The organism is Microcoleus sp. M2_D5 (assembly GCF_036701935.1).
Taxonomy (GTDB): Bacteria; Cyanobacteriota; Cyanobacteriia; order Cyanobacteriales; family Microcoleaceae; genus Microcoleus.
The window spans coordinates 1-115,343 of record NZ_JAUBRP010000010.1 but is presented as its reverse complement, the minus strand read 5'-3'; the positions used below and the strand labels follow the sequence as shown (position 1 = coordinate 115,343).

The window sequence follows — 115,343 nt, the reverse complement described above, 5'->3', positions numbered from 1 at the left end:
GTCCACCACATACCTATCAGTCCAAGCGCTGATTTTAGAAATAACAGCCACAGCCCAAACGACAGTCAAGCGGTAAACTCGATCGATATAAAAATCGTAAGCAAACAAATCCTGCAAGGCTGGCACCGGCAGCCGTACCGGTCGAGGTAAAACCCCGTACCAATAAATCGCTACCCCAACCGCAACGCCTATCAACCCAGATAACAGCAACAGCGGTGTATCCAGCGTCTTCAACAGCAAATTTAAAGCATCAAAATCTCCCGTTTCCGCCCAAGGGCCAGTCCAACTAATTAACAGTTGCCACTGCTGCAACATCCAAGGAACTAACAGCCCCATTACTGTCAAAATTACCATCGGCAAAGCCATCGGCCAACCAACTTCTGGAGCTCTGCGAGTTTTCGGCTGCGGTTTTCCCACAAACACTAAACCGAATATGCGGGTTAAATTTAGGGCTGTCAAACCGTTAACTAAAAGCAGCACTATTACCAGCCACAAAGGCACCGTCCAAAAACCGTTGAGCCAGCGCCGCATTGCCCAAAAGTTGCCCAGAGGCAACAAGGCTACCATCCCCGCAGCGCCTACTAAATAAGCGGTAGTCGTGGCAGGCATCTTCGACCACAACCCACCCATTTCTGTTAAATCTTGAGTGTTAGTTGTGGTAATAATTGACCCTACGCTCATGAATAATAGGCCTTTGGCGATCGAGTGCGCGAACAGCAACAGTAAAGCAATGTCAACTTGATTTAGCCCCACGGCGATAAACACCAAACCCAAAGAAGCGCTGGTAGAATGCGATAGTGCTCTTTTGAGGTCGATTTGGGCGATCGCCACCAAGGAAGCGCCAACAGCCGTCACCGCACCCAAAACCACCAGCACCCCATCCGTCACGGGCGACAGCGCTAAAACAGGCTGAAGTTTAATCAAAACATAAGCCCCAGCGCCCACAACTACCGTATTCCGCATAATCGAAGCCGGGTTGGGCCCTTCCATCGCCTCGTCGAGCCACAAATGGAAGGGAAATTGAGCGCACTTGGCCGTGGGTGCGGAGATTAAAGCCAAACCTAAAAGAGTCGCCACTAGGGGAGACAAAGTAGCAGTTTCAGCCCATGTTTCTAAATCGGAAAAATTCAAACTTCCTGCTAAAGTTGAAAGCGTCACTACTCCCATCAGCAGTGGCACGTCTCCTACACGCTTGGTTAAAAACGCATCTCTAGCGGCTGTTACTACCAGCGGTTGAGCGTACCAAAACCCGACTAGCAAGTAAGTTGAAAGCGTCAGCATTTCCAATAAAGCGTAAGTTAGAAGCAGTGAGTCGCTAATAGCAATGCCGCTAATTGCTGCTTCAAAAAAACCGAGCAGCCCAAAAAATCGAGCTAGCGCCCAGTCTTTTTCCATGTAGCCTAGAGCGTAAATTTGTGCTAGCAAACTCAGAAGTGTAACTAACTCCATTGCTCCGACGCTGACCGTGGAGATTTCTATTGCAAAAGACAAATCTAAATCGGCTGCTTGCACCCAGTGCACGAGCAACTGTTGAGGCGGTTGATCCCAAGTCGCTGTAAAAATAACCGATCCGTGTATGAAAGCCACCACTGTCATCAGCAAATTGAAGTAAGCGGCTGGTCTCGGGCCTGTTCTGCGAACGGTGCCGGTAGACCACGGCAAAGTTAAAATTGCGCCTATTAAGCCATATAAAGGTACCCACCAACAGGCTTGGAGGAGAAATTGAGTCATTTAATTTATGCCTTAAACTTGAAATTACTGGCTGCTTTTATACAAAAACAGTCGCGGGCGATCGCGCGAGGCCCTAAAACTTTGACTAAACCCGATCGTATAGTTGTGGCAAAATAATTTGCAGTCCAGATTAACTATACATGAAAGCATCAAAACTGATAATTATCTCAACACTAATTTATATGCTGAGCAGACGAGGCACTCAAAGAAAAAAATGCCTGCCAATGGGCCAAGACTGCCTTTTTTGCCTATTTCCCTGCGATCCCCTTTGGGAATCCCCCAGTTTCCCTACAGTAACTCAGCTCCGGCTTCACATACCGAACTCTACTTTATGAGTATTATTACTTACTTTAATCCCCCCTCGTCGTCGGCATCTACCCTTCTCTATATTAAGATTATTAAATAAATATTAAATTATTTTAAGTAACATAAAAAAATTTAATTTTTGTTATTAAACATTATGATGTTAGTTTATATTGTCAAGGTGGACAGCTTCCCCTATTCTTATAGGATAGGAAGCTTTACACTGCCTTACTAAAAAATGTGGGCCTCCCCGTCCAAATTTTTAGATTTCTCAAAGATTTGTAACGGTAATTTCGCTCATCCTCAAAGGAGATTCAAAAATGTCAATTGCCGTGGGAATGATTGAGACAAAAGGTTTTCCCGCTGTGGTGGAAGCTGCCGATGCTATGGTCAAAGCTGCCCGCGTTACCCTCGTGGGCTATGAAAAAATCGGCAGCGCCCGCGTCACCGTAATTGTGCGCGGCAACGTGTCGGAAGTCCAAGCCTCAGTCGCAGCCGGAGTGGAATCCGTCAAGCGGGTCAACGGCGGAGAAGTCGTCTCTACCCACATCATCGCTCGCCCCCACGAAAACCTAGAATACGTTCTGCCGATTCGATATACAGAAGCAGTAGAACAGTTCCGAGGCTACTAAGTTCTTAGCGCACAAAAATTTCGTTAAAGAAAAATTTGTGCGATCGTCAAAAATTAACTGTTTAGTTCCCCAAATATTCAATCAGGAGTAAAACCAATGGCAATTGCAGTTGGCATGATCGAAACCCTAGGCTTCCCCGCAGTGGTAGAAGCCGCTGACGCGATGGTCAAAGCAGCCCGCGTCACCTTGGTAGGCTACGAAAAAATCGGTAGCGCTCGGGTTACGGTCATTGTAAGAGGAGATGTCTCGGAAGTGCAAGCTTCTGTCGCAGCCGGAGTAGAGTCAGTGAAGCGCGTTAACGGCGGACAAGTGATGTCCACCCACATTATCGCCCGCCCTCACGAAAACTTAGAGTACGTGCTGCCGATTCGCTACACCGAAGCTGTAGAACAGTTCCGTGAAGGCGTGAGTGGCATTCGCCCTCTCAACAGATCATAAGATAGGCGATTCCCTACGGGATAGCTTCGCTTCACGGCTGTTAGGGGCGTTTGGTAATTAAAAATTAAAAATCGCGATGTTTTTGATTTAGCATTTTTAATTTTTAATTGAGGTGGGCATGGGATATTGGTTATTAGTCATGAATCATGAGTCCGTCGATTTTAGATTTTAGATTTTAGATTTTAGATTGACTCTCGCATTGAATTGGGGAGCTTGAACTCTTAGTCTAAAATTTCGATCTCGTCCACTTAAGTGGGGAATTTTACCCGTTTCTGGCGAGTCATTAGTTACTAGACGAAAAACTCTAAAAGACGCAGAGCAGACAGAAGAAAGCAAATCTAAAAACGACAAGTGACTAAGTGAAAAAATGACAATTACCAATTACCTATTACCTATTACCTAAAATGCAAATGGCCAAAGTTCTCGGCACAGTTGTCAGTACCCAAAAAGAGCCGACACTGAGAGGATCGAAATTTCTACTGCTGCAATTCATCGATGAGGAAGGTTCGCCAGTTCCCGGCTATGAGGTAGCCGCTGACTGTGTGGGCGCTGGTATAGATGAATGGGTTTTAGTAACCCGAGGCAGCGCAGCCCGGATCGCGCCCGGAAGCGAAAACCGTCCGATCGATGCTCTAGTAGTAGGCATTATAGATACTGTCAATGTAGAAAACCGCCTCATTTACAGTAAAAAAGACGACCCGTACGGCTAGTTGCAACCGTTAGCAGTTAGCAGTTAGTGGAAAAATAACTAACAACTAACAACTAACAACTAACAACTAACAACTAACAACTAACAAAAAGATTTTTCAGCTTAGGAGAACTTAATTTATGGCAGTCCGCAACGTTGCGGCTCCCCCGACGCCTTGGTCGAAAAACTTGGCTGAGCCTAAAATTCACGACACCGCCTTCGTACATTCCTTTTCTAACATTATTGGGGATGTGCATATCGGTTCTAATGTGATGATTGCCCCCGGGACATCTATCCGCGCCGATGAAGGCACTCCTTTTTATATCGGACAAGGAAGCAACATTCAAGACGGAGTAGTGATTCACGGCCTAGAACAAGGCCGTGTCACAGGAGACGACGACAAATCCTATTCTGTGTGGGTGGGGAAAAATACTTCCCTCACCCACATGAGTTTAATTCACGGCCCGGCCTACGTGGGCGACAACTGCTTTATCGGCTTTCGCTCCACGGTGTTCAATGCCAGAGTGGGCAACGGCTGCATTGTCATGATGCACGTACTAATTAAAGATGTGGAGATTCCCCCCGGTAAGTACGTACCTTCGGGAGCCATCATCACTAATCAGAAGCAAGCCGATCGCTTGCCTGACGTTCAAGATTCTGACATTCAATTTGCGACCCATGTCATCGGCATCAATGACGCTCTGAGAACGGGTTATCGCTGCGCTGAGAACATCGCCTGTCTAGCACCAATTCGCAACGAGCAAACTAAAAACCCAAATATGACTCAAACCAAATATTCTACCCATGCCGGCACCCAATTGAGTTCAACTCTTGCCGATAGCATCCGTAATTTACTAGCTCAAGGATACAGCGTGGGAGCCGAACACGCCGACGCACGCCGCTTCCGTACCGGTTCTTGGCGTACTTGCGGCCCGATTTCCTCAACCCGTGACTCTGAAGTGATCGCGGCTTTGTCAGCTTGCATGGCCGAACACCAAGGAGAATACGTCCGCTTGATCGGGATTGACACCAAAGCCAAGCGCCGCGTACTAGAAGAAATCGTCCAAAGACCGGGAGAAAACGGCTCTAACGGTTCTAACGGTGCGAAAACTCACCAATCTAACGGTAAAGTTGCACAACAAGCTTCATACCACAATAGCGGTTCCGTGTCAAGCGGAAAATTGAGTGCCGAAACAGTGACTCAGGTTCGCGGCTTGCTAGCTCAAGGCTACAAAATTGGCACGGAACACGCCGACGCGCGCCGCTTCCGCACCAGTTCTTGGCAAAGCGGGGCTTCGCTGCAAGTGAGAAATGAATCTGAGGCGATCGCCGCTTTAGAATCTGTGATGAACGAGTACCCAGGCGAGTACGTGCGCTTGATCGGGATTGACCCGAAAGCTAAGCGCCGCGTGGTAGAAGAACTTATTCAGCGTCCAGACGGCCCAGTTGCTCAATCGGCCAAGCCTGCAGCAACATCGGGATACAAAGCAGCTTCGACTGGTTCGGCCAGCAGCGGAAGTTTGACCGGCAAGACGATCGACCAAATCCGCAACCTGCTTTCCCAAGGCTACAAAATTGGCACGGAACACGCCGACGCGCGCCGTTTCCGCACCGGTTCTTGGAGCAGTTGCGCCCCGATCTCATCCAACCGCGAATCCGAAGTGATTTCTGCCCTCGAAAGCTGTCTCAAAGAACACAGCGGCGAGTACGTCCGCTTGCTGGGCATCGACTCCAAGGCGAAGCGCCGGGTACTGGAAGAAATTATCCAGCGTCCTTAATTTGCTAGGTAATTAGCTTGTTTCTTCCGTTCAGCCCTCGCACTGGGGCCAACGGGAGAAACCCCAGCGGATTGAAGTTGGATTTGAGATAGTTAAAAAGCTCGATTCACAAATGTTGGTCAAAATCTAGAATCTTCTGAAAGTTTCTATAAAACGTTAAAGCATCAAGCTTCTCAGTATTAGTAAATTATCGTTTCTTAGATTGACATGGTTAAATTTATCAGTCGAGAAAACCCATAATTTAAAGTCGTTTTATCGAAAAAAATAGCTCCTTTCATGGTGAAGTCGAATGTATTTATCGCCCCTGCAATTAAGTAGCAACTCTCAGATTTTGATGAGTGGCGATGTAGTTGTTCATGAGGGTGCGGCGATCGCCCCTGGAGCAATCCTGCAAGCAGAGCCCGGAAGCCGGATCTCGATCGCCGCCGGTGCCTGTATCGGTATGGGAGTTATCCTTCACGCCCGTGAAGGTACTCTGGAAATCGCGGCGGGCGTTATTCTGGGTGCAGGGGTGCTGGTGATAGGTGCGGGAACGATCGGGGAAAATGCCTGTATTGGTGCCGCGACGACCCTAATCAATCCTTGTATCGACAAAATGCAAATTATGGCAGCAGGTTCTCTAATGGGAGATACCAGCCGCCAAGTCGCCCCAGAACCAACAGCAGCAGCGCCAACAGCAGCGCCAACAGCAGCGCCAACATCACCAGAAACCCCCGAAGCCACTACGCCACCAGTCGATCGACCGATCGAGCCGATCGAGCCGCCACAACCAGTCCAAACACCGCCTCAAACTGCGCCGGAGACGGCCCCAGACCCGCCGGAATCCACCGCCGCAGAGCCGCCTCAACCAGGGGAAACGCCAACTATTCTGTACGGTCAAGCTCACATCAATCGGCTGTTGGGGACGCTGTTTCCGCACCGACAAGCTTTTAATCGCTCGGAGGAAAACGGCCAAACTCTATCGGGCGGTTCCGGGTAGCCGTCATTCGATTTGAGATTTTAGATTTTGGATTTTGGATTGACTTGCGCTCTTATAAATTCGGGGGACGCAAGGATTTTAGATTTGAGATGCTTTCGATTGATTTGCGCGAGATAAATCACGTGGCGGGTATCACCTTTGAAATTCTTGGTCATTTCGGCAAAAGGCAGCTATGCTGAAGGCAGAAAGATCAAATATAAATAGGTAATCTCATATTATTGGTAGCTCAGCAATTTGTAAGGCCTTGCCGCAGCAATCTGTGTCTTGTAGCTCGTGCAGTCTGTCTTCTCATCTGAGAAACTATAAACTATCAACAAATTTTTATTTTGGGAAGTTTCTAAGGGTAATAGAAGATGGACGGACAAATAGATCGTAACAGTCACGAAGAGCGATCGCAGCGCCAGGAATACTTCAAAGACACCGCTTTGGGTTTGGTATCCACCAAGAGTTTTCCGGCAATTGTGGGGACTGCTGACATGATGCTGAAGTCGGCAGGAGTGATTTTAGTAGGATACGAAAAAATTGGTTCCGGTCACTGTACCGCGATCGTCCGGGGCAGAATTTCGGATGTGCGTTTGGCTGTGGAAGCTGGAGCTCAAACTGCCGAACAGTTCGGGCAGTTTGTTTCTAAGTTGGTGATTCCTAGGCCTTTGGCTAATTTGGAAGTGGTTTTGCCGATCGGCTTTCGGCTGACTGAACTTTCGGAAAAAGGCAGTTATTCTCGGCTTAGCAATCAGGCGATCGGTTTGCTCGAAACCCGGGGATTCCCGGCAATGGTGGGTGCTTGCGATGCTATGCTCAAATCCGCAGACGTACACTTGGCAGCTTACGAGAAAATTGGCGCCGGTTTGTGCACGGCAATTATTCGCGGTGCAGTAGCAGATGTAGCAGTAGCCGTAGAGGCCGGAATGTACGAAGCTGAGCGAATTGGCGAGTTGAACGCGGTGATGGTAATTCCGAGGCCTTTGGAAGATTTGGAACAAACTTTACCGCTGGCGAGTTGCTGGATCGAGCAGCGTAAACCTGTGATGATGCCCGTGTCGGTTAAAGAAAAGGAACAAGAATTGATCGAACTTCCAGATTTGGAGAAATTGAGGGTTTATGTAGAAGAAGAAATAAATCGCTAATTGGTAATTAGGCAACAAAAGTTTGTAGATACGTACTGCAGCAAATACTGAGACGAAATTTGTCAAAAAAATATAGAGTTTACTCGGTAGGACTGCTGGCAACAATTTATACTGAGTAGCGGTATCAAACTTAATTTGCCGATCGAGCCGAGCGCAGCCGCATCAAGAGACACAGAACACCAACTAAAACTAGACTTTTAAGCGAAAGTCGATCGCCTAAACAATGGAACTGACGAAGTAAATCCTGCCGACGTGCAGAGCCTTTCCACAGGATTTAACTGCTGTTAAAATGAACCTAAAATCCTGTTTCCGGTAGATAGCCTACAATCAATTTGAGGGTAATCTAATAACGGGTGGCCAAAAAAGAGAAGTTTAACAGTTGTTCAACTCAAAACTGACTGCACAGGAATCAACCCCCAGAATCAAGCAATCCTGAAAGTTGACCTATGAACCTCAAACAATTTTACAAGCGCGGTTTGCACAGCGCCAAGAAAGGAAACTATGAAGCGGCGATCGACGATTTCGATCGCATACTGCAACTCAATCCCGCCGATGCCAAAGCCTATAACAATCGCGGCTTGGTTTACTATTACATGAAAGACTACCAAAAAGCGATCGCCGACCTCAGCCAAGCCCTAGATATCAATCCTAATTTCTTCGAGGCTTACTTGAATCGAGGCAATGCTTGGCGTCATCTCGGAGAACACGAAAAAGCCATTGAAGATCTCAACTGCGCTTTAGCAAATAAGCCTAACAGCCACGCTATCTACAACAACCGGGGACTTGTACTTGCTAATTTAGGAAACTACGAAGAAGCAATAGAAGACTACAATCGAGCTCTATCTATCAATTCCCACAATTATAAAACCTATTACAACCGGGGTCGCGCTTACTACCTTTTGGGAGAAAAAGAGGCAGCAACGGAAAACTTTAACGAAACGCTGCGGTTGAATCCTAAATATATCAAAGCTTACATAAATCGAGGTCTCTGTTACCACCAATTAGGAGACAATACGCAGGCGATGGCCGATTACAACATTGCACTCGCTATCGACCCACAAAATGTTTATGCCTATTATAACAGAGGTTGCGTTCGCTATAAATTAAAACAAATGCAGCTTGCAATTGAAGACTTTGACAAAGCAGTAGAACTAGATCCGAATTATGTTAAAGCTTATCTCAACCGGGGTTTAGCGCTGTATAAACTTGGAGATGTTGCGGCAGCAAATAAGGATTTTTACCACGTAATGTGCATTAATGCTGAAGCTTATTTATACTACCAAGCCCAGCGTTGTACGCCTGATATTAATTCATACTTCAAGGAAGCGCCACAGGTAGAACTTAATAATGCTGCCGAATACTACAACACAACATTAAATACGATGTCAACTTCCTTAAGTTCCGCAGCATTTAACGCGGTATGGAATCAAGAAGATTTGGAGAAAAGAGACTCGATTATCTGTGAAGGTGAATTTATTAATGATTGATTTAGTCAGTAGTTTAGGATCGCGAATTAAATAACTTACAATTTTAATTGTTATGGTGGGATGGGCCTGAAAGCCCGTCCAAAAAGGGCGGGCCCGACGCTAGGGCCCCTACTCCCCACTTTCAAGAGTGTAAGTTATTTAAATCTCATTCCTTAGTAACCATTAGTCCTGAGACTTATTGCCTCAATCTTCGAGGAAAGCGCAGATGCAACGCACTGAAAATTAAACTCACATTCCGCAATCCCCAACGCACAGCGTACATGGATTGAGTAGCTCAAAGTGAATCATCCGAGACAATGGTAAGTAGAAATATTCAACAATTTCTGTCCAAAACGATCGCCCAGTTCTCCATTCCTGAAAATTGAGGTTCGGAGGTGAGTTAAATCTGAGTCCGTTAAAAATGCGATAGGTCAAAAACCAAGTTTATTGCTGAATCGGAAAAAAGCCTCCTTCGCGCATTTCTTGAATGCTCTCTTTAACCGCCTGAATGATGCTATCTGTGTCTTCATGAGTGTGAGCAGTGGAGAGAAAGCAGCTACGACCTTCGGATATGAAAATACGCTTTTCGAGTAAGTGAAAAAGTAGCGGATCTATCTCAACGGATGCAGCAGCGCGAAATTGCGATCCGAAATTTACAAGCCAGACAGATACTTCATTTTCTTTGAAATAAGCATTCAGGGTTTCAACGAGGTGCGAAGTTCGCTGATTCAACTGCTGCTGAAGGGTTGGGCCTTGACTTTTAAGATAGCGCAGTACGGAACGCGCAGCGGCCAGAGCAAGTGGGTGCTTGCAAAAAGTGCCGGCAAAAATTGTTGTTTTTACCTGGGGGTAGGAATCATCACCGTAGTTCCACAAACCGCCGTCAATTTTATCCATATAAGCAGCTTTTCCCGCGATAATTCCAATGGGCATACCGCCCCCGACAATTTTACCGTAAGTTGCAATATCTGCTTCAATGCCAAACCACGCCTGCGCGCCACCTTGATGAATTCGGAAACCACTAACCATTTCATCAAAAATCAGCGCAATTTCTGATTCTTTTGTTAATTGCCTGAGTTGCTGGAGAAATTCTTTGGGTTGCAAATCGAGACGGCTGCTTTGCACCGGCTCCACGAGAACCGCAGCTAATTCGTGCTGGTGAGCTTTGATAATTTCCAGGGCATGAGGGCTTCCGTAATCCAAAACTAAAACATCTTCAATAAAATTAGCGAGAATTCCTGGCGCTTTTGGAATGGTGCATAAATCGCCATTTATCTTTTTGACAACTGCGAGAGTTCCGTCAAAATGACCGTGATAAGAACCAGAAAAAAAAGCAATTTTATTGCGTTTAGTTGCCGCTCTAGCTAATCGTAGAGCTGCCATCACCGCTTCAGTGCCGGTATTAGAAAAAGCGACGCGATCCATTCCCGTTAGTTCGCAGATTAATTCTGCAACTTCTCCGGCAAGTTCTGCTTGTGCACCAATTTGCACACCGCGATCGAGTTGCTCTAATAGGGCTTCTTTAATAAAAGGCGGATTGTGACCGAAAAGATTGATGCCCAATCCCATCGTGATATCGATGTATTCATTGCCATCAACATCCCACATTTTAGAGCCAAGCGATCGCGAGGCAACAATCGGATAAAACATCTCCTTGACAGGAAAGCGAAACCCATCAGAAGCCCGATTGTCCGCGAGAACCGGACGGTATTTTTGCGCGAAATTCTTAGAAGTCTTGGTGCGATAGGTGTAGCGCTCTATCAGGGCTTTCATGTGTCTTTGCTGTAATTGTTCGTTCATTTTGAATTTTCCAGAGTTTGAGTTAGGTAGGTAGGGGCGCAATGCTTTGCGCCCTTACAGGTTTTAATTGCGACTATCTATCAAGCCACAATCGACGAGATATGAAAAATAAGTCCGAAACAAACTCGCATCCGCTTGCGGGCAGATAATATTTGTTCCAGAAAGTCCCTTCAACGCATTCTGGCAATCAAATTGCAGCGTCGCAGATTTAGCCATTTCCGCTTCAGAAACTTTTTCGGAAAAAAGACCGACAAGCGGGTACAAAGCATGATCGGGAGAATTTCCAGCGCGATTGATTATTTCTGCTTGCCAAGCCTCAGAAGAAACTCGTTTGATTGGATAACCCATTGAGCAAATCCAGCCAAGCAATTCACTCATTTGAAAAGACTGAGGGTTGACTAAATGAAAAGTCTTTCCGAGCAATTCTTTTTGCCTCGAAAGATGAACGATCGCTCCGCTCACATAGTCAACAGGCGCTACATTCATCAGCTTATCGTCATCGGGCGCACATCCAAGTTGCACGCAACCAGCGATTAACCTGTACAGTAAGTCGCTGGGATTGCAAGCCCCTGTTTTGCTGTCCCCAGAAATGCGGCCCGGCCTGTAAATGGTAACAGGAATCCCGCGATCGCGCGCGACCTCTACTAACTTTTCTGCCACCCACTTAGTCTGAGTGTAAGCGCCTTTGAGACCCTCTCCCGGAGTGAGTTCATCCTCCTCTCGCACCACCTTAATCCCAGCTTCTCCCATTGCCGAGAAAACGGAAATCGTAGAAATTAAATGGACTGGTTTTAGCTTACTTTGACTCGCCAATCTCAGAACTTCCTGCGTCCCCAAAACGTTAGCGGGTTTGAGAACCGAGTAGGGATAAGTAAACTTGACAAACGCGCCATTGTGGTAAATGACATCAATTTTACTGGCTAAAACTCGGAACTGCTCCTCGGAAAGCCCCAACAGTGGTTGAGACAAATCTCCAGCAATTGGGATAATGCGATCGCTGCTGCTTTCATCCCAAATTAAATAGGATTCCAGGCTGCTTTGAATCCGCTTTTTAGCTGATTCTGCATCGGCAGAACGGACTAGGCAATAAATTTCTGCTTGAGTTTGTTGCAAGAGATCGCGGAGTAAAAAGGCTCCCAAAAAGCCCGTCGCCCCTGTTAAGAAAATGCAAGCTGGTTCAGTTTTTGGCTCGCTCAATGGAGTTGCAGGGCGAATTGCCGGATCTAAAACCACTTCAGCGTTAATATCGAAATTCGAGGGGCGATCGCCCGCTGTGTTGCCCCCTTGTCGCATTTCGATTTTTTCAGCTAAACCAGCTACAGTAGGAGCTTCAAACAAAACGCGCAAAGGCAATTCCACCTGAAAAGATTCTCGCACTTTGGCTAACAACTGAGTAATCAGTAATGAGTGTCCCCCCAAGTCAAAGAAATTGTCGTGAATTCCTACCTTTTGAAGGTTGAGAAGCTGGCTCCAAATTCCGGCAAGAATCTCCTCACCGAGAGTGCGAGGGCCTACAAACGTATCTGTCAAATTGGCTGCTATGGACGGTGCAGGAAGCGCTTGACGGTCTATTTTGCCATTGGGAGTCAGCGGCAGCGCTTTCAGGAGCACAAAAGCAGAAGGTATCATGTATTCGGGCAGCTTTTCTTTGAGGAACGAACGCAGGCTTTCAATCAGTTGTGAGTCCTGAAGGCTGAGTTTTGAGCGAGCAACGATATAGGCGACTAAACGCTGATTCCCCGGTTCATTTTCCTGAAGTAAAACGGCTGCTTCGCGTACAGAGGGATGATGAGACAGCCCCGCCTCAATTTCCCCTAATTCAATGCGGAAACCTCGCAGCTTTACTTGGCGATCGGCGCGATCGATAAATTCGATATTTCCGTCTGGCAAATAGCGAGCTAAGTCGCCAGTTTTGTAAAGTCGAGTTTCCCGTTCCTGAGTGAATGAATTGCAAATGAATTTTTCGGCCGTGAGTTCTGGTTGGTTTAGATAGCCGCGAGCCAATCCCGCCCCAGCAATATATAATTCACCGGCTACCCCTACAGGAACCGGCTGCAAGTGCGAATCGAGTAAATAAATCTGCGTGTTGGGTAGCGGGCGACCTAAAGGAACTGTCTGGGAAATGCGATCGCCCTGCATTTTTACCTGATAAGTCAGCACGCCTACAGTTGTTTCTGTCGGCCCGTAATGGTTGAAGATCGAGCAGTCTGGATTGTATTTCTGAATTGTTTCAATTAAATTCCACATCAAAGGCTCGCCGCCGAGAATTAATCGCTTTTTCGGCAAGATATGCGCGGGGTTAGAAGCGCTCAACAAAGCTTTTAAGTGAGAGGGAACAATTTTCAGACAATCGATAGAATGCTGCTGAAAATAAGCGGCAATTGCTTGAGGATCTGTTGCGCGTTCTTGAGAGATGATGTGCAGGCATCCACCCGAACACAAAGCGGGGAAAATAACAGTGTGTCCTAAGTCGGCTGCGAAGGTGGAAACGGTGGCATAATTTGCACCTGATGGCAGGTTTAATTTTTCCTGAATGCCGTGCAGGTAATTGAGCAGTTGTCGGTGTTCAATGGCGACTCCTTTGGGTGTGCCGGTGGAACCGGAGGTATAGATAATGTAAGCTAAATTTTCACCAGAAGCAGAGACGAAAGTAGTAGGAGAAAAAGAGGGAATGTCTGTATCTAAGCAGACGATCTGTGCCTGAGTTTCCGGCAAATTTTTGATGAGATGCTGTTGGGTTAACAGCACTAAAGTCTGAGCATTTTGCAACATCAATGCTAGGCGCTCTTTGGGCATGGCTGGGTCGATCGGTAAGTACGCGCCACCTGCTTTGAGAATGCCTAGAATTCCCGCGATCGCCTCTAAAGAGCGATCGACACAAATGCCGACAATCACCTCTGGCTTGACACCTAATTGCTGCAAGTAACGGGCGATTTGGTTAGCGCGGGCGTTGAGTTCGCTGTAGGTAATTTGCCGATCTTCAAAAACAGCAGCTATACTGTTGGGCGATCGCTCTGCTTGCTCTTCAAATAGGTGATGCACGCACTTATCGAATTGGTAATCTGCTTTTGTGCTGTTGAATTCTACTAATAATTGATTTCGGGCGCGATCGCTCAGCATTTCGAGCTTGCCGATCGCGGTTTGTGGGTTGCTGGCCGCACTTTGCACCAAGGCGTAAAATTGCTCTGCCAAGCACCGGATACTGTTGTCTGCAAGGAAGATAGGATCGTAGTGAAACTCAGCGGTGAGCGAGTCATTTTGGCGGTGGCAAGAGAGTTTAACTTTGAAGCGATTGCAGCACGCATACTGCTTGTAAATCGAAAAACATACGCCACTAGCCGAATGCTTTTCGACTTGTTCCTCAAACTCGAAACCAAATGAAAAGCCGGAAGAGTTGCCTAGATATTCGTGGGAGAAATATTCTTGATACTTGTATGCTTCGCATTCTTCCTGCTGAATTTGCTGCAAGGTTTCCGCGAAGGAAAAGTTTTCTGTTAGTTTGCCCCGCAGCGGTAAAAATTTGGCAAACAGCCCCAGTGCTGGCTCTAATTCTTCGTATTTTCGACCGTCGAATGCCACGCCAACAGTGAGCTCTGATTGGCCAATCAGTCGCCAGAGCAAAATTTTCCAGCAAGCGAGCAAGAATGTAGAAAGTGAGGTGTTGTACTGGCGGGCGATCGCTTCTACTTTTTCCAGCAAAGCTAACTCTAATTTAACCTCAAAAGCTTGCGGAGTAAATTGAGCTGGCGCGTTAATTAATCTATTTTCAAACGGCAACCTTAAACTCGCTAGCGCTGAATAATTATGCCCAGTCCAGTATTCTTGGCCCTCCGCCGCTTCCTCATCTTCGAGCAATTCATTTTGCCATTCGGAAAATTGAATGTATTGCACAACTTCATCGGTAATTTCTTCGCCGTGAAGGCAGGCCACATAGCACTGGCTGATTTCTTGAACCAGATTTTTTAGTGTGCGACTATCGGCGCACAGTGCGGGCAAACTAACCAGTAAAATATGCCTCTCAGATGAAAGTGTAATTAAAGACAAGTGCCAAACAGGATTGCGATCGAAGTTGAAGAAAGCGCTCTTTTCTTGCTGAAAAATCTCTTCTAGTTGGGCTTCTTGCTCCTGGGGAGTCGCTTCACTTAAGTTAACCCAGTTCCACGAAACAGAGCTCGGTTCGGAGATAACTTGTATTGGAATTTTTAGCCCTGCTTTTCCATGAAAGCTGGTGCGGATAATTTCGTGGCGATCGCTAACTTTTTCTAAAGCTTTCTTGAGGTTATCAGTTTGAAGAATTCCCTCGATCGAAATAGCGGATTGAATGCGATAAGCAGGGCTGTCTTGCTGCAACAGCCAGAGATATTTTTGCTGGGGTGAAAGCCGAAATCCATTAATTGTTTGCATTGTTCCTATTTCTCAAATCACTACTTTATTCTCGTTACTTTTGCCGGGAAGAGATGATATCATGTCCGATCGATTGACCATAATATCCCGGTCGGGCGGGTTTTTGAGATTGTCAATTATTGGCAAATATTATTGGTGAACCCGCCCCTACAGGAATCAGGCTAATCGACCGGACATGATATGAGAAGGAATTAAATCTCTGCTTCACCGATCATTTCGCCCATCGCTACCACAATTTTTCGCGAACCGATAAATGGATTGCGACTGTGAGCGGCAAGCATATTATCTAGCATTAGGATATCTCCTGCTTGCCAGGGAAAACTAACAGCAGCTTGCGCGTACACTGCCTGAATTTCTTCCATTACCGAGTCTTCAATAGGAGTGCCGTCACCGTAATAAACATTGCGGGGGAGGTTCTCTTCTCCAAAAACAGAGAGCAAGGAAGCGCGGGTGGCTGCATCCAAACAGGAAATGTGGTGCAAAGGAAGTTGGTTGAAAAATACCATCTCTTTGGTTTTTGGGTGCTTGGCAATTGCGGGGCGAATTTTGCGGGTTCTCAAATTATTTCCTGCTTTCCACTCAAATTCCATCCCAGCTTGCCGGCAGTATTCCTCAACCACGGATTTGTCTTCTGTTTGGAAAAAATCTTTCCAGCTTACATCCAGTCCCTCTGTGTAGTTGCGGACGTACATAATTTGCTTTTGGGCAAATTTTTCTCTGAGTTTCGGATCTAGCAACTGGTAAATTTTACGGCAGTCAACAATCGGCGTTTCTCCGCCTTGTTGCGCTGGCTGAACGCAGAAAAACCAGATTTTCATCGGCCAGCGGTGCAGGTGCGAACTCTCGCTGTGAAATAAGATAGCTTTATCTGCTGGGTAAGGAGTTGAACCGTAAACTTTTCCGCCGATTCCTTCGCGCGGCAAATCTCCGTACTCGCCGAACAGTTGCGGACAAATCCCCAAGGCAAACTGCTCGAAAGTAGAAACTAAGGGCTCGGTAAAGCCTCGAAACAAAATTGCACCGTGTTGCTGCAATTTAGTCTCGATCGCAGTTCGGTTGTTTTTCGCCCAATCAATGAGATCGACATCGCTGGCAGCGGGTTTAATGACTAGCGGGAATAGTTCCCCAGGCTGGAGAAATTCGGTTTTTATCAACTCGCCGTCTGGCAGAGTGACTACTTTCGGTTTAACACTCTTAAACTTGCTAAAATTCAGCTTTTCGCGCTTGACTTCTTGCATTGCTTGTTGTTCTTTTTCCGCTTCTGTGAGAATTTGTAAGTTATTTAACCGAGTTTCAGGCTCCGCCGCAATGCTGTTGAGTAAGGTTTCAAAACGGCTGGACATTTGCTCGATGGCGGCGGCCTCGAAAAGGTCAGTATTGTATTTCCAAGTGCCTGCAATTCCTTGCTCGGTTTCTCCTACGAAGAGAACTAAATCAAATTTGGCGGTGCCGCTGTCGAGTTCTAAGGGAGTCAAAGTTAACCCGCCTAGCTCTAAAGCAGGCATGGGCATATTTTGCATGACGAATAAGACTTGAAAGAGCGGTGTTTGATTCAGGCTGCGATCGGGCCGCAATTCCTCTACCAATTTGTCGAATGGTAAATCCTGGTGAGCGTAGGCTTTTAAGGTGACTTCGCGCACGCGATCGAGCAATTCAATAAAAGTAGGATTGCCGCCCAGATCGCCGCGCAAAAGCAAGATATTGACAAAGAAACCAATTAGAGATTCTGTTTCCAATTGGGTGCGGTTGGCGAGGTCGGTGCCGACCACCATGTCATCCTGATTTGTCGATCGATATAGCAGCGTTTCCAGAGCAGCTAGCAACGTCATAAATAGGGTGACATTTTGTTGGCGGCTCAGCTTGTTGAGCGCTGCCGAAAGGTTTGGGGAAAGCTGGAAAGGTTTAAGGGCAGCGCGATAGGTAGAAACAGCGGCGCTTGGAAGTTGTTTGGCAGGCAGTTGCAGCACTGGCAAAGGATTGCCTAAATGTTGCTTCCAATAAGCAAGTTTTGCTTCTAAAACTTCTCCAGAAAGCCACTTGCGCTGCCACACGGCATAATCGGCGTATTGGATTGAAAGTTCGGGAAGTGGGGAGGGTTTGCCAGTGCAAAAAGCTTCGTAGAGGGTTGCCATTTCCCGCACCAGTACCCCTAGAGACCAGCCATCTGCAACGATGTGATGGATGGTTAGCAATAAGATAAATTCTGTGTCGCCTAGCTGTAGCAAAGTGACTCGCATTAATGGCCAGTTTGCTAAGTCAAAAGGTTGTTGCGCTTCCTCGGCGGCGAGCCGCATGGCTTCTGCTTCTCGCTGAGATTGAGGAAAGTGCTGCAAATCTATCACTGAGAGGGCGAAAGTAGGTTCGGGAATTATCAACTGAACGGGCCGCCCTTCCACGGCGCCAAATGTTGTCCGCAAGGCTTCGTGGCGATCGATAACTGCTTGGAAACTGCGCTCTAATGCTGTCAGGTCGATCGCACCTTTCAAGCGCACGGCTGCGGGGATATTGTAAGCCGGATCGCCCGGTTGCAATCGATCGACGAACCACAGCCGCTGTTGTGCGAAAGAAAGGGGCAATTCTGGGCCTCGCGGTGCGCGATCGATCGGGGGTGCTTCTTGTTTTTGCTCGCTGCTGCTGAGAAGGGAAATGCAATCGCTCAAACTTGCCACTGTTGGCGATTCAAATAAGACGCGCAGGGGCAATTCAATTTTAAACGCTTCTCGCAGGCGCGCGATCGCCTGAGTAGCTAATAGCGAATGTCCTCCCAATTCAAAGAAGTTATCCTCGCTGCCAATTCCCTCGATGCCTAACACTTCGCTCCAGATGCCAGCAACCATTTCCTCCACAGGCGATCGCACTGCAGAGAGCGCGCTTTTTTCCGGTGCGGGCAGCGATCGGCGATCGACCTTCCCATTCGGCAAAAGCGGCAGCGCCTCCAGCAGCACGAAGGCTGAAGGCACCATATACTCCGGCAATTTTTGTTTTAAATCGCCGCATAATTCATCTGCAAGGCTCGACGGTTGAGACTCTGAAAAACTATCCTTGTACGCAGCGATATAAGCAACTAAACGCTTGTTACCGGGGTTATCTTCCCTGACAATAACCGCCGTCTCCCGCACGGCTGGATGCCGCTCCAATACCGCCTCTATTTCTCCTAGTTCGATGCGGAAACCGCGAATTTTTACCTGGCGATCGATGCGGCCTAAAAATTCGATCGTTCCGTCGGGAAGCCACCGCCCTAAATCTCCGGTTTTGTACATTAAATCTTTGTCAATTCCCGGCAGCGGTTTTGCCGTATTTGGAAAGGGATTTTCAACAAAGCTTAATTGAGTATTCTTTTCATCTTTCCAATAGCCCTCGCCGACGCCAAATCCCGACACGCAAATCTCTCCCGGCACTCCCACGGGCACTAATTTCATCTGAGAGTCGAGGATGTAAAGATTTAAATTGGCGAGGGGTTGGCCAATGGATAGCGATCGCTGATTTTCCGGCAAAGGTTTATCAATAATTGCCTGCGTAATATCGTCAGCCGCTTCTGTAGGGCCGTAAGCATTGACAACGCCGACAGAAGGATACAGGCGCAACCACTGATTCGCCAACTCTACCGAGACGGATTCTCCCGTTACCATCATCCATTTTAAATTGGGAAACGCTCGTTGCTGCGGCGATAATTTTGAAAGATAGTCTGTCAATCCTCGGACAACGGTGGGAACGAGTTCGACGAGGGTTAATTTGTGTTTTTGAATTACCTCAAACAATTTTTCTGGATTGCAAATTGTTTCCGCATCGGCAATTACGGTTTTTCCGCCAATTAGAAGAGGCGCTAAAAATTGCCAAACCGAAATATCCGATGAAGCAGGAGCGCTTTGCAAAAAGGTAAATTCTTCAGTCAATCCCAGCGCCTCAAATTGAGCGTAAATGTGATTGATCGCGCCGCCGTGTCGGATAATAGCTGCCTTGGGCAATCCGGTGGAACCGGAGGTATAAATCGCGTAAGCTGGATCGGTGCCGCGATTGCTAGTTTCTAGATTGGCTGCGGGCAGTTTATCGAAACTTGTGCGATCGCATATCTGAACCTCGGCGGCGGAGCTCGGCGCGCCCTCCGGCTTTGCATCTAAACAAGCCAAATATTTTAACTTAGGGCAATACTCGATTTGGCTTGCCAAAATCTCTAAAAATGAAGCGTCTGTTAAGAGAATCGGCACTTCGCTGTGAGAAATCATATAGCGAATTCTCTCTGAAGGATAAGTGCTGTCAATGGGAACGTAGACTCCCCCCGCCTTTAAAATAGCGAGAATAGCGATGAGAAAATTCGGACTCCGTTTTTGCAGAATTCCCACCAGTTGTCGATTTTTGACTCCTAAACTCTGCAAAAATCTGGCGAGTTGATTCGCTTTTTCGTTCAGTTCGCGATAAGTTAACTGAGTTTCTTCAAAAACAACAGCTATGCGATCGGGCGTTTTTTCGACCTGGCTTTCAAATAACTCGTGAATCGTTCCCTCGACAGGATACTCTCTAGCATTGTCGTTAAAAGTTTCTAATAGCTGGCGGATTTCCGATTTGCTTAAAAAACTAAGATCCGCAATTTTTAGGTGAATGTTGTTGGTGACGTTTTCCAAAAGATTGACATAGTGTGCCGTCAGTCTTCTGATGGTTTCCTCTTTGAAAAGCAAGTCGCTGTACTCAATTTTGCCGGCAATCCGATCGCCCTTGACTTTCAAAGCAATTGTTAGATCGTTGCCGAGTTCCGCGAGCTCGCTTGCAGAGTGAATGTTTTCCCACAAGACGGCTACGTCAAAAATTGGACAGCGGCTCTGAGTTTCGGAAATTTTTAACAACCGCACTAATTCAGCAAACGGATAATTTTGGTGGCTGTAGGCCGCGATCGCAGTATCTTTGACTTGCAGCAGAAACTCTTTAAAAGTCAGTTGAGGAGTGACAGTGGAGCGCAGCGGAACCGCTCGATTAATTAAGCGATCGCTTTTTTCTGGGTTGTAAACCGGCGAGCCGACAATAATGTCCCTATTGCTCGTATATTTGTGGAGCAGTATTTTAGCGGTAGCGAGGAGAATTAGATAAATTGACAAATCGGATTTTTTCGCCAACTTAAAAATCGCTTCAGACAGTTCGCTCGACAGTTCAAAGGCGACCTCTCGCTTTTTGCCGCTATCTAGCACAGGTCTTGCATAATCGGCTATCAAAGTTGTCTCCGGCAGTTCCCCGGAGAGCTTGTTTAACCAATAAATTTTTTGAGACAACAAGTTATCTGAAATGGGGGTCAGCGGCTTGATTTGATTGGCTACGGCTATCATCGATCGTTTCCTCACATTATTAAAAAAATTGAAAAAGTTAGGGCAATTAGGAATTCATATCATGTCCGGTCGAGGAACCGCGATTTTTGTAGGGGCGGGTTCACCAACAATACCTGCCAATAATCTCCCATCTCAAAAACCCGCCCCGACCGGGATATTATGGTTAATCGTGAGGACATGATATCAAGCAATCGGACAAGGCTTGTTGCAGGATCAGGCAGCCTTTTTTCAAAATCGGCCATTCTATAGTTAGCGGGGGCAAGATTTTGATTGCGGTATCATTTCTCCCAACTCTTTCGACGATTAATCCCAACTCGAAACACCGCGAAGTGACCTTTTTAGCAAAACTGGCACCGCCAAACTTTACCAAATCAATGCCCCAAATTAAACCAATTCCTCGGATATCTATTTTTGGGCTGATGGGGGCGATTTCTTCGGCGAGAAAATTTTTTAACAAAAACTCTTTCACTTGTACTTCTGGTTCAAGTCGAATATTTTCTCGATACTCTAGAGCAGCGGCAGCTCCTACGAAAGCGAGTTGATTTCCCCGAAATGTACCTGTATGTTCGCCCGGTTCCCAAATATCTAATTCGGGTTTAAACAACAGGAGCGACATCGGAAATCCGTAACCGCTGATCGATTTGGAAAGGATTACCATATCGGGAACGATATGAGCTCTTTCAAAGGAGAAGAATGGCCCTGTCCGCCCGCAACCGACTTGAATGTCGTCGCAAATTAATAAAATGTCGTGGCGCGAGCACAAGTCTCTGAGTTGTTGCATCCACTCGACGGGCGCGACAATGACTCCCCCTTCAGCTTGCACCGTTTCAAAAATAATTGCCGCTGGTTTTTCGATTCCAGAATTGACATCGTTTAGGACTGCTTCGATATAATCGATGGTATTAAAAGTTTCCATGAACCCATAGGGATAGGGCATAAAAGTGACGTTATTTAAACTCACGCCTGCCCCCGCTCTCGCGGAGATATTGCCAGTCGCAGCTAAACTGCCTAACGTCATCCCGTGATAGGCTCCCATGAATGAGAAAATGCCCGGTCTTTGCTTGATTTTTCTGGCTAATTTCAAAGCCGCTTCAACGGCATTCGTTCCCGTTGGGCCGCAAAACTGAACTTTATAATCCAGATTTTTCGGTTCTAAGATAGACGAAAAGAATTTTTCTAAAAATTCTTTTTTGGCTGATGTGTGCAGATCTAATCCGTGGGCGATCGCGTCCGATTCCAGATACGCTATTACTTTATGCTTGATATAGTCATTGTTGTGTCCGTAATTCAGCGCCCCTGCCCCTGCTAAAAAATCGATATATTCCGCTCCTGTTTCGGAATATATGATAGAATCTTTTGCCCGATGGAATATATCGGGAAAATTTCGGCAATAGCTTCTGACATTAGACTCGCGACTTTCAAAAATATTGGCTTGCTGACTTGGCTTTTGTAGGGCGATGCGGTGCATGGCAACTTTCTCACTCCAGTTAATTTGTTAGTTACGCGGCGGACAATTCAAAACTAAACGTTACTTCTCTTTCCAGAATTAACGTCACGGGATACTCGCGATCGATCGGCAACAGCAAGTCCTTAAGGAGCGCGTTTGGTTGCGCCAAGATGCCCTGAATCAATCTCTCGAAATCCTCCAGAATGTGAGTAATTGCGGCTAGCTCGAAGCGGCGGAAATCGTAATTGATGCCGATGCAGAATTTTAGATCCGGATACACGGCAACAGTCAGGGGATAGTTAGTCTTGTAAAAATTCGGCGCATTGGAGAAAATCGTCGAGTTCGAGATTTCTAGATTGCCTTCCCATTGTTCCAAGAGTGAATCCACAGGCGCGTTTTCATACACCAAGATACTCTCGAACAAAGGCTTGCTTCGAGGCACTTGACTCCACCCTTGAATATCCACTAGCGGACTCCACTCGTACTGGCGCATTTCCAGCAATTGTTCTTGAAGCTGCTTCAGCCAAACTAGCAGAGATTTCTCAGAAGCTACCTCGACCCATACGGGCAAGCTGTTAACAAATAACCCAATTAGCGGCTCGTCTTGTAGTAATTCTACTGGGCGTCCCGCCACCGTACATCCGTATACGACTTTGCTCGCGCCGCTGTAGTAACTCAGCAGCATCGCCCACAGTCCCTGAAAGATCGTACTCAATGTAAGCTGGTGCTGCCGCGAAAAAGATTGCAGCGCTGCTGTAGTTTCTGGCGATAAATAGATTCTCTGTTCGTCGTATTTTTCCTCGGAATTGAAGGCGCTGCTAGCATCTAGATTGGCGAGGGAAGTAGGCGATCGCAATTCTCCGAGCGCCTGTTGCCAGTACGTCTGGGCTTTCGCTACGTCTTGTTTTTGCAACCATTCGATGTAGTCTCGGTAGGGAATGCTGGGTGCTAAATCTACCTTTTTTCCCTCACAAATCGCCTCGTAAATTTGAAGCACTTCCGCGAGGATCGTGGGGATTGACCACCCATCCATCACGATAAAATGTCTGCTCCAAATAAATTGGTAACAGTTGTCAGCGAGGCGAAACAAAGTCAGGCGCATCAAACACTCTTGGGAAAGGTCGAAGCCTAACGCGCGATCGCGATCCAGAAAAGTATTTAATTGCTCCTCTTGTTCGGCAAGATTGAGCCCCCGCCAGTCGAATTGCTCTAAGGGAACTGTTACTTGCTGATATACAACTTGTAACGGTTTGTTGATATCTTGCCAGAAAAAGCCCGTCCGCAAACTTGCGTGTCGGTTCGCTACTTGCTCCCAAGCGCTAGAGAAAGCGTCAACGTTGAGATTGCCCCGCAACAAAAAGGGCATTTGGAAAAAATACAGTCCCAATTCCGGAGCGAATAAGCTGTGGAAAAGAATGCCTTTCTGAATCGGCGAAAGTTCGTAAATATCCTCAATGTTTTCTACTTTCATGAATTTTTACCTGCGTTGGTTGATTTTCGCTAAGAAGCGATCGAGGTCTTTTTGACTCAAATTTGCTTTTGGGAAGTCAGAAGGCGTGTAGGTTCCTGCTTCGACAGACTGACAGTGGGCGACAAGCGATCGCAAATTATCCACAAAATCATTAGCTAGTTTTTCGATGGTGGTTCGCCGGTAGACTGCTTCGCTATACCTCCACTCTAGTTGCAGCCTATTTTCTCGCACGCCGGAGTCAATTTCGATCGGATAGCGCCGATTTCCTAGCAGGATGCTGGAAGCACTTTCAACTAGCTCAAACGCAAAAGATTCAGGCACAATCGGATCGAATTGCTCGCGGTAGTTAAATCTAACTTGCGATCGATCCAAGGCTTGCAGGTGCGCCGCTACTTCTGCGCGATCGCCCAAATAGCGCAGTACCCCAAAGCCAGCGCCTCGATTGGGTACGCCCCGCACCTGCTCTTTAACCGCCTTCAAAGCTTCCCCAGGCCCAGAAATTCCCGTCAAAATAAGCTGCACCGGGAAAACCGCCGCAAAGCAGCCAAGAGTGCGCGACAAATCGATATCTTTGGCAAAAATTTCTCGCCCCGAAGCCTCCAAATCCACCAGCAAGGAATCTGCTTTCGTCCATTGATTAAAAGTTTGCACCAATGCAGTCAGCAATACTTCGCTCGTTTGGGTTCCATAAGCTGCTGGAACTTTTTGCAGTAAAGTGCGAGTTTCTTCAACATCGAGCGAAACTAATACAATGCTCGCCTCATCGTTTGTTGGAGAATCAACGGGCAGTTTCGAGACTTCTTGACGCGCAGCGAGCCAGTAATCTCGCTCTTGCTGAATTTGCGGCGATTTGGCGTACTCTTGCAGAAATTCTGACCACCGTTTAAAAGTTGCTGTTGCGGGCGGTAATTCTACGGATTGCCCCTGACTCAACTGCGCGATCGCACAGGAAAGTTCCTCTAGCAAAATTTGCCAGGAAACGCTATCTGCCGCCAGTTGATGAATCGTTAATAGCAGGCTATTGGGGCGATCGTTTCCCCGGTTAAACAAAGTCACTCGCCAGAGAATACCCTCGGCGGGATTCAAACTTTCTTTTAGCTCTGCTGCCGTTCTTTCTAAAGTAATTTCTCGTTCGCTAGCTGGCAACACCGATAAATCGATGTATGAGAAAGGTTCTGTTTTAATTTCATCTAAACTACAGTACATTTGCTGCCAGCCCGATTCTGTCTGGAGAAATCTTAGGCGAAGAATGTCGTGGCGCTCGAGCAATTTTTGCACCGCTTGCTGCCATTGTTCAGGAGCGATTGCCGAGTCTGTTTTAAATAAAAAGCTCTGGCATTTCCCGGAAATTTTTTCTGCTAAAAATTCCTGCTGTATGGGGAGAACAGGCAGCAGTTTTTCAGTCGTCTCAATTGTGGCTGCAACGGCTGCAAGTTCCGCCACAGTGGGACACTCAAACAGTTGTTTGGGCGTCACGCGCAAGCCGGCTTGATTGATTTTGGCGACGATGCGAATGCTGGATATCGAATCTCCGCCTAACTCGAAAAAGTTATCATAAATTCCTACTTTTTCGACCTCTAGCATTTGCCCCCAAATCCGGGCGATTGTTTCCTCGGCAGGGGTGCGAGGTGCTGCGAAAGTTCCTTCTAAATTCGCTCTGGCACTGTCAGGTTCTGGGAGCGATCGCCGGTCTACCTTTCCGTTAGGAGTTAAAGGCAAACTTTTGAGCGTTACAAAAGCCCAAGGCACCATGTAATCAGGCAATTTTGTCGCTAAAAAACGGCGAAGTTCGCTGCTGCTTGGTGCTTGTTTCCGATTAGAAACAAAATAAGCCGCGAGGCGCTTTTCACCGGGCGCATCTTCCCGCGCCACAACTACAGCCTGCGCGATATCTGGATGCTGCCCTAATGCTGCCTCTATTTCTCCCAATTCAATGCGGAAGCCCCGGATTTTTACTTGACTGTCAATTCGCCCGATGAATTCGATGTTTCCGTCAGGCAAATAGCGAGCCAAATCACCCGTTTTATAAAGATGTGCCTGGGCGTCAAAGGGATGGCGAATAAATTTTTCTGCGGTTAATTCGGGGCGATTGAGATAGCCCCGCGCCAGACTGCTGCCGCCGATGTGCAGTTCCCCAGGCACGCCTATTGGTACTGGCTGCAAATGGGAATCCAGTAGATAAATCTGGGTATTTGCTATAGGTTTGCCGAGTGGAACTGTCTCGGAAATTCCTTTCAATTCCTCGCCATACACTTGATAGGTGAGTACGCCCACCGTCGCTTCTGTTGGCCCGTAGTGATTGAAAATAAGGCAATCTGGATGGATTTTACGAATCTTTTCAATTAGCTCCCAACTAGCAGCTTCACCGCCTAAAATTAGCCGTCTTCGCGGCAAAATAGACTCGGCGGCAGAAGAAGTTAAAAGAGCAGCAAGGTGCGAGGGAACAATCTTGAGGCAGTCGATGGAATTGCGGGAAAAATATTCACCCAGTGCTTCTGGATCGGTGGCGCGTTCTTGGGAGATAATATGCAGGCAACCGCCGAAACAAATGGCGGGGAAAATAGCCGTGTTTCCTAAGTCGGCGGCGAAGGTGGAAACGGTAGCAAAACTGGCATCGGCTGGTAGGTTTAATTTTTCCTGAATTCCGTACAGGTAATTGAGCAGTTGCCGGTGTTCGATCGCGACTCCTTTGGGAGTGCCAGTGGAACCGGAAGTATAGATGACGTAAGCTAAATTGTCAGAAGAAACACGCGGCGTGTAAGCGGTAGAAACAGTGGGAATGTCTGTATCGATGCAAACAATATTTGCCTGAGTTTTCGGCAAGCTTTCGATGAGCCGCTGTTGTACGAGCAAAACCTTTACCTGAGCGTCTTCTAGCATTAGCGCTTTGCGCTCTATTGGTGTCGTTGGATCGATCGGTAAATAGGCGCCACCGGCTTTGAGTACGCCCAGCATTCCTACGATTGTTTCTAAAGAGCGATCGACGCAAATGCCGACAATTGCCTCTGGTTCAACTCCCAAGTTTTGCAGGTGATGGGCGAGTCGATTGGCGCGATCGTTGAGTTCTCTGTAGGTAATTTTTTGGTTTTCAAAGACAACGGCAATGCTATCTGGTGTGCGATCGGCTTGTTCTTCAAAAAGCTGGTGAACGCATTTGTCCTTCGGGTAATTTTTCTGGGTTTGGTTGAACTCGACGAGAAGCTGGTGACGATCGCGATCGCTGAGTATATTTAACTGACCGATCGCAGATTCTGGATTTTTTACCGCACTTTCTAAAAGCGCCTGAAAATGTTGCGACAAGCGCTTGACATCTTCAGCTTCAAATAAAGCAGAATCGTAGCGAAACTCGGCGATTAAGGAATTGCCTCGTGAAAGGCCCGAAAGTTTAAGTTTGAATGGTTCTACGCAGGCATCTTGCCGATCGAGGAAAAATGAAACGCCAGACTCGCCATATTTCTCTGGCTTTGTTTCGTACTCAAAGCAGACGGGCAAAAAAGCGTTACTTTTATCGGATTCTAAAGTTTCTTCCCAGGTGAAATATTCTTGCCAAGTGTGAATATCTTTGAGATTTAGCTCAACTTGCTCCCAAATTTTGGCAAAACTGAATTCGTCTTGCAAGTCGCACTGTAGGGGTAAGTATTTGCACAGCAGCCCCAGAGAGTGTTCTAATTCTTCATATTTCCTGCCGTTTCCAGTTACGCCGACGATCGGGTTTGGCTGTTTGGTAAGTCGCGCAATCAGAATTTGCCAGCAAGCCAGCAGAAATGTAGAAATATCGCTGTGGTGTTTTTGGGCGATCGCTTCCAGGCTGTTCAACAAATCACCCCGAATTTCCACCCTTTCTACTAGCGGCTCAAATTCCCCTTCGGAATGCTTCTTTTCCCAAGGAAGCGTTAATAAACCCCAAGATTCAATGTTCAGCTTTCGCCAGTATTCTTGGCCGATTGCCGTTTCTTCTGATTCGAGTAATTCATTTTGCCACTCAGCAATATCGGCATATTGCATGGGTTCATCGGCTGGTTCTTCTGGGCACGTATAGGCTGAGTAGGAAAGACTGAGTTCGCGAGTGAAATTTTTCAGGGTGACGCTATCTGCAATTAAGGCAGAGAAGTTCGCCGCCAATAGGTGCTTGTCTTGGGCGAGAGTGACTAAAGAGATGTGCCAAAGTGGGCCGCGTTCAAAATCAAAAGGAAGCAGGTTTAGTTGCTCAAAAAGCGCTGCGATTTTAGCTTCTTGTTCTTCGGGAGACAAACCGCTGAGATTGTATTCCGAGATGGGGAGTTCAATCGTGGAGGCGATCGCTTGCAGGGGTAGTGTCATCCCAGGCAAGCAGTGAAAGCTAGTCCGCAGGATTTCGTGCCGGTTCACGACATTTTGCAGCGCCTTTTGAAGAATCTCGCGATCGAGGTTTCCGGTAATTAAAATTGCACCTCGAACGCGATAAGTCTGTTGGCTTTTATTTTGCTGTAACCCCCACAGATGCCGTTGTTGTGGAGAAAGTCTAAACCCTTCGATTGTTTCGTTTTGCATTGCTCAAGTTCCTTTAATCAGCCTAAATATCTTGACAGCTAAACGCTTCTGCCATCCCGACAACAACCCGACGCGAACCCGAAAATGGCGTGCGTCCGTGGGCGGCTAGCATATTATCTAACAGCAAGACATCTCCTTCTTCCCAAGGGAAAACAATCGTTTCTTGCTGATAGCAGCGACGAATTTCGTCTAATATAAAATCTTCAATGGGCGAGCCATCGCCGTAATAAGCATTGCGGGGTAAATCTTCCTCTTTAAAAGTAGTTAAAAGCTCTTTGCGAACGGCGGGTTCGAGATTGGAAATGTGGAAGAGGTGAGCTTGATTAAACCACACCATTTCCTGCGTTTTTGGGTGCTGGACGACAGCTTGACATATTTGCCTAGTTCTCAAGCTCTCGTCACTTTTCCATTCTAACTCAATTCCCGCTTTTTTGCAATACTCTTCTACCTCAATTTTGCGATCGGTATTGAAGACATTTTGCCAGGATAAATCTACGCCGCCGCCGTAATTTCGCACATACATTACCTTTTTTTGGGCAAACTTTTCTCTGATATTTGAATCCAGGCTTTCAAACACTTTGCGGCTGTTAGCGATCGGAGTTTCTCCTCCCCGTTCGGCTTTCTTGACGCAGAAAAAAGCGATTTTCAGCGGCCAATTGCGAGAATAAGCCATTTCATTGTGCAGCGGGATGAATTGCTCGGCAGGATACTCGGTGGAAGTGTAGATATTTCCGCTCACCTGACTGCGCGGAGTCGAGCGAAAAGAATATTCCAACAAGTCGCCACCAATAGTTTGAATAAACTGCTCAAAACCATTCACCCCGCCGACTTCAAAGCCTCGGAAAAGTATTCCTCCGTGCTTCCATAACTGCGTTTCAATTGATGAGCGATTGTTCTGCGCCCAACCCGCGAGATTTAATTTTTCTACTGTTGGCTGAACAACTAGAGGTAGAAAGTTTTCGGACTGGAGGTAGGCGGTTTTGACTAATTCCTCTGAGGATAAGCTGACGGCTTTGCGCCTAACCGATCCTAACTTTTGGGAAGTGAGATTCTTTGTTTCTGTATTTGTCATAATTTTTGATTGGGTGAAAAATTTATCCCTTTTTCCCGAAAAAACCTGAGAGATTGATATCAAATCCGTTAGCATCGGAACTATTCATCTCTCTGTTCTCTTCCTCTGCGTACTCTGCGTACTCTGCGGTTTAATCATTCCAATGCAACCGGAATTGATATGAGCCATCATTTTCAACTTTTCATAACTTTGCGTTTAGCCATTTTTAATTTTTGAATTCCCGAAATCTGAATTTGTTTTTCCTGCTCGATTTGGTGCTGTCTTTCTGCTTCGGCAATAATTTCTGCCAAGTCGTCGATCCTGATATCTGGCTGGATGACTGCCTGGTTGAGGAGGATTTGAAAACCTCTCACCATTCGGGCAACAGTCGCAGCTTCAAATAAGTCTGTTTTGTACTCAAATAAGCCTTGGATTCCTTCTGAAACCTCCCAGAGAGTGAGGCTTAAGTCGTGTCTCGACATACCGACATCGAATTCCAGAATGCTCAAGGTTAAACCAGCTAACTCCAGGGGCGGCATGGGCGCATTCTGGAGTACAAACCACACTTGAAACAGCGGGTTATAGCTGAGATTTCGCTCCGGCTGCAATTCCTCCACGAGCTTTTCAAAAGGAACATCCGGGTGAGCGTAAGCTGCTAACGCTACCTCGCGCGTTCGATTGAGTAGTTCGCGGAAAGTTTGATTACCTGCGGTGTCAATTCGCAGCACTAAAGTATTGACAAAAAATCCAATCAGCTCCTCTAATTCCAGGCGGTTGCGATTGGCAATGGGAGAGCCAATCGCGAGGTTTTTCTGCTTTAGTTGGCAGAATAGCAAGGATTGAAATGCTGCTAACAACGTCATAAATAGGGTGATATCTTGTTGCTGGCTGAGCGCTTTCAGTCTCTCAGTTAAAGAAGCAGAAATCACAAAAGATTGCTGCGACCCTCGGAAAGTTTGCACGGGAGAGCGCTGTTTATCTGTTGACAGCACAGCTAAATCGCCTCCCAATTGCTGTTTCCAATAAGCGAGCTGTTTTTCTAATTTCTCTCCCTGGAAATGCTGCCGCTGCCAACTGGCGAAGTCGGCATACTGTACGGAAAGTTCGGGCAACCCAGAGGGTTTGTCAGTGGAAAAAGCTTCATAAAGTGCGGCTACTTCTCGCACCAATACCCCCATAGACCAACCATCAGAAATAATGTGGTGTATCGTCAGCAGCAACACATATTCTGCCGGACTAAGTTGCAGCAAAGTGCCCCGCAGTAAGGGATCTCGCGTTAAGTCAAAGGGGCGTTGGGCTTCTTCAAGAGTACGCTGCTCAATTTCAGCTTGCTGCTCAGTTTCTGGTAAATGTTGCAAGTTTACCGCCGACAAAGCGAAATTCAAGGAAGGAGAAATCAGTTGAACAGGTTCCCCGTCCACTTCTGCAAAAGCAGTCCGTAAAACTTCGTGACGCCTGACAATTTCATTGAGTGTTTGTTGCAGTGCTGACAAATTCAATTGTCCTTGCAAGCGCACAGCAGCCGGAAGGTTGTAGGCAGGGTTTTCGGGAGACAACCGATCGAGAAACCACAGCCGTTGCTGGGCAAAAGAAAGGGGAGCAGAATTTTGCTGCGATCGCCTGGGAATGCGCTGAGATTGCTCGGCCTGTACGGCCCCTTTGCCCAATGCTTTGAGGAGGAGCGCTCGCTGCTGGGGCGAGAGGTTTTTCAGTCGTTCTGAACGATTAGCAGACATGATGATTCACCTCCTGGCAGTAATCGCTGTTTGCGATCGTTAAGGAAACCTTGGCTGCTATTTTTAGCTGGTCGTTTAAAACAAAATTGATATCTGCTTCAGTGGTGAGGGGGTTGGCAAGGACGACTCGAAAAGCAACAATGGGAATGGTTTTGCCATAACAGGTGTTTTGCAAGGTTGTTCGCGAGACGAAGGTGTGACCGGCTTGCCGCTGGGCTTCCTGAAGGCGCTCGTTAAATTCATTAATGAAGTGGTTGTCTGCTTCTGTTAGTTGTTTTTTGGCTGCTTTTTCCCTGAAAGTTTCTGGAATGTAGCGGTATAAAAGAATATTAATTTCTGGTTCTAGCAGCAATTCAAATGCTGGATTTTCCCGAATTAAATTGGCTAAGTGCTGCGTTTTATGGATGCCTCCATCTATCAAAAACTCATAGCCTTGATGGCCGATGATATTTAAGGCTGCTTGCAAGAACAAACTCGCACCCGATCGAGAGCCTTCGAGAGAGCGCTTGCCCAGATCGATCGAGTCTTTTCGCACCGTGTAGGGTGCGTTTTTTTCAATAACTTTGGCGGTTTGGGGATTGCGAAATAAAACCATACCGATTCCCATTGGCAAATACATTTGTTTGTGTCCGTCAATGGTGACGGAATCTGCTAGTTGAATGCCTGCTAATTTGTGCCGGTGACGTTGGGAAAAAAGCACTGGGCCGCCCCAAGCGGCATCGACGTGAAAGTGAGCGTTTGCGGATTGGGCGATCGCGGCTATTTCTGGCAGCGGATCGATACTTCCCGAATCGGTGCTGCCGGCGATACCGACAATTGCCAGAATGTGCAGGTTGCGATCGCGACATTCGGCTACAGTTTGGCGCAGCGCTGCCAAATCCATGCGGTGATTGGAATCGGTGGGGATTTTTAGGAGATTGCGATCGCCAATGCCTAATAAACCGGCAGCTTTTTCAAAAGAATAGTGCATCAAACTCGATCCGATTATCACCATTCCCTTGTAGCCGTAAAACTCTAAAGCTGCGTACAAGCCTTCTTTCTCAATGCCACCAAAGTTATTTTTTGGCCCTAAAGAAGCGTTGCGAGCGCACCACAAAGCTGTGATATTAGCTAGGGTGCCGCCCGTTACCATGATACCGAGCGTGCTGTCATTTTTTTGAATGTGCTGGTTATAAAAATCCTCAGAAAAATCGTAAATTAATCGGTGCATCATTGCCAAAGTCTGACGCTCGCAGGGGCTTAAAACTTTGGCCGTTTCCATCTTGACTAAATTTTGATTCATCGCGGTTAACAGCTTCGCGATCGGGCGCACAAAATAGGGAAGTGCGCTCGTCATGTGACCGATATATCGCGGGGAAGATGTGTGGATGGAATGAGCAACGAGGGTTTGGGTCAAATCATCGATATAATTCCCAACATCTGTAGGAAGGGCGGGAATTTTGTTTTCCCTAAACTGCTGAATAATTAACTCTAAGTCAATATCTGTACTAGCGGTTTTTGCGTACAAAAAGTCTTGAACTAGGGCAGAAATTCGCTCCTCCATTGCTTCTTCTGCCAAAAAGGAATTTTCTGAGGCACCGAATAGCTCCATTAACTTTTCTTCAATGGGGGTAACAGAGGCTGTTAATTCCTCCATTACATCGGGAGAATATTCGGTTTTAACTGTTAGCTTGTTCATTCGATTAATCCTGTTAAATGGGCTTTTTTTCTATCCTATTTTCCACCGAAGCCTTAAAGGTAATATCATGTCCGATCGATTGACCGCAATACCCAAGGCGAGAGAGAGGGGCGGGTTTCCAGAATCTCCGATTTGTGTTGGAAATTAGGGCGAACCCGCCCCTACAGGAACCCTGGTTAATTGACCGGACATGATATAAAAGGACTTTTTGTGCTTTTTTAGCAACCCGATCTTTACTCAATTAGCATCACAGTTTGTGCTGACTCTTCATCCACTTTTTCTAATAGATCGAGCAATTCATCTATCTGGTTAGCATCGGCGTTTGCCAGAATTTCTTCCTCAATTAGTTCAGCTAAATTCTGAATGGTGGGAGCGGCAAAAAAATCGCACAGCGCTAACTCTACTCCAAAGCACGATCGCACTCGCGATATTAACTGTGTTGCCATCAGAGAGTGACCGCCGACCTCAAAAAAGTTTTGGTTAATTCCTACTTTTTCTATCCCTAAAATAGCAGTCCAAATCTCAGCAATTTTATCCTCTGTAGGCGTTTGTGGCTCAGTGAAGACTGTTTCATCGGAAACGCGATCGCACCTTTGAGATAAAGCGAGGCGGTCAATTTTTCCGTTGGGTGTTAATGGCAGCACATCTAATAGCACAAAAGCTGAAGGCATCATGTAATCGGGCAGTTTGTGCTTCAAGAACGAACGCAATTCGGAAATAAGTTCTGACTGCTGATTTCTGAACTCTGAGTTAGGAACTAGGTAAGCGACTAGGCGCTGATTGCCCGGTGCATTTTCTTGTAGCAAAACAGCAGCGGTGGACACAGAAGAATGTTGAGAAAGTGCTGCCTCTATTTCTCCGAGTTCGATGCGGAAACCGCGAATTTTTACTTGGCAATCGCCACGGCCCAGAAATTCTATATTACCATCCGGCAGGTAACAACCGATATCGCCGGTTTTGAACAAAACTTTTTGATGAGAATTACCGAGAAAATCTAATTTTTCTTGCCCAAACGGGTAAGAAATGAATTTCTCCGAGGTTAAGTCGGGGCGGTTTAAGTAGCCCTGTGCCAATCCATCGCCGCCGACGTAAATCTCGCCGGGAATTCCTATGGGAACGGGTTGCAAATTGCGATCGAGCAGATAAATTTGCGTGTTGGCGATCGGGCGGCCGATTGGCACTTTTTCAACACAGTGAGTTGCATCGTACCACGTCACGTCCGCAGCTACTTCCGAAGAGCCATAAAGATTGATTAATACCCGCTGGGGCATCTGCTCTCGAAATTGCTGGCAAAGTTCCAGCGGCAGAGTTTCTCCGCTGCAAATCCAATATTTTAATTGAGGTAAACGCCTGTCTATATCGGGGAAGGAATCTAAGATAGCGCGCAACAAAGAAGGAACCAGCACCAGTCGGGTTACATTTTGCTTTGATAAGGTTTGAAGCAATTGGTTAATATCTTTGACGGAGCGATCGGGAATAATGACAGTCGGCAACCCGTGCAGCAAAGGAGCAAAGATTTCCCAAACCGAATCGACAAAATTTAAGGACGTTTTTTGACAGCAAATATCTGCTTCAGTAAAAGGGTAGGGGTTCCAAAAACAGCGATTGACTGTGCCTCGGTGGGTGCCGAGTACGCCTTTGGGAGTGCCTGTCGAGCCGGAAGTGTAGAGGACGTAAGCGAGGTTTTCAGCTTCCACTTTAACAGCGGGGTTGCGATCGCTCTCGCGGCAAATTTCCTCCCATTCGGCGTCGATACAGACGACTTTAGCGCTGTGTTCGGGGAGGGTTTCTAGGAGGTTTTTTTGAGTCAAAAGCACCGGAACTTTTGCGTCTGCCATCATGAACGATCGGCGTTCTTGGGGATAAGCAGGATCGATAGGAACGTAAGCGGCACCGACTTTTAAAATGCCCAAAATAGCCACCAGCATCGACAGCGATCGCTCTAAGCAAATTCCCACCAAAACTTCGGGTTGTACGCCTAGAGATTGCAGGTAATGCGCCATTTGGTTGGCTTTGGCATTCAATTCGCGGTAAGTCAATTGTTCATTTTCGCAAATAGCAGCCACTGCATCTGGAGTTCGCTCTGTTTGCGCTGCAAATAATTCGTGAATTGAGGAATTTTTGGGGTAATCCGCTTGGGTGTCGTTCCACTGTACAAGTAATTGTTGTTGTTCGGCGGCGCTCAATAAAGACAATTCTGACAGTTTCCGCTCAGGATTTGCAGTCATTTCCTCCAGTAAATTTTGCAGGTGTCCGAGCATCCGTGCGATACCAGCGTCTTCAAAGAGGTTGCTATTGTAACCAATTTTCAGCGTCAATTGGACACCGGGCATCGCCATCACCGTTAGAGGATAATTCGTTGTTTCCCAGGAGCGAATATTCTCTACTTTTAAGTTGTGAATCTTCTCCTGCAAAGAAGCATCCGCAGGATAATTTTCAAAAACGACAAAACTCTCAAATAAAGGTAAACTCCGAGGAACTTCGCTCCACCCCTGCACATCCACGAGGGGGCTGTACTCATACTGCCGCGCCTCAACTTGTTGCGCTTGGAGTTGTTTCAAGCAGGATAAAATAGAATCCTGCGGGTCAATTTTTACGCGCACTGGCAGAGGATTTACGAACAGCCCCACTACCGATTCAGCACCGATTAACTCTGGCGGCCGCCCGGAGACAACCGTACCAAAAACCACATCTTCCTCGCCGCTGTACCGGCTCAAAAGTAGCGCCCAAGCTGCCTGTACGAGGGTATTTAATGTTAGCTGATGCTGCCGCGCGGCAGATTGCAGTGCGGCGGTGGCTGTTGCAGAAAATATCGCCTGCTGTTCGCCACTACTTTCTAAACGGTTTCCCGCGACAATATTGCCCCGGGCGATCGCAGTTGGGGCTGCAAAACCTTTGAGAGTTTGCCGCCAAAATGACTCAGCCGCCGATAAATCTTGCTGGTGCAGCCACGCGATGTAATCCCGATAAGGGCGAGGGCGTTTGAGGTGCAATTCCTCGCCCTGGGAGAAGGCTTGATAAAATGCAAAAACTTCTTCAAGAACAATAGAAAGCGACCACCCATCTAAAACTAAGTGGTGGTGGCTCAAAATAAACTGAAAAGTATCTGTTTCTAACTGCGCCAGTGCAATGCGAATTAAGGGAGCTGATGTCAAGTCAAAGCCCTGCTCGCGATCGGCTTTTAGGAACGTTTCTAGCTGCTGCTGTTGTTCCGACGCAGAGAGCGATCCCCAGTCCATCTGCTGCCAAGATAATCCAGCATCTTTACGCACCGCTTGTACGGGTTCTTTCAAATTTTTCCACACGAAACAAGTCCGCAAAATGGGATGCCTGTCTACAACTTTTTGCCAACTATTTCTAAAAGCTGAAACATTGAGCTCGCCGCGCAAAACGCACAGCAGTTGCCCGAAATATACCCCCGATTCTGGTTGGTAAAGGGAATGAAAGAGAATGCCCTGCTGCGCTGGGGAGAGGGGATAAAAATCTTCGATATTGCCTTTGCTCATATTAAAGCTCTCCCAAAATTGCGGTAATGTTGTCTAAATCGTCCTGGCTCCACTGGCTCCACTTAAACTCTGCAAAGTCAGAAGGAGTGCAGCCGCCGGCGTCGGGGGACTGACAGTATTGAATTAGCGATCGCAGCGATTCTATAAAGCCCGTTGCTAAATTTTCAATGCTTTCTCGTCGGTGAATGCTTTCGCTGTACGTCCAATCTAATTGCAGCTTGTTGCTGGCAATAAATCCGTTAATTTCCAGCAGGTAACGCCGATTTCCGCGCGGGCTGCGAATGGGGCCACTCGGCTCGGAGGACAGCATGAATAAAGAAGATTTCGGCAGCGCTTGGTCAAACTGTCCGAGATAGTTAAAGCTTACCTCAGCTTGCGGCAATTTGTGCAAATTTTTAGCAATTTCTGGGTTTAAATATCGCAGGACACCGCAGCCAACACCGCGATTGGACACGGCGCGTAATTGCTCTTTCACAGATTTAATGGCAGCCCCTATATCGGAAGGTTTTTCTAAGTTCAACAGAACGGGAAAAACTGCGGTAAACCAGCCGATTGTGCGCGACAAATCTACGGCTTCAAATATATCTTCGCGCCCGTGACCTTCTAAGTCCAGTAAAAGTGATTTATTGCCAGTCCAGCGTTCAAATGTTTGACCTAAAGCAGTTAGCAATACATCATTAATTTGAGTGCGGTAAGCGGCAGGTACTTCTTGCAGGAGCAGTTTTGTTTCTTCAACACTCAAAGCAACGGATACTGTCTTTTCAGATGCAACTAAATTGGCTGCTGTGGGGAAATCTATTGGCAAGCGAGAAGTTGGTTGCTGAGAAAGGGCGAACCAGTAATCGAACTCTGCCTCCAATTCGGGCGATCGCGCCCACTCGTGCAAGCGTTCTGCCCACTGCTTAAATGAGGTTGTTTTGGGCGGTAGCGCGACTGTTTCGCCGCGGCTAATCTGCCCGCAAGCTGTCTGGAAATCCTCAATTAAAATTCGCCACGAAACCCCATCAACCGCTAAGTGATGAATGGCAAATAACAAGCGATTTGGCTGATGTTTGCCGAAGTCAAATAGGGCAGCGCGAAGTAATGGCCCCTCTGACAAATTCAAACTGGCTTGCAACTGAGCGGCGGCGGTTTGGAAAGCGGCTTCTCGCTCCTCTGGAGGTAGCGACGACAAATCAATGCAGGTAAGCGGAGCCACCTTTTCTGGATGGGAAATTGCCTGCTGCCAGCCAGATTCTCCTCGCGCAAAACGCAGGCGCAGCGCGTCGTGGTGCTTCAGCAATTCTTGCAAAACTGACTCAATTAATGCAGGTTCGAGAGGTTGCCGCAACTCTAAAAGCACCGCCTGATTCCAGTGGTGCGGATCGGAGAGATTTTGCTCGAAAAACCAGTGCTGAATCGGCGTCAGCGGCACTTCGCCAGTGATTAATCCCTGTTCCGATTGTTTGGTCTCAGTTGTATCGGCGACGGCTGCTAACTGTGCAATGGTTTGGTGTTGAAACAGTTGTTTTGGAGTAAGTTGCAACCCCGCTCGATTGGCTTGAGAAATGACTTGAATGCTGAGGATAGAATCGCCGCCCAATTCAAAGAAATTGTCGTCAGTTCCCACTTGTTCTAACCCCAATACTTGCGCCCAAATTTCTGCCAGGATTTTCTCAATAGCCGTGCGAGGCGCGGCGAATCCCTCTTCGAGTTCCGGTCGATCGCGATCGGGTGCAGGTAGTGCCTTGCGATCGACTTTGCCGTTGTTTGTTAAAGGCAGCGATTCCAGCATCACGAAGGCAGCAGGCACCATGTATTCCGGCAATTTTTCTTTCAGAAAGCAGCGCAGTTCGTGAATCAGTATTGAATGCTTATTTTGTGCTGTTGAGTTAGCAATGATATAAGCTACCAAGCGCTTATCGCCCGGTACATCTTCTCGCACTACAACCACAGCCTGGGCGACATTTGGATGCTGTCCTAGCGCTGCTTCAATTTCTCCCAATTCGATGCGGAAACCGCGCACTTTTACTTGGTGGTCAATTCGTCCCAAGTATTCAATATCGCCATTTGGCAGATAGCGAGCTAAGTCTCCCGATTTGTACAACCGAGCTTTCAAACTGTCATTAAAGGGGTTGGGAATAAACCGATCGCCCGTTAATTCTGGCTGATTGAGATAGCCCCGCGCCACGCCAGCACCGCCAACGTAAATTTCTCCGGGAATGCCGATCGGAACGGGTTGGCAGTTGCGATCGAGCAGGTAAACTTGCAAGTCAGGAATTGAACGACCAATAAGGCTGGCATTTTTACTGAAATCAGCGGCAGTTAGCGGCCGATAAGTGACGTGGACAGTTGTTTCTGTAATGCCATACATATTGACAAGTTGGGGGTGCCGATCGCCGTGCCGGTCGAACCAAGGTTTTAAGCTTTGCAAGTCTAAAGCTTCCCCGCCAAAAATTACTAAGCGCAGGCTTAAATTTTCGCCAATTCCGACAGATTCTTCTGTCTTTATCAACTGGTAAAATGCAGAAGGAGTTTGGTTGAGAACTGTCACTTTTTCTTTGCACAGCAAGCTGTAAAAATCTTGGGGCGATCGGCTGACTGAATAAGGGACGATCGCGAGTCGCCCGCCGTAGAGTAAAGCGCCCCAAATTTCCCAGACTGAGAAGTCAAAAGCATAAGAGTGAAACAGCGTCCACACATCTTGCTCGTTGAAGTTGTACCAAGATTGGGTAGCAGCAAACAAGCGGACGACGTTTGAGTGAGCAACTAAAACGCCTTTGGGGATGCCAGTTGAGCCAGAAGTGTAGATGATATAGGCGAGATTTTCGGCAGTGGTGGCGCTGGCGGGATTTTCTTTGCTGTGTTGGGAAAAAGCACTTTTATCCCCATCGAGGCAAACGATTTGGGCGCTGCATTTGGGAAGGGTTTGCAACAACTTTTCCTCAGTCAGCAGCACATTTACCTGCGCGTCTTGGAGTATAAAAGCGAGGCGATCGCGCGGGTTGGCTGGATCGATCGGAACGTAAGCGCCGCCAGCTTTGAGAATACCGAGAATGCCGATAATTGTATCGAGCGATCGCCCGACACAAATTCCCACCAAAACTTCTGGCTTGACGCCGAGTTTTTGCAGGTAATGCGCGAGCTGATTCGCTCGTTCATTCAGCTCGCGGTAAGTGAGTTTTTGGTCTTCAAATACGACTGCAATGGCATCGGGAGTTCGATCGACCTGCGCTTCAAATAACTGATGAATGCAGCGATCGCTCGAATAATCGGCGCGGGTGTCATTCCACTCTACCAACAACTGATGCAGCTCTTTTTCCCCCAGCAACGGCAACTCTTCAATCTGGCTATCTGGATTGGCAGCTATGCCCTCCAGTAAGACGATAAAATGCTCCGCCATCCGATTGATTGTGGCTGCATCAAATAAATCGGTACTGTATTCAAACTGACCGCTAATTTCTTCCTGCTTTTCTTCTAAATACAGCGTTAAATCAACTTTTGCTGTCTGATTCTCAACATCTAAAAGAGTGAGATTGAGTCCGGCGATTGATTCCGCAGCAACAGGTGGAGTTTGCAAAACAAAAGCAACTTGGAACAGTGGGTTGTAGCTCAAATTGCGATCGGGTTGCAGCTCTTCAACCAGTTTCTCAAACGGCAAATCTTGGTGAGCGTAAGCTTCTAAACTAACCTTCCGAGTGCGATCGAGCAACTGCCGAAAAGTGATCTCGCCTGACAAATCAGTTCGCAATACCAAAGTATTGACAAAAAACCCGATTAGCCCTTGAATTTCCGCTCTGTTGCGGTTGGCAATGGGAGAGCCAACGGGGATATCTGCCTGTCCTGTATAGCGGTAGAGCAGCGTTTTAAAGGCTGCTAGCAGCGTCATAAACAGGGTGACATTTTCCTGGCGGCTGAGCTTTTTGAGGGCTGCCGTTAGCGTTTTCGGGATGAGGAATGATTCTTTCGCGCCCCGATAGGTTTGCACCGGGGGACGGGGGCGATCGGCTGGCAATTCCAGCAATGGGGGAACGCCACTTAGCTGCTTTTTCCAGTAGTTAAGTTGAGTTTGCAAGCGATCGCCCGCAAGCCATTCCCGCTGCCAAATAGCAAAATCGGCGTACTGTATGGAAAGTTCGGGAAGTGGGGATGGTTTGCCAATCGAAAACGCTTCGTAAAGTGCTGCTAATTCTTGCAGAAAGACTCCGATCGACCAGCCATCAAAAATAATGTGGTGCAGCGTCAGCAGCAAGACATATTTCTCCGCATCTAACTGCAGCAAACTAGCTCGCAACAGCGGCCCTTTGGTTAAATCAAAAGATTTCCTAGCTTCTTCGGCAGCGAGTTTTTTTACTTTTTCTTCTCGCTGAGTTTCCGCCAATTGTTGCAGGTCTAAAACTTGCAGCCCGAAATTAAATTGCTGACGAACTACCTGCACGGGTTGACCGTCCGCAGTGGCAAATGTCGTCCGCAAAGCTTCGTGACGGCGCACAATTTCCTTGAAACTTCGTTCTAGCACTACTACATTTAGCCTGCCTTTCAGCAACACAGCCGCCGGAAGGTTGTAAAAAGGGTTGCCCGGTTCCAATTGGTCGATAAACCACAGTCTTTGCTGGGCAAAAGAGGTCGGAAATGCAAATACTTCTTCTTCGGAAGTCTTTGCCGATTCGCGAGTATCTGTGGGAGGTTTTTCGGAAAAATGCACCGTCATGGGATTTTAGATTTTAGATTTTAGATTTTAGATTGGGGATTGACCCCACGGATCGAGTCTATTTCTTGAGGATTTTAGATTTGAGATTTTGGATTGATTCCACGGATAAATCAGGGGGCTTGTATCACCTTTGAAATTCTCGGTCATGGGATTGGTAACTGATAATTGGGAATTGGCAATTGGGAATAGAGGATTGCAGTCATGGGATTTTAGATTTTAGATTTTAGATTTTAGATTTGGGATTGATATCATGTCCGGTTGATTACCTTTCATCAGGTAGGGGCGGGTAAACCTGCCAATATCTGCCAACAATTGACAATCTCAAAAACCCGCCCTGCCGGGATATTACGGTAAATCGATCGGACATGATATGACCCCACGGATCTAGTCTCTTGCTTAAGGATTGTAGATTTGAGATTGTGGATTGATTCCACGGATAAATCAGGGGGCTTGTTGTATCACCTTTGAAATTCTCGGTCATGGGATTGGTAACTGATAATTGGGAATTGGCAATTGGGAATAGAGGATTGCAGTCATGGGATTTTAGATTTTAGATTTTAGATTTTAGATTTGGGATTAATATCATGTCCGGTTGATTACCTTTCATCAGGTAGGGGCGGGTAAACCTGCCAATATCTGCCAATAATTGACAATCTCAAAAACCCGCCCTGCCGGGATATTACGGTAAATCGATCGGACATGATATGACCCCACGGATCTAGTCTCTTGCTTAAGGATTGTAGATTTGAGATTTTGGATTGATTCCACGGATAAATCAGGGGGCTTGTTGTATCACCTTTGAAATTCTCGGTCATGGGATTGGTAACTGATAATTGGGAATTGGCAATTGGGAATAGAGGATTGCAGCGGATAATTGGGGATTACTTATGGGCGATCGGTCGATCGCCCGCGACTCATCACTTATTGCAAAGAGGACAGTTTCATGCGGTACGCCGATCGCGAAACAGGCGCGATCGCGGGTTCTTCAACGGCCGCATTTTTGTTTTTGGCTTCAGAAATATTTTCTGCAAGTACGGCGAGCGATCGTCCTGCAAAAATATCGCACAAAGGCAATTCTATCTGACAAGATTCTCGTACCTTTGCTGCTAATTGAATTGCCAGCAGCGAATTTCCTCCTAGTTCAAAAAAGTTATCGGTAATGCTTAACTGTTCGATGCCGAGAACCTCACAGCAAATTATCGCTAACATTGCCTCAACAGGGGTGCGCGGCGCGACAAAAATCTTTGCTTGTTGAATCGCGGCATCCGGTTCGGGCAGTGCCTTGCGGTCAACTTTGCCGTTCGCCGAAAGCGGCAGCGCGTCCAGAATTATAAATGCAGAAGGCACCATATAATCGGGCAGCTTTTCGCTCAGGAATTGGCGCAATTCTTCAACCGCCGGGGCAGCGTTTTGTTGGGGAACGATATATGCTACTAAGCGCTTTTGACTGTGATTTTCTCCGAAGGCGGTGACAATGGATGCTTTGACTGCTGGGTGCTCGTTCAAAGCAGCTTCAATTTCTCCGGCTTCGATGCGGAATCCTCGAATTTTCAGGCGGAAATCTTCTCGCCCTAAAAATTCGATATTGCCGTCAGGGAGGAAGCGCCCTAAATCTCCCGTGCGGTACAAGCGATCGCCCGTGACGGGGTGTGTGAGGAAACTGGCGCGAGTTTTTTCTTCATTGCGCCAGTATCCTTTTGTCAGTCCAACTCCGGCACAGCACATCTCGCCGGCAACCCAGACGGGACAGTCTTCTAGCCTTTCATTCAAAATGTAATAGCGTGTATTGGCGATCGGCGATCCGTAGGGAATGCTTTTCCAAGAAGGGTCAACAGTTTCTACCGGATACCAGATGTTCCAAAGAGTGGTTTCGGTTGGCCCGCCGACACTGACAACGCGACATTCTTTGACGATCGCCCTTAACCTCTGGGGCAGCGTTATCGGTATCCAATCTCCGCCGAGAAACGCCCAGCGCAAGCACTCCGGCAACACCTCAGAACGTCCGGCAGCGCAATCGAGCAGCATTTCCATCATCGGGGGAACCGAGTTCCAAATGGTGACGCGCTCTTTTACCATCAATTGCGCCCAGTGAGCGGGGTCTAGCCGTTGTGCCGCATCGGGAATGACGATCGCGCCCCCGGCTGCTAGGATGCCGAAGATATCGTAAACCGACATATCGTGGTGCAGTGCGGTGACTGCGATCGCGCGATCGCACTCGGCCACATCAAACACTTGGTTCGTCTGAGCGATCGCATTGACTGCACCTCGGTGCGCGATCGCCACGCCTTTCGGCAAGCCAGTTGAGCCGGAAGTGTAAATCACATAGGCTAAATCTTCCGCTTCCTGTACAGTTTCTAAAGGTTTGTCACTTTCTGTTGACAATTCGTCGGTATCGAGGCAAATTCGCCGCACAGTTTCGGGCCATTCTAACCTTCCATCTAAGCAAGATTGCGTTAGTACAAATTGAACTTCGCCATTTTCCAACAAATACCAAAGCCGTTCTTTTGGCAGCGCCGCATCGATCGGCAAATAAGCAGATCCAGAGGCGAGAATTCCCAGGACAGCGACGATTTGCTCCCATCCTTTCTCCATCACCACGGCAACCAATTGATTGGGGCGAACTCCGAGATTTCGCAAGCGATGACCGACTTGATTCGATCGCCGATAGAGTTCCTCGTAGGTGAGGGTGCGATCGCGCGTAATGATGGCCGGTTCGTGCGATCGCAAGGCGACTTTCTCAGCAAACAATTCGTGCAGCAATACATCGGGAATCGGTGCTTCAATGCTGTTAGCAAAAGCTTGCTGAAACGACACGGTTTTCTGCCAAGTTTCCTCTTCATTGGCGAGGCTTTGCAATAGGTGGCAATAGGCGTCAAACATATCGTCAATCATCCCTGGCGGGAAAAGTTCTTCCACCGCATCCCAGCTAAAAGACAGCCCCTGAGCGGTTTCGGTAAATTGCGCGTCTATCCAAACTTGCGGAGTTTGACCGATGATGTGAACCAATTCTCCCAATTCTTGAATCATAGAAAAGATAGAAGAATCTTCCCCAGGCGCGTTTTGCGGATCGATCGTAAACACGACTGGCATCAGCGCTGCGGTTGTACCTTGCGCTTGAGCTAGTTCTCGCAAAACGCGCACGCCGCTGACATATTGGTGCTCTAAATCTTGCCAAAGCTGTTCTTGCAGTCGCTTGGCCCGTACTTCAAAACTCTCTCGCTTTGAGTTATCTACTTCTAGCAGAGTAAATGAGGCAAATTCTCCGATAATTTCCTCAACTTGAGAATGCAAAGACAACCGATTAAAGCGCGGCACGTTGAGGGTAAACCGAGGCGTTTTGCTCCACAGAGATAGAACCTCGGCATAGGCAGCTAGCAATAAACCCGTAGGAGTGAGGCTGGCGCGAGCTGTGCGCGTTTTGAGGCGCTGCCAGGTTGGCAAGTCTAAGCGATCGCTCCAGCGTTTAAATCGCGGCTGCGTTAAGGAATTCGGGTGTTTGGCGAGGGGCAATTCCGGGGCTGCTGGCAGGGTTTTGAGGCGAGTTCGCCAGTAATCTAAGGATTGCTGGTAAAGTGGGGAGTTTTCTAAGGCGATCGCGGCTAGCACGCAGTCGCGGAAAGACAGTTGCAAGGGTGAGATCGCAGTATGGGGATTGCGGTAAAACTTGACCAAATCGCCAAACAAAATTTGAAAACTCCAGCCGTCTATGCACAAGGCGTCAATGCTGATGTGGAGCCGGATGCGGCGATTATTAATTTTGGAAGCGCAAATCTCGAACAGCGGCCAGCGATCGAGCGGCAGCACTTGGTGGGAAAGGCGATCGCGGATTGCTTCGAGTTGTTCGCGGGCCGCATCTGGAGCGAGCGATCGCAAATCCAAAACGTCAATTTTATAAGCGGGTACGTTTTCCAGAATTTGCTGCTGTCCGTTCGGAAGTACGATCGCGCGCAGCATATCGTGACGCTCTACAACTCGCTGCCACGCGAGGCTAAACCGCTCTAAATCTAACTCGTCGCTCTCAATTTCTACATAGCCGTGAATGGCGACATTGCCCATTTCAAAGAAGCTATTTCTCCCGATCCAGTACGCCTGCTGCATTTCATTGAGCGGAAATGGTTTGTAGCGATTTTGCGGATCGGGGGCGATCGCGGGCAGTGAAATCAAGGGTTCTGGCGACTGCTGGCTCTTAGCTTGTGCGATCGCAACTGCCAGACTGGCGACAGTGGGGGATTGAAACAAGCAGCGCAGCGATAGTTCCACTTGAAAGCGATCGCGCACTTTTGCAATCAGTTGAGTTGCCAGCAAAGAGTGACCTCCCAACTCGAAGAAATTGTCCTCTATTCCCACCTGTTTTAAACCCAGAACCTCAGCCCAAATATCAGCTAATACTTGTTCTTCTAAAGTTTCAGGAGCGATAAAATCGGCCTCTAAACTGTTGGTTTCCGGTGCGGGAAAAGCCTTAAAATCTACCTTGCCGTTTGGCGTCAGCGGCATCGATTCTAAAAACATGAAACTGGCAGGAACCATATAATCTGGCAGTTGTTCCCGGAGAAAAGAGCGCAGATTTTTAATTAGTGCAGAGTTGCCAATGCTGAGTGCTGAGTTTAAAACGAGGTAGGCGATTAAGCGCTTGCCGGCTGAATCTTCCTCGCGCGCGAGAATGACTGCTTCTTGCACGTCTGGATGTTGGCTGAGTGCGGATTCGATTTCTCCCAACTCTATGCGGAAACCGCGAATTTTCACTTGGCGATCTGTGCGATCGAGAAATTCTAAATTCCCGTCGGGGAGATAGCGGACTAAATCGCCTGTTTTGTAAAGGCGAGAGTGCTTCGCACACGCTTCGCGAACGCCTTGCACGCCACTAAAAATATCGGGAATAAATTTTTCTCGATTCAGATCCGAACGGTTGATATATCCTCTGGAAACGCCCGCACCTCCGATATAAAGTTCGCCGGGAACTCCGATCGGAACTGGTTGCAAGTTAGCATCGAGTACATAGGTGCGGGCATTTGGAATTGGACGACCAATGGGCAAGGTTTTTGGGGAGTTTTTAACCGCAGAGGGCGCAGAGGGCGCAGAGGGGAGAGAGTCGCACCAAGTCGCGACAATTGTTGTTTCTGTGGGGCCGTAAGTATTGACAAGTCGTACTTTTTCTGAAACGCATTTTTGCCACTGATTCAGGGATGCTGAAAGTGCGGTTTCTCCGCCAATGATTGTCAAGCGCACTGATGGGGGAAATTCTTGATTTTCAGCACTCAGTCTGGCAGTTAATTCGCGCCAGTAAGCTGTCGGCAAATCTAAGACGGTGATTTCCCATTCCCGGCATTTTTGCAGGAAGGAAGAAATGCTGTCTAACATGGAATTTGGGCGCAGTACCAAAGTTGCGCCTCGCGTTAAACAGGGATAGATTTCTTCGGCGCTGGCGTCGAAGCTGAGGGAAGCAAATTGGAGAATGCGATCGCCTGGTTCGATTCCATATTCGACACTTGCAGCTTGGGTATAATTCGCCAAAGATTGATGCTGCACCATCACTCCTTTTGGCTTGCCGGTAGACCCGGATGTATATATGATATAAGCGAGGTTTTCTGGTTGAACGGCGCTTTCAGGATTTGACTTATCTTGTTGAGCGATCGTCTGCCATTCTGCATCCAAGCAAATCACAGAAATATTATTTTCGGCTGGCGTTTCTGCTGTTAATTCTGCTTGCGTTAGCAATACCCTAACTCCAGCGTCTTCTAACATGAATGCGAGGCGTTCTTTCGCATAGATGGGGTCTAGGGGCAAATAAGCGCCGCCTGCTTTTAATACGCCTAAAATCCCGACGATCGCATCGAGCGATCGCTCCATATATATGCCGACTATCCCATCTGATTTTACGCCGAAAGAGTGCAAATAATGGGCAAGTTGATTCGCGCGACTATTTAATTCTTGGTATGTCAAAGTTTGGCATTCAAATTGCACCGCAACCGCATCAGGGGTTTTCGCCACTTGCGCTTCAAATAAGCGATGAATACAGGCATTTTGAAAGTTATTTGTTTGAGTGTTATTCCACTCAAATAGAATTTGCTGGCGTTCGGTTTCTGCAAGCATGGGCAAATCTGACAGTCGTGCGGAAGAATTGGCAACAATGCTTTCTAATAAGTTCTGAAAGTGTCCTGCCATGCGCGCAATTGTGGTCGGTTCAAATAAGTCTAAGCTGTATTCAAACCACCCTCTAATACCTGTTGCTGTGGCTTCTAATTCCAGCGTTAAATCGAAATTTGCTGTGCCGCTGTGAATCTGTTGGCAGTCCAGGCTTAAACCAGGCAATTCTATGGCGAATTCAGAGGCATTTTGAAAGGCAAACATCACCTGAAATAAAGGCGAGTGACTTAAATCTCGGTTCGGCTGCAATTCTTCTACCAACTTCTCAAACGGTACATCTTGATGCGCGTAAGCGCCTAATGCAACCTCTCGCACTCGACTCAGCAACTCTCGAAAAGTGGGATTGCCGGTTAAGTCAGATCGCAGGACTAAAGTATTGACAAAAAATCCAATTAATGATTCGGTTTCGCTACTGTTTCGGCTGGCAATTGGCGAACCGACGAGGATATCTTCTTGCCCGGTGTAGCGGTAAAGCAGTGTTTTGAAGGCTGCCAGCAATGTCATAAAGGGAGTGGTTTTTTCACTGCGGCTCAATTGTCTAATTGCCTCGGTTAAATGCTCAGGCAATTCAAATAATTGCCGGCCTCCCTTGTAACTTTGAACAGCGGGACGGGAAAAGTCTGTTGGTAAATTTAGCACCGCTGCGCTGCCACTTAACTGCTGCTTCCAGTAAGTAAGTTGAGTTTCTAATATTTCTCCCTGCATTTGTTGGCGCTGCCAAGTTGCAAAGTCTGCATACTGAATTGGCAGCGGGGGAAGCGAGGCTAAATTCTTATTAGCAAAACCTTCATAAAATGCCGCTAGTTCCCGTAAAAAGACGCCCAAAGACAACCCATCAAAAATGATATGGTGGGCAGATAAGAGCAGGGTATGTTCTGTTTCTGATAGGCGCAGAAGTTTGGCACGGAGCAGATTTGCTTGAGTTAAATCAAAGGGCGATCGCGCTGTTTCTGCCGACAGTTTTTGCGCTTCTTTTTCACATTCCTCCGGGGAGCAATGGCTCAAATCTATCAGCGGCAATGGGAAACTTTTTGACTCTAAAATAACTTGGTTCTGTTCTTTTTCCCCACCAGCAAATGCAGTTCTTAAAATCTCGTGTCGCTCGATAATTTTCTCAATACTTTGCCTGAGTGTTTCTGCATTGAGCTGTCCTGCGATCCGAACTGCACCGCAGAGGTTGTAGAATGGGTTTCCGGGTTCCAATTGGTCGAAGAACCACAAGCGCTCTTGGGCAAAAGACAGGGGAAGATGCTGCGATCGAGAAATTGGCTTTGGGACGGCTGCTTTGGTATTTCCTGTCAGTTGCTCTAGAATTTGCACTGCCAGTTGAGCAATGCTCCTATCCTCAAACAAATCCGCAACCGATACAGTAACGCCCAAGTCGCTCTCAATTTGATTTTTTAACTCAAAAATTCTTAAAGAATCTAGTCCAAAGCTGCTGAGGGGTCGATCGATAATATTTTGTGTTTTCCCGCTGGCACTGAAGTGGATTGAAGATTCCTCTTCAGTCGGCTTTAGCTCAGATATTGCACCATTCTCAATTACTTGTTTAGGAACAGGCAAGATGCCTGTTCCACCATTCTCATTTACTTGTTTGGGAACAGGCATGATGCCTGTTCCACCATTCTCATTTACTTGTTTGGGAACAGGCATGATGCCTGTTCCACCATTCTCATTTACTTGTTTGGGAACAGGCATGATGCCTGTTCCACCAGAAAACTCATTCTTTGTGGAACGGGCATCTTGCCCGTTATTGACAATGGTGCAAGATATCGGCTTTGGCCGACTTTGGCTATTAGCCGGGGAATTCATTACCCGGCGGTTTACCTGCTGCCAAAGGTAAGCTTCAAGGAGCGGCTGCCGTTCTTCTAAGTCGGCTGCCAGCAGATTTTCTCGCGTTAGTCGATCGTCAATTTCCACCGAATCAGCTAACTCTAAAACGCTACTGGCGACCACTTCCAATTTGTCAGCTAGAAAGTCAGCACAGGCGGCGCGACGTTGAATTTTACCGCTGGTGGTTTTGGGAATGCTTCCGGGCTTTATCAGCACTACTCCATAAACTTGGACTTCATATTCGATCGCAATGCGTTCGCGGATGGCGCTGATAATTTCCTCGGCATTATCCGGCGCTTTGCGAGATTGTAATTCTGGCACGATAACGAGCTGTTCTTCGCCTGCGACTTCCACCGAGAATGCCGCGATCGCCCCTTGCCGCAAACTGGGATGGCTGCGCTCTGCCGTTCTTTCTATATCTTGGGGGTAAAGATTGCGACCTCGGATGATAATTAAATCTTTAAGCCGCCCTGTAATAAACAGTTCTCCCTCGCGTAAAAAGCCTAAATCTCCTGTTCGCAAAAATGGCCCTTCGCCCGTATCTGAAAGATATGCTTGAAAGGTTTTTTCTGTCTCTTCTGGGCGATTCCAATAGCCTCGCGCAACTGTTTCGCCAGCTACCCAAATTTCTCCGACTTCTTGCGGCTGGCATTGTGTCAGAGATTCGGGATTGACGATCGCAACTTTAGTGCCAAATTCAGGGAAACCGCAGCCGACTAAAGTTCTCGCGCCCCCCTCGTCTCCGACAACTTCTACAATCTGATTGTTTTCCAGCGCCCCTGCGTCAACAGGTAAGAAAGTTGGTGTTTCCCCGCTGCGAACCGTGGCAATTTTTAGCGTGGTTTCTGCCATTCCGTAAGCAGGACAAAAGGCATCCGCCTGAAAACCGCAGGGTTCAAAAGCTTTGGTAAATCTTTCTAGGGTTTCTTTGTGGATGGGTTCGGCGCCGTTATAGGCCACGCGCCAACTACTCAAATCCAGGGTTTTTTGGTCATCGCCCAAAATTTCGCGCTGCATAATAGCGGGATGATTTTGATTGTTTTGTGGGATGGGCGTCCCGCCCGTCCCGTGTATTTTCACAGCAGGCCCGACGCCCACCCCACAATAATCATCCTCAAATTGTGCTAGCAAGATTTTGCTGATTTTGCTAGCGCACAAGTCGTAAGCAAAATTTGGCCCGCCGCTGTGGGTAGCTTTGTAGCGCGAAATCGCTTCCAACCAGCACATTGGGTTCTGGATAAACGCCGCTGGCGGCATGAAGTAACAGGGAATTCCCAGATACAAAGGTTTGAGCAATCCGTCAATTAACCCCATGTCGTGAAAGGGGGGAAGCCACGTTACGGCGACGCTTTCGGCATCGTGAGCGAAGCCTCGGTGAATGTATTCGATGTTGTACAAAACGTTGGCGTGGCTCACCATTACGCCTTTCGGGGTGGAGGTTGAGCCGGAAGTGTACTGAAGATAAGCTACTTCGTCGGGATGGATGGGTGGCTGCTGCCACTTTTCGCCGTCATCGGAAAGCGCTTCTGCACTCAGCCATTGCAGCCCTTTGAGTTGCGGTGCTTGTTCGCATAGCTGTTCTAAATTTTCCAGGTGTCGCGCGGGTGCGATCGCAACTGTTGCTCCTGCGTCTTTGGCGATCGCGCTAATTTTCGCTAAATTCCGTTTCAGCTTCGGCGGATAGAGGGGAACGGCGATAACTTTGGCGTACAAGCATCCGAAAAAGGCGGCTAGATAGTCCAATCCTGGCGGGAAAAGCAGTAAGGCCCGTTCGCCTGTGACTCCCAATGTCTGAAGTCGCGCGGCGTGCGATCGGGCGATCGCGTCTAACTCTCGATAAGTCAAACTCGCGGTTTCAGTTTTTCCGTCTAACAGAAATGTATATTTCTGCTCTGGTTGGTGTAGTGCTCTGTTTTGTAGGAGTTCTACTAAATTCGTACAACTTTCGGTGAGTTGGTTTCCCTTAATGCTTGCGTCACTCATCGATTCTTTTTACCTATAAATCTTGTTTGCAGTACGCCAACCAGTTGGGCCAAATTCTTTCCACATAGACTTTCTGTGAATAGCTTTCGGACGTTACGAGTCTCCCATCAGCGCGTTTGAGTCTTCTATTCGGGTATTAGCGTTTCTTTTCACGTTTTGTGGTCGATCGGGCTGTTCGGCAATGGCTCCGGCGGGATTTCAGTCCGAGCCAGCTTCGATATCAGCTTCAGGGGCTTTACGGCTATCGACTTTAAGCATCCTAGGCTAGATGAGATTTATTGTCAAGAGTCTTTAATAAATTTTGTTGACTCCTCTGGTTTCCTATCTGACAATATTTTCTAACTTTTGCCATAGCATTTTAGGCGGTCGTTTGTCTAGCCCTCACAATGAATCATAATAGACAAGTGGTGTATAACTAGATACAGGGGTGAGACCCCCTATCTTAAAATGCAATAAGTTTTCATTAGTTAAGTCTTGACAGATGCAAGTGCTCTGTTATCTAATTAAGGCACTTTCTCATTAAGCACCCAGTGGCTACTTCCTTTAACCGAGGCAAGTGCCAACCGCGGTCGATCGTCCAGAGCGCCACCGGACTGACGCTTTTGCCCTCACGCGCCTGCTGTGTTCCCAGAGAAATGCCGCTAGCGACGGGAGAATCGGATCGAACCGCGCCCGACAACTGGGCCGGATCTTCCGCAGGTCAGTTTTAGGAGCCAGAGAAGAGCAGCAACGCTCTCACTCACACATTTTGTTGTGCAAGCAACGCAAACCACATATCCGAAGTTCCATTAATTGTTGATTCAAGAGTAATGAATAGATCGCAGAAATTATTAAATAGCCTTGGGCTGGCAGGAGTCGTGTCTGCGGTAGTCGCTGGGCCGGTGTGCGCTTCCAACATCGCGCAGGTGACGGGCGTTCGCCTCAACCCCACGTCAGAAGGCATTGAAATTATCCTAGACACTGAAGATGGAAGACCCCTGCAAGTTTTCAGCGCCAGCTTTGGCGAAACTTTACAAGCTGATGTAATCACCGCTCAACTGCGACTACGGGGGGGAAATGAGTTTCGTCAAGACAAGCCAGCAGCCGGAATTGCTTCTGTCACCGTTACTCCTTTAGATAACAACAGCATCCGAATCAAAGTCGTTGGCGAGAGGGGTCAACCAGTGGCACGGGTGATTCCTAATGCTGCGGGTCTGATTCTCAGCTTAAAACCCACCTCGCAGATGACTGCTCGCCCGCCTGCACCGGCTCCTACAACACAGCGGCCGGGGACACCCGGAGCACCCTTGCCACCTACAGGGCAGCAGGTAGAGATACCCGCAGAACCTTTACCGCCGACAGCGCAGCCACCAGGAACACCCGGAGAACCCTTACCGCCGACAGCGCAGCCACCAGGAACACCCGGAGAACCCTTACCGCCGACAGCGCAGCCACCAGGAACACCCGGAGAACCCTTACCGCCTACAGCACAGCCACCCGCAACGCCACAGGCGGGGAGAGACCCGATTGAAATCGTCGTCACTGCAACACGAACTGCTCAAAGAGTGACCAACGTGCCGCGCTCAATAACGGTGGTAGACTCCGAAGAACTTCAGCAGCAGGTAGGGCAATCGAGAAATGTCGGGGAAGCTCTGGCAAATCAGGTTCCCGGTTTTGCGCCCCCGACTCAACTTACTGCCACTTATGGACAAACTTTGCGGGGTAGGGACGTTTCCGTTCTGATTGACGGTGTGCCACAAACGACCAATCTTCAATCGTTTGGCAGAGAATTTAGAAACATCGATCCCAGCGCGATCGAACGCATTGAAGTAGTGCGGGGGTCTACAGCAATCTACGGCGCTCAGGCTACAGGTGGCGTGGTTAATATTATTACTCGCCGGCCAACTGAGGAAAGGCTAACTGCTGTTACTGAAGTTGGCGTCAGTAGCGGTTTAACAAACACGGATGATGCTCTAAGCTTTAACGCTCAGCAGACTGTTTCTGGGCGATCGGGCAATGTCGATCTGACGGGCACTGTCTCGCTCTCTAGAAGTGGAGCTTTTTACGATGCCAAAGGCTCGCGCATTCCCTATTTTGAACTCGGCGGAGATAGCAGCACCCTCTTCAACGTGATGGGCAAAGTCGGGGTAGATTTGGACACCAACCAGCGGCTGCAACTAACTGTCAATCACTATCGGGAAACTCAAGATCCCAATGTGATTCCCGACCCTAGTGTTGACGACCGGGAAGGACGGCAAAAAGCCCGCGCCATCGGAACCGGAGATTTGGATATTGACGGGGAAACACCGGGAAATAAAAGTACACAGATCAACCTAAGTTACACCAACCAAAACCTTTTTGGCAGCAGCCTTCAAAGTCAAATTTACTATCGAACGAATTCCAATGTAAGTATTCCCTCTGATTTGCGCACGTCCGATTTTTTTGGCCCGTTTGTCGGCGTTGCTCGTTCGCGAGCCGAGAACGAACAGATAGGAGGAAGGCTTGCGGTCACCACTCCTTTATCCCGTGCCGAAAATCTTCGATTAACTTGGGGTTCTGACTATGTTACTGAAGATAGCAAACAGCGTTTCGACCTGTACGACCCAGAGAGATTTGACGCAAGTGGTGGCCGGGTTTACCGGAAAATCTCCGATCGTCCTTTCGTCCCTCCTTACACTTACGACAGCCTTGGCTTTTTCGGTCAAGTGGAATGGAATATTGACGATATCGTCATTCTAAGTGGGGGGATACGTCACGAACGCGTCGGGTTAAACGTCAATGACTATACCACTTTTAACGATCGCCAGATCGAAGGAGGCGATCGCAAATTTAACGCCACCCTATTTAATACAGGAGCTGTCTATAAAATCAATGACAACTTCAGCGTATTTGGCAACTTTTCTCAAGGTTTCTCAGTTCCCGATTTCGGCCGCATCCTCCGCGAACCCCCCGACAATTTTGTCGGAATTGAATCTTCGTTAGAAGTAACTCAACCCCAAAAAGTCAACAACTACGAAATTGGCATTCGAGGAGGCTGGCAATCCGTGCAAATGTCGCTTGCCGCTTTTTACAATACCTCCGATCTAGGAATCAATTTTCAACCAGTTGGCAACACAGGTCGCCTGGAACTAATCCGCGCCCCAGAACGCATTTACGGCTTAGAAGGGACTGTGGATTGGCAACCTGGACGAGCATGGTCGATCGGCGGGACTGCTACCTATCTTCATGGCGAATATGAGGAGGACAACCGTTACATCGCCCTCGATAGCAGCAGAATTCCACCCCTCAAGCTAACAGCTTATGTTCAAAACGAAACTTTGCCGGGATGGAACAATCGGTTACAGTTATTATATTCTGGAAATCGCGATCGAGCCTTCAAAGACGGCTCGGATGGCGGCCCGATCAGCAGCTATCTCACACTGGATTACGTCAGCGCGGTTAAAATTGGCTCTGGGCTGCTACAAATCAAAGTCGAGAATTTATTGAATAATCAATATTTTCCCGTGATCTCCCAATACTTAGCTGGATTTGGCGTGGACAGCTCTAATTATGCAGGCAGAGGTTTAACTCTCAGTGTTAATTACCGCCTTAACTGGTAATTACAGCAGATTGCAGGTTTATGAGGTAGATTCAATATCCCTCGTAGGGACACTTCAAGAACCCATTGGTGTCAATTTAACGTCAAACCGACAGTCCGGCAGGGGTTTAAACCCCTGCCTCAAAGAAGACAGTCCTCGCTTCAGAGGACTGAAGGACTCATACCAAATCCGGGTTAAAAACCCCTTTATTGCTGGAGAGGGGGAGAGTGGGAAAAATGAGCTGCGCCAGTTCAAAAAGGGGGTGAGTAACCCGGATTTAGTATCATTAGTCCTATGCAAGAGGACTTTAGCTATTAGACAGGGGTTTCAACCCCTGGCGGACTCGCGGGCCCACTAACGGACTTGAATGATAACAGTTAACGGCTTTGAGGAAAATTTCGAGATGAAGTTCCGCAAACTTGCATTCAAACTCCACTTGTATTTGGGATTAGTGGTAGGAATATTTCTAGCAGTAATTGCTTTAACGGGCAGCTTGCTGGTTTTCGGGCCTGAAATCGAGCGGTTGTTTAATCCCCAACTCCTGCAAGTAATTCCTCAAGCCGAACGGATACCGCTGGAAAATGTCCTGCATATTGTCGAAAAAGCTTATCCGCAAAATCAATCTCTTAGTATCTTGCTGCCCCGAAAAGCGAAGGAAGTTTGCAAAGTTTCGATGCTGTCAAAGAGTGAGGAAGTAGTTAGCGTTTATGTCAATCCTTACAGCGGAGAAATTAAGGGTGCGCGCCTTTGGAAAGAAACTTTTACAGGTTTGGTTTTTACGTTACACGCAGAATTAGCGGGAGGAGAATTAGGTCATATTTTTGTCGGAATTTGCGGTATAGTAATGCTATGCCTAACTTTTAGTGGTTTGGTATTGTGGACTGGTTGGCGCAATTTGGCTCGCGGATTTTCTATTAATTGGAAAGCTCACTGGCAGCGGACTGTATTTGATTTACATAACGTTTCTGGCATTGTATCGGTCGCTTTTCTCATACTCATCTCCGCTACAGGCACAGCGATAATTTTTTACGCGCCGGTTGAATCGACATTGTATTGGCTAACCAATGAAAAGCCACAGCCCGCCTTGAATTCTCATCCCCACTCTAACAGTTCGAGGCAAAACCTTGACGAAATCTTACACCAAGCTAATACCGTTTGGCCGGAAGCGAAAACCACTTTTATTTCTCTGCCTTTGACGCCAGAAGGCATTTTTAAAGTACGGAAAAAATTTCCAAACGATCCACACCCAAACGGGGTTAGCACCATTTATCTCGACCAATACAGTGGCGAAATATTGCAGGCTGACAGTGTAAATTCAGCTTCGGTAGCAAATCGAATTCTCAACTCGCTTTATCCGCTACATATTGGCAGCTATGGCGGAATTTACCTGCGGCTGATACACGCGATCGCAGGATTAGGAGCGATCGTACTGTTTGTTACGGGCGTAATGATGTGGCGGCAGCGGCATTTGGCGAAATTTTACCGCAAGGAGGCGAGAGAGCAATATGAAGAATTATCTCCCCTTAGCCAGCAATGGCCTTGGTTTTAATGAGAGCGGGGTGCGGTTTGATGCGGGTGTCAATCGATTGCGCGATTTTAGATTTTAGATTGAAGCATTGAAGGATTGGCTTGCGCGAGATAAATACGTTCGGCAAGTTTCATCCGAGACAGGTTTTTTATTTCTGGACGGATCGATCGCGTGGCGGGTATCCTGGATGCTTTCGGTGATTCTCCTGCCTAAAAACCCCGATTTTCTTAATTTTAAATCCTCTCAATCGCGTATTTTATGCAAAAATTTATTCAACTCTGGCTCGGACAAACTGCTTCGATGATTGGCAGCGCTATGTCCGGGTTTGCGCTGACTATTTGGATTTGGGAGTCCACCAGTCAAGCGACGGCTTTGGCTTTGTTGATGTTTTTTACTCAATTGCCGCGCATTTTGCTCGCTCCCGTTGCTGGCATTCTCGTCGATCGCTGGAATCGAAAATTTTTGATGGGAATAGGTGATGCGGTTTCAGCTTTGTTAACGCTCGCTATCCTATTACTTTATATCAGCCAAAACCTGCAAATATGGCATATATATGTAGCGGCTGCGGTTAACGGAATTTTTGACCAAATTCAGCAGTTAGCTTACTCAGCAGCGATCGCCACAATGATGCCCGAAAAGCATTACAGCCGCGCTAGCAGTTTAAGCTTTCTGGCAAATTACGGTGCGGGTATTGTTGCCCCGACGCTGGCGGGGATTCTGTATTCTGCGATCGGGCCCGGCGGGATTTTTACGATCGACCTGGCAACTTTTACAATCGCGATCGCCACCCTAGTATCCGTCAAAATACCACAGCCCGCGATCGCGCCAGCGTTGCGGAGCAATATCGCTTCCAATCCCCAGCAGACTCGCTTTCACCTATTCCAAGAACTCAGCTTCGGATTCCGCTACATCGTCCAGCGTCCCAGCCTGCTTGCCTTGCTGGTGTCCGTTTCGCTATTCTGGTTCGCTCACGACATCGGCGCGGCCCTCTACTCACCGATGATTCTGGCACGCACCGGCAACAATGCCAGAATCCTCGGTACTATCCTTTCAGCCGCAGGCGCCGGCGGCGTTTTAGGAGCATCGATCGTCAGTATTTGGGGCGGGCCCAGACGCCGCATCCGGGGCTTTCTGCTCGGCATGGCAGGCGCGGGCTTGAGTAAAATAGTCTTTGGTTTCGGCCAAGCGCTTTCCATCTGGATTCCCGCTCAATTTTGTTCGTCTTTCAATTTCCCCATCCTCGGCAGTTCCAACGAAGCGATGTGGTTGGCGAAAGTCGCACCAGAAGTACAGGGGCGCGTTTTTGCTACCAGAGCAGTCATCGTGCAATTGGCCTCAGCGATCGGTTTATTGATCGCAGGCCCACTTGCCGATCGCGTTTTTGAGCCCGCCATGCAACCGTCCGGTTTTTTAGCAACTATTTTCGGCCCAATTCTGGGGACAGGTGCCGGTGCTGGCATGGCTTTGTTATACGCTATCTCCTCGCTGGGCTTATTGCTCGTTGCAGTCGGTGGGTATGCTTGCCGACAGTTGCCCGATGGCTAAAGGGAAAACCGAGAGAGGTCTTTTAACTTCTTACCTCTTCCTTCTTCCTTCTTCCTGACATCCGTTACATCTGAGATGTTGCACCATTCTCAATTACTTGTTTAGGAACAGGCTTTCCGGCCTGTTCCACAAAAAAATTCACTCTTTGTGGAACAGGCCGGAAAGCCTGTTAAGCGAGAATGGTGCCAGATGTGAGTTACATCCGTTACATCCGTTACATCCGTTACAGAATCCGTTGCCGAACTTCCTTCTCCTAAAGTTTCTGGCGCGAACTCAGGTGAGCTTCAATTTCCGATCGCGATCGCCATACAGGGCGCAATTCCTTGCGAGCAAAGAGCTGCGACCGATCGCCGGCGTGGGGCGAACCAGGTTGAGTGGCATTGCCGTAACTGTTTAGCGCCATCGCTTTCACCGGAAGAGAGAACTCGATCGCAGCGACAAAAGAATCGCCCGCAACCGCTTGAAAGCGATCGTCTTTCCCAGGAGCGAACCAGACTGAGCGAAATACACCCAAAGCACCGTCAGCTCCATTTGCCGGCAGATTCGCCTCCCCAGGCAATCGGAAGACTTCGCCCCATGCGACATCTAACGCGCCATAAGTCGCCTCAATTTTGGTTGCTGTCGCGGACAGCACCCGCACCGCCTCCGCAGGATTTGCCAACCCGTCTGGCGTCGTTAGCGGCGCATCTTCGCGCCAAGGTTTCGCGAATAACTTATCGTCATCCATCGCTTTTTTCCAAAAGGCAAACAGCACCGCACCGCGACTGTCAGCATCGACTTTGCGATCCCAAGTGGCGAGAACTTCCGCAGCGCGGCGCGCTTTTTCGCTGCCTTGCCGTGCGACGGGAATTAGATCGTCGAGGAGGCGATCGGCGAGTTCTACCTGAGTAGAATGTTTGTATTGAATGAGTTCCTCAAAAGAGATTTTGTCGTCTTCTAAGAGCATTTTTGCCGATCGCTGCGATCGCAAGTCCATCGGGCCGCGCGGTGCCATGTAGGCGGGATAATTATCCGGTGCGATCGCACTGGGAAACGTCGTCGTCCAAGGAGGATCGTTGGTATTTTGCAACCAACCGCTGGGCGGATCGACAACGCGCGGCAAATCCGCATAGGGATGATTTTTGCTCCACAAAGTCTCTGAAGTATTGCCAGGAATCGTGCCTGACCAGTATTTAAAATCTCCTTTTTTGCGAATGGGGACTTGACCGTTAAACAAGTGCATGATATGCCCCTCGCGATCGGCATACATGACGGTAAACATGGGGATTTCCAAGCGCTTTAAAGCGGTTTCAAATTCAGAAAAATTCTTTGAGCGTGCCATATCCCACCACTGCTGAAGGGCTGCTGGTTTATCGAGTCCGACAACGCGCAGGGCGATCGCTTTGCCCTGTTTTTCTGTGATAATCGGCCCGTGAACAGAACGCCGCACTACTAGAGGTTCCGATCGCAAATTCCCATTCTTTTCTTTGACTTTTAAAACCTTTTCTTCCCTGTCAAATTTTCGGACTTCGCCATCGAAGCGATAGCCATCGTTAGCGAGGGGCAATTCGTAGGCATCCCAGCCATCGTGAGTGTTGACAGTATGAGTCCATCCCAAGTTGTCATTAAAGGCGATCGTTAATACAGGAAATCCGACGAGAGTCGCTCCGTAAGCGTTAATTTCTGGGGCAATCAGTTGTGCTTCGTACCATAAATATAAATCCGACCAAGGAAGGTGAGGATTTGCCAATAGCATGGCATTGCCGCTTTGAGAACGGGAAGGAGCGATCGCCCAACCATTAGAGCCTTTGGGAGTATCATTTTCAGCGATATCTTCAACGCGATCTGGATCGACTACAAAAGTAAAATTGATGACGCGCTGCGCGTGTGCCAATACATCTACTGGTTTGAGGGGCAATGCTACCTTTAATTCTGCGGCGAGTGCCTCTGGGTGTTCTTTTGCATAGGCATTCATTCCGCCCACAAAAGCATCGATATAGTTGCGGAAAATGGGATTTTGTGATTCATACCACGCATTGGCGCGATTAGGAATTCCCATAGTTTGCACCCAGCGATCGGATTCGAGATAATCTTCGCCCCAAAATTCCGCCGCTTGCCCGCGAGCTTGCCCGTAAAGACGCAAAATCAGATTACCGTGACTTTGCATCTGCGCCCACCCGAAAGCGTAGAAAAGGCTTTTACTATTTTCTCCGTAAATGTGTGGAATTCCATAGGTATCCCAAAGAATTTGAGTGTCGGTTTGAGGCGAGGATTGAACCCCATTATTTAGAAGCAAAACTAAAATAAAACTCATTAATAACGAGACAATCCGCCGGCCTTGTTTTTTTAGTTGTAGAAACACTGGAAATTAATTGGCTAGGGTGGGTTAAACTGAGAAGTTGCAGCCTTTTTAACAAGCTGCAGGAACAAAACGCCGAGGATTTAAATCCCTTTTATGGAGAACAAGGGAGAAATTTATACCAAATCCGTTGCCCAAAAACGTAACCTATCTACGTCTATCTGCGTCCATCTGCAGTAAAAAAAATAACACTTCTGTGAGAACTCCAGAAAATCCGAAAAAACACTCTCTGTAAATCGGATGTGGTATTAAAACTCCTCCCCTACACCAAATTGAAAAGCGCTATAAAACGCCGGTGTGCCGGCTATAAAGCCCATTAATGTCATTGGTGAGTAGGGGGGTAAACAAGTAAGGAGAAATAGGTTATAATATCAAATCCGGTTGCATCGGAATTATTCATCTCTGTATTCTCTCCCTCTGCGTTCTGGAGCGCCCTCTGCGGTTAAATCATTCCGATGCAACCGGAAACGATATAACTGAGATATTGCACCATTCTCAATTAGCCTTTTATGAACAGTCAAGATGCCTGTTCCACAAAAGATAAAATTTCTTGTGGAACAGGCCGGAAAGCCTGTTGCTGACAATGGTGCAAAGTGTGAGTTATATCATGTCCGGTCGATTCGCCCGAAATCAGGTAGGGGCGGGTAAACCTGCCAATATCTGCCAATAATTGGCAATCTCAAAAACCCGCCCGGCCGGGATATTATGGTCAATCGTGAGGACATGATATTATAAGGTTATTTTTTAAGCTGCCCCTGTTGCCAATTTCCCTCTACCTTCGTTCCGTCTGCATAGATGTACGAACCTTGCCCGTGTTTTTGCCCGTTGAGGAATTCACCTTGATAGCGATCGCCATTGGCGTAAATGCAGGTACCTTTGCCGTTGAACTGACCCTCGCTAAATTCGCCTTCGCAGCGATCGCCATTCTTAAAAGTGTAAACTCCTTTCCCGCTCATTTTACCCTTGACAAAAATGCCTTTATAGCTATCTCCATTGGCGAACTCACGGACACCTTCACCACTAAATTCTCCATTGTCAAACAGCCCTTGATAGCGTCCCCCTTCTTTAAAAGTAAACAATCCCTGACCTTGAGTGTTGCCCTTGACAAACTCTCCTTCATAGCGGTTGCCGTTCGGATATTCGCGAACCCCTTTACCGTGAAACTGCCCTTCACTAAATTGCCCCTCATAACGGCCTCCTTCAGCAAACGTATAAATTCCCTGTCCGTGAGGCACGTTATTCAGCAACTCTCCTTCGTAGCGGTTCTTATTAGCATATTGACAGACGCCTTTGCCGTTAACTTTTCCTTCTTTAATATCTCCTTCGCAACGAGTGCCGTTACTGAACGTAAAAGCCCCGCGACCGCTGGGAGAACCACTCGTAAAAGAGCCTTCGTAACGAATGCCGTTAGTTGATGTAAAAATGCCTGTACCGTCGAACTCACCGTTTTTAAAAGTACCTTCGTAGCGGTTGCCGTTAGCAAATTCGCGGACACCTTGACCGTTGAATTCTCCCTCGGCAAATTCTCCTAAATATCGACCTTCTTCTTTAAAGCTGTAGGTGCCCTTACCGTGAGGTTTGCCGTTGAGAAAAGAGCCTTCGTAGCGATCGCCGTTGGCATATTGACAACTGCCGGGGCCGCTGAGTTTTCCCTCACTCAATTCTCCCTCGCAACGTCCGCCATCGGGTAAAGTAATTACTCCTGCTATTGCGCTTTCAGGGTTGGCAAACAACAACGCCATTCCCAAGTTGGAACCAAGTAATAGAGCGAGTCCAACTCGCTGAAGTTTACTTAATATTGCTGACGACATTCCCAAATTCATAATTCACAAAAAATTCAACTTTTAACTTTGCTATTCCTTGGACGGTGCTATAGAATTCCCAGCCAAATTGCTATAGTCTCAAAAAAATCCCTAGTCAGTGAGCTGGAAGATAATGACTATTCTTTCTCCTTGAATGCCACTCTCTGATGGGGCATATTTCCTTTCTTGTACTTGTTTCATCGCTGCGCGATTCAAGTCGTTGTATTTGCTAGGAGTCAATATCTTGATGTTGGATGTCTTACCGTTGGGGTCAATGTCACAAATGAGTTCCACTTGGCCTTGGCGCCCTTCTTCTCTGGCTGCGATCGGATATTCAGGTTTACCGCAGCCACTAATGCAAGTGCCCAGAGGCGCGCCCGGAGGGCGCGAAGGGCTCCCCCCTCTGCCTGGATTTGTCGGTTTTGGCATTGGCCCGGAACCGTTGCCAAATGGCTGTGACGAACCCCCGCCGCCATTTCCACCTCCACCGGGTGATGAGTTCGATGCACTTCCTCCGGGGCTACCAGAGGAGGGGAGGTTTCCTAAATCCCCGATCGCACTTCCCGAATTGCCACCGCCTCCTGGCCTGGTGGCGGTGACTGGTGAGCCAGCCGCAGGCCTTCGGGGCGATCGCCCCGAACCAGTCGCAAATGGCTCATCAGAAGGTATGTTGCCATTTTCGCTGGCCCCGGAGGGTGAGTTCGACGCACTTGCTCCGGGGCTATCAGAGGAGGGGAGGTTTCCTACATCCCCGATCGCATTTCCAGAGTTACTACCGCCTCCTGGCCTAGTAGCTGTGACTGGCGAGCCAGCCCCGGGCGATCGCTGTATGGGCCCGGAAGAAGGATTTAATGGCTCTGAAGAAGGCTCCCCGCTACCCGCCGAAGCAGATGACGAGAGCGGGTTATTTTTTTCAGGGCTGTCTGAGGAGTTGGGATTTCCAGCATCTTTTGTAAAGTCTGGGAGACTCGCAGCGCCCTTGGGGCGGGAGGCAGCAACGGGTGGTTCGCTCGGAGGGGGTTCCTGGCTCGCCGTTGGGCTGGGGCTATCAATTTTTGGAGGATCGGGCGAGGGGGTTTCGGGTTCCTGGGCGATCGGGGTTTTAGGAGTTTCTGGCGAACTGAAATCCTGTTGAGGTGCGGGGGAAGGCTCCTCTGGAATCGGCGGTGGCGTTACCGCTACTGGCTGCTCCTCTGGAATCGGCGGTGGCGTTACCGCTACGGGTGGCTCCTCTGGAATCGGCGGTGGCGTTACCGCTACGGGTGGCTCCTCTGGAATCGGCGGTGGCGTTACCGCTACGGGTGGCTCCTCTGGAATCGGCGGTGGCGTTACCGCTACCGGTGGCTCCTCTGGAATCGGCGGTGGCGTTGCCGCTACCGGTGGCTCCTCTGCGGGAGTTGGCTCTGGTGGCGGTTCTGGTTTGAACGTCTCAGGCGGGGGAGATGCCTTTTCTGGAATAGTCTGCTCTGGCTTGGTTTCCTCTACTTTAGGCTCATCAAGCACAACAATTTCAATTGCATCCTCTTCAAATTCAGCAGGTTTGACGAACTTGAGGCTCAACGGCAGCGCGACACCGTGCAGCAAGGTTGAGGCTAACAGACTGATCGCCAGAACTTTTTTGAGAGCTTCTTCTTGTTGTTGTCTTTGCGTCGCCGAAATATTTGAAAAACTCATGCCTTCTCACTCTCCTTTATGGATGGCAACATCCTCGCTGGCTCCCCGACATCACCCGAAACAAGCTACTAACTGCGGGTTGAGCTTGCTATCAATGATGAACCTACCCATCCTATAAGAAGACTGTCACCCTGTTCAAGACTCTTGCAATTAATTTTCATTATTTTATTTTGATATAGCAAGTAGACACTACCAATCAGCATTTCCTTTGGGTGCGCCTACGTCGCTCTCGTGGTTGCTGTCAATGTTCTGATTCTGGCAGGGCAAGGTTCCACAATGCCTTAAATACAATACTTTAGCCCGTAATCTACCAATAAATTTCAATATTCTCCAGCTTTTCAGAGAAGATTTTATATAAATTAAGTTAAATATTTTAAACATATCTAATAACTAAATATTATTTTAAATTTTGGATGATGGCTTGACAAACACTGAATTTTGTGGAAACCTAGTTGAGAATCTTTTAAATTATTGAAGATTATTGTCAAGTCCTAACGAAAATCTTTAGCAGGCAAGCACTGGGAGAAAAATCGGTCGAGATCGCAGTAGGAGCATTTTGGGTACAGACGAAGATAGTCACATACAGGTAGTGCGATCGCGCTTGCGATCGCGCTTGAGTGAAATAATTCTCCGTCTGAATCAATTGTGCCGACTTGACGCAGAAACTCTACCAGCCTTCGATCGGGCTAATTGCACCATTAGGCAGCTTGCGATCGTCCAACAGAGATAGCGAGAGTACAAATCAATGGATGCTTTCATTTACATTTTTCGCGCCGCAGGCATTGTTGCTTGGCCGCTACTTGCCTCCTCAATCGCAGCAGTCGCGCTGATCATAGAGCGTCTTGCCTTTTGGTTTAGGGTAAATCGGCGGCAGCGGCGAGTCGTGCGAGAAGTGCTACAGCTTTACAGTCAAAACCCCGATTCCGCCATCAAAAAGTTACAAGTAAACAGCGATTTGCCCCTGGCCCGGATTTTTTTAGAAGCTTTAGAATTAGACTCGCCCAACATCGAAGAATTTCGTTTGGCCCTAGAGAGTGGCGCTCAGGCAGAAATCCCCATCCTGAAGCGATTCAATACAATATTTGACACCATTATCAGCCTTTCCCCACTATTTGGGTTGCTCGGAACAGTTTTGGGGTTAATTACCACCTTTTCCTCCCTCAAACTGGGGAATGCCACGGGCACCAATGCCGCAGGCGTTACTTCTGGGATTAGCGAAGCCCTCGTTTCTACGGCAATAGGGTTAGTTGTGGCAATCTTTACACTCTTATTTGCCAATATGTTTCGCGGGTTTTACTTACAGCAGATTGCTTTTATTCAGGAAGCCGGAGGCCAGCTAGAGTTATTGTACCGTCACCGCTACGAAAAACTACCAAGAGAATCTAACTATGCGCCTACCCGATGAACCTGATAGTATTCCCCAGATTAACATCGTGCCAATGATTGATGTGGTCTTCGCCATATTGACATTTTTAATTGTTTCCTCCCTGTCTTTATCCAAATCCGAGGGTCTACCCGTAAATTTACCGAAAGCATCAACCTCTCAAGTTCAGGACTCGCCTGCTAAAATTACCGTCACCATTGATGCTGGGGGAAAATTAATGGTTGATAAAAAGTCAGTCAACTTAGACCAGATTGAGACTACGGTGCGACAGGCGATGGGTTCTAATCAGAACTCCTTAATTGTGTTGAATGCGGATAAAAGCGTCAATCACGGAAATGTTGTGGAAGTTATGGATCGATTACGCCGAATTAAGGGAGCTAAGTTAGGGATTGCTACCGCAAAGTAGAGAGAGCCTATAATTACTAATTTTTAATTTCCTCACACCATTAAGCTGAAATTACCGCGTGAAAATTTACTAAAAAAGCCTGTAAACATGATTGAGAGGTAGTCTTGAATAGTCTGCATGATTCAGGACTTTATTTGATAAAACAGTTAACAATTAAAGTCCTTACTGCCAAAAAACAGCAAGGACTTTAATGATTTATTCCTGAGTTTTAAGGACGAACATCCTTACTACACACGTTAAATACTTGCCATCACTTCACGCGCTGCCGCCAAAGTTCGATCGACATCTTCCTCAGTATGAGCCAAAGAAGTAAATCCCGCCTCAAACTGCGAAGGAGCAAGATAAATTCCGTGCTCCAACATTCCCCGGTGAAAGCGGCTGAACTTCGTCAAATCCGACTTCTTCGCATCCTCGTAATTGTGAACCGGGCCAGCCGCAAAAAACAAGCCAAACATCCCGCTAATTTGCCCGCCCCAAACAGCGTGTCCGGCTTCCTTAGCAATTTTTAGCAATCCGTCAGACAGTTTTTTAGTAATCTTATCCAACTGTTCGTAAGTGCCTGGTTTTTGCAGCAATTCCAAAGTCTTAATCCCAGCAGTCATCGCCAAAGGATTTCCCGAAAGCGTACCCGCTTGATACATCGGCCCAGCAGGAGCCACCATCCCCATAATATCCCGCCTTCCCCCGTAAGCTCCCACCGGCAAACCGCCACCGATAACTTTACCCAAAGTAGTCAAATCCGGGGTGACACCGAATCTTTCCTGAGCTCCGCCGTAGGCGATGCGGAAACCAGTCATTACTTCATCAAAAACCAACAAAGCACCGTTATCTTTAGTAATTTCCCGCAAACCTTCGAGAAAACCTGCATCCGGCGTAATAAAACCGGCATTCCCCACCACTGGTTCGAGAATTACGCCTGCTATCTCGCCGGGATTTTCGGCAAATAAAGCTTTGACTGCTTCTAAGTCATTGTAGGGAGCGTTGAGGGTGTTGGCGGTAACGGATTTCGGGACGCCCGGAGAGTCGGGAAGGCCCAGAGTTGCGACGCCAGAACCGGCTTTTACCAAGAACATATCGGCGTGCCCGTGATAGCAGCCTTCAAATTTAATCAATTTATCGCGTCCGGTGAAAGCTCGCATCAGCCGCAAAACTGCCATACAGGCTTCGGTGCCGGAGTTGACAAATCGCACCATTTCAATGCTGGGAACGGCATCGATGACCATTTCGGCGAGTACGTTTTCCAACAGCGACGGTGCCCCGAAACTCGTACCTTTTTCTAAAGATTCGTGCAAAGCTTTGATGACTTCCGGGTGGGCGTGGCCGCAGATAGCAGGGCCCCAAGTGCCTACATAGTCAATGTATTGGTTTTCGTCAACATCCCAAATGTAGGCTCCTTTTACCCTGTCAAAGACGATGGGCTGTCCGCCCACGGATTTGAAGGCGCGCACGGGGGAACTGACGCCACCTGGCATCAACTTCTGGGCTGCTGCGAAAATTTCTTCTGATTTGGTCGTTTTCAAGGTTGTGGAAACCAATGTTTTCTCCTTAGTGAACGTCTGTTGTTGGTAGAATAATTTTATAGCCAGTTCAACATAAAGGTTAGGTCGATTCAAGGAAACTATTCTAGTAGATTTTAGGGTACAAACCAATGAGTAGCAATACTAGCTTGGGTTTTTTAGGCTTTGTCGCACTAGCACCGTGAAGCGAAGCTATCCCGTAGGGAATCGCCCTAAAATGTAATTTTTTGTAAAATAGTTCTTGACAATTTGTCCATCACTTCCTCAATCTCCTCTCTTCTCTTCCTCAGCGTCCTCTGCGTTCTCTGCGGTTAATAAAAAAAATATCCGACAGGAAAGCGTTAATCTATATTACCAAGTTGAAATAAAATTATGTCTACTACTGATTTATCGAGTTTGAGCCGATCGATCCCAATTGAAAAGATTCGTTACGACGATCGCGGTTTAGTGCCTGCGATCGTCCAAGATTATTTGGACGGTACGGTATTAATGATGGCCTGGATGAATCGGGAGTCCCTGCAGAAAACGCTCTCTACCGGGCAAACTTGGTTCTGGAGTCGTTCTCGTTCCGAATTGTGGCCCAAAGGCGCGACTTCGGGACACATTCAAAATGTCAAAGGGCTGCGTTACGACTGCGATAGCGATGCTTTGCTGGTGACAGTCGAACAAGTCGGAGATATTGCTTGTCACACCGGAGAAAGAAGTTGTTTTCACCAAGTTGACGGGGAAATTTCACCGCCGCCAGGGGATATGTTATCTCAATTATTTGAGGTAATTTGCGATCGGCGCGACCATCCTAACGAAAGTTCTTATACTTGCAAGTTGTTCGAGGGCGGCGACAACAAGATTCTCAAGAAAATTGGCGAAGAGTCGGCGGAAGTTGTGATGGCTTGCAAAGATGACGACAAAGAGGGGATTGCTGGGGAAGTTGCCGATTTATTTTATCACGCTTTGGTTGCTTTGGCTCACCATCAAGTTGATTTAAGAGAAGTTTACCGCAAATTAGGCGATCGACGAAAATAAATTAGTTATTGGTTATTGGGCATTAGTTATTGGTTATTGGGCATTGGTAGCAGCAACAAATGACTAATGACTACTAACTAATGACTAATGACTAATAACTAATGACTGCTATTTTTCAACATTCGATCGAGCTTTTGCAAAATAACCACAGCCGCAATCACACTCAAAGCCAAACCCAACCAAAAATTATCCGCCGCCCATTTACCTCTATCCAAAGCCACACCGCCCAGGGGCGGCCCGATTAAATAGCCGATCGCCCAACACTGAGAATTAACCGCCAAATACACGCCCCGCAAAGACTCCGGCGCTAAATCCACCACCAAAGCCGAAGCAAAAGGCGTATAAGCAACAGTCGCCACCGACAACAAACTCAAGCCTAAAACAGCTAAAAATAGATTGCCAATTGCAGCCATTCCCGTCAAGCCGATCGCAATAAATCCCATTCCCCACAGCAGCGCAGAAATCATCAAAGCTTTCGGATGGGAAAACCGCTTCAAAGCTTTAACAACCGGCAGTTGCAAAGCCACAGTTAAAAACGTGCTAAAAGCAAACAAAACCGTAATTGTACCTGTAGAAAAGCCTTTTCCCGATGTCCCCACCGCGACAAACTTGCTAAAGTACAGCGGCATTGTGGTTTGGATTTGGGAAATATATAGTGTGAACAGAGTATTTACTAAAGCATAAACTAGAAGACTGCGATCGCTCAGCGCCACCATCCAGCCATTTTTTAGACTTTTTTTGCCTATATCCGTTGAATTAACTGGTTTGTAGGTTTCGGAGATCGCGATCGCAACTACCGCAAACAGCACTAAAAACGAGATACCATCAATAATAAAGAGCGATCGATAATTACCCGTTACAGCAATCAACAAACCCCCCAAAATAATCCCAACTTGCAAACCCAAATTATCAGCAAGCCGCGTCAAAGCAAAAGCCTCCTGTCGCTGTTCGCCCTCAGTTAAATCCGCCACCATCGTCTCGGTTGGAGGCCAATACAAACCCACACCCAAACCCATCAGTAAATTGCCCGCAATTAAGCCTGGGAAATCATTCGTCGCCGCCAGTACAAAAGAAGCAGCCGCCGCTATTATTGTCGCCAGCAGTAAAGTTCGCCGCCTGCCCCAAAATTTGGAATCGCAAAAAGAACCGCCCAAAATTCTGCCCAATATTCCTGAAACTGAACCGCTACCCAAACCAATCCCAACAGCAGTAGCAGATAAACCGACGCGATCGACAAAAAATATCGGCGCGTAAAATAAAGTAAAACCGGTGCCGCTTTGGGAGAGGAATCTGCCGGCGGCCAGAATCCAGACTTGAGGGGGGAGACGGGGGAACCAAGAGGATAATTGAAATTTAGGCATATACACTTAAATTAGGAGTTATTTATGGACACAGAAACTTGGTTTTTTTATGAAAAAAATACGTTATGACCTTTAATCAGGTTCAAAAACCGATGTCTTTGGTCGCAGTGCATAAGTCCTGTGAGTAATTATTAATTTATTCCGTACTTTTCCGAATTAGTATTAATTAACCGAGGTGAGGACAAACATAAGGGAGCTTAACAATTCTTCAGCGTCTGTTACACAAAACTTACCATTAATTTAAAAATACTTAACACGATTTTATAAAAAAGTTAGTTAAACTCTAGAAAAGGCAGAAGAAAATTTTAGAGGCTCAATTATATGACAGCTATTACAACATCAAGAGTGGAATCAATCAAACCGCGCTGGCAAGCAATTGTCATGGTGGCTCTAATTTTCTGGCTCAGCGTTAGCCTGATTTTGGATCTAGTAATTATGCCCAGTCTCTACGTATCTGGCATGACGACATCACCGGAGTTTGCAACAGCCGGCAATTTAATGTTCTGGGGATTCAACCGCGTTGAGTTAATCTGTGCGGGCGTGGTGGCAACGGGTTTGATGGTTTTGAGCAATTTAGTCGGTGACTTCGGCAAGCGCAGCCGCACAGCAATTTTATTATCATTGGTACTTCTGACGATCGCCCTGATTGACACCTACGCCCTGACACCCCAAATGAGCGCCTTGGGACTGCAGCTAAATCTGTTCGATTCCGCAGCAGAAGTCCCCGCCGGGATGAATCTACTGCACCAAGGCTATTTTGCCTTGGAAGCGCTGAAGTTGGCTGTCGCCGGTACGCTGCTGGGCTGGTGCTACCAAAACCAAGTTTAATCGACACAATGCTCAGATGTTGAGTTAAGAAAAACAACTCAACCAGCAGCGGGGGGCGTGAATTCACGCCCCCCGCTAATTGTTTAAATTTTAACGCGATCGTAAACACCGGATTTGATATTCATCAGCGTTAATCTGTGTTTATCTGCCCTTATCTGCGGTTCAAAAAAAGAGAATTTCTTGGGCCGCAGATGACAATGTATTGACGCCCATTTACGCAGATGAAGATCGGAGAGATATGAATAATCTCCGATGCTAACTGATTTGATACAACTATACGGTCAAGTTTCCTGAACCAGCGCAAAAACGGATACTTGCGAACTCCTCCCGTGGAGAAAGCAAAATTTTAGACTCTTGTTTAAACTCCCAGATTCATCTGTAGAGTAAATCTAAAATCTAAAATCTAAAATCTAAAATCTAAAATCGACTGCCCTACTCGGATGCTTCCGGTAAATCTGCTTTTGGCCACAGCAGGCGCAAACCCATTACCGCAAATCCGATCGCCGCGAGTCCCTTTACCAGTCTCTCCGGCAACACCTCTGCCGTGCCCAAGCCAATGCCCACGCCGATTAAACTCGCCAGCAACAGCGCCGACGCCGTACCAAAAAATACAGCCCGCGGCGAGTTACAACTGCTGCCCAGGGCGATCGCAGCTAATTGACTTTTGTCTCCCAATTCTGACAAAAACACTGTAATAAAACTGATTCCCAAAAGTTGCCAGTCCATGTTTTTTTAGTTCTTAGTTAGCTATTGTAGAAATCTACGACTTACCGACAAGGCAGACAATTAACCCAACACTTCCCACAGCAGAACCGCCGAAATCGCCAGCAAAATCACTCCTGCTGCTCTCTCCAAAGTTCTCGGAGCAATCCGACTAGCCAGCCACCTTCCCAGCAACACCCCCAGCAAACTGGTTGCTATCAAAGCCGAACCCGCACCCGCAAACACGATCCAAGGATTTCGAGATTCAGCCGTCATCAGCAAAATCGCGAGCTGAGTTTTGTCTCCAATTTCCGCTAAAAAAATAGTTGCAAAAGTCGAAGCAAAAATTGCCCAGTGCTTGGGCTTCAGTTTCTTTGGTTCCTGACAAATATCGGGATTTACAGTCACTGAGAGTTCAGCGGGCTCCGGGGTTAAATCAGCACAAATCTCAGTAACCTCTTTTATTTGCAGTTGTACCTGTTGTGGCAAATCATAATTGAGGTTTGCTGAGTCAGAAGCAGACAAGCTTGGCGGAACAGAATCAAGTTTCACGGGCAATGAGTGCTAAACGCTATTTATTTTTGACTTGTACTTTTGATTCTAACTGTCTCTGTGCCTGCTTTTACCAAACCAGAGTCAATCGATTTTAGATTTTAGATTTTAGATTTTAGATTTTAGAATTGAAGCATTGACTTGCGCGAGATAAATTCGGGGGCTTGTATCCTAGATGCTTGATTGTCATCTTTTTCCCCCTATATTTGAGCAACTGATTCCTGGAACCACTCACCGCACCCACAAAGGCATACAAGTCTCCCTGACTTATCAGTCGAGTCAATCTAAAATCTAAAATCTAAAATCTAAAATTGACTGACGCTTACAAGCCCCCAGATTTCTCAGTCGAGTCAATCTAAAATCTAAAATCTAAAATCTAAAATTGACTGACTGACTGGTTTACGTGCCGTAAGTTCGATCGCCCGCATCTCCCAAACCAGGTACAATAAAGCCCTGTTCGTTGACTATTTCGTCGATCGTTGCCGTGTAAATCATCAAACTCGGGTACTCTGCACTCAGCCTCTTCAAAGCCGGAGGAGCAGCCACCACAGAGATAATCCGAATCAAGCTCGGGTCAATTCCCCGCGCAGTCAATTCCTGCATAGTCGCTATAATCGTCCCGCCAGTCGCCAGCATCGGCTCGCTAATTATCACCCGCGTTTGGGGGATAAACTGCGCCGGCAATTTGTTCAAATAACAAGTCGGTTCCAGCGTCTCCTCATTTCTTGCCATGCCGAGGTGGTAAACCGAAGCCAGCGGTACAACCGTCTGAATTCCTTCCAGCAGTGCCAAACCCGCCCGCAAAATCGGTACCACAACTAACGGAGCTTCCGGGTTGATAAAAACCGCCGGACATTCTGCCAAAGGCGTTTGCACTGTGGTTTCCACTGTCGGCAGCCATTCTCGAATCGCCTCGTAAGCCAGCCACCTTCCCAATTCTGTCATCGCAGAACGAAAAAGTACCGAGGGAGTGGCGGCGTCGCGGGCTACAGCCAGCCAGTGTTTAATTAACGGATGCGGAGGAACGTAAACGCGCAGTTGCAGGGACATTAGGAAATTGGGGAGATTGCTAGGTTTGAGGGATTTTATGCGGTGCGATCGATCTTCTTCGAGCGCTTTCCTTCGGATCGCGAAAGCTAACGCCAACCGGCGATCGATCGCTCTGTGCAACTTATCACATCCTTGATGGCGCATACAAGCCAGAGATTCAGTTAGAACCCATTCGCCGATCGACCTCGATCCGCTTATTGAAATATTTTTCTAATAGTATTGACATTAATTAGCAACAAGGCTATAGTAATTTTTAGTGTTCTCCTCTCAAAGGATCGGCAGACGGGGGCAGTCGGCAATGGTAGACTGTTCCCGCATTTTTTTTTGAAGCAGGGGCATGGGGCCCAAGAGCATTGGAAATAAATAGTTTATTTTTCTTCCTTCTATCCTTTACAGCCGCTACATCCGCTACAGCCGCTACATAATCCGTTGCCGAACTTCTTGCTTCGGGAGCGATCGACTGTAAAATTGTAAAAATATTAAGATTTTTAACCGAATGTCAGCTCCTACCCAATCCCAGTTATTTTCTCCCAACTCCCGCCCCACAGAGCAAGAGTTTGATGTAATTGTCATCGGTTCCGGCATTGGCGGACTCGTGACGGCCACCCAGCTAGCCGCTAAGAAAGCCAAAGTTTTAGTGCTCGAAAGCTATACAATTCCGGGGGGTAGCGCTGGATATTTCGATCGAGAAGGCTACAGATTCGATGTCGGCGCCTCCATGATTTTTGGTTTCGGACAGCGCGGCACCACCAACCTCCTCACCCGCGCCCTGAAAGCAGTCAACGTCACCTTAGAAACCATTCCCGACCCCGTACAGCTTCACTATCACTTACCCAGCGGCTTGGAACTTGAAGTTCCCCAAGCTTATGACAAATACTTGCAAGAATTAACAGACAGGTTCCCTCACGAACGCGAAGGAATCCACAAATTTTACGGCGAATGCTGGAGCGTCTTCAACTGCCTCAACGGCATGGAATTGCTATCCCTAGAAGAACCCGGATATCTCGTCCGAGTCTTTTTTCAGAATCCTTTAGCCTGTTTGGGATTAGTAAAATATCTACCTCAAAATACTGGCGACATTGCGCGGCGCTACATAAAAGACCCTACTTTGCTGAAATTTATCGACATGGAATGCTACTACTGGTCTGTAGTACCCGCCGACTTGACGCCGATGATTAATGCGGGAATGGTATTTTCCGACAGGCATTACGGCGGCATCAATTATCCCAAAGGCGGAGTCGGTCAAATCGCGCAAAAATTAGTCGAAGGATTAGAAAAATGCGGCGGGAAAATTCAATACAAAGCTAAGGCTAAAAAAATTATTACAGAAAACGGCCGCGCTGTCGGAGTCGAGCTAGCAACCGGCGAAGTTTACCGGGCAAAGCGCATAGTTTCTAACGCCACGCGGTGGGATACTTTTGAGAAATTGCTGCCTGCTGAAGAGATGCCAGCTAGCGAAAAGAAATGGCAGCAGCGCTATCAAAAAGCCCCCAGTTTCTTGAGTTTGCATTTGGGAGTGGAAGCCAGCACAATCCCTGCTGGTAGTGCCTGCCACCACATTTTGTTAGAAGATTGGAACCAAATGGAAGCGCCGGAGGGAACTGTTTTGGTGTCAATTCCGACGGTGCTCGACCCGGATTTAGCTCCCGCAGGATATCATATAGTTCACGCTTTTACTTCGAGTTGGATGGAAGAGTGGGAAGGACTTTCACAGCAGGAATACGAGGAGAAAAAGGAAGAGGCTGCAGGGAGAATTATTGAAAGATTAGAAAAGATTTTTCCCGGTTTAGATGCCGGTTTGGATTATATGGAAGTTGGGACAGCGCGTTCTCACCGCCGCTTTTTGGGGCGCGAAGATGGAACTTACGGGCCGATTCCGCGACAGAAGCTAATGGGTTTGCTGGGAATGCCGTTTAACCGAACTTCTATGCCTGGTTTGTATTGTGTGGGGGACAGTACGTTTCCCGGACAGGGTTTAAATGCTGTGGCGTTTTCCGGGTTTGCTTGCGCGCACCGAATTGCGGTGGATTTGGGGTTGTAGGAGGAGTGTGGCAACACAGGTTGCCCCATTTCTAACTCAGGACTTATGGATTGGGAGGTAATTCTGTTATATATCTAACAGTTTTTCTAGGATGGAGTAAATGTCTTTTTTGTCACCATCTTTACGTCTCCCGAGTCCTACAACAACAACCATAACTCGATCTTGCTCGACTTTGTAAACAATGCGATAGCGCTGTCCAACGGCTCGGATACTGCGAAATCCCGATAAGTTATCAATAAGCGCTTTGCCTTGCTTCTCTGGTTCAATTTTGAGTTTATCGATGCGATCGCGCAGTTTCTCCTGTTCTCATCTATCTTTGACTTCCGCCAACATTTCCAGTGCCAACGGCGTAAGTTGGATGTCGTATTCGATTGAATTTGCTTCGCCTTTCATAGTCCCAGTTTGGCTTTAGCATTTTCCCAGGAAACGGTTTTGCCTTCACCTGCTTGGGTGATGCTTTGGCGAAGTTTGGTAACGAATTCAATATCGGTGAGAATATCCAAGGTTTCGAGGAGTTCAATCAAATGGTTGTAGCTGATTGCCGCCATAACGGGAACACCATCTTGAGCGATCGCGATCGGCCCATCGGTGAGTTCTTGAAGTAGGTTGGGAAGCTGCTGCTGTGCTTGGGCAATGGTGAGTCGTTTGGACATGGCTGTATTGTACAACTTTATTAAGATTATCAGCATTAAAGCAATACTAATTTTAATTTAGCACCTGGGCCCAAATACGGCGAATCAATTAAAAACCCGGTTTCTCCCCAGAAACCGGGTTTTTAAACTGAAAATTGGCAGTTTTCATTCTTTTAACGAGTTTACTGGTCGTAGCTGCCGCCGACGCCGATTTGGGTATTGTAGATTTTGGCATTAGTGATGGTCATATCTTCCATTGATGCGCCGGATACGTCAGCGGTGTTAATGATAGCCGCAGTCAGATTTGCCCGATCGAGGTTTGCGTCATTTAAACTGGCATTAGTCAGGAAAACTTTGGTTAAGTTAGCACCCGTCAAGTCAGCACCCGTCAAGTCAGCGCCTTCGAGGTTTGCCTGAGATAGGTTTGCTCCTTGCAAATTTGCTTCTCTCAAATCAGCACCAATTAAATGAGCTCCCGTTAAATCTGCTCCCGACAAGTCGCACTTAAAACATTGCCCGGTTGACAATAACTGTTCGACGTGAACCGGATTTTCAGCGCGAGCCGGGCCTGTTAACACTAAGGGAGCAATTAAAAAAGTAGCGGCTAATAGATTGCGTTTCATAATCTCTTTTCCTCACAGACTCTGTATTCAAGTTCTTCTCTTGATATCTACAATCGTACCACGGTTGTTTTCGCAACTTGCGATCTAATTCACACATTGGCTGTGATATCGATTGCCCTCAACAACCCATACATGGTTTCGACCAGCTTGCAAAACTTTATTTCGCAAAACTTAACACTGCCGAACTTAATACAGTGCCTTTTTGTAGTAACCTTTTCTAGGTTAGCTAGGATCGCCAACAGATGCGTCTTTCTCAAGAGGGAGATGATTCGCAATATTATGGATGATTTTAGCCGATAATCTTATCGCAAAAAGTTCACAACAAATACATTATATTTAATAAATGTGTCACGGGATAGAAAATTTAACTTAAAATAAAGATAAGCTTCTAACTTTATAGGTAGAAGAAAAGCACTCACTGGCCCGATCCCCAGCCCAAGCTCTGCTGCATTTTTAACAATAAATTTTAATTAGGCCTCAGCAGCGCCGTACAAATCCACCTAGTGCTTGGAAATCAGCACTTTTTTGGAATGTCGCAGAGTCCACGCGATCGCAAAACTCAATTAAATATGCTCAAAAACGATTCATCCAAGTATCTGCCAACCTTAGCTCAAGTAATAGACCGCTACCCCTTGACAGTCGCGCCCGATACCCCACTATCCGAAGTAATTACCCTGATGGGCCAACGGCGCCCAAGTTGCTCTCTAAACGCAGTCATTCCACCAACAGATATCTATCAGCCACTAACAGAAATCGGAAATCCCCCCACCTCAAGCGCATTTAGAGACGCGGCAGGTATTTGCGTCTTTGTCGTGGAAAAATCACTCTTAAAATTATCCTCCCACTCGGCTCCACATTCTCAATTGCAAGGAATCTTCACCGAAAGGGATCTTGTCGATTTGATTGCCTCGGGCAAAAACTTAAAAGGTGTCACCATCGCACAAGTGATGAGGCAGCCTGCTGCAACTCTGACAAAATCCGAGACTCAAGACATTTTCAGCGCCATAATTCTGCTGGGACAACGAAGAATTAAGCATCTGCCAATATTGGATAGTGAAGGTCAACTCTTAGGAGTAATTACCCCGGAAAGCATTCGCCAAGCCATGCTGCAACCGGCAAATATCTTAAAAATGCGTAGCGTGAAAGAAGTAATGACCGCACAAGTCATTCAAGCGCCTCGATCCGCGTCAGTTAGGAGTTTAGCCGAGTTGATGGCGCAGCACCGCGTTAGCTGCGTGGTAATTACCGAATCAACAGAATTATCGATGGATTTACCGTTCCCCATTCCAGTAGGTATAGTCACAGAACGGGATATTGTGGAATTTCAAGCTTTAGATATAGATTTGTCGCAAACGATCGCCCAAACAGTGATGAGTACCCCCTTATTTAGCCTCAAGCAAGAAGACTCGCTGTGGGTAGCTCATCAGGAAATGCACCAGCGTTTAGTCCGCAGGTTGGTAGTAACGGGGGAACGCGGAGAACTCCTGGGAATAGTTACTCAAACCAACATACTGCGCGTACTTGACCCGATGGAAATGTCCGGGGCGATCGATGTTCTGCACGATTGTGTGGCACAAAGAACTAGGGAATTGGAAAAAGCGATCGCATCCCTCAGCTTGACTAACGCCAGACTAGAAAGCGAAATTGCTATCCGCGTTAGGGCCGAGGCCAGACTCCACCTTTTAGAATCTGCTGTAGTGAACGCTAACGACGCAATCGTGATTATGGATGCCGGAGACAGCGATATCTCCGACCCCACCATCATCTATACCAACGAAGCTTTTACCCAAATGACGGGCTACCTACCCCAAGAAATCATCGGACAAACCCCCAGTTGCTTGCGCGGCCCAGAAAGCGACCCCACCCAAGTCGCTAAAATTCGCCTGGGTTTTTCTCGCCGAGAACCCCTACGCCTAGAATTGATTAACTACCGCAAAGACGGTTCAACTTATTGGGTGGAACTCAACAGCGTACCCATTGCCGACACCTCCGGGAACGTTACCCACTGGGTGTCGGTGCAGCGAGATATTACCGATCGCAAGCGCATGGAACAAGCATTTTTTGAAGAAAAAGAACTCGCTCAGGTAACACTACAATCGATCGGCGATGCCGTCATCACTACTGACGCCGACGGCTGTATTTCCACCCTGAATCCAGTTGCCGAAGCACTCACGGGTTGGTCTACCTCGGCAGCTAAAGGTTTGCCCCTCGCCAGCGTGCTGAGAATAGTTGACGAAACTACCAGGCTGCCGATCGAAAATATCGCCGAAATCGCTTTGTCCGAAGGTCGGATTGTTGACCAAGGGCGCAACAATTTGCTGATTGCCCACAACAACACCGAATTTGCGATCGACCACTGCGTCGCCCCCATCCATGCTAGCAGCGGCGAAATTGTCGGGGCCGTTGTTGTGTTCCGAGATGTCACCCAAGTGCGAACTCAAGCGCGGCAACTCACCTGGCAGGCAACTCATGACCCCCTGACGCAATTAGTCAACCGCCGGGAATTTGAGTACCAGCTAGAGCACGCCTTACACGGCGCTCAAGGTTACGGGCAAGAACACGTGATGCTTTACATGGATCTCGATCGCTTCAAAATAGTTAACGACACCTGCGGTCATGCTGCTGGGGACGAACTGCTGCGCCAAGTCAGCCAGCTATTTAAAAGCAATATCCACAAAAGCGATATTTTGGCGCGTCTGGGGGGCGATGAATTTGCCGTACTCCTGTACAATCGTCCCGTCGAACGAGGATTGAATGTTGCCGAAACGCTGCTGCGAAGCATTCAGGGATTCCGCTTTGCGTGGCAGGACAAAACTTTTTCGATCGGCGTCAGTATCGGTTTGGTAGCAATCAATCCCAAAACAGCCTCGACATCTGCGATTTTGAGCGCCGCCGATATGGCCTGCTACGCTGCTAAAAATAAAGGCCGCAACCGGGTACAGGTTTATCAAGCCGGCGATCGAGAATTAATCAAACAGCACGGCGAAACCGAGTGGGTGGTGCAAATTCATCAAGCTTTAGAAGAGAATCGCTTTTGCTTGTACTCTCAGCCGATCGTACCTTTGCTCAACTCTTCAACCACCGGAACCCACTGCGAAATCCTCCTGCGCCTCCAGTTGGAAACTGGTGAGTTGGTGTCGCCGATGGCGTTTATTCCGGCGGCAGAACGCTACAACTTGATGCACGCGATCGACCGCTGGGTAATTCGCACTTTATTTAGCAATTTATCTAAAATTTTCACCGCCAATTTATTAGTCCAAAACCCCGATGTAGACAGCGATAAAATAGTTACCTTCCCTGCTAGCTCTGTTTTGTCGGATCTGCAATCGTCCTTTGGAAAATATCCCAACCTTTATTCAATCAACCTTTCTGGGGACAGCCTCAACGAAGAAAAGTTTATCGAGTTTATTCAGGAACAGTTTTCCATCCATCAAATACCGCCGCAAATAATTTGTTTTGAAATTACCGAAACCGTGGCGATCGGCAATCTCAGCAAGGCAGCCAGCTTGATTTTGCAGCTCAAGGAACTAGGCTGCCAGTTTGCCTTGGACGACTTCGGCAGCGGGATGTCTTCGTTTGCTTACCTGAAAAGTTTGCCGGTTGATTATCTCAAAATAGACGGCAATTTTATTAAGCATATTGTCGATAATCCTATTGATGTCGCAATGGTGGAAGCTATTACCAAAATCGCTCACGTCATGGGAATTAAAACTATTGCCGAATATGTTGAAAATCAAACAATTATGGATAAACTCAATGAACTTGGGGTAGATTACGCTCAAGGTTATCATTTGGGCAAGCCTCAACCTTGTAACTTCACCTCTCCGATTTTAGAGGAAGTTTTGGGGGAGTTGCCTGTTAATCCTTTGGCTTTTAAGGCTAAGCTGGCTTGTTGAAGAAGGATGTGGGGTAATCGATTGTCTAACGGATTTAACAGATGGATGTTGAGGGAACAAGGAAAAGGGAGATTTTAAGTTGTGATATCATACCAAATCCGGGTATCCTACCCCCTTGATGTTTAGTAAAAGTAGGGTGCGGATCCACGAACAATTCTTGCTGCCCTGAAAGCGATCGAGCGACGCACCGTACCAGACGATAAAGGGGATGAGTAACCCGGATTTGATATCACTTCCCCATTTCCCACTCCCCACTCCCCATTCTCCATTACCCATTACCTTCTACAAGAGTTTCCGCTGCTTCAATGTACTGACTGTCTAACAGAAAAGCACCTTTTTCAAAGCGAATTCCCCAATAATTGCCGGGACGCCGATCGATCACAACGCCTTCAGCGCCGATCGCAATTAAATTCGCAGGCCGCAGCATCGGCATCGGTTCGGCAGTTTTGACGTAAGGCGGCATCGCCACAACTCGGACTTTTTGACCGATTGTAAATTCTTTTTCCATGAGTTTTATTCCTTTTGGCGATCGGCATAATCTAATCGTAACTGGGAGTGCGATCGAGAGCGATGAAATTTCAGACAGTATCTTTCATGCGTTTAGCTAACAAACAATCCTCAAAGCTAAAGGATTCTTCGTCTAAAAAGCTGGAGATTGCCATTTCAATCGCGGCTTCGAGAGAACATTCAAGTTCAGCGGACTTGGACAAGAGGGCAGCTTTTATATAGTCAGGCAAATAATCGACCAACTGATGAATAGCTTCTGGAGAAAGGTGTTGCGTGGCGATTGTTTGATTCATGATTCTCTGATTTCAAGTTCAGATTCTTTACTTGCCTCGCCCCGGTTTGCAATCGGCAAAACCAAGTGCTTCGCTATCGAGGAAATTAGCAATAGCCATTTCCACAACAATTTCGATCGGATATTCAATTTCTGCAGCACGGGCGATGAGGGCGGCACGAATTCGTTCTGGAAGGTATTTTAGGATGGCTTCGGCATCGGCAGCAGATAGTTGTTCCAGAGTTGTCGATCGCATGAGTCTAGTTTTCCGGTGGGATTTGAACGTTGTAGGGCGGCTCAGTCGCTCTCAGAATAATGGCTTCTAGTTCTAATAATAACGCAGGGTTGCTCCACGGCGAGAGCGGGTGAATGGCGCTCCGAACATCTTCCCAGTTGTATTTGTCCAGCCATGCCCAGAGAAATGCTTTGTGCCCGCCACTAAATCTACCGCGCAAGCTTTTGGTTTTACCAATGTAAAGCAGACCATCCACACGATGTCTGACAGCATAAAGTCCAGGGCGAGAGGGGATGGTATTAAAGTTGTGGCTGAGGGGTTGGCATTGCTCGAATGAGGTGAAGGCAAGGGTGTCAAGAATTTGGCGGGCTTCTTGTTGGATAGAATCGGGCATGATGATAGGAGATCGTATTTGCCGGATGATTTTATATTGAGCGATCGCAAAAGTAGCAAATTGGGCAAGTTTATGTCATTATTAGCTGCGCGCTGCAATCTCAAATCCTAATTTTATCCCCGATCGCCCGTAACACCCGATACCGATCGCGCTACAATTGTCAATCGGGATGAAAACGGCTGATTAGGAAAGTAGAGGAGTAGGTGCTATGGCTACAAGTCGTCGCATTGAGCGTGTAGCTTCAATGGTTAAACGGGAAGTCAGCCTGATGTTGCTGAATGGAATCAAGGACGATCGGGTAGGTGCCGGTATGGTTAGCGTTACCGATGTAATTGTTTCGGGAGACCTTCAGCATACAAAAATTTTTGTCAGCATCTACGGTACTGATGAGGCGAAGGCTGAAACTATGGAAGGTTTGAAATCTGCTACTAGCTACGTCCGCAACCAGTTGGGCCAACGATTGCAACTGCGCCGGACGCCGGAAGTGATTTTTCTGGAAGACCGTTCTTTGGAACGGGGCGATAAAATGTTGATACTGCTGAATCAGCTTTCTGCAGATCGCAAACCGGATCTTCTAGATGGGGAGGAAGAAGTCGCTGACGATGAAAGTCCCGATTGAAGCGAGAAGGAAGAAGGAAGAGGGAAGAAGGAAGAGGGGAAGAGAAGGAGATAGGGAAAATTCCCAATTCCCTGTTTGGCCGATTCCCGATTCCCGATTCCCAAATCTAAAATCTAAAATCTAAAATCTAAAATCTAAAATCTAAAATCTAAAATCGAATGATTGACAATCTTTCCTTACCAGAACTGGTGGCCCAGATGTTCGTGGTGCGCGCTTCTGGGTGCTTGTTCGACCACCAAATTCGGTATCCCGAATGGGAACCCACGGCCAGCAAACTCCGCTATTATCTGGAAAAGTTGGGCGTCGGTGGGGTGATTTTGGTCGGAGGAAGTGCTGCGGAGTTGGCAATTCGATCGCACCAATTGCAGTCTTGGGCAAAGTTCCCGCTGCTGCTGGCGGCTGATATTGAGGAAGGTGTCGGCCAGCGGTTCGCGGGGGCGACTTGGTTCGGGCCGCCGATGGCGATTGCTGAAGTGGCGCGGCAGGATGCAGGTAAAGCCGATCGATATGCCGAACAAATGGGCGCTGTCACTGCGATCGAAGCTAGGGCGATCGGTCTCAATTGGATTCTCGCACCGGTGGTTGATGTTAACAACAATCCCGACAATCCTGTGATTAACGTCCGCGCTTTTGGCGAGACACCGGAAATTGTCGGGAAATTAGCCGCTGCTTTTATTCGCGGCGCAGGCCCGCACCCGGTTTTGACTACAGCTAAGCATTTTCCCGGCCACGGGGACACGGCGGTTGATTCTCACTTGGAATTGCCGGTTTTGCCGCATTCGCCAGCGAGATTAGCCCAGATTGAGTTGCCTTCTTTTGTTGAGGCGATGGCTGCTGGGGTCGATGCTGTGATGAGTGCTCACTTGCTGATTCCGGCTTGGGATGCCGAGTTTCCTGCTACTCTTTCTCGCAAAATTTTGATCGGGAAGCTGCGAGAAGAGTTGGGATTTGAAGGTTTGATCGTGACGGATGCTTTGGTGATGGGTGCGATCGCCAATAAGTACGGCGCTAATGAAGCTGCTGTTTTGGCTGCTGAGGCTGGTGCTGATGTTTTGCTGATGCCGCTTGACCCGGAAGGCGCGATTCTCGCTGTCTGCGAAGCTGTCACTCAAGGGCGCATTTCATTATCACAAATCAAGGAATCTGTCAAGCGAATTTGGAAAGCGAAAATAAAGGTGGGTTTGCCGATTTCTGACCACCCCCAACCCCCTCTTGCTAAGGGGGGGAGCAAGAATCTACAATCGATCGACTCGATCGACTCGATCGACTTAAGTTTGCTGGCAACTCCTGATGCCAAGGCAACTGCTGCCGATATTTTGCGAGATTCTTTGAAATTTGGCGGCAATCTACCTTTGCAGGTTGCAAAACCCGCAGAACACCAGCTTTTGCGGAATTTGATTGTTGTAGATGATGTTTTGGGGTGCGAGTTTTTGGGCAACCACACTCCGGCGATCGCCCTTCCCGAACAGTTTGGTTACGAATTGCAACTGATTGACGATCGCACAGGGGCGATCGCTGATAATACAGGTGCAGAGCATTTTTCTCCGACACTGCTGCAAATTTTCATTCGCGGCAATTGCTTCCGAGGCAGTGCTGGTTTGACCCAAGCAGCTCGAGATTGGTTTAAGAAATTATTAAAAACGGGGGAACTGCAAGCTGTGTTAATTTACGGCAGTCCCTACGTTTTAGAGCAATTTTTGCCACACTTGCCTCCGACTCTTCCTTATGTATTTTGTTTTGGGCAGATGCCTGCAGCGCAATCTCTCGTTCTAGAAGTGCTATTCGGCATTGACGGAACTGGTAATGCTTGAGTTGCCCGACTGCTGAATCTTTCCTTTGCTGCTTGCTGGGTGAGGAGTTAAATTCATCAACCCGGTTTCTCGCGAGAAATTCTGCCTTTGGTGGCGAAGTATCCAGAAACCGGGAATTGCACGCGGGTTCCTAAGTCCTGAATTGAGCTTTCCAAAAGATCCGCCTGCTTGTGGGGAAAATGTGCTGCTTCTGCACATCCTAAGACAGATCCCATCACTTACTGATAATTCGTATAATTTATTTTTATTTACGACAGTGAATTGTATAGCTGGATACGGACAAAATTTAACTTCCATATTCGTAAGTTTGGACTATATTATTACCAGGGCCATAAAATTTTTTAGTAAAACATTGAGGGCGCATTATGATTCACTCCACTATTCCCCAAATCCAATACTCTTTAGATGTGATCCAAGATGAAGCGCGTCACCTTGTCCACGAGGGCGTGCTGAGCCGCCAACAGCCGATCTACACGCTTTGCCAATTCATTCCGCCTCGGGAATGGGCTTGTGTAGAGTGCGAATTAGAAAAATGCGACTTCTTGCTGCGCGATCGCATCGCCGACCTGATCGGTTCTGAAAAATGGGACAATGACTAAAGTTTGGTTCTGTTAAATTAAGTTGGCAAGTAAACTCCGGCTGTGTTAAGGACTCTTGATTCTTTAATACTGGGAATTTTCGGCGCGCAAATTTTCCAACTCTGCCCTTAGCGCTGCCATCTGTGCAGTTAATTCTTGAATCTCTAGCTTTACGTTAGGCTGTACAACCGACTCGGGAGGAGCATCAGTCGCTGCATCTGATTGCTTGGGCGAGACAGATTCACTGTCTGCATTCTCCCGATCGCCCGGTTGAGAGAAAATAGTATCTACAAAATTCCGGGCTTCTCGATCGGTCATTTCTCCTTTTTCCAGCAACTCATCGGCGAGTAACCCCAAATCAGACTTCAGTTTGTCAAGATTTTCTTCTCGCTTCAGAGGATCTTGCAATGTCTCCATTAAAAAGGAAGTTGCACCTAAAGTTAGGTGAAATCCTGTTTGCAGCATTTGAGGCAGGTTGTCGGGATTCATCTAAAAATGCCGCTAGAACGTTTTTCTGAGTTTTTGGTTCGCTAGTTGCTCCCAAGTCGGGGCGCCAAGCCGCTTCTTAGCGCGAAGATGCTGGCGTTGTGGGTCGATATCGCCCCGATTCAGGAAATATCAACTTTTGGGGGGACGTTTTACCGTTGTGCCAATACTAATCGTATCATTACTGCGTAAATTAATTAATGTCAAGTGTAAACTTTTGTAACTACGAATCGAGACTTTCCCACAGGAAGGCTCAGTCTATTTTAGATTTTAGATTTTAGATTTTAGATTGAACAGGACTTAGGCACTGCGACCACAAAAACCTGGTTGCTGGCAAACTGTGTGTAAGTCTTGTTCAAGCCCGTTAAGGATACAGCGCTTCACCCGTGGAAGGGTCAAATATAAATAGTCGATCGAAGTCAAGCTGTACCTTTAGCCGATCGCCCGCTCGCAAGCGAACACTCGCAGGTATTTGTAACTGTACAGTAGTTTCAGCACTCAACAACGGCAAACTCGCCCGAATTAAAGTTTCTCGCCCCAGAGGTTCCACTACTTTTACCTCTACATCTAGGGGGACTTTTCCTAATGCCCAAACATCGCTTTTCAAATCATCATCTTCTACTGTTTGTGGGGTAAAGATTTCTATATTTTCTGGACGGATGCCCAAATCAAATCCTTGTCCTTCTCTCGCCTGCAATTTTTTCTGAATCGAGGGCGGACAGGCTAAAGCTTGATCTCCTACTTGAAATGAGTCGTTAGTATAAATTGCAGGCAAAATGTTCATGGCGGGATTGCCTAAAAATGTCGCAACCATGCGGTTAGCTGGTTTGGCGTAAATGCTTTGCGGGTCTCCAATTTGTTGAATTTTTCCCCCATTTAAGACTACAATCTTATCAGCTAAAGTCATCGCTTCCACTTGGTCGTGGGTGACGTAAATTGTGGTAATTCCCAGCCGTTGATGCAGTTGTTTGAGTTCTGCTCTAGTGTCATCTCGCAGTTGAGCGTCGAGGTTAGAAAGCGGTTCATCTAAAAGAAATACTTTCGGTTCGCGGGCGATCGCCCTTCCCAGTGCTACCCGCTGCTGCTGTCCGCCTGATAGCTGTTTGGGCTTGCGCTTGAGGAGATGTTCGATCGAGAGCGATCGGGCTACTGTTTCGACTCGTTCTTGAATTTTACTCGCGTCAACATTCCGCATCCGCAATCCAAAAGCCAGATTTTCTGCGACAGTCATGTGCGGATAAAGCGCGTAATTTTGAAATACCATTGCTACATCCCGCTGTCTAGCAGGAATGTTGTTAACTAAATTATCTCCGATGTAAAGATTGCCGGAAGTTGCGGTTTCTAAACCTGCAATTGTCCGCATAATTGTCGATTTACCGCAGCCGGATGGCCCGACTAATACCCAAAATTGCCCGTCCGGGATTTGGAAGCTGATGTTTTCGATCGCGGTGACGTTTTGGTAGCGTCGGGTAATATTTTCTAAGCGAACATTTGCCATTTTGTGACTGTAATTGGTAATTGATAATTAGTGCTTTTTACCTTCAGTCTTCAGCCTTCAGAAAACTGTTCCAATTCTAAAACTGTGCGATCCAATTCTTCAACTATAGGCGTTAACTCAGCTTGGCGGAATGCTTCTACTAAAGAACGATAATACCAGAGAGAACCCAATGCGCCACCTTTGAAGCGTTCCCAAACAGTATCTCCTAATTGACGGGAATCTTTCAGGATCGATCGAACATTATAAAGTTTATCAGCAGTCGAGACTAATCTGACTGAGGCAGAAGCTGTAGAAATGCGATCGATATAAGCTTGTTTTCGCTGTCGCCAAGGGGGCTTCGGCGTCTCGTCACTGTCGGTACAGCCGTCTGCAATCGCTGTGACCGAAAGCATCCAGGATACCCGCCACGCGATCGATCCGTCCAGAAATAAAAAACCTGTATCTGATAAACTTGCCGAACGTATTTATCTCGCGCAAGTCAATTCTTCAATCTAAAATCTAAAATCTAAAATCTAAAATCGATTGACGGTATCCCCAAAGCGGCGGCGGATGGCTTCGCGGGTGGTGGCGCCGCCTCGATCTTCGATCGCCGGAGTGAAGCAAAGCTGCGATCGCCTCATCTTCATTTGCCCCATATTCTAAAGCTATACTAGCAGTGCCCAACAAATGGGCAATGTAGGGAACGCCGGAACCTTTGCGAACTTGGGTAGCGTGCAATTCGGCGGCATAGGTGAGGGCTTCAGAAAAACGGTTTGAGAGAATCATGAAAGTCACCTTTCTGAATTGCTATGATATATAAATTGTCGGGCTAAGTTGAAAAGACAAAATCTACCAAGTTCCATAAGATCGTAAAGATGCGATCGAGAGCGATCGCTTGTACAATTATAATCATTAACAAGAGGTTTTCAGCATGAAATCTACTATAATTATACCCAAAAATACCGCTCAAAACTCAGAGCCAGAATCACATCCAAACTTAGAAAATATACCCGAAATTTACCCAGAATCTCAGCCAGAAAAAGTCATATCTCTCGAAGAGTTTTTAGTCAAGCCTGCTGATAGAATGGAATGGGTTGACGGCAACTTAGTGGAGAAAACAGGAATGACATTCAAGCACGGTCTCGCTCAATCTAAACTATCTACATCCTGGAGAAATTACAAAAATTCCAGCGGACAGGGAGGAGAAGTTCTTACAGAAGTCCTTTGCCGCACTAACAAACAGGGTCGCCGTCCCGATGTTGCTTACATTACTCCTGAATTATTGCCACAATCAGGTAATTTTACAGCATTTTCCCAAAGTTTTCCTTTGATAGCGGAAGTTGCTTCCCCGGAAGATAGCGGCGAAGAGTTATTCGCAAAAGCTCAGGAATATTTGGAATCGGGATGTTTAGAAGTTTGGTTGCTATTTCCTGAAGCTAGATTAATATTTGTGAATGCAGGGCAACGCTGGCGGTTGTTTAATGCGGATGAAGTTGTGAACACTCAAAGTGTGCTTGCAGGTTTTAGCGTAGCCGTCAGTGAATTGTTGGCTTGAGGAATTTGTTAAAACAAAATTATCAAAGATTCAGCAGTATTGATATAGTAGTACGCGGTGCAAAAAACGGTAAACCATGACAGCCACAAATCTCGTCAATAAATTTGAGTACAAACCCCTATACAAGCCAAATCAATTAATTTGCGGAACGGGGCAAACAGCCATTGTCAGCGGCTGGACAGTAAAAAGTGCGATCCTTTCCAAGGGCTGCGCTAACGGCAAAAAATTACAACCCAATGAATTTGCTGTCATCGGACAACTATACTCTCCTACTCGCGGCATCAACTTCTTAATTAGAAACTTGCTGTGCAATCCCCACGTCCGCTTTTTAGTAATTCTCAATGCTACCAAAGAAGACCGCAACTCCGGTGCAGCAGCGTGCCTAATCGACTTTTTTCGCAACGGCTTTGAAGCTGGCAAAAGCGATACAGGTAGAGATTGCTGGTTAATTAAATCTTCAATATTTGGCTACATTGATATTGAAATAGCAGCAGAAGCCTTAGAACTATTGCGTCATTCAATAGAATGGAAAGAAGCAAAAACTATAGCAGAAACAGTGACTTTTGTCAAGTCTTTTTCCGAAAAAGCAGTGGTTGAACCTTGGGGAGAAACCGTAACTTTTCCGTTAGTCGAAATTGTCCCCACCGTACTCCCCGGCCAGAAATACGGACACAGAATCGAAGGCAAAACTATCGCCGAAACTTGGGTAAAAATCATCCACCGAATTAAGACCACCGGCACCTTACGGCCGACTGGTTACGACGGACAGTGGCAAGAATTAATCGACTTAATGGCAGTGATTACAGATGAACCGGCAGAGTTCTATTTCCCCGAACCGAATTACTTACCAATAGACCGTGATTTTCTCGAACAGTACAAACCGCAAATGCTGGAAGATGCCCCGTATAACGAAGGCATTAAATATACCTACGCACAGCGGATGCGGTCGTGGTTTGGACGAGATCAAATTGAAGAAGTTATTGCCAAACTAATTAAGGAAATTGACGCAGCAAGTGCTGTAATTAGTCTGTGGGATGCAGGCGGAAATATTAACAGAAGACCTGACGGTTCCTCCGATCACCAGCACAGCGGCAGTCCTTGTTTAAATCACATTTGGGTGCGAGTTGTAGACGGTGAAATATCGCTAACTGCAACTCTCCGCAGTAACGATATGTTTGCGGCTTGGCCGGCTAATGCAATGGGTTTGCGGGCTTTGCAGCAGTACATTCGAGATGAAATTGCGAGGCGTTCCGATTATAATTTGACGATGGGCCCGTTGGTAACGCTGAGTCAATCTGCTCACTTGTATGACGATACCTTTGAAAATGCCGATCGACTAATTCAAACCCAATATGCTAAAATCTGCGAAGATCGAGACTTTTTCGATGCAGCAGGCAATTTTTTAGTTGAAGTAGCCGACAATCAAATAGTTGTCACGCAAACCACTCCCGGCAGCGGCGAAGTTGTCACCTGTTATTCTGGAAAAAACCCTCTCAAGTTAGTGCGAGAAATTTGTGCGGCTTCCCCTGCCATCCAACCCGATCATATTGGTTATTTGGGAATAGAATTGCAAAAGGCGGCGGAGTGTCTAAAAACCAGCAACCAATACATTCAGGATAGAAAATGAATCTAGAAGAAGAAAGACCGAGTTGGGACGAATACTTCTTAATGTTAGCAAAATTGGCCGCTACTCGATCGACTTGTTTGGCTTTTCCTGTAGGCGCGGTGATAACTAAAAACAGGCAAGTTTTAGCAACCGGTTACAACGGTTCGCCGTCAGGTTCGGCACACTGTACTACTCAAGGCTTCTGCTATCCTGGTTTGAGTAGTTGCGACGCCAGCAAAACTTTGCCATCAAGGGCGGTTCACGCGGAAGCAAATGCGATCGCCAAAGCTGCTAAACACGGTATATCTACTGCTGGGGCTAGTATTTATGTCACTTTAGAGCCCTGCATCTATTGTTTGAAATTAGTCATTGCGGCTGGAATTCGAGAAGTGTTTTACGAAACGAGTTTTAACAGCGGAGAAAAAGCTGCTTTGAGAGATACTTTTATCAGTGAAGGTATTGTTGAGTTAAAACAAATTCAGCTATCTGAAGATACAGCAAAAAAGGCGGCTTTGTTTTTATTGCATCCTACTTCTGTCCTCAAAGATGCTATTAGTTGAAAATAGCTACAGCGGTTTTTAATTAAGTGAAATCCCCTATATGTAGGTTGGGTTCGTAACCTCAACCCAACCTACTACTTTTACTTCTGCTTCTACTTCATATTTTTTACATGAGACCTCTTGCAAAAATAACTAGGACGGGCTCTCCGGCCCATCCCACAAGAGTTATTTTTTCTTGTGGGATGGGCCGGAGAGCCCGTCCAATAAATTTATGAAAAGGACTTTTGCAAGAGGTCTATTTTGGAATGATAGTTTAACAGTAAATCCTCAACCGTCAACCGCCAACCGCCAACAATCAACATTCAATCAAACTCATTCACCACTTGCAAATAGTCGATCGCCGCATCTATCCTCGAAGAATACTTAAAAGCAAACTGATCGAACCAATATCCCTCATCGGAATTCTTATCCAACTTTTTCAGCCAAACCTGAGCTTGCCTAACTTTCTGTCTGTGCGTTTGTACCTCCAACTGCGGCACCGCGACTTTTTCTGCTGGCTGCGGTTCCAGTGAAGCTGCTTCCTGAGCTTGATTTTGTGCTTCGTGCTCAGCCTTAAGCGGTTCAGGTAAAACCACTTCCTGAGCTTTTTTTTGCGCTTCGTACTCAGCCTTAATTTGAGCTAAATCCCGATCCAAAGGACTAGCATACAAATTTATATCTGATGTTTTAAATGTTGGATTTGACGGCGCTTGTGCTTGCACCGACGCCTGACTTTTCAACTCAGCAATTTTTTGAGATGCTTGATACTCTGCCTTAAGTTCACCTAACAGGCGATCGATAGATTCCATAACTTAAACCCCCTAAAAAATGCTCCTGGGCCAACTGGCCCCAATACAATCTCGGAAACTTCGCCCGCCTCCTCAATCAGTTATTGCATTCAGCAATACCTCCGTCAGGGTCATTCCTTCAATATCATCCATCGTGACAGTATCAACGATATCGAATTTAGCCCCAGCGCTTTGCAGTTCGTCATCCAATATCTTGAGAAACTTAGTTGCTTCCGGCGCATTTCCTACTTGAATGAAAGAAATCGCCAACTCTTCATCTCGATCGAGCTTCCGCGAAGCCTCTATAATGGTTTTCATCACTTCTTTGCGATCGTCCGGTTCGCCGTCCGTCACCACTAATATTGTTTCCCCATTTTGCTTAGTCTTACCGGATGCTTTGCGCTGAAAATAACTGTTCAGGGCGTCTTGCAGAACAGCCGCTAAATTCGTAGTTCCCGAAGGTTCGTTTTCTTGGAAAATTTGCACGACTTTAGCTGATGTTACGTTGTCGTAGCGCTTGAAGCGACCGGAAAACACATAAACTGTTATGCCATCAGGATCGAGTTCTTCGCATTTATTCGCCAATGCGATCGTCGATTCTTGCATGAGCGCCCACCGACTTTTACCGCCCATCTGGTCTTTTGTGTACATACTGCCGCTTTTGTCAATAATGATGGTATAATCGCGGTTCTGAAGCATAAGATTTTTCCTGTTAATTAAGTTCCAAAAATATCAAAACCAGCGAGCAGAAGCTGTTGAGCTTTAGTTGCTCGCTGCGTTTTTTAGTTGATTTGCGATCGCAAATACCGGAATTTAAGCTGCAACTAAAGCATCTTTAAGTGGCTTCCAGCTAAAAGCTCGATCGCCCCCCATCTCAACTGCTATTTTAACTCGCGGTTCTAACGTCGGCAAAACAGTCAAATACTCAATCTCCTGACTCGACAAAATCTGCCCTTCAATAATCCACAGCACCAGTCCTTTTGCTTTAGGTGGCAAATTGTCTAATTGAGTTTTCAACATCGGCGGCACGTAGTACGTATAACCCACAGCCCCTTCATTGCCAGTAGTTTTCTTGCCCAAATGCGGCGGCCGCACGCCGTGAACCCCCGTTAAATACATCGCCAAATCGCCCAAACCCCGCGCCGAAATCGTGTACGCACCGTAGCCCGCAGCCCTCAGCCTGCGGAGGTAGCGCCCCTCAAATCCTCCTTCTAAAGGAACGTACAGGGCCAGCGACCCCGACTTTTCCAAATCCCGAATCAGATCAGATCCTGTCGTAATCAGTCCCATAAATTGTGTTTCCTGCTGTATCAAAATTTGGTCGATCGCTGCTTGCGAGCTGGAAATATTATAAATCCTAAAGTTGAGGCGAAAAATTCTCATCGCGGCCTTGACAAACGGCAAACACTTCATGTACTATTGTGAATTGTCGCCGTAAAGGATACTGAGTGGTTTGCTGCTCAAGTCCTGGCACAAACAAGCAAGACCGAGACAAAACTCGGAGATAGAGTAGGTAAAAAGCCGCGAATCTCAACCCTTGCAAGACTTCCACAAGCTCGCTCCCAAATTTAAAACTCAAATTTTAAACACCGAGGAAGGCTGTTGGTTGATAACAGTTAATTGCAGGAACACTGAAATAAATGTTTCTGCACAAGAGCAAGCGGATTGACGTAAATTTCGCAATCCGAAACCTCTTGCGTAAATAAAAGGAAGAAAATCCGTGTCTGTAGGCATTCTTGGCACTAAACTAGGCATGACTCAAGTGTTTGACGACCAAGGGAGAGCAATCCCAGTCACCGTCATACAAGCAGGGCCTTGTACAGTAACTCAAATCAAAACAAAACAAACTGACGGCTACAGTGCCGTTCAAGTTGGATACAACGAAGTCAAACCAAAGGCTCTCAACAAGCCAGAACTAGGACACCTTGCCAAGTCAGGGGCAAATCCATTGCGCCACTTGCAGGAATACCGCTTGCAAGATACCAGTTCATTTGAATTAGGTCAACAGCTAAAAGCAGATACCTTTACACCGGGACAAATAGTAGATGTCATCGGTACAAGCATCGGTAAAGGTTTTGCAGGCTTCCAAAAGCGCCACAACTTTAAACGAGGCCCCATGTCTCACGGTTCCAAGAACCACCGCGAGCCTGGATCGATCGGACCTGGAACAACCCCCGGTCGCGTTTATCCTGGGAAAAGAATGGCAGGACGTTTGGGCAACGTTCAAGTCACCGTCCGCAAACTAACAATTGTCCGGGTGGATGCAGAGCAGAATTTGCTGCTAATTAAGGGAGCAGTTCCCGGCAAAGCTGGCGCCTTAGTCAATGTTGTGCCTGAGAAAAAAGTAGGACGTTAGTCAGTAGTCATTAGTCAGCAGTCAGCAGTCAGTAGATAGTGGTTGGTCGTTAGTAGCAAGCAATAACTAAGAACTAAAAGCTGAAAACTAAGAGCCAAAAACTAAGACCTGAGAACAGACAACAGACAACAGACAACAGACAACAGACAACTAACAACAGACAACTAACAACAGACAAAGGACAAAAGATATGGTTAATTGTGTAGTGCGAAATTGGCAAGGCGAAGAAGTTGGGGAAACAACTTTAGAACTGCGCGTAGCCAAAGAAGAAAATGCGTCTCACATCGTTCACAGAGCATTGACGCGGCAACTGAATAACGCCCGTCAAGGAAATGCTTGCACCAAAACTCGATCGGAAGTCAGAGGCGGCGGCCGCAAACCCTGGCGTCAAAAAGGCACCGGCCGAGCCAGAGCAGGTTCGATCCGTTCTCCGCTGTGGCGGGGCGGCGGTGTCATCTTCGGGCCAAAACCGAGAGACTTTGAAGTCAAAATGAACAAAAAGGAACGCCGTCTCGCTTTGCGGACAGCATTCCAAAGTCGCACCGAAGACATCATTGTGGTTGAAGAATTTGCAGAGCAATTTCCGAGACCGAAAAGCAAAGAATTGCTGAGTGCGATCGCCCGCTGGGGCATCGAACCCGATACAAAAGTTCTGTTAATCTTGCCAGAACCGCAACCAAACGTCTACTTATCCGGACGCAACATCGAATTAGTAAACGTCATCTTGGCAACCTCCCTGAATGTTTACGACGTTCTCGCGGCTGACAAAATTATCGTCACATCTACAGCCATAGCTAAAATTCAGGAGATTTACGGTGAGTAAAATCGACCCCCGCGACTACGCAGATTTGATCCAGCGTCCGATTCTCACCGAGAAAGCTACCCGAATGATGGAATTAAATCAATTCACATTCGACGTAGCTCCCAAAGCGACAAAGCCTCAAATCAAAGCTGCAATCGAAGAACTATTTAAGGTCAAAGTCATCGGCGTCAACACCCAAAACCCGCCGCGCAAAAAGCGTCGAGTTGGCAAATTCGTCGGCTTTAAACCTTGTTACAAGCGAGCAACCGTAACTCTGACAGACGGAGACTCGATCCGCAAACTCCTATTCCCAGAAGTCTAGACGATTTTGGATTTTAGATTTTAGATTTTAGATTTTAAATTGCGGTTAACTGGTGAAAATTCTCGAACCAGAAAACTCGTAAGTTAACCAAAGATCGCCAATCTTCAACCTAAAATCTAAAATCGATAAACGTCAAATCCAAAATCCAAAATCCAAAATCTAAAATAGATCGATTATGGGCATCCGTTCTTACCGACCTTATACCTCCAGCACCCGAGAGCAAACCGTCTCGGACTTCGCTGAAATTACCAAATCAGAACCAGAAAAGTCTCTAACCAGCAACAAGCACACCAAACAAGGCCGCAACAACCGAGGCGTCATCACCTGCCGCCACCGGGGAGGCGGTCACAAACGGCTTTATAGAGACATCGACTTCCGCCGCGACAAACACAGCATTCCCGCTACCGTCAAGGCGATCGAATACGACCCCAACCGCAACGCCCGCATCGCCCTCCTGTTCTACAAAGACGGCGAAAAACGGTACATCCTGCACCCGCTCAACTTAAACGTCGGTACAGTAATTGTCTCAGGCCCCGACGCGCCGATCGAAATCGGCAACGCCCTCCCCCTGAAGAACATTCCCCTCGGTACCAGCATCCACAACGTCGAGCTAGTACCCGGAAAAGGCGGACAAATCGTTCGCTCCGCCGGCTCCAGCGCTCAGCTAATGGCAAAAGAAGGTAGCTACGTCACCCTCAAACTGCCATCCGGCGAACAGCGCAAAGTCCGCGCCGACTGCTACGCCACCATCGGTCAAGTCGGCAACACAGACGCCAGAAACATCAGCCTCGGTAAAGCCGGCCGCACCCGCTGGAAAGGTCGCAGACCCACCGTTCGCGGTAGCGTCATGAACCCGGTAGACCACCCGCACGGCGGTGGCGAAGGCAGAGCTCCCATCGGACGTCCGGGGCCTGTCACTCCTTGGGGCAAACCAGCATTGGGTGCAAAAACTCGACGCAAAAACAAGCGCAGCGACGCTTTAATAGTCCGGCGCCGCCGCAAAGCTTCCAAACGCGGCAAGGGCGGCAGACAAAGCTAGTCATCAGTCAGCAGTCTTCAGTGCTTAGTTATTAACTGCTAACTAATGACTGAGGACTTATGACCAATGACTGCTGAAAGCTGACTAATGACTCCTGAATTACTAAAAAAATCATGTCTCGATCGCTAAAAAAAGGCCCGTTTGTCGCAGATAATCTGATGACAAAAATCGAAAAACTCAACGCCGCCGGCCAAAAACAAGTAATTAAAACTTGGTCGCGCTCTTCCACAATCCTGCCCCAAATGGTAGGTCACACGATCGCCGTTCACAACGGCAGACAGCACGTACCAGTCTACCTCACCGACCAAATGGTAGGCCACAAACTCGGAGAATTTTCCCCCACTCGCACCTTTAGAGGTCACGCGAAAAGTGGTGATAAAAAGGCGAAAAGATAGCCGAATTAGGTGACAGGTAATAGGTAATCGGACAAACTTTTTCCCAATTACCAATTACCTTTTTCCCAATTACCAATTACCAATTACCCAAATCGAAATGGTTATAGATACCACATCCGAAATTAAGGCGATCGCCCGTTACATCAGAACCTCCCCCTTCAAAGTACGCCGAGTCCTCGACCAAATTCGCGGCAAAAGCTACCAAGAAGCGCTGATTCTACTCGAATTCATGCCCTACCGCGCCTGCGAACCAATTGTCAAAGTTTTGCGATCGGCAGTAGCCAACGCCGAACACAACGCAGGATTGGATAAATCCAAGCTCGTAGTTTCTCAAGCTTACGCAGACCAAGGCCCAGTCCTCAAACGCTTTAGACCCCGCGCTCAAGGTCGCGCCTACCAAATCCGCAAGCCAACCTGTCACATTACCGTAGTAGTAGCTCCGCTTGTAGAAAACTAAACCAGGGAAAAACGTAAGAGGTAATAAACAGCTTAAAGTTGAAAAAAATGGGTAATCACCAATTACCAATTACCAATTACCAATTACCAATTACCAATTAACTCATCAACTATTATGGGCCAAAAAATACATCCAATTGGTTTTCGCCTCGGCATTACCCAAGAGCACCGATCTCGCTGGTTTGCCGATCCAAAAAACTATCCAGAACTCTTGCAAGAAGACTATAAAATTCGCAAGTACGTTCGTAAAACCCTCAATAATGCCGGTATTTCATCGGTCAAAATTGAGCGGAAAGCCGATCAAATAGACCTAGAAGTGTTCACCGCCAGACCGGGCGTTGTCGTAGGCCGCGGCGGAGCAGGCATCGAAACCTTGCGCGTCGGTTTGCAGCAGCAACTCGGCAGCAACCGCCAAATCCGCATCAACGTCGTCGAAGTCCAGCGAGTAGACGCCGATGCCACACTGATCGCGGAATACATCGCTCAGCAACTAGAACGGCGCGTATCCTTCCGCCGAGTAGTCCGCCAAGCAATCACCCGCGCCCAAAAAGTCGGCATCCAAGGCATCAAAATTCAAGTCAGCGGACGCCTCAACGGTGCAGAAATTGCCCGTACCGAATGGACGCGCGAAGGAAGAGTCCCCTTGCACACGCTGCGGGCCGACATCGACTACTCTTACTGCACTGCTCAAACCATCTACGGTATTCTGGGCATTAAAGTTTGGGTTTTCAAAGGCGAAATTATTCCCGGACAGGAACAAGAGGCAGCACCAAATGCCGCAGTGCCCCGTACCAAACAAAAGCGCCGCCGCCAGAACTTTGAAGATCGATCGAACGAAGGCTAGCTAATTGTTAACTGTTAGTTGTCACTTGTTAATTGTCAGTTGTTCCAAACCAATTAGCAATTAGCAATCACCAATTACCAATTACCAATTACCAATTACCCAACTCCCTTTCGCCATGTTAAGCCCTAAAAGAACCAAATTCCGCAAACAACAGCGCGGGCGAATGAGCGGTATTGCCACCCGCGGCAATACAGTTAGCTTTGGCGACTTCGCGCTCCAAGCCGTCGAACCCGCCTGGATCACTTCCCGCCAAATAGAAGCCGGACGGCGCGCCATGACCCGCTATATCCGTCGGGGTGGCAAAATCTGGATTCGCATTTTTCCCGACAAACCTGTCACCGAGCGGGCCGCAGAAACCCGGATGGGTTCTGGTAAAGGCTCACCAGAGTTTTGGGTTGCCGTGGTCAAACCGGGCCGGGTAATGTTTGAAATTGGCGGCGTAAGTGAAGAAATTGCCCGCGAAGCAATGCGTTTGGCATCTTTCAAATTACCAATTAAAACCAAGTTCATCACTCGCGAAGAAGGCCAGTCATAGCGAAGAGCGAAGGTAGAATTAGGTCTGTATTAATCAGCATTTTAAACGGCTACAGCATTTTAAAATCTGGCTTTCATAACTTTTCTTTCCTTCGACCTTCAGCCAAGCGAGACAATTCTGTCTTCTGTCATACCGCTCGCTAACGAGAAAGCACACAATTATGTCTTTGACCAAGATTAAAGAAGCTAGAGAATTAAGCGATGCTGCAATAGCAGAGCAAATTTTAGCCGTCAAGCGCCAACTAATGGAATTGCGGCTTCAGCAAGCTACGGGCCGCATGGAAAAGCCTCACCTGTTCAAGCACGCCAAACACCGGTTAGCTCAATTGATGACAGTTGAACGCGAGCGCCAAATCCTTGCTGAGAAAGAAGCGGCAGCAAAATCAGCCCCAGCTCAAGAAGCCGCTGGTTCGGCTCCCAGCCCAGAAGTCAGTCCAGAGTGAGCAGGAGCCTAGCCTCGGCTCGCACAGTAGCTAAAAAAAAGTCAATTGCACAACAAAAATAGGTAGCTATGGCAATTAAAGAACGAGTTGGCGTAGTAGTCAGCGACAAGATGGATAAAACCGTCGTGGTAGCAATCGAAAACCGCTCCTCCCACACCAAATACGGCAAAATCGTAGTCCGCACCAAGCGGTACAAAGCTCACGACGAAGAAAATCAGTGCAAATCGGGCGATCGCGTCCGCATCACTGAAACTCGCCCACTGAGCAAAACCAAACGTTGGACGGTTGCTGAGATTTTTGGGACAAAAAACGGCTAAGAGTTAATTTCGATCTCGCGCTCGCCCGATCGGTACTTGATTAATCAATTAGCCGTCAACAGTCAACAGTTAACAGTCAACAATCACCATGATTCAACCCCAGACATACCTCAATGTCGCCGACAATAGCGGAGCCCGCAAACTGATGTGCATCCGCGTATTGGGAGGCGGCAACCGTCGCTACGGCGGAGTCGGCGATGTCATCATTGCCGTCGTCAAAGACGCCATCCCCAATATGGCCGTCAAAAAATCAGATGTCGTTCGGGCTGTCATTGTCAGAACCCGCAAAGGTTTGCGCCGCGACAGCGGCATGAGCATTCGTTTTGACGATAACGCCGCCGTTATTATCAACGCAGACAACAACCCCAAAGGTACTCGCGTTTTCGGCCCCGTCGCCCGCGAATTGCGTGACAAAAACTTTACTAAAATCGTTTCCTTAGCCCCGGAGGTACTTTAAAATGTACGGAAAAAAGGGTAAACCAACTAGCGAACCTCAGCGCTACAGAATGCACGTCAAAGCAGGCGACACCGTGCAAATAATTACTGGCAAAGAGAAAGGAAAAGTCGGAGAAATCTTAAAGACATATCCTAAAGTCAGCAAAGTAATTGTTAAAGGTGTCAACATCAGAACAAAGCACGTCAAGCCCCAGCAAGAGGGAGAGTCCGGGAAAATACTCACGTTTGAGGCTCCCATTCACAGCTCAAATGTTATGCACTATTCCGAAAAAGAAAAAATAGCTAGCCGCGTTTGCTATACATTTAGCGAAGATGGCCGGAAACTCCGACAGCTCAAAAAAACTGGAGAAATCATCGATAATTAGTCATTAGTCATTAGTCATTAGTCATTAGACAAATGCTTTCCTGACAACGGACAACGGACAACGGACAACTGACAACGGACAACTGACAAAAACCAATTCCCTGACCAAGCCCAGGGACAGTTAACGAAACACAAAAACTATGCCGGACAAACTCAAGGTTCTTTATCAAGGAAAAATCGTTCCCACACTGATGGATCAGTTTAAATATACTAATATCCATCAGGTTCCCAAACTCGTCAAAGTCACAGTGAACCGCGGTTTGGGAGAAGCATCTCAAAACGCTAAGGCACTCGATTCGTCGATCGACGAAATTGGCATCATCACCGGGCAAAAACCAGTGGTGACGCGGGCGAAAAAAGCGATCGCAGGCTTCAAAATCCGCAAAGGAGTACCCGTCGGCGTTATGGTGACGCTGCGCGGCGATCGGATGTACGATTTTCTCGATCGGCTCATCAACCTCGCACTTCCCCGCATCCGCGACTTCCGCGGCATCAGCCCCAAAAGCTTCGACGGGCGCGGCAACTACAGCTTGGGTCTGAGAGAACAGCTCATTTTTCCAGAAATAGAATATGACCGCATCGATCAAATTCGAGGCATGGACATTTCAATTATCACCACAGCAAACACCGACGAAGAAGGACGCGCCTTGCTTAAAGAAATGGGAATGCCGTTCCGGGACAACTAAGCACTAGAGTAAGAAGCAAAAGATGGCAGCTAACGATACCATAGCAGATATGTTGACGCGCATTCGCAATTCTTGCATGGCGCGCCACCAAACAACGCAAATTCCAGCTACAAAAATGACCCGCAGCATCGCCCAAGTCCTCAAAAGTGAAGGCTTCATCGGCGAATTTGAAGAAGCAGAAGCAGAAGGGGTGAAGCGACATTTAGTGCTTTCTCTAAAGTACAAAGGTAAAACTCGCAAGCCCATTATCACGGCACTTAAGCGAGTCAGCAAACCAGGGCTGCGCGTTTACTCGAACCGTAAAGAATTGCCAAGAGTATTAGGCGGAATTGGCATTGCCATTATTTCTACCTCCAGCGGCATTATGACCGATCGAGAAGCTCGACGCCAAGGTTTGGGCGGTGAAGTGCTTTGTTATGTTTGGTAGTCATTAGTCATTAGTCATTAGTCAGTCGATTTTAGATTTTAGATTTTAGATTTTAGATTGACTTGCAGAATTAAATCTGAAAGCTTGAACTTCGATCTAAAATTGGGGGAGTATCCACTGAGTTCATTAGTGTAGGCGGCTTGTACCAGTTTCTTACGGGTCATTAGTCACTTTTCATAACAAACTCAAAAATCGATCGCTAAAGACTAATAACTAAAGACTAATAATCAAGGACTAATAACTAAAAACAAAGGACAAAAAACTATGTCGCGAATTGGCAAGCGTCCGATTAGCATCCCCACGAAAGTCACCGTCACCCTAGACGGTCAAAAAGTAGCCGTCAAAGGCCCTAAAGGTGAACTTTCCCGAGTTATCCCAGCCGAAATCCTCATGGGAATTGAAGGCGAGACTTTACTCGTTACCCGCCGAGACGAATCTCGCGTCGCCAGACAACTGCACGGCTTGTGCCGCACCCTCGTCGCCAACATGGTCGAAGGTGTATCAGAAGGTTTTCAGCGGCGCCTGGAAATTATCGGCACAGGTTATCGGGCACAGGTTCAAGGACGGAACCTGATTTTAAACGTCGGTTACAGCAAACCCGTTGAAATGCCCCCTCCCGAAGGCATCACAATGGCAGTTGAAGGCAACACCAACGTCATTGTCTCCGGCATTGACAAAGAACTCGTAGGCAATACAGCAGCCCGCATCCGCGCGGTGCGTCCGCCCGAAGTCTACAAGGGCAAAGGCATTCGCTACAGCGGCGAAGTCGTCCGGCGCAAAGCTGGTAAAACAGGCAAAACAGGTAAGAAGTAACAATGAAGCTTACTCGCAAAGAATCAGTCCAGCGCAGACACCGCCGTGTTCGGCGCAAGGTGTTCGGCACGGCCGAACGTCCCAGACTAGCGGTATTTCGCTCGGAGCAGCACATCTACGCTCAAGTAATCGACGACACGGCACAGCACACTTTAGCCGCCGCGTCAACCCTAGATCCCGAATTGAAGTCAACTCTCAGTTCAGGTGCCAACTGCTCCGCGAGCGTGCAAGTCGGTCAGTTGATTGCCAAACGCTGTTCCAGCGCTGGCATAGTCAAAGTCGTATTCGATCGGGGAGGCAACCTCTATCACGGTCGTGTCAAAGCCCTCGCAGAAGCAGCTCGCGAAGCGGGGTTAGACTTCTAGAGGGGGTAATGGGTAGCGGGTAATGAGTAATTAAAAAGTAAAAAGTCAAAAGTTGAAAGTTAAAAGGCCAAATCCAAATTTCTTCTATTTTTACTTTTTACTCAAACAATTACCACTTGCCGATCGCCTTTCACCAATTACTAATTCCCACAGGACAAAACTATGGCAGAACAAAAAGAACAGCGCACCAAGAAAAAAAGCAGCAGCAACAAAACGCGCGAAAAAGAATCCGAATGGCAAGAACGGGTCGTTCAGATCCGGCGCGTTACTAAAGTAGTCAAAGGCGGTAAAAAACTCAGCTTCCGCGCCATAGTCATTATCGGCAACGAACGCGGTCAAGTTGGAGTTGGAGTCGGCAAAGCTAGCGACGTAATCGGTGCCGTTAAAAAAGGCGTCGCTGACGGCAAAAAGCACCTAATTGAAGTCCCCCTCACCAAATCTAACTCCATCCCTCACCCCATCAACGGTGACGGTGGCGGAGCTAAAGTCATGATGCGGCCTGCCGCTCCGGGAACAGGCGTAATTGCAGGGGGAGCAGTGCGAACAGTTCTCGAACTAGCAGGAGTCCGCAACATCTTAGCCAAACAGCTAGGTTCTGGAAATCCCTTAAACAACGCCCGAGCCGCAGTCAATGCCCTCTCCACCCTCCGCACCTTGTCCGAAGTTGCTCAAGAGCGCGGAATTCCAGTAGAAAACCTCTACGGTTAGGGCACGCGAGAATGGGAAACTGTAAGTTTTGAGTGTTAAGTGCTTGCGGTGAAAATAAAAAAATCCGCAACTCAAAACTCACGCACTCAAAACTACTGCGTACCCGCTCTCTAAATACCAATTACCAACTACCAATTACTAAAACTATGAGATTGCAAGACGCCCGACCCAAAGCAGGCTCCCAAAAGCGCCCCCGACGCTTGGGCAGAGGTATTTCTGCCGGTCAAGGCGCGAGCTCCGGCAAAGGGATGCGCGGTCAAAAATCTAGAGCCGGTAGCGGCACTAGACCCGGTTTTGAAGGAGGTCAAAATCCTCTCTACCGCCGTCTCCCCAAGTTGAAAAGCTTCCCTCTAGTGAACCGGAAAGAGTACACTACCATTAATGTAAGTAAATTAGCATCGCTGCCAGCAAACACAGAAGTTACTCTCACCTCTTTGATCCAAGCAAAAATTGTCACCACAGACGACGGGCCACTGAAAATCTTAGGAGATGGTGAACTGAATGTACCTTTGCAAGTGCGCGCCTCGGCTTTTACCGCAGGTGCTCGCACCAAAATTGAAGCTGCAGGCGGAAGTTGCGAATTAGTTGCGTGAAGATTTGAGGTTTGAGAGTATGTCCTTTTCTCAAATCCTCAAGCTTGCTATCAGAAAATGATTTAGTCGAAAATCCCAAATCTAAAATCCAAAATCGTAACTATGGACGTTAGTAGAGAAAAAGCGCCAACTGCACAAGAGACGTTCATGCAGATGGCTCAAGCTGCTGGTTTACGAGGCCGCATCCTTGTAACCCTTGGCTTACTGATTTTAGTACGCCTGGGTGTCCACTTGCCAGTCCCCGGCATCGATCGAGTCGCCTTTGCCCAAAACGTCCAAAATAGCCCTTTAATTGGCTTTCTGGATTTGTTCTCAGGAGGCGGCTTGTCAGCTTTGGGGATTTTCGCGCTGGGGATTTTGCCCTACATTAATGCTTCAATTATTGTGCAACTTCTAACTGCGGCTCTGCCAAGTTTAGAAGACTTGCAGAAAAATGAAGGAGAAGCAGGGCGGCGCAAGATTTCTCAAATTACTCGCTACGTTTCATTGGGCTGGGCAATTCTGCAAAGTATTGGCATTGCAATTTGGGTCAGCCCTTTTGCTCAATCTCCAGGGCCTTTATTCATAGCAGAAACTGCTTTGGCTCTGACAGCCGGCTCAATGTTTGTGATGTGGATATCGGAAGTGGTGACGGAACGAGGTATCGGGAACGGAGCTTCGTTGTTGATTTTTATCAATATTGTGTCGGTATTGCCGCGCTCTTTGGGACAAACTTTTGAATTGGCTCAAAGTGGGGACACGCAAGTTGTCGGCCGCGTAGTCGTTCTACTGCTGGTCTTTTTGGTGACGATTGTCGGGATTGTTTTTGTTCAGGAAGGTACTCGCCGCATTCCGATTATTTCTGCCCGTCGCCAAGTCGGCCGCAAAGTTTATCGGGAGAGCCGGAGTTATCTGCCCCTGCGTTTGAATCAAGGCGGAGTGATGCCGATTATTTTTGCATCTTCGGTGTTGATTGTGCCTTCTTTCCTCGCTCAATCTCTCAATAACCCGTTTTTGGTTCAAGTTGCTAATGTTTTGAGTCCGAACGGCCCTGCCCCTTGGGCTTACGCGCTGTTTTATCTAACTTTGATTCTGTTCTTCAGCTATTTCTACGCTTCGTTGATTGTCAACCCCGTAGATATGTCTCAAAACTTGAAGAAAATGGGCGCTAGCATTCCGGGAATTCGCCCGGGTCAGAAAACAAGTGATTATGTGGAGAAGGTTTTGAACCGTTTGACTTTCTTGGGAGCGATTTTTCTAGGTCTGGTGGCCATTGTACCAACTGCTGTAGAAAGCGCGATCGGCGTGCAAACTTTTAGAGGTTTTGGCGCAACTTCCCTACTGATTTTAGTAGGTGTGGCGATCGAAACTGCTAAGCAAATTCAAACTTACGTCATCTCCCAACGATATGAAGGAATGGTGAAGTAATCGCAATGCAATTTATTTTCATGGGGCCTCCAGGGGCGGGAAAGGGAACTCAGGCTCAGATATTATCCGCTCTCTGGAAAATACCACATATTTCTACGGGCGAAATCCTGCGCGCCTGCGTGGTAGCGAAAACTGCCTTGGGCCTAAAGGCGCAAGCTTACATGGACAGGGGTGAGTTGGTTCCCGACCAATTGCTGATGGATATCGTGCAGGAACGCTTGAATGAACCGGACGCGAATGCTGGCTGGATTCTCGACGGCTTTCCCCGCACTGTTACCCAGGCAACTTTTTTAGACAAACTGCTGCTGGACCTTAGCGGTGCCGAGGTGAGTACATCGAACCCGAAATTTGGTCTCAAAGCAGTTAATCTCGACGTGCCTGACGAAATTTTGGTGTCTCGCCTGCTGTCGCGGGGCCGGCAGGATGACAATGAGGAGACGATCCGCCGCAGGTTGCAAGTTTATCGCGAGCAAACTGAGCCTTTGATTGATTTTTACAGCGGCCGCCAACAGTTAGTTGCGGTTGATGGCGATCGACAGATGGAATTAGTCACCGCAGAACTCCAACAATCTCTCTGGCACGACTCTTGAACCCTATCAATACAGCTTGTTACTCACAAGCTTTTGCTAAGATATGTTAACTAGGAGCTTTTTGTGCGATCGGGTTTTGTGAGGGTTGTTAGAGACCGGATTGAACTCGATACTAATTGCCACAACTTTACTCAAGTAAAGCTAAAGCGAGCGATTGGTTGAGTCAAGAAGTCGATCGAGTCGCCCTAATTATTGCCCCCCGTTCCCGTTTGACTCCTTCCAGTAAATAGGTTTTGAGGCCAACGCCGGGACACTCCTAGTTAATCAAATGTAGAGTTGAGGTAAATACCAAATTGTCTAAGCAAGATTTAATTGAAATGGAAGGGACAGTGACGGAATCCCTGCCCAATGCGATGTTTCGCGTTGACCTAGATAACGGGTTTAACGTGCTGGCTCACATTTCCGGCAAGATCCGCCGCAACTACATCAAAATTCTGCCTGGCGATCGCGTCAAAGTCGAATTGACTCCCTATGACTTGACCAAAGGCAGGATTACATATCGCCTTCGGAAAAAATAGGCTTAGATAAAACTTTCTAAAAACTCTAAGTTTAATTTAGAGAGAATTTGGTAAAAAGCTTCAAATTTATGCTATAATGCTACGTTTGTAGTGTTGCCGAGAAGGGCGTCAACAACCTACCGGTGTATCGGGTTAAGTCATTGTTACACCGTAAAAATCTCGCTCGCCACCACTCTGGCGCAGGCGAAATTTACCCAGCAATGGGAGTGGGTGCAAGCGGGCCCCTTCATGAAACAACCCGCACTTTATACAATTTAATCGAGGAGAGGTCTACACCTTGCCCAGCCTCTCCTCCCACCGCTCTACGGGCAGTCCCAGCGTGCCTGTTCTCCGCTAGAGCGGGGTTCTCCAGGCAGGAAGAAAGATGAAAGTTCGAGCATCTGTCAAAAAAATTTGTGAGAAATGTCGCGTCATCCGCCGTCGCGGTCGAGTGATGGTGATATGCACTAACCCGAAACACAAACAGCGCCAAGGTTAGAAAAAAGGAAAATTGGGCACTGCACGCAGGTGCATCCTAATTGAACATTGTAGCCAAACAGGAAAACTAGGGAGACAAAAAGTGTGGCACGGATTGCCGGGGTAGACCTTCCACGCGATAAGCGCGTCGAAATAGGTCTGACATACATTTACGGAATAGGCTTGTCGAGGGCCCAAAAAATTATCGCTGCAACAGGCGTAAATCCTGACACTCGCGTCAAGGATTTAACAGAGGCCGACGTGACCGCTCTGCGGGCTCATGTAGAAACCACATACCAAATCGAAGGAGACCTCCGGCGCTGGGAGTCAATGAACATCAAGCGCCTGATGGACATCGGAACTTATCGCGGTCGGCGTCACCGTTTGGGTCTGCCGGTGCGGGGACAACGAACCCGTACCAACGCCAGAACCCGTCGCGGCGTCCGCCGAACAGTTGCGGGCAAGAAAAAGGCACCTTCCAAGAAGTAACATCTTTTTGGGAAAAATATGCTGGGGGCCGCTGGCTCCTAGCGCTTCGGGACATTAGTTGAGAGAAACGTTAAAGAGACTAATATGGCGCGACAACAAACAGGCAAGAAATCTGGTGCAAAAAAGCAGAAACGGAATGTACCCAATGGGGTAGGCTACATCCAGTCTACCTTTAACAACACGATTGTAACTATTACCGACCTCAACGGCGAAGTGATATCCTGGGCATCGGCAGGTTCCAGCGGTTTTAAAGGAGCTAAAAAGGGAACTCCCTTTGCCGCTCAAACAGCAGCCGAAAGTGCTGCCCGCAGAGCCAACGACCAAGGAATGCGCCAAATAGAAGTAATGGTGAGCGGGCCTGGAGCAGGTAGAGAAACTGCAATCCGGGCGCTGCAAGGGGCGGGACTGGAAATCACCCTGATTAGAGATGTTACCCCAATTCCTCACAACGGCTGTCGCCCTCCCAAGCGGCGTAGAGTCTAAAACGATTTGAGATTTTAGATTTTAGATTTTGGATAATGGCTAACTGCTTAAAGTCAAAAACTAATGGTTCTAACTGTTGCCCCGTCCATCCAAAATCCGAAATCCGTTCAGGGGTATGCTCTGCAATCTAAAATCCAAAATCAAAAATCCAAAGTGGAAAAGGGAGGTCACTCCGTGGCGCAGTTTCAAATTGAATGTATAGAGTCTAACACTGACAAAGACCGCAGTCAGTACGGAAAATTTGTCCTGGAACCGCTCGATCGCGGTCAGGGAACAACTGTTGGGAATGCGCTGAGGCGAGTTCTGCTTTCAAACTTGGAAGGAACGGCAGTAACTTCAGTCCGAATCGCGGGCGTCAATCACGAGTTTGCCACGATCGAAGGGGTACGTGAGGATGTTCTAGAAATTCTCCTGAACATGAAAGAGGTCGTCCTTAAAACTCATTCTCAGCAGCCGCAAATCGGCAGGTTGCGGATTGAGGGGCCCGTCACCGTTACGGCCGATCGATTCGATTTGCCCTCAGAGGTGGAATTGATCGATCGCTCCCAGTACATTGCAACTCTCTCGCCGGGCTCAGTTCTGGAAATGGAATTCAGAATTGAAAAAGGCATCGGATACCGGGCAGTAGACCGCAGTCGCGATGATGGGTCGGCTTTGGATTTTCTCCAAATTGACGCCATCTTTATGCCGATTCGCAGAGTCAACTACAGCGTTGAAGATGCTAGGGTAGGCGGCACGGTCGAGAAAGACCGGCTGATTATGGAAATCTGGACTGATGGCAGCGTGACTCCTCAAGAAGCTTTGAGTCAATCTGCCAACATCCTGGTAGATTTATTTGCACCTCTCAAAGACATCACCCACGATTCTCTCAAACCAGAGTATCCAGGTGAAGCCGATCCTACCAGCCAAATTCCGATCGAAGAATTGCAGTTGTCCGTCCGGGCTTACAACTGTCTCAAGCGGGCTCAGATCAACTCAGTCGCAGACTTATTGGATTATACCCAAGAAGACTTGCTCGAGATCAAGAACTTCGGGCAGAAGTCCGCAGAAGAAGTGATTGAAGCTTTACAAAAACGCTTGGGCATTACCTTGCCCCAGGAAAAATCAGCTAAAAGTTAATCAACGGGTAACGGGTAAAAAAGTTCTGAATTTTAAGTAGGTGAGTTTTTAAGTTAAAGAAATCACCCCCCTAGATCGCGGACTATCCCGGCACCCAATTACCAATTACCAATTACCAACTGCCATGCGTCACCGCTGTCGCGTTCCCCAACTCAGCAAACCGGCTGACCAGCGCCGCGCCCTACTGCGCTCGCTGACCACCGAATTAATCCGCCACGGTAAAATCACTACCACTCTAGCCCGCGCCAAAGCGCTGCGCTCAGAGGCGGACAGGATGATTACCCTGGCCAAAGATGGCTCCTTAGCCTCTCGCCGCCAAGCTATGGGCTATATCTACGATAAACAGTTAGTACACGCCCTGTTTGAGGCTGCCCAAGAACGGTACGGCTCGCGCAACGGCGGCTACACCCGCGTAGTGCGAACTGTCCCCCGTCAAGGAGACAATTCCGAAATGGCGATCGTTGAACTGGTTTAATTCCATTTTGGTTGGAGATTTGTGATTTATGACTGACAATCCAAACTCCCCAATCGAAAATCCCCAATCGATACAGCGCGTTGCTCTGGTGATCCAATACCTCGGCACTAACTTTCACGGTTGGCAGCGACAGCCGAACCAGCGTACAGTACAAGAAGAAATTGAAACAGCAATATCGACTGTTCTGGAACGCCCGGTAACGCTGCACGCTGCTGGGAGAACTGATGCGGGAGTTCACGCTGCTGCTCAAGTAGCGCATTTTGATGCCCGCGGCCCAATTCCGGCTCACCGCTGGGCAAGCGTTCTCAACTCTCGACTGGCAAAAGATATTTTAATTCGAGCTTCGGCAAAGGTTGAACCTACCTGGCACGCTCGGTTCTCAGCCAGTTGGCGGCGCTATCGCTACACCCTTTATACAGACCCGACTCCGAATTTGTTTGTGCGTCCTTTTGCTTGGCACTGCTATCACGCACCTGTGGATGAATCTTTGATTCAGACAGCTTTGACACCGCTCATCGGGCGGCATCACCTGGCTGCTTTCCACCGCGCGGGTTCTGCCCGCCCCCATTCCTGGGTGGACGTGCAAGCGGCCGAGTGTCAGCGTTCTGGGCCTCTTATCTATATTGAGGTTCAGGCAAGCGGGTTTCTGTACGGGATGATGCGGCTGCTGGTGGGGTTGCTGGTGCAGGTGGGTCGCGGGGAAAGGCCGATCGACAATTTCACCGATATCTGGGTCAACGAACGCCGAGAAATGGTAAAATATGCCGCTCCCGCTCAAGGTTTGTGCCTGCTGCGGGTTGGCTATTCAGAATTTCCCTTTCCCCCAGAGGTCTGGTACGACACTCAGCCAAAATTAGTCATTAGTCATTAGTCATTAGTCATTAGTCATTAGTCATTAGGTAACTACTAATAAAAAACTAAGGACAACTAACAATTAAAAACTGACAACTGACAACTGACAACTGACACCTAACAACAGTTAACAGTTAACAGACAACTAACAACAAACAATGAACAAAACTTACGTCCCTACTCAAGACTCCCTAGAGCACAAGTGGTACGTGGTCGATGCCGCCGACCAGCGGCTGGGCCGTCTGGCAACAGAAGTTGCCATGTACCTCCGGGGGAAACACAAACCGACTTACACTCCTTCTATGGATACCGGCGACTTCGTCATTGTCATCAATGCAGACAAAATCGCTGTTACTGGCAAAAAACGTACCCAGAAAATCTACCGCCGCCATTCTGGAAGACCGGGCGGCATGAAAACAGAAACTTTTGCCAAATTGCAAGCACGTTTGCCCGAAAGAATTGTCGAAGAAGCAATACGAGGAATGCTGCCTCACACTTCTCTGGGCAGACAACTGTTTACTAAGCTGAAAGTGTACGCTGGCCCTAACCATCCACACGCAGCTCAAAAACCAGAAGAGTTAATTGTTCACACGATTCCGGGAGGAAATGAGTAATGCAAGCAACAGATACCGGCCGCGCTGTGTACTGGGGTACCGGTCGCCGCAAATGTTCAGTAGCGCGGGTGCGCTTGGTTCCCGGCACTGGCATACTGACAGTCAATGGTAAAGAGGGGGATTTGTACCTGCAATTCAACCCTACTTATTTGGCTTTGGCTAAGGCCCCTCTGGAAACTTTGGGTCTGGAAAATGAGTACGACATTTTGGTAAAAGTCGAAGGCGGTGGCTTGACAGGTCAGGCTGACTCGATTCGCTTGGGTGTCGCTAGAGCACTTTGTCAATTAGACCCCGACAATCGCAAGCCTCTGAAGACTGAGGGCTATTTGACTCGCGACCCGCGGGCAAAAGAACGGAAAAAGTACGGTTTGCGGAAAGCTCGCAAAGCTCCTCAATACTCGAAGCGGTAATCGAGGTTCGGCAGCGGATTGTGTAACGGATGTAACGGATGTAACGGATAGAAGGAAGAGGGAAGAGGGAAGAAGGCAAAATTATCCAGATTCTATCTTCCTTTTTTTTCAATTCTATTTGCTATGGACGATCGCTGGTTCCAACAGATATCAGGCAAAATTCTTGCTGTTGTTGGTGTACAAGTCCTGCGGCAGCTAAAATGGTTGTAAAGTCAAAAATTAGAGAGTAAAAAACAATGGCAAAAGATGGCATTCACCCTGAGTGGTATCCCGAATCTCAGGTTTATTGCAACGGGGAACTTGTGATGACTGTGGGTTCCACTAGACCAAAGCTTCAAGTTGATGTCTGGTCTGGAAATCATCCTTTTTATACTGGCACTCAGAAGATTATTGATACTGAAGGTCGTGTCGAGCGCTTTATGCGGAAATACGGGATGACCGAGGTAGAAATGCCGAAGGCAGATGCTTCCTCTGGACCGCTGAAAATGGAAGATCCGAAAGCAGATGCTGCTAAGGCGGCTGGTAAAGGCAAAAAGAAGAAGTAGCCGGATTGTCATTTGTCCGCAGTTTGTTGAGAGTAGTTCTTTCTACTGGCAACTTACCGCCCTCGGATTTTAGATTTTAGATTGAAGACTTCGCTAGGCAGGCAGTTGAGTTCGATCGCGTAGAGTTCGATCGACATTCTATCCTAACTGCTCTTGAGTTCTAAAATCTAAAATCTAAAATCTAAAATCGATCCGCCCTCGGATTGGAGAGTTGAGATTGAAGACTTGCTACGGCTGGCAGTTGAGTTCGATCGAGATTCTATCCCAACTGTTCTTCAAATCTAAAATCTAAAATCTAAAATCTAAAATCGATTGAAAAAGGACAACTGACAATGGCTGAATCTTATTTGCTGGATAAATTGAAGTCGGTAGAGCAAACTTTTAATGAGTTGACTCGCCGCATGGCTGACCCGGATGTGGCTAGGGACAATCAAGAGTTTCAACGGGTAGCGAAAGCTCGATCGTCCTTGGAGGAAGTGGTCGATACTTTTGCTCTGTGGAAAACGACTCAGGAAGATTTGGTGGGCGCGCGACAGGTTCTCAAGGAAGCCGCGGGCGATCGAGATATGCAAGAAATGGCTGCGCTGGAAGTTCAGGAACTTGAGTCGAAGCTGGAGAATTTGGAAAGTCGTTTGAAGGTTTTGCTGCTCCCCCGCGACCCGAACGATGACAAGAATATTATGCTGGAAATTCGGGCCGGTACTGGCGGTGATGAGGCTAGTATTTGGGCGGGAGATTTGCTGCGGCTCTATTCGCGCTACGCTCAAACTCAAGGCTGGCAGGTGAAGTTGGTGAGCGAGTCGCTGGCGGAAATGGGCGGCTTTAAAGAGGTGATTCTGGAAGTTACGGGCGACAGCGTTTACAGCAAGCTGAAGTTTGAGGCTGGGGTACACCGGGTGCAGCGAGTGCCTGTGACTGAGGCTGGCGGCCGAGTGCATACTTCGACGGCGACGGTGGCTGTGATGCCGGAGGTTGATGATGTGGAGATTCACATCGATCCGAAGGATATTGAGATGAGTACGGCTCGATCGGGCGGCGCTGGCGGTCAAAATGTGAACAAGGTGGAAACTGCTGCGGATTTGTTTCACAAGCCGACGGGAATTCGGATTTTCTGTACCGAGGAGCGCAGTCAGTTGCAGAATAAGGAGCGGGCGATGCAAATTTTGCGGGCTAAGCTCTATGAGATGAAGTTGCGGGAACAGCAGGATGAGGTGAAGTCGCGGCGTTTGGCTCAGGTTGGTACTGGTTCGCGATCGGAGAAGATTCGCACGTACAACTATAAGGACAATCGGGCTACCGACCACCGTTTGGGGGAGAATTTCTCGCTCAATAGTGTTTTGGAAGGGGATATTGAGGGGATTATTCAAACTTGCATTTCTCAGGATCAGCAGGAACGTTTGGCTGAGTTGGCTGCTTCTACTAATTGATGGAGTGATGGGGGGCTAGGCGCATTGTTTGCTGAGCCTCAGTTCCCTTGTTACGCGGGATATCTGGTTGAGTAGGGCTTCCCAAATTGCATCGGCGATGGCTACTGGATATTTGAAATGTTCGAGGTCGTATTGTACAATGACTTCTAGGGGTGCTAGGATTTGCTGGTTTCGACAACTGGCAATTGCTGCGATCGCCTCTTGTTGCCATCTGGCAAATAGTCTGTAGCTGAAAAAGGAACTGCATTTTTGTCCTTTCTTGTTCAGGTAAACGACTATTACTTGATGTTGTTTGGGGTAAACTTTGACTATGCGGTTGACAGGAATTCTCAGGGCTTCGGCTGCTTCTATTTTGGAGATTTGCCAGCACTGGGGTTTTAGCCAACCGGAGGCTGTAAGGCTTTGGCGTGTGTGGCTGGGCTTGTGAGTTTTTAGATTGCGTCTCTTGGTCATTGCTATTTCTCCTAAATTCGTTTTCATTAAGATTAAAATTTTCAATATAATTAAAATATTATCTGTTAAATCTTCTCCTGTCAAGCAAGACAGGTAAATTTGTTGGTACACAAGTAAACTAGGAATTGTGGTTATCTGGTGGCTGATACCGTGGACGCAGAAGCTAAGAAAAAACTGAGTGAGGTTGTTAAATTAGCGCGGGGCTCGATGAGTCTGACTGCTTTTGGCAAGCTGTTGGGAGTTTCTGCTGCTTCTGTCTTGTATTGGGAAAAGGGGCAGGTAATTCCAGATACGAAAAATTTGACTCAGATTGCGACAAGAGCAGGCTTTACGATGGAAGAGCTCATGGCTCACCTAGAAGGCAAGCCGGTGCAGGAACCTCTGGATACCAACGAGCTGCTTAAGAAAATTCAATGTATGCCACTGAGTGACTTAGCAGTGATTGTTCGAGCTGGTATGGAGCGACTGGCTGCTGCTGCTGTAGCTTCTGGAAAGTATGGTTGATGTTCTGTAAACTGGGAATTGTGGTTATCTGGTGGCTGATACCGTGAACGCAGAAGCTAAGAAAAAATTGATCGAGATTGTCAAACTAGCTCGCGGTTCTATGAGTCAGCGGGCATTTGGCAAGCTTCTGGGAGTCTCTGCGACTGCGGTTCAGTTGTGGGAGAAAGGTCAGAGCATCCCAGATACAGAAAATTTGGCTCAGATTGCGGTGAGAGCAGGGTTTACGATGGAAGAGTTGCTTGCTCATCTGGAAGGCAAGCCCATGCGTGAGCCCGTAGATACTAACGATCTGCTGAAAAAAATTCAGTGTATGCCGATTAGTGAGTTAGCCGTGATTGGTAGAGCGGTAATGGATAGACTCGCGGCGGTGGCTGAGTCGTCTGGGAAATATAGTTGATGTATCACTTCGTAAGTAGACTGGTAGATACGGTTGAGTAACCTTCGAGTCGTGAACATCCAAAATAGACAAAAACTTAGTGAAATCATCAAAACTGCTCGCGGAACAATGAGCCAGCGAGCGTTTGGCAAGCTTTTGGGCGTTTCTGCTACTGCTGTTCAGCTTTGGGAAAGGGGCGATACGGTTCCTGATACTGAAAACTTGGCTAAGCTCGCTGCGAGAGCTGGTTATTCGCTGGAAGAACTTCTGAGATTTTTGGATGGGAAGCCAGTTTCAGATCCGTTAGATATTCAAGATATTGTCAATAAAATTAGGTTCTTGCCTCTGAGTCAGGTGGCGCTAATTGGCAAAGCTGTGGCGGAGAGATTCGCTGCGTCGGCTGAGGCTGCTGGGGAATGAGTTAGGCTCGATCGCGATCGCCCGTTTTGCAGAAGTAGATCCCGATCGCCCTTAAAAATTTCCACCATTCGTGCACATCACAAATCGAGTAATTTGTCAAGGAAAAATCTACTTTGTTACGGAGTGCGATCGCCCTTATGCACTTACGCACTCCAAGCAAAGAAACCGGGTTTTTTACCGAATCTGCGGGATACAACGCGTCTTATCGTAAAAAACCCGGTTTCTGGGCCCCTATGCGATCGCCCGAAAAAACCACTCGCGCTATCCCTGACTCAATATGTCTAAAAATTCTCGGACAATGCGATCGGGTTCTTCTGTGCATCTGTTAGCGTCGCAATAGTGGATGATGCTGATACCGTGAGATGCAAACAGGCGATCGCGCGTTTCATCTTTTTCTGTGTCGGGATGGGATATTTCCAGAATTCCCCATTTGCCTTGGTGGAAGATGAGAAAATCTGGTTCTTGGTTTTGTCGGCCTGCGGGTGTTGTGAGGCGGGCTTTGGAGTTGGGGAAAAAGAGGGTGTTTGTGCGATCGAGCGCTTCGGCTATTTTTACTTGTTCTTGGCTGTGAAAGCGCAGATCGTTCCAGTGATAAATCCGTTCTTCTGTGCTTGACAAAATTCCCTGGTTATGCGCGTCTTCAGGCTTAATAATTCCATCTGATACTGTATTATAATCAGATATAGTTGCACCCTGTAAATCTGTTGATGAATCAGATTCACTTAAGTTGGCGAATGATATTCTGGCTCCGCTTAAGTTAGCACCGCTGAGATTAACTCCAATAACTTGAGTTCGATGTAAAGTCACTTGATGTCGCCGCAAGTATCGCTTAAAAACAGAGCGTAAATTATTTTTTTTTACTTTTTCATCAAAAGCCTCTGAGAGTTGTTTCCAGAGTTTAGCCGCCAGCGCTTTTATGTATTCATCATTATATTGAGAGAGTTGAGAAATTTCCTCATAGGAATGTCTGCCTTCCCAGCATTGTCTGAAGATGAGCTCTTGCACGTCGTTTAAGCCTTCGCCATCGAGGACTGTTTCTGCGATCGCGATTGCTTCATCAACGGTCATGGCTTAAGTTTCCTTAAAGTATATATTTGGTGAAGTTTTGAACATATCGGACTATATTTTCGCAATTAAGGCTGGCGATCGTTCAACCAATTGGTTAAATCTGAGGCTTCGGAAAAGTCCAAAAGCGCTTCTCCTAAATCCTCTAATTCTTCTACGGATAAAGTCTGAATTTGCTCGCGGGTTTCAGGGGCGATCGGACCAATCCGTCGAATCAACAGGCGAGTGAGCAACGACAGCGCCTCATCTTTCCTTCCTTCAAGGAGGCCTAGTTGTCTTCCTTCAAGGAGGCCATCTTCGCGAATTTCTTGGTAAATCACAGAACCGCGCATAGTTTCCTTCCTAAATAGTTGTCTGATTAAGTTTTTTTCAAATCTCAAACCTGCGAGCACTTGGGTGCAAGCGAGTAAATCCGCTTGTTGATTCGGTTCTTCTATTGTAGCAATCTGAGTAGCGATTTGCTCTAACAAAGTTCGCGGCGAGTCGGTTTGGGATAGTGTCGCGAGTGGGAGTAAGCCGGGGACGGACATCAGTGAAGCGGGGTCTTGTTCCCACAGGCGGATAACTCGGTAGCCGTGTCGGGTGTTCGCGTCTGTGTACTCGGATACAAAAACTTGTTCTGAGGCTGTTTGCTGCAAAAAGATTACTACTTGATTGATGGAACAGGAGTATTGCCGTTTGAGCCTAACGTAGTAGTCTAGCATCCTGAAGGCGATCGGCGGGTCGGAGTAGGGTCTGGTTTCAAATTCCAGATGTAGAATTTGGTTATCCGTTTGCAGGAAAACGAGGGAATCTGCTCGGATGGGTTCTTGAATTAGTTCGGTTTTGAGTACCTGAACAGTGGTGGGCTCGTCAATTGGTAGCAGCCAGCGGACGAAGGCGGCGGGGAATTTTTCGGCTAGATATTTGCAGGTGTTGTCGTAGGCCAAGGAAGTTGGGTTGTTAGGGGTGATTAGAAGAGTTTAACCCTAGGGGCATCTACCTGAGAAGAGATTTTAGGGAGATTTGGGAAAAGTCCTTACTTTTTCTCACTTTTTCTCACTTTTTCTCACTGACAAAGATGAGCTCCTGTTGGTAAAGTATTTTTTAACTAAGTAGGTCGGCGGGAAAATTTATAAGTATGTAACAAAACATTAAGTAGGACGGTCGGCTCTCAATTTAATGCGTT

At 47.6% G+C, this 115,343-nt stretch carries 96 protein-coding genes and 1 pseudogene (1 of these 97 running past the window's edge); 57 read left to right on the top strand and 40 right to left on the bottom strand.

The genetic code is table 11. From position 1 onward, the window contains the following. Positions 1-1,731, bottom strand: the 5' portion of a protein-coding gene (locus QUA50_RS06825; protein ID WP_333263954.1) for an NAD(P)H-quinone oxidoreductase subunit F. 144 nt of this gene lie to the left of the window's left edge; 1,731 of the gene's 1,875 nt are visible here — the first part of the coding sequence; its start codon is at positions 1,729-1,731; its stop codon lies beyond the left edge, outside the window. Between the two features lie 623 nt (positions 1,732-2,354). Between QUA50_RS06825 and QUA50_RS06820 the strand changes: the two genes are divergently transcribed. The 7 genes from QUA50_RS06820 to QUA50_RS06790 all read left to right on the top strand — a co-directional run bounded on the left by QUA50_RS06820 (position 2,355) and on the right by QUA50_RS06790 (position 9,163). Beyond that, a complete protein-coding gene (locus tag QUA50_RS06820) occupies positions 2,355-2,666 on the top strand; it encodes a carbon dioxide-concentrating mechanism protein CcmK (RefSeq protein ID WP_006635059.1) in 312 nt (103 codons plus the stop codon). Between the two features lie 96 nt (positions 2,667-2,762). Beyond that, entirely contained in the window at positions 2,763-3,104 is a 342-nt protein-coding gene (locus QUA50_RS06815; protein WP_006635058.1) for a carbon dioxide-concentrating mechanism protein CcmK, read from the top strand. A gap of 404 nt (positions 3,105-3,508) precedes the next feature. Then, on the top strand, positions 3,509-3,814 hold the full coding sequence (locus tag QUA50_RS06810) for a EutN/CcmL family microcompartment protein (protein ID WP_006635057.1): 306 nt from the start codon (positions 3,509-3,511) through the stop codon (positions 3,812-3,814). Positions 3,815-3,932: 118 nt separating this feature from the next. Continuing rightward, positions 3,933-5,570, top strand: a complete 1,638-nt coding sequence (locus tag QUA50_RS06805; protein WP_333263960.1) for a ribulose bisphosphate carboxylase small subunit — start codon at positions 3,933-3,935, stop codon at positions 5,568-5,570. Between the two features lie 289 nt (positions 5,571-5,859). Next, positions 5,860-6,549, top strand: a complete 690-nt coding sequence (locus QUA50_RS06800) for a carbon dioxide concentrating mechanism protein (RefSeq protein ID WP_333263963.1) — start codon at positions 5,860-5,862, stop codon at positions 6,547-6,549. Between the two features lie 353 nt (positions 6,550-6,902). Then, on the top strand, positions 6,903-7,676 hold the full coding sequence (locus QUA50_RS06795) for a BMC domain-containing protein (protein WP_333263966.1): 774 nt from the start codon (positions 6,903-6,905) through the stop codon (positions 7,674-7,676). Between the two features lie 446 nt (positions 7,677-8,122). Continuing rightward, complete coding sequence (locus QUA50_RS06790; RefSeq protein ID WP_333263969.1) at positions 8,123-9,163, top strand: tetratricopeptide repeat protein; 1,041 nt, start codon at positions 8,123-8,125, stop codon at positions 9,161-9,163. 423 nt (positions 9,164-9,586) lie between these two features. Here the strand turns inward: QUA50_RS06790 and QUA50_RS06785 are convergent, their stop codons facing one another. The 12 genes from QUA50_RS06785 to QUA50_RS06730 all read right to left on the bottom strand — a co-directional run bounded on the left by QUA50_RS06785 (position 9,587) and on the right by QUA50_RS06730 (position 50,727). Continuing rightward, on the bottom strand, positions 9,587-10,942 hold the full coding sequence (locus QUA50_RS06785; RefSeq protein WP_333263972.1) for an aminotransferase class III-fold pyridoxal phosphate-dependent enzyme: 1,356 nt from the start codon (positions 10,940-10,942) through the stop codon (positions 9,587-9,589). Positions 10,943-11,005: 63 nt separating this feature from the next. Further along, a complete protein-coding gene (locus QUA50_RS06780) occupies positions 11,006-15,346 on the bottom strand; it encodes an amino acid adenylation domain-containing protein (RefSeq protein WP_333263975.1) in 4,341 nt (1,446 codons plus the stop codon). A 191-nt stretch (positions 15,347-15,537) separates the two neighbouring features. Next, positions 15,538-20,658 carry an amino acid adenylation domain-containing protein gene (locus tag QUA50_RS06775; RefSeq protein ID WP_333263977.1) on the bottom strand — a complete coding sequence of 1,707 codons (5,121 nt, stop codon included), beginning with the start codon at positions 20,656-20,658 and terminating at the stop codon, positions 15,538-15,540. A 163-nt stretch (positions 20,659-20,821) separates the two neighbouring features. After that, the gene (gene ectB / locus QUA50_RS06770) at positions 20,822-22,126 is read right to left on the bottom strand and encodes a diaminobutyrate--2-oxoglutarate transaminase (RefSeq protein ID WP_333263980.1); all 1,305 of its coding nucleotides are present in this window, start codon (positions 22,124-22,126) and stop codon (positions 20,822-20,824) included. Between the two features lie 31 nt (positions 22,127-22,157). Then, positions 22,158-23,576, bottom strand: a complete 1,419-nt coding sequence (locus QUA50_RS06765; RefSeq protein ID WP_333263984.1) for a condensation domain-containing protein — start codon at positions 23,574-23,576, stop codon at positions 22,158-22,160. A 6-nt stretch (positions 23,577-23,582) separates the two neighbouring features. Continuing rightward, positions 23,583-28,106 (bottom strand): amino acid adenylation domain-containing protein, encoded by a 4,524-nt coding sequence (locus tag QUA50_RS06760; protein WP_333263987.1) that lies wholly within the window; start codon positions 28,104-28,106, stop codon positions 23,583-23,585. Between the two features lie 22 nt (positions 28,107-28,128). After that, positions 28,129-29,178 carry a TauD/TfdA family dioxygenase gene (locus tag QUA50_RS06755; RefSeq protein WP_333263989.1) on the bottom strand — a complete coding sequence of 350 codons (1,050 nt, stop codon included), beginning with the start codon at positions 29,176-29,178 and terminating at the stop codon, positions 28,129-28,131. 173 nt (positions 29,179-29,351) lie between these two features. Continuing rightward, positions 29,352-30,893: a condensation domain-containing protein gene (locus tag QUA50_RS06750; RefSeq protein ID WP_333263992.1), complete on the bottom strand. Its 1,542-nt coding sequence runs from the start codon at positions 30,891-30,893 to the stop codon at positions 29,352-29,354. Continuing rightward, positions 30,883-32,571: a pyridoxal-dependent aspartate 1-decarboxylase PanP gene (panP, locus tag QUA50_RS06745; RefSeq protein ID WP_333263995.1), complete on the bottom strand. Its 1,689-nt coding sequence runs from the start codon at positions 32,569-32,571 to the stop codon at positions 30,883-30,885. The genes QUA50_RS06750 and panP overlap by 11 nt, the downstream gene beginning before the upstream one ends. Before the next feature lie 233 nt (positions 32,572-32,804). Continuing rightward, on the bottom strand, positions 32,805-36,077 hold the full coding sequence (locus QUA50_RS06740; RefSeq protein ID WP_333263998.1) for an amino acid adenylation domain-containing protein: 3,273 nt from the start codon (positions 36,075-36,077) through the stop codon (positions 32,805-32,807). A 1-nt stretch (position 36,078) separates the two neighbouring features. Then, positions 36,079-40,767: an amino acid adenylation domain-containing protein gene (locus QUA50_RS06735; RefSeq protein WP_333264000.1), complete on the bottom strand. Its 4,689-nt coding sequence runs from the start codon at positions 40,765-40,767 to the stop codon at positions 36,079-36,081. Positions 40,768-41,688: 921 nt separating this feature from the next. After that, the gene (locus QUA50_RS06730) at positions 41,689-50,727 is read right to left on the bottom strand and encodes an amino acid adenylation domain-containing protein (RefSeq protein WP_333298591.1); all 9,039 of its coding nucleotides are present in this window, start codon (positions 50,725-50,727) and stop codon (positions 41,689-41,691) included. 809 nt (positions 50,728-51,536) lie between these two features. Between QUA50_RS06730 and QUA50_RS06725 the strand changes: the two genes are divergently transcribed. The 3 genes from QUA50_RS06725 (at position 51,537) to QUA50_RS06715 (ending at position 57,357) form a co-directional block, all read left to right on the top strand. Continuing rightward, positions 51,537-54,305 carry a TonB-dependent receptor domain-containing protein gene (locus QUA50_RS06725; protein WP_333264008.1) on the top strand — a complete coding sequence of 923 codons (2,769 nt, stop codon included), beginning with the start codon at positions 51,537-51,539 and terminating at the stop codon, positions 54,303-54,305. 346 nt (positions 54,306-54,651) lie between these two features. Then, positions 54,652-55,833, top strand: a complete 1,182-nt coding sequence (locus tag QUA50_RS06720; protein ID WP_333264010.1) for a PepSY-associated TM helix domain-containing protein — start codon at positions 54,652-54,654, stop codon at positions 55,831-55,833. A 237-nt stretch (positions 55,834-56,070) separates the two neighbouring features. Then, entirely contained in the window at positions 56,071-57,357 is a 1,287-nt protein-coding gene (locus tag QUA50_RS06715; protein WP_333264013.1) for an MFS transporter, read from the top strand. Positions 57,358-57,610: 253 nt separating this feature from the next. Here QUA50_RS06715 and QUA50_RS06710 read toward each other — a convergent pair whose 3' ends face one another. From QUA50_RS06710 to QUA50_RS06700, 3 genes are all read right to left on the bottom strand, one after another. Beyond that, positions 57,611-59,698 carry an acylase gene (locus QUA50_RS06710; protein ID WP_333298587.1) on the bottom strand — a complete coding sequence of 696 codons (2,088 nt, stop codon included), beginning with the start codon at positions 59,696-59,698 and terminating at the stop codon, positions 57,611-57,613. A gap of 734 nt (positions 59,699-60,432) precedes the next feature. Then, positions 60,433-61,518 (bottom strand): hypothetical protein, encoded by a 1,086-nt coding sequence (locus QUA50_RS06705; protein WP_333298585.1) that lies wholly within the window; start codon positions 61,516-61,518, stop codon positions 60,433-60,435. A 90-nt stretch (positions 61,519-61,608) separates the two neighbouring features. Beyond that, positions 61,609-63,171, bottom strand: coding sequence for a TonB family protein (locus QUA50_RS06700; RefSeq protein WP_333433650.1), 1,563 nt, complete (start codon positions 63,169-63,171; stop codon positions 61,609-61,611). A gap of 556 nt (positions 63,172-63,727) precedes the next feature. Here QUA50_RS06700 and QUA50_RS06695 point away from each other — a divergent pair. The 3 genes from QUA50_RS06695 to QUA50_RS06685 are packed head-to-tail and all read left to right on the top strand — an operon-like array spanning position 63,728 to position 64,961. Next, complete coding sequence (locus QUA50_RS06695) at positions 63,728-63,901, top strand: hypothetical protein (RefSeq protein WP_333264024.1); 174 nt, start codon at positions 63,728-63,730, stop codon at positions 63,899-63,901. A gap of 15 nt (positions 63,902-63,916) precedes the next feature. After that, positions 63,917-64,576 (top strand): MotA/TolQ/ExbB proton channel family protein, encoded by a 660-nt coding sequence (locus QUA50_RS06690; protein WP_333264027.1) that lies wholly within the window; start codon positions 63,917-63,919, stop codon positions 64,574-64,576. After that, the gene (locus tag QUA50_RS06685) at positions 64,560-64,961 is read left to right on the top strand and encodes a biopolymer transporter ExbD (RefSeq protein WP_333264030.1); all 402 of its coding nucleotides are present in this window, start codon (positions 64,560-64,562) and stop codon (positions 64,959-64,961) included. Before QUA50_RS06690 ends, QUA50_RS06685 begins: the two co-directional genes overlap by 17 nt. Positions 64,962-65,197: 236 nt before the next feature. Here QUA50_RS06685 and hemL read toward each other — a convergent pair whose 3' ends face one another. Then, positions 65,198-66,496 (bottom strand): glutamate-1-semialdehyde 2,1-aminomutase, encoded by a 1,299-nt coding sequence (gene hemL / locus QUA50_RS06680; protein ID WP_333264033.1) that lies wholly within the window; start codon positions 66,494-66,496, stop codon positions 65,198-65,200. Positions 66,497-66,850: 354 nt separating this feature from the next. On the opposite strand from hemL, the gene hisIE reads away from it, so the two are divergent. Further along, a complete protein-coding gene (hisIE, locus tag QUA50_RS06675) occupies positions 66,851-67,501 on the top strand; it encodes a bifunctional phosphoribosyl-AMP cyclohydrolase/phosphoribosyl-ATP diphosphatase HisIE (RefSeq protein WP_333264036.1) in 651 nt (216 codons plus the stop codon). A gap of 98 nt (positions 67,502-67,599) precedes the next feature. Here hisIE and QUA50_RS06670 read toward each other — a convergent pair whose 3' ends face one another. Then, positions 67,600-68,862 carry an MFS transporter gene (locus tag QUA50_RS06670; RefSeq protein WP_333264039.1) on the bottom strand — a complete coding sequence of 421 codons (1,263 nt, stop codon included), beginning with the start codon at positions 68,860-68,862 and terminating at the stop codon, positions 67,600-67,602. A 321-nt stretch (positions 68,863-69,183) separates the two neighbouring features. On the opposite strand from QUA50_RS06670, the gene QUA50_RS06665 reads away from it, so the two are divergent. Next, positions 69,184-69,690, top strand: a complete 507-nt coding sequence (locus tag QUA50_RS06665) for a hypothetical protein (RefSeq protein ID WP_333264042.1) — start codon at positions 69,184-69,186, stop codon at positions 69,688-69,690. Positions 69,691-70,122: 432 nt separating this feature from the next. Here QUA50_RS06665 and QUA50_RS06660 read toward each other — a convergent pair whose 3' ends face one another. The 3 genes from QUA50_RS06660 to upp all read right to left on the bottom strand — a co-directional run bounded on the left by QUA50_RS06660 (position 70,123) and on the right by upp (position 71,994). Next, positions 70,123-70,416, bottom strand: a complete 294-nt coding sequence (locus QUA50_RS06660; RefSeq protein WP_333101833.1) for a TMEM165/GDT1 family protein — start codon at positions 70,414-70,416, stop codon at positions 70,123-70,125. A gap of 60 nt (positions 70,417-70,476) precedes the next feature. Then, positions 70,477-70,944: a TMEM165/GDT1 family protein gene (locus QUA50_RS06655; protein ID WP_333264044.1), complete on the bottom strand. Its 468-nt coding sequence runs from the start codon at positions 70,942-70,944 to the stop codon at positions 70,477-70,479. Positions 70,945-71,343: 399 nt separating this feature from the next. After that, complete coding sequence (upp, locus tag QUA50_RS06650; RefSeq protein WP_333264085.1) at positions 71,344-71,994, bottom strand: uracil phosphoribosyltransferase; 651 nt, start codon at positions 71,992-71,994, stop codon at positions 71,344-71,346. Positions 71,995-72,490: 496 nt separating this feature from the next. Here upp and crtH point away from each other — a divergent pair, with 496 nt between their 5' ends. Then, complete coding sequence (gene crtH, locus QUA50_RS06645; protein WP_333264047.1) at positions 72,491-74,035, top strand: carotenoid isomerase; 1,545 nt, start codon at positions 72,491-72,493, stop codon at positions 74,033-74,035. A gap of 66 nt (positions 74,036-74,101) precedes the next feature. Here the strand turns inward: crtH and QUA50_RS29220 are convergent, their stop codons facing one another. The 3 genes from QUA50_RS29220 to QUA50_RS06635 form a co-directional block, all read right to left on the bottom strand. Continuing rightward, positions 74,102-74,329, bottom strand: coding sequence for a type II toxin-antitoxin system RelE family toxin (locus tag QUA50_RS29220; RefSeq protein WP_445243157.1), 228 nt, complete (start codon positions 74,327-74,329; stop codon positions 74,102-74,104). Between the two features lie 95 nt (positions 74,330-74,424). Next, entirely contained in the window at positions 74,425-74,688 is a 264-nt protein-coding gene (locus QUA50_RS06640) for a prevent-host-death protein (RefSeq protein ID WP_333264050.1), read from the bottom strand. A gap of 161 nt (positions 74,689-74,849) precedes the next feature. Continuing rightward, positions 74,850-75,290 (bottom strand): pentapeptide repeat-containing protein, encoded by a 441-nt coding sequence (locus QUA50_RS06635; RefSeq protein WP_333264052.1) that lies wholly within the window; start codon positions 75,288-75,290, stop codon positions 74,850-74,852. Positions 75,291-75,820: 530 nt separating this feature from the next. On the opposite strand from QUA50_RS06635, the gene QUA50_RS06630 reads away from it, so the two are divergent. Then, a complete protein-coding gene (locus tag QUA50_RS06630; RefSeq protein ID WP_333264054.1) occupies positions 75,821-79,186 on the top strand; it encodes an EAL domain-containing protein in 3,366 nt (1,121 codons plus the stop codon). A 268-nt stretch (positions 79,187-79,454) separates the two neighbouring features. Here the strand turns inward: QUA50_RS06630 and sipA are convergent, their stop codons facing one another. From sipA to QUA50_RS06610, 4 genes are all read right to left on the bottom strand, one after another. Further along, positions 79,455-79,694 carry a regulatory protein SipA gene (gene sipA / locus QUA50_RS06625; protein ID WP_333239142.1) on the bottom strand — a complete coding sequence of 80 codons (240 nt, stop codon included), beginning with the start codon at positions 79,692-79,694 and terminating at the stop codon, positions 79,455-79,457. A gap of 70 nt (positions 79,695-79,764) precedes the next feature. Beyond that, complete coding sequence (locus QUA50_RS06620; RefSeq protein ID WP_242719660.1) at positions 79,765-79,986, bottom strand: hypothetical protein; 222 nt, start codon at positions 79,984-79,986, stop codon at positions 79,765-79,767. Positions 79,987-80,013: 27 nt separating this feature from the next. Further along, positions 80,014-80,220 carry a hypothetical protein gene (locus QUA50_RS06615; RefSeq protein WP_333264057.1) on the bottom strand — a complete coding sequence of 69 codons (207 nt, stop codon included), beginning with the start codon at positions 80,218-80,220 and terminating at the stop codon, positions 80,014-80,016. 4 nt (positions 80,221-80,224) lie between these two features. Then, complete coding sequence (locus QUA50_RS06610; RefSeq protein WP_333264059.1) at positions 80,225-80,593, bottom strand: GIY-YIG nuclease family protein; 369 nt, start codon at positions 80,591-80,593, stop codon at positions 80,225-80,227. A 208-nt stretch (positions 80,594-80,801) separates the two neighbouring features. On the opposite strand from QUA50_RS06610, the gene rbfA reads away from it, so the two are divergent. Both rbfA and QUA50_RS06600 read left to right on the top strand, forming a co-directional pair. Then, positions 80,802-81,212, top strand: coding sequence for a 30S ribosome-binding factor RbfA (gene rbfA, locus QUA50_RS06605; protein WP_333264062.1), 411 nt, complete (start codon positions 80,802-80,804; stop codon positions 81,210-81,212). 158 nt (positions 81,213-81,370) lie between these two features. Further along, complete coding sequence (locus tag QUA50_RS06600; protein ID WP_333264065.1) at positions 81,371-83,023, top strand: glycoside hydrolase family 3 N-terminal domain-containing protein; 1,653 nt, start codon at positions 81,371-81,373, stop codon at positions 83,021-83,023. Between the two features lie 56 nt (positions 83,024-83,079). On the opposite strand, the gene QUA50_RS06595 is transcribed toward QUA50_RS06600, so the two are convergent. Then, positions 83,080-83,238, bottom strand: a complete 159-nt coding sequence (locus QUA50_RS06595) for a hypothetical protein (protein WP_333264068.1) — start codon at positions 83,236-83,238, stop codon at positions 83,080-83,082. 150 nt (positions 83,239-83,388) lie between these two features. Between QUA50_RS06595 and QUA50_RS06590 the strand changes: the two genes are divergently transcribed. Then, a complete protein-coding gene (locus QUA50_RS06590) occupies positions 83,389-83,622 on the top strand; it encodes a DUF4327 family protein (protein WP_333057778.1) in 234 nt (77 codons plus the stop codon). Between the two features lie 63 nt (positions 83,623-83,685). Here the strand turns inward: QUA50_RS06590 and QUA50_RS06585 are convergent, their stop codons facing one another. The 4 genes and pseudogenes from QUA50_RS06585 to QUA50_RS06570 form a co-directional block, all read right to left on the bottom strand. Then, positions 83,686-84,090, bottom strand: a complete 405-nt coding sequence (locus tag QUA50_RS06585) for a hypothetical protein (RefSeq protein ID WP_333264071.1) — start codon at positions 84,088-84,090, stop codon at positions 83,686-83,688. A gap of 361 nt (positions 84,091-84,451) precedes the next feature. Then, entirely contained in the window at positions 84,452-85,585 is a 1,134-nt protein-coding gene (locus tag QUA50_RS06580) for an ABC transporter ATP-binding protein (RefSeq protein WP_333264074.1), read from the bottom strand. 50 nt (positions 85,586-85,635) lie between these two features. Next, positions 85,636-85,977: a hypothetical protein gene (locus QUA50_RS06575; RefSeq protein ID WP_445243156.1), complete on the bottom strand. Its 342-nt coding sequence runs from the start codon at positions 85,975-85,977 to the stop codon at positions 85,636-85,638. A 135-nt stretch (positions 85,978-86,112) separates the two neighbouring features. After that, positions 86,113-86,350 (bottom strand): annotated as a pseudogene (locus tag QUA50_RS06570) (HD domain-containing protein); the annotation flags it as partial. Between the two features lie 145 nt (positions 86,351-86,495). Between QUA50_RS06570 and QUA50_RS06565 the strand changes: the two are divergent. The 3 genes from QUA50_RS06565 to QUA50_RS06555 all read left to right on the top strand — a co-directional run bounded on the left by QUA50_RS06565 (position 86,496) and on the right by QUA50_RS06555 (position 89,285). Continuing rightward, the gene (locus QUA50_RS06565) at positions 86,496-87,119 is read left to right on the top strand and encodes a Uma2 family endonuclease (RefSeq protein ID WP_333264076.1); all 624 of its coding nucleotides are present in this window, start codon (positions 86,496-86,498) and stop codon (positions 87,117-87,119) included. Positions 87,120-87,195: 76 nt separating this feature from the next. Next, positions 87,196-88,746, top strand: coding sequence for a thymidylate synthase (locus QUA50_RS06560; RefSeq protein ID WP_333264079.1), 1,551 nt, complete (start codon positions 87,196-87,198; stop codon positions 88,744-88,746). Further along, complete coding sequence (locus QUA50_RS06555; protein ID WP_333264082.1) at positions 88,743-89,285, top strand: dCMP deaminase family protein; 543 nt, start codon at positions 88,743-88,745, stop codon at positions 89,283-89,285. The genes QUA50_RS06560 and QUA50_RS06555 overlap by 4 nt, the downstream gene beginning before the upstream one ends. 302 nt (positions 89,286-89,587) lie before the next feature. On the opposite strand, the gene QUA50_RS06550 is transcribed toward QUA50_RS06555, so the two are convergent. The 3 genes from QUA50_RS06550 to QUA50_RS06540 form a co-directional block, all read right to left on the bottom strand. Further along, on the bottom strand, positions 89,588-90,073 hold the full coding sequence (locus tag QUA50_RS06550; protein ID WP_333267891.1) for a salt stress protein, Slr1339 family: 486 nt from the start codon (positions 90,071-90,073) through the stop codon (positions 89,588-89,590). A gap of 72 nt (positions 90,074-90,145) precedes the next feature. Next, positions 90,146-90,751 carry a VWA domain-containing protein gene (locus tag QUA50_RS06545; protein WP_333057785.1) on the bottom strand — a complete coding sequence of 202 codons (606 nt, stop codon included), beginning with the start codon at positions 90,749-90,751 and terminating at the stop codon, positions 90,146-90,148. Positions 90,752-90,865: 114 nt separating this feature from the next. After that, positions 90,866-91,342, bottom strand: a complete 477-nt coding sequence (locus tag QUA50_RS06540) for an NAD(P)H-quinone oxidoreductase subunit N (RefSeq protein WP_332978150.1) — start codon at positions 91,340-91,342, stop codon at positions 90,866-90,868. 430 nt (positions 91,343-91,772) lie between these two features. Between QUA50_RS06540 and rplC the strand changes: the two genes are divergently transcribed. The 31 genes from rplC to prfA all read left to right on the top strand — a co-directional run bounded on the left by rplC (position 91,773) and on the right by prfA (position 111,357). Beyond that, positions 91,773-92,408, top strand: a complete 636-nt coding sequence (rplC, locus tag QUA50_RS06535) for a 50S ribosomal protein L3 (protein WP_333267894.1) — start codon at positions 91,773-91,775, stop codon at positions 92,406-92,408. Positions 92,409-92,598: 190 nt separating this feature from the next. Then, positions 92,599-93,231, top strand: a complete 633-nt coding sequence (rplD, locus tag QUA50_RS06530) for a 50S ribosomal protein L4 (RefSeq protein ID WP_190657994.1) — start codon at positions 92,599-92,601, stop codon at positions 93,229-93,231. Then, positions 93,224-93,532: a 50S ribosomal protein L23 gene (locus QUA50_RS06525; protein WP_006634999.1), complete on the top strand. Its 309-nt coding sequence runs from the start codon at positions 93,224-93,226 to the stop codon at positions 93,530-93,532. Before rplD ends, QUA50_RS06525 begins: the two co-directional genes overlap by 8 nt. A 175-nt stretch (positions 93,533-93,707) precedes the next feature. After that, entirely contained in the window at positions 93,708-94,571 is an 864-nt protein-coding gene (rplB, locus tag QUA50_RS06520; protein ID WP_015178705.1) for a 50S ribosomal protein L2, read from the top strand. Between the two features lie 113 nt (positions 94,572-94,684). Beyond that, the gene (rpsS, locus tag QUA50_RS06515; protein WP_242719699.1) at positions 94,685-94,966 is read left to right on the top strand and encodes a 30S ribosomal protein S19; all 282 of its coding nucleotides are present in this window, start codon (positions 94,685-94,687) and stop codon (positions 94,964-94,966) included. Positions 94,967-95,063: 97 nt separating this feature from the next. Then, a complete protein-coding gene (rplV, locus tag QUA50_RS06510) occupies positions 95,064-95,423 on the top strand; it encodes a 50S ribosomal protein L22 (RefSeq protein WP_006634996.1) in 360 nt (119 codons plus the stop codon). A gap of 114 nt (positions 95,424-95,537) precedes the next feature. Beyond that, positions 95,538-96,266 (top strand): 30S ribosomal protein S3, encoded by a 729-nt coding sequence (gene rpsC, locus QUA50_RS06505; protein WP_015178708.1) that lies wholly within the window; start codon positions 95,538-95,540, stop codon positions 96,264-96,266. Between the two features lie 115 nt (positions 96,267-96,381). Further along, positions 96,382-96,801 (top strand): 50S ribosomal protein L16, encoded by a 420-nt coding sequence (rplP, locus tag QUA50_RS06500; RefSeq protein ID WP_333095880.1) that lies wholly within the window; start codon positions 96,382-96,384, stop codon positions 96,799-96,801. A 160-nt stretch (positions 96,802-96,961) separates the two neighbouring features. Beyond that, positions 96,962-97,243, top strand: a complete 282-nt coding sequence (rpmC, locus tag QUA50_RS06495; protein ID WP_333267896.1) for a 50S ribosomal protein L29 — start codon at positions 96,962-96,964, stop codon at positions 97,241-97,243. A gap of 68 nt (positions 97,244-97,311) precedes the next feature. Further along, entirely contained in the window at positions 97,312-97,560 is a 249-nt protein-coding gene (gene rpsQ, locus QUA50_RS06490; protein WP_006634992.1) for a 30S ribosomal protein S17, read from the top strand. 88 nt (positions 97,561-97,648) lie between these two features. After that, a complete protein-coding gene (gene rplN / locus QUA50_RS06485) occupies positions 97,649-98,017 on the top strand; it encodes a 50S ribosomal protein L14 (protein ID WP_015178712.1) in 369 nt (122 codons plus the stop codon). A gap of 1 nt (position 98,018) precedes the next feature. Continuing rightward, positions 98,019-98,381 (top strand): 50S ribosomal protein L24, encoded by a 363-nt coding sequence (gene rplX / locus QUA50_RS06480; protein WP_333057790.1) that lies wholly within the window; start codon positions 98,019-98,021, stop codon positions 98,379-98,381. 139 nt (positions 98,382-98,520) lie between these two features. Beyond that, positions 98,521-99,066 (top strand): 50S ribosomal protein L5, encoded by a 546-nt coding sequence (rplE, locus tag QUA50_RS06475; RefSeq protein ID WP_333267899.1) that lies wholly within the window; start codon positions 98,521-98,523, stop codon positions 99,064-99,066. Positions 99,067-99,088: 22 nt separating this feature from the next. Next, positions 99,089-99,493: a 30S ribosomal protein S8 gene (gene rpsH / locus QUA50_RS06470; protein ID WP_190657976.1), complete on the top strand. Its 405-nt coding sequence runs from the start codon at positions 99,089-99,091 to the stop codon at positions 99,491-99,493. Positions 99,494-99,757: 264 nt separating this feature from the next. Then, entirely contained in the window at positions 99,758-100,306 is a 549-nt protein-coding gene (rplF, locus tag QUA50_RS06465) for a 50S ribosomal protein L6 (RefSeq protein WP_333057791.1), read from the top strand. A 2-nt stretch (positions 100,307-100,308) separates the two neighbouring features. After that, a complete protein-coding gene (gene rplR, locus QUA50_RS06460) occupies positions 100,309-100,671 on the top strand; it encodes a 50S ribosomal protein L18 (protein ID WP_333267901.1) in 363 nt (120 codons plus the stop codon). Between the two features lie 162 nt (positions 100,672-100,833). Continuing rightward, positions 100,834-101,379, top strand: coding sequence for a 30S ribosomal protein S5 (rpsE, locus tag QUA50_RS06455; protein WP_015178718.1), 546 nt, complete (start codon positions 100,834-100,836; stop codon positions 101,377-101,379). Positions 101,380-101,525: 146 nt separating this feature from the next. Further along, entirely contained in the window at positions 101,526-101,972 is a 447-nt protein-coding gene (rplO, locus tag QUA50_RS06450) for a 50S ribosomal protein L15 (protein WP_006634984.1), read from the top strand. Positions 101,973-102,074: 102 nt separating this feature from the next. Then, positions 102,075-103,379 (top strand): preprotein translocase subunit SecY, encoded by a 1,305-nt coding sequence (gene secY / locus QUA50_RS06445; RefSeq protein WP_333267903.1) that lies wholly within the window; start codon positions 102,075-102,077, stop codon positions 103,377-103,379. Between the two features lie 5 nt (positions 103,380-103,384). Then, positions 103,385-103,969 (top strand): adenylate kinase, encoded by a 585-nt coding sequence (locus QUA50_RS06440; protein WP_333267905.1) that lies wholly within the window; start codon positions 103,385-103,387, stop codon positions 103,967-103,969. A gap of 293 nt (positions 103,970-104,262) precedes the next feature. Beyond that, positions 104,263-104,487, top strand: a complete 225-nt coding sequence (gene infA, locus QUA50_RS06435; protein WP_006276978.1) for a translation initiation factor IF-1 — start codon at positions 104,263-104,265, stop codon at positions 104,485-104,487. Positions 104,488-104,851: 364 nt separating this feature from the next. After that, a complete protein-coding gene (gene rpmJ / locus QUA50_RS06430) occupies positions 104,852-104,965 on the top strand; it encodes a 50S ribosomal protein L36 (protein ID WP_015178722.1) in 114 nt (37 codons plus the stop codon). 83 nt (positions 104,966-105,048) lie between these two features. Then, positions 105,049-105,432 (top strand): 30S ribosomal protein S13, encoded by a 384-nt coding sequence (gene rpsM, locus QUA50_RS06425; protein ID WP_006634981.1) that lies wholly within the window; start codon positions 105,049-105,051, stop codon positions 105,430-105,432. Positions 105,433-105,516: 84 nt separating this feature from the next. Further along, positions 105,517-105,915 (top strand): 30S ribosomal protein S11, encoded by a 399-nt coding sequence (gene rpsK / locus QUA50_RS06420; RefSeq protein WP_006634980.1) that lies wholly within the window; start codon positions 105,517-105,519, stop codon positions 105,913-105,915. A 174-nt stretch (positions 105,916-106,089) separates the two neighbouring features. Beyond that, entirely contained in the window at positions 106,090-107,034 is a 945-nt protein-coding gene (locus QUA50_RS06415) for a DNA-directed RNA polymerase subunit alpha (protein WP_333267921.1), read from the top strand. Positions 107,035-107,158: 124 nt separating this feature from the next. Further along, positions 107,159-107,509 (top strand): 50S ribosomal protein L17, encoded by a 351-nt coding sequence (rplQ, locus tag QUA50_RS06410; protein ID WP_006634978.1) that lies wholly within the window; start codon positions 107,159-107,161, stop codon positions 107,507-107,509. A gap of 28 nt (positions 107,510-107,537) precedes the next feature. Next, entirely contained in the window at positions 107,538-108,380 is an 843-nt protein-coding gene (gene truA, locus QUA50_RS06405) for a tRNA pseudouridine(38-40) synthase TruA (protein ID WP_333267907.1), read from the top strand. Positions 108,381-108,519: 139 nt separating this feature from the next. After that, positions 108,520-108,975 (top strand): 50S ribosomal protein L13, encoded by a 456-nt coding sequence (gene rplM / locus QUA50_RS06400; RefSeq protein ID WP_333149649.1) that lies wholly within the window; start codon positions 108,520-108,522, stop codon positions 108,973-108,975. Further along, positions 108,975-109,385 (top strand): 30S ribosomal protein S9, encoded by a 411-nt coding sequence (gene rpsI, locus QUA50_RS06395; protein WP_106147490.1) that lies wholly within the window; start codon positions 108,975-108,977, stop codon positions 109,383-109,385. The genes rplM and rpsI overlap by 1 nt, the downstream gene beginning before the upstream one ends. 236 nt (positions 109,386-109,621) lie before the next feature. Next, positions 109,622-109,930, top strand: coding sequence for a 50S ribosomal protein L31 (rpmE, locus tag QUA50_RS06390; protein WP_333059812.1), 309 nt, complete (start codon positions 109,622-109,624; stop codon positions 109,928-109,930). A gap of 332 nt (positions 109,931-110,262) precedes the next feature. Beyond that, positions 110,263-111,357: a peptide chain release factor 1 gene (prfA, locus tag QUA50_RS06385; protein WP_333267910.1), complete on the top strand. Its 1,095-nt coding sequence runs from the start codon at positions 110,263-110,265 to the stop codon at positions 111,355-111,357. A 15-nt stretch (positions 111,358-111,372) separates the two neighbouring features. On the opposite strand, the gene QUA50_RS06380 is transcribed toward prfA, so the two are convergent. Further along, positions 111,373-111,810, bottom strand: coding sequence for a hypothetical protein (locus tag QUA50_RS06380; protein ID WP_333298582.1), 438 nt, complete (start codon positions 111,808-111,810; stop codon positions 111,373-111,375). Positions 111,811-111,948: 138 nt separating this feature from the next. On the opposite strand from QUA50_RS06380, the gene QUA50_RS06375 reads away from it, so the two are divergent. The 3 genes from QUA50_RS06375 to QUA50_RS06365 are packed head-to-tail and all read left to right on the top strand — an operon-like array spanning position 111,949 to position 113,110. Continuing rightward, positions 111,949-112,314, top strand: coding sequence for a helix-turn-helix transcriptional regulator (locus QUA50_RS06375; protein WP_333121186.1), 366 nt, complete (start codon positions 111,949-111,951; stop codon positions 112,312-112,314). A gap of 31 nt (positions 112,315-112,345) precedes the next feature. Next, positions 112,346-112,711: a helix-turn-helix transcriptional regulator gene (locus QUA50_RS06370; RefSeq protein WP_333267913.1), complete on the top strand. Its 366-nt coding sequence runs from the start codon at positions 112,346-112,348 to the stop codon at positions 112,709-112,711. A gap of 51 nt (positions 112,712-112,762) precedes the next feature. Continuing rightward, entirely contained in the window at positions 112,763-113,110 is a 348-nt protein-coding gene (locus QUA50_RS06365) for a helix-turn-helix transcriptional regulator (protein ID WP_333298580.1), read from the top strand. 1 nt (position 113,111) lies between these two features. Here QUA50_RS06365 and QUA50_RS06360 read toward each other — a convergent pair whose 3' ends face one another. The 3 genes from QUA50_RS06360 to QUA50_RS06350 form a co-directional block, all read right to left on the bottom strand. Then, complete coding sequence (locus QUA50_RS06360) at positions 113,112-113,261, bottom strand: hypothetical protein (RefSeq protein ID WP_333267915.1); 150 nt, start codon at positions 113,259-113,261, stop codon at positions 113,112-113,114. Positions 113,262-113,371: 110 nt separating this feature from the next. Further along, complete coding sequence (locus QUA50_RS06355) at positions 113,372-114,178, bottom strand: pentapeptide repeat-containing protein (protein WP_333267917.1); 807 nt, start codon at positions 114,176-114,178, stop codon at positions 113,372-113,374. Positions 114,179-114,243: 65 nt separating this feature from the next. Then, the gene (locus QUA50_RS06350; RefSeq protein ID WP_333267919.1) at positions 114,244-115,104 is read right to left on the bottom strand and encodes an Rpn family recombination-promoting nuclease/putative transposase; all 861 of its coding nucleotides are present in this window, start codon (positions 115,102-115,104) and stop codon (positions 114,244-114,246) included. Positions 115,105-115,343 lie beyond the last annotated feature (239 nt).

Excerpts from the sequence above, each read along its gene's own strand:
- QUA50_RS06820 (WP_006635059.1), top strand. The coding sequence starts at position 2,355 with ATGTCAATTGCCGTGGGAATGATTGAGACAAAAGGTTTTCCCGCTGTG.
- QUA50_RS06815 (WP_006635058.1), top strand. The coding sequence starts at position 2,763 with ATGGCAATTGCAGTTGGCATGATCGAAACCCTAGGCTTCCCCGCAGTG.
- QUA50_RS06810 (WP_006635057.1), top strand. The coding sequence starts at position 3,509 with ATGCAAATGGCCAAAGTTCTCGGCACAGTTGTCAGTACCCAAAAAGAG.
- QUA50_RS06805 (WP_333263960.1), top strand. The coding sequence starts at position 3,933 with ATGGCAGTCCGCAACGTTGCGGCTCCCCCGACGCCTTGGTCGAAAAAC.
- QUA50_RS06800 (WP_333263963.1), top strand. The coding sequence starts at position 5,860 with ATGTATTTATCGCCCCTGCAATTAAGTAGCAACTCTCAGATTTTGATG.
- QUA50_RS06795 (WP_333263966.1), top strand. The coding sequence starts at position 6,903 with ATGGACGGACAAATAGATCGTAACAGTCACGAAGAGCGATCGCAGCGC.
- QUA50_RS06790 (WP_333263969.1), top strand. The coding sequence starts at position 8,123 with ATGAACCTCAAACAATTTTACAAGCGCGGTTTGCACAGCGCCAAGAAA.
- QUA50_RS06785 (WP_333263972.1), bottom strand. The coding sequence starts at position 10,942 with ATGAACGAACAATTACAGCAAAGACACATGAAAGCCCTGATAGAGCGC.
- QUA50_RS06780 (WP_333263975.1), bottom strand. The coding sequence starts at position 15,346 with ATGCAAACAATTAATGGATTTCGGCTTTCACCCCAGCAAAAATATCTC.
- QUA50_RS06775 (WP_333263977.1), bottom strand. The coding sequence starts at position 20,658 with ATGATAGCCGTAGCCAATCAAATCAAGCCGCTGACCCCCATTTCAGAT.
- ectB (WP_333263980.1), bottom strand. The coding sequence starts at position 22,126 with ATGCACCGCATCGCCCTACAAAAGCCAAGTCAGCAAGCCAATATTTTT.
- QUA50_RS06765 (WP_333263984.1), bottom strand. The coding sequence starts at position 23,576 with ATGAAAGTAGAAAACATTGAGGATATTTACGAACTTTCGCCGATTCAG.
- QUA50_RS06760 (WP_333263987.1), bottom strand. The coding sequence starts at position 28,106 with ATGCAAAACGAAACAATCGAAGGGTTTAGACTTTCTCCACAACAACGG.
- QUA50_RS06755 (WP_333263989.1), bottom strand. The coding sequence starts at position 29,178 with ATGACAAATACAGAAACAAAGAATCTCACTTCCCAAAAGTTAGGATCG.
- QUA50_RS06750 (WP_333263992.1), bottom strand. The coding sequence starts at position 30,893 with ATGTCTGCTAATCGTTCAGAACGACTGAAAAACCTCTCGCCCCAGCAG.
- panP (WP_333263995.1), bottom strand. The coding sequence starts at position 32,571 with ATGAACAAGCTAACAGTTAAAACCGAATATTCTCCCGATGTAATGGAG.
- QUA50_RS06740 (WP_333263998.1), bottom strand. The coding sequence starts at position 36,077 with ATGAGCAAAGGCAATATCGAAGATTTTTATCCCCTCTCCCCAGCGCAG.
- QUA50_RS06735 (WP_333264000.1), bottom strand. The coding sequence starts at position 40,767 with ATGACGGTGCATTTTTCCGAAAAACCTCCCACAGATACTCGCGAATCG.
- QUA50_RS06730 (WP_333298591.1), bottom strand. The coding sequence starts at position 50,727 with ATGAGTGACGCAAGCATTAAGGGAAACCAACTCACCGAAAGTTGTACG.
- QUA50_RS06725 (WP_333264008.1), top strand. The coding sequence starts at position 51,537 with ATGAATAGATCGCAGAAATTATTAAATAGCCTTGGGCTGGCAGGAGTC.
- QUA50_RS06720 (WP_333264010.1), top strand. The coding sequence starts at position 54,652 with ATGATAACAGTTAACGGCTTTGAGGAAAATTTCGAGATGAAGTTCCGC.
- QUA50_RS06715 (WP_333264013.1), top strand. The coding sequence starts at position 56,071 with ATGCAAAAATTTATTCAACTCTGGCTCGGACAAACTGCTTCGATGATT.
- QUA50_RS06705 (WP_333298585.1), bottom strand. The coding sequence starts at position 61,518 with ATGAATTTGGGAATGTCGTCAGCAATATTAAGTAAACTTCAGCGAGTT.
- QUA50_RS06700 (WP_333433650.1), bottom strand. The coding sequence starts at position 63,171 with ATGAGTTTTTCAAATATTTCGGCGACGCAAAGACAACAACAAGAAGAA.
- QUA50_RS06690 (WP_333264027.1), top strand. The coding sequence starts at position 63,917 with ATGGATGCTTTCATTTACATTTTTCGCGCCGCAGGCATTGTTGCTTGG.
- QUA50_RS06685 (WP_333264030.1), top strand. The coding sequence starts at position 64,560 with ATGCGCCTACCCGATGAACCTGATAGTATTCCCCAGATTAACATCGTG.
- hisIE (WP_333264036.1), top strand. The coding sequence starts at position 66,851 with ATGTCTACTACTGATTTATCGAGTTTGAGCCGATCGATCCCAATTGAA.
- QUA50_RS06670 (WP_333264039.1), bottom strand. The coding sequence starts at position 68,862 with ATGCCTAAATTTCAATTATCCTCTTGGTTCCCCCGTCTCCCCCCTCAA.
- QUA50_RS06665 (WP_333264042.1), top strand. The coding sequence starts at position 69,184 with ATGACAGCTATTACAACATCAAGAGTGGAATCAATCAAACCGCGCTGG.
- QUA50_RS06660 (WP_333101833.1), bottom strand. The coding sequence starts at position 70,416 with ATGGACTGGCAACTTTTGGGAATCAGTTTTATTACAGTGTTTTTGTCA.
- upp (WP_333264085.1), bottom strand. The coding sequence starts at position 71,994 with ATGTCCCTGCAACTGCGCGTTTACGTTCCTCCGCATCCGTTAATTAAA.
- crtH (WP_333264047.1), top strand. The coding sequence starts at position 72,491 with ATGTCAGCTCCTACCCAATCCCAGTTATTTTCTCCCAACTCCCGCCCC.
- QUA50_RS06640 (WP_333264050.1), bottom strand. The coding sequence starts at position 74,688 with ATGTCCAAACGACTCACCATTGCCCAAGCACAGCAGCAGCTTCCCAAC.
- QUA50_RS06635 (WP_333264052.1), bottom strand. The coding sequence starts at position 75,290 with ATGAAACGCAATCTATTAGCCGCTACTTTTTTAATTGCTCCCTTAGTG.
- QUA50_RS06630 (WP_333264054.1), top strand. The coding sequence starts at position 75,821 with ATGTCGCAGAGTCCACGCGATCGCAAAACTCAATTAAATATGCTCAAA.
- sipA (WP_333239142.1), bottom strand. The coding sequence starts at position 79,694 with ATGGAAAAAGAATTTACAATCGGTCAAAAAGTCCGAGTTGTGGCGATG.
- QUA50_RS06620 (WP_242719660.1), bottom strand. The coding sequence starts at position 79,986 with ATGAATCAAACAATCGCCACGCAACACCTTTCTCCAGAAGCTATTCAT.
- QUA50_RS06615 (WP_333264057.1), bottom strand. The coding sequence starts at position 80,220 with ATGCGATCGACAACTCTGGAACAACTATCTGCTGCCGATGCCGAAGCC.
- QUA50_RS06610 (WP_333264059.1), bottom strand. The coding sequence starts at position 80,593 with ATGCCCGATTCTATCCAACAAGAAGCCCGCCAAATTCTTGACACCCTT.
- rbfA (WP_333264062.1), top strand. The coding sequence starts at position 80,802 with ATGGCTACAAGTCGTCGCATTGAGCGTGTAGCTTCAATGGTTAAACGG.
- QUA50_RS06600 (WP_333264065.1), top strand. The coding sequence starts at position 81,371 with ATGATTGACAATCTTTCCTTACCAGAACTGGTGGCCCAGATGTTCGTG.
- QUA50_RS06595 (WP_333264068.1), bottom strand. The coding sequence starts at position 83,238 with ATGGGATCTGTCTTAGGATGTGCAGAAGCAGCACATTTTCCCCACAAG.
- QUA50_RS06590 (WP_333057778.1), top strand. The coding sequence starts at position 83,389 with ATGATTCACTCCACTATTCCCCAAATCCAATACTCTTTAGATGTGATC.
- QUA50_RS06585 (WP_333264071.1), bottom strand. The coding sequence starts at position 84,090 with ATGAATCCCGACAACCTGCCTCAAATGCTGCAAACAGGATTTCACCTA.
- QUA50_RS06580 (WP_333264074.1), bottom strand. The coding sequence starts at position 85,585 with ATGGCAAATGTTCGCTTAGAAAATATTACCCGACGCTACCAAAACGTC.
- QUA50_RS06575 (WP_445243156.1), bottom strand. The coding sequence starts at position 85,977 with ATGCTTTCGGTCACAGCGATTGCAGACGGCTGTACCGACAGTGACGAG.
- QUA50_RS06565 (WP_333264076.1), top strand. The coding sequence starts at position 86,496 with ATGAAATCTACTATAATTATACCCAAAAATACCGCTCAAAACTCAGAG.
- QUA50_RS06560 (WP_333264079.1), top strand. The coding sequence starts at position 87,196 with ATGACAGCCACAAATCTCGTCAATAAATTTGAGTACAAACCCCTATAC.
- QUA50_RS06555 (WP_333264082.1), top strand. The coding sequence starts at position 88,743 with ATGAATCTAGAAGAAGAAAGACCGAGTTGGGACGAATACTTCTTAATG.
- QUA50_RS06550 (WP_333267891.1), bottom strand. The coding sequence starts at position 90,073 with ATGGAATCTATCGATCGCCTGTTAGGTGAACTTAAGGCAGAGTATCAA.
- QUA50_RS06545 (WP_333057785.1), bottom strand. The coding sequence starts at position 90,751 with ATGCTTCAGAACCGCGATTATACCATCATTATTGACAAAAGCGGCAGT.
- QUA50_RS06540 (WP_332978150.1), bottom strand. The coding sequence starts at position 91,342 with ATGGGACTGATTACGACAGGATCTGATCTGATTCGGGATTTGGAAAAG.
- rplD (WP_190657994.1), top strand. The coding sequence starts at position 92,599 with ATGGTTAATTGTGTAGTGCGAAATTGGCAAGGCGAAGAAGTTGGGGAA.
- rplB (WP_015178705.1), top strand. The coding sequence starts at position 93,708 with ATGGGCATCCGTTCTTACCGACCTTATACCTCCAGCACCCGAGAGCAA.
- rpsS (WP_242719699.1), top strand. The coding sequence starts at position 94,685 with ATGTCTCGATCGCTAAAAAAAGGCCCGTTTGTCGCAGATAATCTGATG.
- rplV (WP_006634996.1), top strand. The coding sequence starts at position 95,064 with ATGGTTATAGATACCACATCCGAAATTAAGGCGATCGCCCGTTACATC.
- rpsC (WP_015178708.1), top strand. The coding sequence starts at position 95,538 with ATGGGCCAAAAAATACATCCAATTGGTTTTCGCCTCGGCATTACCCAA.
- rplP (WP_333095880.1), top strand. The coding sequence starts at position 96,382 with ATGTTAAGCCCTAAAAGAACCAAATTCCGCAAACAACAGCGCGGGCGA.
- rpmC (WP_333267896.1), top strand. The coding sequence starts at position 96,962 with ATGTCTTTGACCAAGATTAAAGAAGCTAGAGAATTAAGCGATGCTGCA.
- rpsQ (WP_006634992.1), top strand. The coding sequence starts at position 97,312 with ATGGCAATTAAAGAACGAGTTGGCGTAGTAGTCAGCGACAAGATGGAT.
- rplN (WP_015178712.1), top strand. The coding sequence starts at position 97,649 with ATGATTCAACCCCAGACATACCTCAATGTCGCCGACAATAGCGGAGCC.
- rplX (WP_333057790.1), top strand. The coding sequence starts at position 98,019 with ATGTACGGAAAAAAGGGTAAACCAACTAGCGAACCTCAGCGCTACAGA.
- rplE (WP_333267899.1), top strand. The coding sequence starts at position 98,521 with ATGCCGGACAAACTCAAGGTTCTTTATCAAGGAAAAATCGTTCCCACA.
- rpsH (WP_190657976.1), top strand. The coding sequence starts at position 99,089 with ATGGCAGCTAACGATACCATAGCAGATATGTTGACGCGCATTCGCAAT.
- rplF (WP_333057791.1), top strand. The coding sequence starts at position 99,758 with ATGTCGCGAATTGGCAAGCGTCCGATTAGCATCCCCACGAAAGTCACC.
- rplR (WP_333267901.1), top strand. The coding sequence starts at position 100,309 with ATGAAGCTTACTCGCAAAGAATCAGTCCAGCGCAGACACCGCCGTGTT.
- rpsE (WP_015178718.1), top strand. The coding sequence starts at position 100,834 with ATGGCAGAACAAAAAGAACAGCGCACCAAGAAAAAAAGCAGCAGCAAC.
- rplO (WP_006634984.1), top strand. The coding sequence starts at position 101,526 with ATGAGATTGCAAGACGCCCGACCCAAAGCAGGCTCCCAAAAGCGCCCC.
- secY (WP_333267903.1), top strand. The coding sequence starts at position 102,075 with ATGGACGTTAGTAGAGAAAAAGCGCCAACTGCACAAGAGACGTTCATG.
- QUA50_RS06440 (WP_333267905.1), top strand. The coding sequence starts at position 103,385 with ATGCAATTTATTTTCATGGGGCCTCCAGGGGCGGGAAAGGGAACTCAG.
- rpmJ (WP_015178722.1), top strand. The coding sequence starts at position 104,852 with ATGAAAGTTCGAGCATCTGTCAAAAAAATTTGTGAGAAATGTCGCGTC.
- rpsK (WP_006634980.1), top strand. The coding sequence starts at position 105,517 with ATGGCGCGACAACAAACAGGCAAGAAATCTGGTGCAAAAAAGCAGAAA.
- rplQ (WP_006634978.1), top strand. The coding sequence starts at position 107,159 with ATGCGTCACCGCTGTCGCGTTCCCCAACTCAGCAAACCGGCTGACCAG.
- truA (WP_333267907.1), top strand. The coding sequence starts at position 107,538 with ATGACTGACAATCCAAACTCCCCAATCGAAAATCCCCAATCGATACAG.
- rplM (WP_333149649.1), top strand. The coding sequence starts at position 108,520 with ATGAACAAAACTTACGTCCCTACTCAAGACTCCCTAGAGCACAAGTGG.
- rpsI (WP_106147490.1), top strand. The coding sequence starts at position 108,975 with ATGCAAGCAACAGATACCGGCCGCGCTGTGTACTGGGGTACCGGTCGC.
- rpmE (WP_333059812.1), top strand. The coding sequence starts at position 109,622 with ATGGCAAAAGATGGCATTCACCCTGAGTGGTATCCCGAATCTCAGGTT.
- prfA (WP_333267910.1), top strand. The coding sequence starts at position 110,263 with ATGGCTGAATCTTATTTGCTGGATAAATTGAAGTCGGTAGAGCAAACT.
- QUA50_RS06380 (WP_333298582.1), bottom strand. The coding sequence starts at position 111,810 with ATGACCAAGAGACGCAATCTAAAAACTCACAAGCCCAGCCACACACGC.
- QUA50_RS06355 (WP_333267917.1), bottom strand. The coding sequence starts at position 114,178 with ATGACCGTTGATGAAGCAATCGCGATCGCAGAAACAGTCCTCGATGGC.